The sequence below is a fragment of the Blastococcus sp. SYSU DS0669 genome, assembly GCF_054050895.1.
In genome coordinates, this window is record NZ_JBJHAE010000001.1 from 398,835 (window position 1) to 512,000 (window position 113,166).

Annotated in this window: 108 protein-coding genes, 2 tRNA genes, 1 pseudogene and 1 riboswitch (2 of these 112 running past the window's edge); of the genes and pseudogenes, 40 read left to right on the forward strand and 71 right to left on the reverse strand. The window is 75.0% G+C overall.

The window, feature by feature from the left end:
- Positions 1-526, reverse strand: partial view of a TrmH family RNA methyltransferase gene (locus ACI792_RS01870; RefSeq protein ID WP_456601068.1) — the 5' portion only. It extends 275 nt beyond the left edge of the window; the window shows 526 of its 801 coding nt (coding positions 1-526); its start codon is at positions 524-526; its stop codon lies beyond the left edge, outside the window.
- Between the two features lie 53 nt (positions 527-579).
- Between ACI792_RS01870 and ACI792_RS01875 the strand changes: the two genes are divergently transcribed.
- From ACI792_RS01875 to ACI792_RS01890, 4 genes are all read left to right on the forward strand, one after another.
- On the forward strand, positions 580-1,533 hold the full coding sequence (locus ACI792_RS01875) for an NAD(P)/FAD-dependent oxidoreductase (RefSeq protein WP_456601069.1): 954 nt from the start codon (positions 580-582) through the stop codon (positions 1,531-1,533).
- A 61-nt stretch (positions 1,534-1,594) separates the two neighbouring features.
- Positions 1,595-2,314: an ABC transporter ATP-binding protein gene (locus tag ACI792_RS01880; RefSeq protein WP_456601070.1), complete on the forward strand. Its 720-nt coding sequence runs from the start codon at positions 1,595-1,597 to the stop codon at positions 2,312-2,314.
- Complete coding sequence (locus tag ACI792_RS01885; RefSeq protein ID WP_456601071.1) at positions 2,311-3,081, forward strand: ABC transporter permease; 771 nt, start codon at positions 2,311-2,313, stop codon at positions 3,079-3,081. Before ACI792_RS01880 ends, ACI792_RS01885 begins: the two co-directional genes overlap by 4 nt.
- Entirely contained in the window at positions 2,997-3,698 is a 702-nt protein-coding gene (locus ACI792_RS01890) for a TetR/AcrR family transcriptional regulator (RefSeq protein WP_456601072.1), read from the forward strand. Before ACI792_RS01885 ends, ACI792_RS01890 begins: the two co-directional genes overlap by 85 nt.
- Before the next feature lie 33 nt (positions 3,699-3,731).
- Here the strand turns inward: ACI792_RS01890 and ACI792_RS01895 are convergent, their stop codons facing one another.
- A complete protein-coding gene (locus ACI792_RS01895; protein WP_456601073.1) occupies positions 3,732-4,571 on the reverse strand; it encodes a thioesterase family protein in 840 nt (279 codons plus the stop codon).
- 27 nt (positions 4,572-4,598) lie between these two features.
- Between ACI792_RS01895 and ACI792_RS01900 the strand changes: the two genes are divergently transcribed.
- Positions 4,599-5,567, forward strand: coding sequence for an aldo/keto reductase (locus ACI792_RS01900; RefSeq protein ID WP_456601074.1), 969 nt, complete (start codon positions 4,599-4,601; stop codon positions 5,565-5,567).
- Positions 5,568-5,631: 64 nt separating this feature from the next.
- On the opposite strand, the gene thpR is transcribed toward ACI792_RS01900, so the two are convergent.
- The 5 genes from thpR to ACI792_RS01925 all read right to left on the reverse strand — a co-directional run bounded on the left by thpR (position 5,632) and on the right by ACI792_RS01925 (position 10,107).
- On the reverse strand, positions 5,632-6,204 hold the full coding sequence (thpR, locus tag ACI792_RS01905; protein ID WP_456601170.1) for an RNA 2',3'-cyclic phosphodiesterase: 573 nt from the start codon (positions 6,202-6,204) through the stop codon (positions 5,632-5,634).
- A complete protein-coding gene (locus ACI792_RS01910) occupies positions 6,201-6,584 on the reverse strand; it encodes a hypothetical protein (RefSeq protein WP_456601171.1) in 384 nt (127 codons plus the stop codon). The genes thpR and ACI792_RS01910 overlap by 4 nt, the downstream gene beginning before the upstream one ends.
- 55 nt (positions 6,585-6,639) lie before the next feature.
- Positions 6,640-7,959, reverse strand: a complete 1,320-nt coding sequence (locus ACI792_RS01915; protein ID WP_456579489.1) for an MFS transporter — start codon at positions 7,957-7,959, stop codon at positions 6,640-6,642.
- A gap of 47 nt (positions 7,960-8,006) precedes the next feature.
- Positions 8,007-8,441 carry a MarR family winged helix-turn-helix transcriptional regulator gene (locus ACI792_RS01920; protein ID WP_456579490.1) on the reverse strand — a complete coding sequence of 145 codons (435 nt, stop codon included), beginning with the start codon at positions 8,439-8,441 and terminating at the stop codon, positions 8,007-8,009.
- A 106-nt stretch (positions 8,442-8,547) separates the two neighbouring features.
- Complete coding sequence (locus ACI792_RS01925) at positions 8,548-10,107, reverse strand: NCS2 family permease (protein WP_456601075.1); 1,560 nt, start codon at positions 10,105-10,107, stop codon at positions 8,548-8,550.
- Positions 10,108-10,212: 105 nt separating this feature from the next.
- Here ACI792_RS01925 and ACI792_RS01930 point away from each other — a divergent pair, with 105 nt between their 5' ends.
- Positions 10,213-10,440, forward strand: a complete 228-nt coding sequence (locus ACI792_RS01930) for a DUF2530 domain-containing protein (RefSeq protein WP_456579492.1) — start codon at positions 10,213-10,215, stop codon at positions 10,438-10,440.
- 8 nt (positions 10,441-10,448) lie between these two features.
- On the opposite strand, the gene ACI792_RS01935 is transcribed toward ACI792_RS01930, so the two are convergent.
- Positions 10,449-11,249: a DUF3027 domain-containing protein gene (locus ACI792_RS01935; protein ID WP_456601076.1), complete on the reverse strand. Its 801-nt coding sequence runs from the start codon at positions 11,247-11,249 to the stop codon at positions 10,449-10,451.
- 64 nt (positions 11,250-11,313) lie between these two features.
- On the opposite strand from ACI792_RS01935, the gene ACI792_RS01940 reads away from it, so the two are divergent.
- Entirely contained in the window at positions 11,314-12,804 is a 1,491-nt protein-coding gene (locus ACI792_RS01940; protein WP_456601077.1) for an MFS transporter, read from the forward strand.
- Positions 12,801-13,265 (forward strand): DUF2771 family protein, encoded by a 465-nt coding sequence (locus tag ACI792_RS01945; protein ID WP_456601078.1) that lies wholly within the window; start codon positions 12,801-12,803, stop codon positions 13,263-13,265. Before ACI792_RS01940 ends, ACI792_RS01945 begins: the two co-directional genes overlap by 4 nt.
- A 6-nt stretch (positions 13,266-13,271) precedes the next feature.
- On the opposite strand, the gene ACI792_RS01950 is transcribed toward ACI792_RS01945, so the two are convergent.
- The gene (locus ACI792_RS01950) at positions 13,272-13,664 is read right to left on the reverse strand and encodes a cold-shock protein (RefSeq protein WP_456579496.1); all 393 of its coding nucleotides are present in this window, start codon (positions 13,662-13,664) and stop codon (positions 13,272-13,274) included.
- A 127-nt stretch (positions 13,665-13,791) separates the two neighbouring features.
- Between ACI792_RS01950 and ACI792_RS01955 the strand changes: the two genes are divergently transcribed.
- Together ACI792_RS01955 and ACI792_RS01960 are read left to right on the forward strand one after the other, a co-directional pair.
- Positions 13,792-14,133, forward strand: coding sequence for a YidH family protein (locus tag ACI792_RS01955; RefSeq protein WP_456601079.1), 342 nt, complete (start codon positions 13,792-13,794; stop codon positions 14,131-14,133).
- Entirely contained in the window at positions 14,130-14,450 is a 321-nt protein-coding gene (locus ACI792_RS01960; RefSeq protein WP_456601080.1) for a DUF202 domain-containing protein, read from the forward strand. Before ACI792_RS01955 ends, ACI792_RS01960 begins: the two co-directional genes overlap by 4 nt.
- Here ACI792_RS01960 and ACI792_RS01965 read toward each other — a convergent pair.
- Entirely contained in the window at positions 14,437-15,003 is a 567-nt protein-coding gene (locus ACI792_RS01965) for a nucleotidyltransferase family protein (RefSeq protein ID WP_456601081.1), read from the reverse strand. The genes ACI792_RS01960 and ACI792_RS01965 overlap by 14 nt on opposite strands.
- 76 nt (positions 15,004-15,079) lie before the next feature.
- On the opposite strand from ACI792_RS01965, the gene ACI792_RS01970 reads away from it, so the two are divergent.
- Together ACI792_RS01970 and ACI792_RS01975 are read left to right on the forward strand one after the other, a co-directional pair.
- Positions 15,080-15,847, forward strand: a complete 768-nt coding sequence (locus ACI792_RS01970; protein WP_456601082.1) for an endonuclease/exonuclease/phosphatase family protein — start codon at positions 15,080-15,082, stop codon at positions 15,845-15,847.
- Positions 15,848-15,897: 50 nt separating this feature from the next.
- The gene (locus tag ACI792_RS01975) at positions 15,898-16,212 is read left to right on the forward strand and encodes a hypothetical protein (RefSeq protein ID WP_456601083.1); all 315 of its coding nucleotides are present in this window, start codon (positions 15,898-15,900) and stop codon (positions 16,210-16,212) included.
- On the opposite strand, the gene ACI792_RS01980 is transcribed toward ACI792_RS01975, so the two are convergent.
- The 3 genes from ACI792_RS01980 to ACI792_RS01990 all read right to left on the reverse strand — a co-directional run bounded on the left by ACI792_RS01980 (position 16,209) and on the right by ACI792_RS01990 (position 18,716).
- Positions 16,209-17,864, reverse strand: coding sequence for an AMP-binding protein (locus ACI792_RS01980; RefSeq protein WP_456601084.1), 1,656 nt, complete (start codon positions 17,862-17,864; stop codon positions 16,209-16,211). The genes ACI792_RS01975 and ACI792_RS01980 overlap by 4 nt on opposite strands.
- Positions 17,861-18,088 (reverse strand): hypothetical protein, encoded by a 228-nt coding sequence (locus ACI792_RS01985; protein ID WP_456579503.1) that lies wholly within the window; start codon positions 18,086-18,088, stop codon positions 17,861-17,863. The genes ACI792_RS01980 and ACI792_RS01985 overlap by 4 nt, the downstream gene beginning before the upstream one ends.
- Before the next feature lie 115 nt (positions 18,089-18,203).
- Positions 18,204-18,716 (reverse strand): hypothetical protein, encoded by a 513-nt coding sequence (locus ACI792_RS01990; protein WP_456579504.1) that lies wholly within the window; start codon positions 18,714-18,716, stop codon positions 18,204-18,206.
- Positions 18,717-18,768: 52 nt separating this feature from the next.
- On the opposite strand from ACI792_RS01990, the gene ACI792_RS01995 reads away from it, so the two are divergent.
- Together ACI792_RS01995 and ACI792_RS02000 are read left to right on the forward strand one after the other, a co-directional pair.
- Positions 18,769-21,015, forward strand: a complete 2,247-nt coding sequence (locus tag ACI792_RS01995; protein WP_456601085.1) for a helicase-associated domain-containing protein — start codon at positions 18,769-18,771, stop codon at positions 21,013-21,015.
- A 40-nt stretch (positions 21,016-21,055) separates the two neighbouring features.
- A complete protein-coding gene (locus ACI792_RS02000; RefSeq protein WP_456601086.1) occupies positions 21,056-21,373 on the forward strand; it encodes a DUF1905 domain-containing protein in 318 nt (105 codons plus the stop codon).
- Here the strand turns inward: ACI792_RS02000 and ACI792_RS02005 are convergent.
- Positions 21,339-21,839 (reverse strand): DUF1648 domain-containing protein, encoded by a 501-nt coding sequence (locus ACI792_RS02005; RefSeq protein ID WP_456601087.1) that lies wholly within the window; start codon positions 21,837-21,839, stop codon positions 21,339-21,341. The two genes, ACI792_RS02000 and ACI792_RS02005, sit on opposite strands and share 35 nt — an antisense overlap.
- A 111-nt stretch (positions 21,840-21,950) precedes the next feature.
- Between ACI792_RS02005 and ACI792_RS02010 the strand changes: the two genes are divergently transcribed.
- Positions 21,951-23,636, forward strand: coding sequence for a DNA repair helicase XPB (locus ACI792_RS02010; protein ID WP_456579507.1), 1,686 nt, complete (start codon positions 21,951-21,953; stop codon positions 23,634-23,636).
- 103 nt (positions 23,637-23,739) lie between these two features.
- Here the strand turns inward: ACI792_RS02010 and ACI792_RS02015 are convergent, their stop codons facing one another.
- Positions 23,740-25,893 carry an HNH endonuclease gene (locus tag ACI792_RS02015; protein WP_456601088.1) on the reverse strand — a complete coding sequence of 718 codons (2,154 nt, stop codon included), beginning with the start codon at positions 25,891-25,893 and terminating at the stop codon, positions 23,740-23,742.
- A 39-nt stretch (positions 25,894-25,932) separates the two neighbouring features.
- The gene (locus tag ACI792_RS02020) at positions 25,933-26,469 is read right to left on the reverse strand and encodes an N-acetyltransferase family protein (RefSeq protein WP_456601089.1); all 537 of its coding nucleotides are present in this window, start codon (positions 26,467-26,469) and stop codon (positions 25,933-25,935) included.
- A gap of 238 nt (positions 26,470-26,707) precedes the next feature.
- Here ACI792_RS02020 and ACI792_RS02025 point away from each other — a divergent pair, with 238 nt between their 5' ends.
- A complete protein-coding gene (locus ACI792_RS02025) occupies positions 26,708-28,483 on the forward strand; it encodes a DEAD/DEAH box helicase (RefSeq protein WP_456601090.1) in 1,776 nt (591 codons plus the stop codon).
- 137 nt (positions 28,484-28,620) lie between these two features.
- On the opposite strand, the gene ACI792_RS02030 is transcribed toward ACI792_RS02025, so the two are convergent.
- On the reverse strand, positions 28,621-31,611 hold the full coding sequence (locus ACI792_RS02030) for a helix-turn-helix transcriptional regulator (RefSeq protein WP_456601091.1): 2,991 nt from the start codon (positions 31,609-31,611) through the stop codon (positions 28,621-28,623).
- 62 nt (positions 31,612-31,673) lie between these two features.
- Positions 31,674-31,799: a hypothetical protein gene (locus tag ACI792_RS02035; protein WP_456601092.1), complete on the reverse strand. Its 126-nt coding sequence runs from the start codon at positions 31,797-31,799 to the stop codon at positions 31,674-31,676.
- A 234-nt stretch (positions 31,800-32,033) separates the two neighbouring features.
- On the opposite strand from ACI792_RS02035, the gene ACI792_RS02040 reads away from it, so the two are divergent.
- Complete coding sequence (locus ACI792_RS02040; protein ID WP_456601093.1) at positions 32,034-32,279, forward strand: DUF6458 family protein; 246 nt, start codon at positions 32,034-32,036, stop codon at positions 32,277-32,279.
- Between the two features lie 344 nt (positions 32,280-32,623).
- Here ACI792_RS02040 and ACI792_RS02045 read toward each other — a convergent pair whose 3' ends face one another.
- Complete coding sequence (locus ACI792_RS02045; RefSeq protein WP_456601094.1) at positions 32,624-33,343, reverse strand: LURP-one-related/scramblase family protein; 720 nt, start codon at positions 33,341-33,343, stop codon at positions 32,624-32,626.
- A 50-nt stretch (positions 33,344-33,393) separates the two neighbouring features.
- Here ACI792_RS02045 and ACI792_RS02050 point away from each other — a divergent pair, with 50 nt between their 5' ends.
- A complete protein-coding gene (locus tag ACI792_RS02050; protein WP_456601095.1) occupies positions 33,394-34,659 on the forward strand; it encodes an ArgE/DapE family deacylase in 1,266 nt (421 codons plus the stop codon).
- Complete coding sequence (locus tag ACI792_RS02055) at positions 34,656-35,288, forward strand: HD domain-containing protein (protein WP_456601096.1); 633 nt, start codon at positions 34,656-34,658, stop codon at positions 35,286-35,288. The genes ACI792_RS02050 and ACI792_RS02055 overlap by 4 nt, the downstream gene beginning before the upstream one ends.
- Here ACI792_RS02055 and ACI792_RS02060 read toward each other — a convergent pair.
- Positions 35,254-35,529 (reverse strand): DUF4031 domain-containing protein, encoded by a 276-nt coding sequence (locus tag ACI792_RS02060; RefSeq protein WP_456601097.1) that lies wholly within the window; start codon positions 35,527-35,529, stop codon positions 35,254-35,256. The two genes, ACI792_RS02055 and ACI792_RS02060, sit on opposite strands and share 35 nt — an antisense overlap.
- A gap of 115 nt (positions 35,530-35,644) precedes the next feature.
- Here ACI792_RS02060 and ACI792_RS02065 point away from each other — a divergent pair, with 115 nt between their 5' ends.
- From ACI792_RS02065 to ACI792_RS02075, 3 genes are all read left to right on the forward strand, one after another.
- Complete coding sequence (locus ACI792_RS02065; protein WP_456601098.1) at positions 35,645-36,640, forward strand: Gfo/Idh/MocA family protein; 996 nt, start codon at positions 35,645-35,647, stop codon at positions 36,638-36,640.
- 5 nt (positions 36,641-36,645) lie between these two features.
- Positions 36,646-37,473 carry an SDR family oxidoreductase gene (locus ACI792_RS02070; protein WP_456601099.1) on the forward strand — a complete coding sequence of 276 codons (828 nt, stop codon included), beginning with the start codon at positions 36,646-36,648 and terminating at the stop codon, positions 37,471-37,473.
- 103 nt (positions 37,474-37,576) lie between these two features.
- Positions 37,577-38,206, forward strand: a complete 630-nt coding sequence (locus ACI792_RS02075; RefSeq protein ID WP_456601100.1) for a hypothetical protein — start codon at positions 37,577-37,579, stop codon at positions 38,204-38,206.
- A gap of 7 nt (positions 38,207-38,213) precedes the next feature.
- Here ACI792_RS02075 and ACI792_RS02080 read toward each other — a convergent pair whose 3' ends face one another.
- Positions 38,214-39,011, reverse strand: a complete 798-nt coding sequence (locus tag ACI792_RS02080) for a DUF72 domain-containing protein (RefSeq protein ID WP_456601101.1) — start codon at positions 39,009-39,011, stop codon at positions 38,214-38,216.
- 269 nt (positions 39,012-39,280) lie between these two features.
- Between ACI792_RS02080 and ACI792_RS02085 the strand changes: the two genes are divergently transcribed.
- Positions 39,281-41,344, forward strand: a complete 2,064-nt coding sequence (locus tag ACI792_RS02085) for a fibronectin type III domain-containing protein (RefSeq protein ID WP_456601102.1) — start codon at positions 39,281-39,283, stop codon at positions 41,342-41,344.
- A gap of 358 nt (positions 41,345-41,702) precedes the next feature.
- Positions 41,703-43,709: a fibronectin type III domain-containing protein gene (locus tag ACI792_RS02090; RefSeq protein ID WP_456601103.1), complete on the forward strand. Its 2,007-nt coding sequence runs from the start codon at positions 41,703-41,705 to the stop codon at positions 43,707-43,709.
- 280 nt (positions 43,710-43,989) lie between these two features.
- Here the strand turns inward: ACI792_RS02090 and groL are convergent, their stop codons facing one another.
- From groL to thrC, 3 genes are all read right to left on the reverse strand, one after another.
- Positions 43,990-45,615, reverse strand: coding sequence for a chaperonin GroEL (gene groL / locus ACI792_RS02095; protein WP_456579524.1), 1,626 nt, complete (start codon positions 45,613-45,615; stop codon positions 43,990-43,992).
- A gap of 237 nt (positions 45,616-45,852) precedes the next feature.
- The gene (locus ACI792_RS02100) at positions 45,853-46,053 is read right to left on the reverse strand and encodes a cold-shock protein (protein ID WP_089306482.1); all 201 of its coding nucleotides are present in this window, start codon (positions 46,051-46,053) and stop codon (positions 45,853-45,855) included.
- A 173-nt stretch (positions 46,054-46,226) separates the two neighbouring features.
- Entirely contained in the window at positions 46,227-47,528 is a 1,302-nt protein-coding gene (gene thrC / locus ACI792_RS02105; protein ID WP_456601104.1) for a threonine synthase, read from the reverse strand.
- A gap of 12 nt (positions 47,529-47,540) precedes the next feature.
- Positions 47,541-47,675: riboswitch (SAM riboswitch) on the reverse strand.
- A gap of 58 nt (positions 47,676-47,733) precedes the next feature.
- Here thrC and ACI792_RS02110 point away from each other — a divergent pair.
- Positions 47,734-48,555, forward strand: a complete 822-nt coding sequence (locus tag ACI792_RS02110; protein ID WP_456601105.1) for an HAD family hydrolase — start codon at positions 47,734-47,736, stop codon at positions 48,553-48,555.
- Positions 48,556-48,663: 108 nt separating this feature from the next.
- Here ACI792_RS02110 and ACI792_RS02115 read toward each other — a convergent pair whose 3' ends face one another.
- The 5 genes from ACI792_RS02115 to rarD all read right to left on the reverse strand — a co-directional run bounded on the left by ACI792_RS02115 (position 48,664) and on the right by rarD (position 55,369).
- Positions 48,664-49,530 (reverse strand): ABC transporter permease, encoded by an 867-nt coding sequence (locus tag ACI792_RS02115; RefSeq protein ID WP_456601106.1) that lies wholly within the window; start codon positions 49,528-49,530, stop codon positions 48,664-48,666.
- Positions 49,531-49,616: 86 nt separating this feature from the next.
- Positions 49,617-52,454 carry an alpha/beta fold hydrolase gene (locus tag ACI792_RS02120; RefSeq protein ID WP_456601107.1) on the reverse strand — a complete coding sequence of 946 codons (2,838 nt, stop codon included), beginning with the start codon at positions 52,452-52,454 and terminating at the stop codon, positions 49,617-49,619.
- A 101-nt stretch (positions 52,455-52,555) separates the two neighbouring features.
- Positions 52,556-53,668 (reverse strand): LytR C-terminal domain-containing protein, encoded by a 1,113-nt coding sequence (locus tag ACI792_RS02125; RefSeq protein ID WP_456601108.1) that lies wholly within the window; start codon positions 53,666-53,668, stop codon positions 52,556-52,558.
- 326 nt (positions 53,669-53,994) lie between these two features.
- Positions 53,995-54,333, reverse strand: a complete 339-nt coding sequence (locus ACI792_RS02130; RefSeq protein ID WP_456601109.1) for a DUF3263 domain-containing protein — start codon at positions 54,331-54,333, stop codon at positions 53,995-53,997.
- Between the two features lie 118 nt (positions 54,334-54,451).
- Positions 54,452-55,369, reverse strand: coding sequence for an EamA family transporter RarD (gene rarD / locus ACI792_RS02135; RefSeq protein ID WP_456601110.1), 918 nt, complete (start codon positions 55,367-55,369; stop codon positions 54,452-54,454).
- A 64-nt stretch (positions 55,370-55,433) separates the two neighbouring features.
- Here rarD and ACI792_RS02140 point away from each other — a divergent pair, with 64 nt between their 5' ends.
- Positions 55,434-55,832 (forward strand): DUF5313 family protein, encoded by a 399-nt coding sequence (locus ACI792_RS02140; protein WP_456601111.1) that lies wholly within the window; start codon positions 55,434-55,436, stop codon positions 55,830-55,832.
- Here the strand turns inward: ACI792_RS02140 and ACI792_RS02145 are convergent.
- Positions 55,832-55,904: transfer RNA gene (locus ACI792_RS02145), tRNA-Thr, on the reverse strand. The two genes, ACI792_RS02140 and ACI792_RS02145, sit on opposite strands and share 1 nt — an antisense overlap.
- A gap of 87 nt (positions 55,905-55,991) precedes the next feature.
- Entirely contained in the window at positions 55,992-56,672 is a 681-nt protein-coding gene (locus tag ACI792_RS02150; protein WP_456601112.1) for a hypothetical protein, read from the reverse strand.
- 149 nt (positions 56,673-56,821) lie between these two features.
- Here ACI792_RS02150 and ACI792_RS02155 point away from each other — a divergent pair, with 149 nt between their 5' ends.
- The 3 genes from ACI792_RS02155 to ACI792_RS02165 all read left to right on the forward strand — a co-directional run bounded on the left by ACI792_RS02155 (position 56,822) and on the right by ACI792_RS02165 (position 60,291).
- The gene (locus tag ACI792_RS02155; RefSeq protein WP_456601113.1) at positions 56,822-57,595 is read left to right on the forward strand and encodes an ABC transporter permease; all 774 of its coding nucleotides are present in this window, start codon (positions 56,822-56,824) and stop codon (positions 57,593-57,595) included.
- A gap of 109 nt (positions 57,596-57,704) precedes the next feature.
- Positions 57,705-58,967: a S1C family serine protease gene (locus ACI792_RS02160; protein ID WP_456601114.1), complete on the forward strand. Its 1,263-nt coding sequence runs from the start codon at positions 57,705-57,707 to the stop codon at positions 58,965-58,967.
- Positions 58,968-59,010: 43 nt separating this feature from the next.
- Positions 59,011-60,291: a DUF445 domain-containing protein gene (locus tag ACI792_RS02165; protein WP_456601115.1), complete on the forward strand. Its 1,281-nt coding sequence runs from the start codon at positions 59,011-59,013 to the stop codon at positions 60,289-60,291.
- A 34-nt stretch (positions 60,292-60,325) separates the two neighbouring features.
- Here ACI792_RS02165 and ACI792_RS02170 read toward each other — a convergent pair whose 3' ends face one another.
- From ACI792_RS02170 to ACI792_RS02195, 6 genes are all read right to left on the reverse strand, one after another.
- Positions 60,326-60,754: a CBS domain-containing protein gene (locus ACI792_RS02170; RefSeq protein ID WP_456601116.1), complete on the reverse strand. Its 429-nt coding sequence runs from the start codon at positions 60,752-60,754 to the stop codon at positions 60,326-60,328.
- A gap of 89 nt (positions 60,755-60,843) precedes the next feature.
- A complete protein-coding gene (gene rlmB, locus ACI792_RS02175; RefSeq protein WP_456601117.1) occupies positions 60,844-61,821 on the reverse strand; it encodes a 23S rRNA (guanosine(2251)-2'-O)-methyltransferase RlmB in 978 nt (325 codons plus the stop codon).
- Positions 61,821-63,221, reverse strand: coding sequence for a cysteine--tRNA ligase (gene cysS / locus ACI792_RS02180; RefSeq protein ID WP_456601118.1), 1,401 nt, complete (start codon positions 63,219-63,221; stop codon positions 61,821-61,823). Before cysS ends, rlmB begins: the two co-directional genes overlap by 1 nt.
- A 42-nt stretch (positions 63,222-63,263) precedes the next feature.
- Positions 63,264-63,785 (reverse strand): 2-C-methyl-D-erythritol 2,4-cyclodiphosphate synthase, encoded by a 522-nt coding sequence (gene ispF, locus ACI792_RS02185; RefSeq protein WP_456601119.1) that lies wholly within the window; start codon positions 63,783-63,785, stop codon positions 63,264-63,266.
- Positions 63,782-64,480 carry a 2-C-methyl-D-erythritol 4-phosphate cytidylyltransferase gene (gene ispD, locus ACI792_RS02190; RefSeq protein WP_456601120.1) on the reverse strand — a complete coding sequence of 233 codons (699 nt, stop codon included), beginning with the start codon at positions 64,478-64,480 and terminating at the stop codon, positions 63,782-63,784. The genes ispF and ispD overlap by 4 nt, the downstream gene beginning before the upstream one ends.
- Before the next feature lie 38 nt (positions 64,481-64,518).
- A complete protein-coding gene (locus tag ACI792_RS02195) occupies positions 64,519-65,001 on the reverse strand; it encodes a CarD family transcriptional regulator (protein WP_306001742.1) in 483 nt (160 codons plus the stop codon).
- Between the two features lie 130 nt (positions 65,002-65,131).
- On the opposite strand from ACI792_RS02195, the gene ACI792_RS02200 reads away from it, so the two are divergent.
- The 4 genes from ACI792_RS02200 to disA all read left to right on the forward strand — a co-directional run bounded on the left by ACI792_RS02200 (position 65,132) and on the right by disA (position 69,468).
- Positions 65,132-65,980: a UbiA family prenyltransferase gene (locus ACI792_RS02200; RefSeq protein ID WP_456601121.1), complete on the forward strand. Its 849-nt coding sequence runs from the start codon at positions 65,132-65,134 to the stop codon at positions 65,978-65,980.
- A 137-nt stretch (positions 65,981-66,117) separates the two neighbouring features.
- Positions 66,118-66,801 carry a hypothetical protein gene (locus ACI792_RS02205; RefSeq protein WP_456601122.1) on the forward strand — a complete coding sequence of 228 codons (684 nt, stop codon included), beginning with the start codon at positions 66,118-66,120 and terminating at the stop codon, positions 66,799-66,801.
- Positions 66,802-66,901: 100 nt separating this feature from the next.
- Complete coding sequence (gene radA / locus ACI792_RS02210) at positions 66,902-68,266, forward strand: DNA repair protein RadA (protein WP_456601123.1); 1,365 nt, start codon at positions 66,902-66,904, stop codon at positions 68,264-68,266.
- Between the two features lie 116 nt (positions 68,267-68,382).
- Positions 68,383-69,468 (forward strand): DNA integrity scanning diadenylate cyclase DisA, encoded by a 1,086-nt coding sequence (gene disA / locus ACI792_RS02215; protein WP_456601124.1) that lies wholly within the window; start codon positions 68,383-68,385, stop codon positions 69,466-69,468.
- A 76-nt stretch (positions 69,469-69,544) separates the two neighbouring features.
- Here the strand turns inward: disA and ACI792_RS02220 are convergent, their stop codons facing one another.
- Positions 69,545-70,222 carry a MucR family transcriptional regulator gene (locus ACI792_RS02220; RefSeq protein ID WP_456601125.1) on the reverse strand — a complete coding sequence of 226 codons (678 nt, stop codon included), beginning with the start codon at positions 70,220-70,222 and terminating at the stop codon, positions 69,545-69,547.
- 77 nt (positions 70,223-70,299) lie between these two features.
- Here ACI792_RS02220 and ACI792_RS02225 point away from each other — a divergent pair, with 77 nt between their 5' ends.
- Positions 70,300-71,211, forward strand: coding sequence for an A/G-specific adenine glycosylase (locus tag ACI792_RS02225; protein WP_456601126.1), 912 nt, complete (start codon positions 70,300-70,302; stop codon positions 71,209-71,211).
- Between the two features lie 172 nt (positions 71,212-71,383).
- Here the strand turns inward: ACI792_RS02225 and ACI792_RS02230 are convergent, their stop codons facing one another.
- From ACI792_RS02230 to ACI792_RS02260, 7 genes are all read right to left on the reverse strand, one after another.
- A complete protein-coding gene (locus ACI792_RS02230) occupies positions 71,384-73,921 on the reverse strand; it encodes an ATP-dependent Clp protease ATP-binding subunit (protein WP_456579548.1) in 2,538 nt (845 codons plus the stop codon).
- 448 nt (positions 73,922-74,369) lie between these two features.
- Positions 74,370-74,723 (reverse strand): histone-like nucleoid-structuring protein Lsr2, encoded by a 354-nt coding sequence (locus ACI792_RS02235; protein ID WP_456579549.1) that lies wholly within the window; start codon positions 74,721-74,723, stop codon positions 74,370-74,372.
- A 143-nt stretch (positions 74,724-74,866) separates the two neighbouring features.
- A complete protein-coding gene (gene lysS / locus ACI792_RS02240) occupies positions 74,867-76,387 on the reverse strand; it encodes a lysine--tRNA ligase (RefSeq protein ID WP_456601127.1) in 1,521 nt (506 codons plus the stop codon).
- An 11-nt stretch (positions 76,388-76,398) separates the two neighbouring features.
- The gene (locus ACI792_RS02245; RefSeq protein WP_456579551.1) at positions 76,399-77,205 is read right to left on the reverse strand and encodes a type III pantothenate kinase; all 807 of its coding nucleotides are present in this window, start codon (positions 77,203-77,205) and stop codon (positions 76,399-76,401) included.
- A gap of 118 nt (positions 77,206-77,323) precedes the next feature.
- Positions 77,324-77,758, reverse strand: a complete 435-nt coding sequence (gene panD / locus ACI792_RS02250; protein ID WP_456601128.1) for an aspartate 1-decarboxylase — start codon at positions 77,756-77,758, stop codon at positions 77,324-77,326.
- Positions 77,755-78,609: a pantoate--beta-alanine ligase gene (gene panC / locus ACI792_RS02255; protein WP_456601129.1), complete on the reverse strand. Its 855-nt coding sequence runs from the start codon at positions 78,607-78,609 to the stop codon at positions 77,755-77,757. The genes panD and panC overlap by 4 nt, the downstream gene beginning before the upstream one ends.
- Positions 78,606-79,571 (reverse strand): Rossmann-like and DUF2520 domain-containing protein, encoded by a 966-nt coding sequence (locus ACI792_RS02260; RefSeq protein WP_456601130.1) that lies wholly within the window; start codon positions 79,569-79,571, stop codon positions 78,606-78,608. Before ACI792_RS02260 ends, panC begins: the two co-directional genes overlap by 4 nt.
- A gap of 286 nt (positions 79,572-79,857) precedes the next feature.
- On the opposite strand from ACI792_RS02260, the gene ACI792_RS02265 reads away from it, so the two are divergent.
- Positions 79,858-80,610, forward strand: a complete 753-nt coding sequence (locus ACI792_RS02265; protein WP_456601131.1) for an SDR family oxidoreductase — start codon at positions 79,858-79,860, stop codon at positions 80,608-80,610.
- Positions 80,611-80,613: 3 nt separating this feature from the next.
- Here the strand turns inward: ACI792_RS02265 and ACI792_RS02270 are convergent, their stop codons facing one another.
- Positions 80,614-82,047, reverse strand: coding sequence for a DUF6779 domain-containing protein (locus ACI792_RS02270; protein ID WP_456601132.1), 1,434 nt, complete (start codon positions 82,045-82,047; stop codon positions 80,614-80,616).
- An 84-nt stretch (positions 82,048-82,131) separates the two neighbouring features.
- Between ACI792_RS02270 and ACI792_RS02275 the strand changes: the two genes are divergently transcribed.
- A complete protein-coding gene (locus ACI792_RS02275) occupies positions 82,132-82,737 on the forward strand; it encodes a DUF1684 domain-containing protein (protein WP_456601133.1) in 606 nt (201 codons plus the stop codon).
- A gap of 252 nt (positions 82,738-82,989) precedes the next feature.
- On the opposite strand, the gene ACI792_RS02280 is transcribed toward ACI792_RS02275, so the two are convergent.
- From ACI792_RS02280 to ACI792_RS02290, 3 genes are all read right to left on the reverse strand, one after another.
- Positions 82,990-83,991: a glycine betaine ABC transporter substrate-binding protein gene (locus ACI792_RS02280; RefSeq protein WP_456601134.1), complete on the reverse strand. Its 1,002-nt coding sequence runs from the start codon at positions 83,989-83,991 to the stop codon at positions 82,990-82,992.
- 143 nt (positions 83,992-84,134) lie between these two features.
- On the reverse strand, positions 84,135-84,887 hold the full coding sequence (locus ACI792_RS02285; protein WP_456601135.1) for an ABC transporter permease: 753 nt from the start codon (positions 84,885-84,887) through the stop codon (positions 84,135-84,137).
- The gene (locus ACI792_RS02290; protein WP_456601136.1) at positions 84,866-85,567 is read right to left on the reverse strand and encodes an ABC transporter permease; all 702 of its coding nucleotides are present in this window, start codon (positions 85,565-85,567) and stop codon (positions 84,866-84,868) included. Before ACI792_RS02290 ends, ACI792_RS02285 begins: the two co-directional genes overlap by 22 nt.
- Positions 85,568-85,593: 26 nt before the next feature.
- Here ACI792_RS02290 and ACI792_RS02295 point away from each other — a divergent pair, with 26 nt between their 5' ends.
- Entirely contained in the window at positions 85,594-86,784 is a 1,191-nt protein-coding gene (locus tag ACI792_RS02295; RefSeq protein ID WP_456601137.1) for an ABC transporter ATP-binding protein, read from the forward strand.
- On the opposite strand, the gene ACI792_RS02300 is transcribed toward ACI792_RS02295, so the two are convergent.
- The 12 genes from ACI792_RS02300 to dacB form a co-directional block, all read right to left on the reverse strand.
- The gene (locus tag ACI792_RS02300) at positions 86,781-87,332 is read right to left on the reverse strand and encodes a dihydrofolate reductase family protein (RefSeq protein ID WP_456601138.1); all 552 of its coding nucleotides are present in this window, start codon (positions 87,330-87,332) and stop codon (positions 86,781-86,783) included. The genes ACI792_RS02295 and ACI792_RS02300 overlap by 4 nt on opposite strands.
- Positions 87,326-88,252 (reverse strand): helix-turn-helix domain-containing protein, encoded by a 927-nt coding sequence (locus ACI792_RS02305; protein ID WP_456601139.1) that lies wholly within the window; start codon positions 88,250-88,252, stop codon positions 87,326-87,328. Before ACI792_RS02305 ends, ACI792_RS02300 begins: the two co-directional genes overlap by 7 nt.
- A 91-nt stretch (positions 88,253-88,343) precedes the next feature.
- Positions 88,344-88,859 (reverse strand): DUF3180 domain-containing protein, encoded by a 516-nt coding sequence (locus ACI792_RS02310; protein ID WP_456582716.1) that lies wholly within the window; start codon positions 88,857-88,859, stop codon positions 88,344-88,346.
- 7 nt (positions 88,860-88,866) lie between these two features.
- Complete coding sequence (gene folK / locus ACI792_RS02315) at positions 88,867-89,373, reverse strand: 2-amino-4-hydroxy-6-hydroxymethyldihydropteridine diphosphokinase (protein ID WP_456601140.1); 507 nt, start codon at positions 89,371-89,373, stop codon at positions 88,867-88,869.
- The gene (folB, locus tag ACI792_RS02320; protein ID WP_456601141.1) at positions 89,370-89,738 is read right to left on the reverse strand and encodes a dihydroneopterin aldolase; all 369 of its coding nucleotides are present in this window, start codon (positions 89,736-89,738) and stop codon (positions 89,370-89,372) included. The genes folK and folB overlap by 4 nt, the downstream gene beginning before the upstream one ends.
- The gene (gene folP, locus ACI792_RS02325; protein ID WP_456601142.1) at positions 89,725-90,585 is read right to left on the reverse strand and encodes a dihydropteroate synthase; all 861 of its coding nucleotides are present in this window, start codon (positions 90,583-90,585) and stop codon (positions 89,725-89,727) included. Before folP ends, folB begins: the two co-directional genes overlap by 14 nt.
- A 13-nt stretch (positions 90,586-90,598) precedes the next feature.
- Entirely contained in the window at positions 90,599-91,216 is a 618-nt protein-coding gene (gene folE, locus ACI792_RS02330) for a GTP cyclohydrolase I FolE (RefSeq protein ID WP_456601143.1), read from the reverse strand.
- Complete coding sequence (gene ftsH / locus ACI792_RS02335; protein WP_456601144.1) at positions 91,213-93,183, reverse strand: ATP-dependent zinc metalloprotease FtsH; 1,971 nt, start codon at positions 93,181-93,183, stop codon at positions 91,213-91,215. The genes folE and ftsH overlap by 4 nt, the downstream gene beginning before the upstream one ends.
- Positions 93,184-93,354: 171 nt before the next feature.
- A complete protein-coding gene (gene hpt / locus ACI792_RS02340) occupies positions 93,355-93,942 on the reverse strand; it encodes a hypoxanthine phosphoribosyltransferase (RefSeq protein WP_456601145.1) in 588 nt (195 codons plus the stop codon).
- Positions 93,939-94,967, reverse strand: a complete 1,029-nt coding sequence (gene tilS / locus ACI792_RS02345; protein WP_456601146.1) for a tRNA lysidine(34) synthetase TilS — start codon at positions 94,965-94,967, stop codon at positions 93,939-93,941. The genes hpt and tilS overlap by 4 nt, the downstream gene beginning before the upstream one ends.
- Before the next feature lie 5 nt (positions 94,968-94,972).
- Positions 94,973-96,061: a zinc-dependent metalloprotease gene (locus ACI792_RS02350; RefSeq protein WP_456582708.1), complete on the reverse strand. Its 1,089-nt coding sequence runs from the start codon at positions 96,059-96,061 to the stop codon at positions 94,973-94,975.
- An 86-nt stretch (positions 96,062-96,147) separates the two neighbouring features.
- Entirely contained in the window at positions 96,148-97,572 is a 1,425-nt protein-coding gene (gene dacB, locus ACI792_RS02355; RefSeq protein WP_456601147.1) for a D-alanyl-D-alanine carboxypeptidase/D-alanyl-D-alanine endopeptidase, read from the reverse strand.
- A gap of 55 nt (positions 97,573-97,627) precedes the next feature.
- Here dacB and ACI792_RS02360 point away from each other — a divergent pair, with 55 nt between their 5' ends.
- Positions 97,628-98,122 (forward strand): inorganic diphosphatase, encoded by a 495-nt coding sequence (locus ACI792_RS02360; RefSeq protein ID WP_456582706.1) that lies wholly within the window; start codon positions 97,628-97,630, stop codon positions 98,120-98,122.
- Between the two features lie 193 nt (positions 98,123-98,315).
- Here ACI792_RS02360 and ACI792_RS02365 read toward each other — a convergent pair.
- The 3 genes from ACI792_RS02365 to tmk all read right to left on the reverse strand — a co-directional run bounded on the left by ACI792_RS02365 (position 98,316) and on the right by tmk (position 101,840).
- Positions 98,316-98,388, reverse strand: a tRNA-Thr gene (locus ACI792_RS02365).
- Positions 98,389-98,445: 57 nt separating this feature from the next.
- Complete coding sequence (locus ACI792_RS02370; RefSeq protein WP_456601148.1) at positions 98,446-99,633, reverse strand: DNA polymerase III subunit delta'; 1,188 nt, start codon at positions 99,631-99,633, stop codon at positions 98,446-98,448.
- The gene (gene tmk, locus ACI792_RS02375) at positions 99,630-101,840 is read right to left on the reverse strand and encodes a dTMP kinase (RefSeq protein WP_456601149.1); all 2,211 of its coding nucleotides are present in this window, start codon (positions 101,838-101,840) and stop codon (positions 99,630-99,632) included. The genes ACI792_RS02370 and tmk overlap by 4 nt, the downstream gene beginning before the upstream one ends.
- A 248-nt stretch (positions 101,841-102,088) precedes the next feature.
- On the opposite strand from tmk, the gene ACI792_RS02380 reads away from it, so the two are divergent.
- Positions 102,089-102,901, forward strand: a complete 813-nt coding sequence (locus tag ACI792_RS02380) for a trans-aconitate 2-methyltransferase (RefSeq protein WP_456601150.1) — start codon at positions 102,089-102,091, stop codon at positions 102,899-102,901.
- Between the two features lie 78 nt (positions 102,902-102,979).
- On the opposite strand, the gene ACI792_RS02385 is transcribed toward ACI792_RS02380, so the two are convergent.
- The 3 genes from ACI792_RS02385 to ACI792_RS02395 all read right to left on the reverse strand — a co-directional run bounded on the left by ACI792_RS02385 (position 102,980) and on the right by ACI792_RS02395 (position 109,186).
- On the reverse strand, positions 102,980-103,786 hold the full coding sequence (locus ACI792_RS02385; protein ID WP_456601151.1) for a class I SAM-dependent methyltransferase: 807 nt from the start codon (positions 103,784-103,786) through the stop codon (positions 102,980-102,982).
- The gene (topA, locus tag ACI792_RS02390) at positions 103,786-106,659 is read right to left on the reverse strand and encodes a type I DNA topoisomerase (RefSeq protein ID WP_456601152.1); all 2,874 of its coding nucleotides are present in this window, start codon (positions 106,657-106,659) and stop codon (positions 103,786-103,788) included. The genes ACI792_RS02385 and topA overlap by 1 nt, the downstream gene beginning before the upstream one ends.
- 262 nt (positions 106,660-106,921) lie before the next feature.
- A complete protein-coding gene (locus tag ACI792_RS02395) occupies positions 106,922-109,186 on the reverse strand; it encodes a sodium-translocating pyrophosphatase (RefSeq protein WP_456601153.1) in 2,265 nt (754 codons plus the stop codon).
- 211 nt (positions 109,187-109,397) lie between these two features.
- Here ACI792_RS02395 and ACI792_RS02400 point away from each other — a divergent pair, with 211 nt between their 5' ends.
- Entirely contained in the window at positions 109,398-111,890 is a 2,493-nt protein-coding gene (locus tag ACI792_RS02400) for a DEAD/DEAH box helicase (protein ID WP_456601154.1), read from the forward strand.
- A 39-nt stretch (positions 111,891-111,929) separates the two neighbouring features.
- Here ACI792_RS02400 and ACI792_RS02405 read toward each other — a convergent pair.
- From ACI792_RS02405 to ACI792_RS02420, 4 genes and pseudogenes are all read right to left on the reverse strand, one after another.
- Positions 111,930-112,256 (reverse strand): annotated as a pseudogene (locus tag ACI792_RS02405) (Rv3654c family TadE-like protein); the annotation flags it as partial.
- On the reverse strand, positions 112,253-112,627 hold the full coding sequence (locus ACI792_RS02410) for a TadE family type IV pilus minor pilin (protein ID WP_456601155.1): 375 nt from the start codon (positions 112,625-112,627) through the stop codon (positions 112,253-112,255). The gene ACI792_RS02410 and the pseudogene ACI792_RS02405, both read right to left, overlap by 4 nt.
- A gap of 2 nt (positions 112,628-112,629) precedes the next feature.
- Positions 112,630-112,896, reverse strand: coding sequence for a DUF4244 domain-containing protein (locus tag ACI792_RS02415; RefSeq protein WP_456601156.1), 267 nt, complete (start codon positions 112,894-112,896; stop codon positions 112,630-112,632).
- 112 nt (positions 112,897-113,008) lie between these two features.
- Positions 113,009-113,166, reverse strand: the final stretch of a protein-coding gene (locus ACI792_RS02420; protein ID WP_456601157.1) for a type II secretion system F family protein. It continues 568 nt past the right edge of the window; only the last 158 of its 726 coding nucleotides appear in the window; its start codon lies beyond the right edge, outside the window; its stop codon occupies positions 113,009-113,011.

The following is a 113,166-nucleotide window of genomic DNA, read 5'->3' on the forward strand; positions in this document are numbered from 1 at the left end:
CGAACGGCAGCGACAGCACGTGCCCCATGGACACCCGCACCGACCGCCGGTAGAGCGGGTCGGCGCAGCGCGGGTCCAGCAGCAGGCCGTCGACCCCCAGCGCCACCGCGGATCGGGCGATCGACCCCAGGTTCTCGGCGTCGTTCAGCGCCTCGAGGACGGCCAGCCGGCGCGGCGCCGCCGGATCGGGCCCGGCGAGCAGCCCGTCCAGGTCGGCGGACGGGCGGCGGTCGGCCGAGGCGACGACGCCCCGCGTGAGGCGGAACCCGATCACCTCCGAGAGCACCCACTTGTCGGCCTCGTAGGCCGGCACGTCGTCGGGCAGGTCGAGCGCGCTCACCCGCCCGGGCACCCCGAGCACCGCCCGCACCCGGTAGGGGGAGGCGAGCAGCCGCTGGACCGCGGGGACGCCCTCCACGATCACCGGACCGGTGCCGCGTGGCGTGCCCGCGGGCCGGTCCCCCGCCTTGAGGTCGCGGAAGTCGGCCACCCGCTCGTCGGTCGGGTCGGTGATGGTCTCGGGCACCCGGTGATTCTGCCGGGCGGGCGCCGACGGGTCGCGGCACCCAGGATCGGGACGTGACCCCCGACAACGCTCGCGTGACCGTCATCGGCGCCGGCATCGCCGGCCTCGCCTGCGCCCGCGCCCTCCGGGACGCCGGCCGCGACGTCCAGGTGCTGAACCGGGGGCGGGGCCCGGGCGGCCGGCTGTCCTCGCGCACGGTGCGTGGCCGGGCGGTCGACCTCGGCGCCTCCTACCTCACCGCGAGCGACGGGTCCCCGTTCGCCGCCGTGGTGGCCGACTGGGTGGACCGCGGCCTGGCCCGGCCCTGGACGGACACCTTCGCGGTGCTCGGACCGGAGGGGCTCCGGGAGCGGAAGTCCGGACCGCTGCGGTACGGGACGCCGGCCGGGTCGCGCAGCCTGGCCGTCGACCTCGCCACCGGGCTGTCCGTCCGGTCCGGGACCACCGTCCGGGAGGTGACCGCCGGCCCCGCCGTCGACGGGCGGGCCGTGCCGGCCGCCGTCCTGGCCATGCCCGGGCCCCAGGCCGCCCGGCTGCTCGACCCGGCCGGCCGGGCGGGGCGCCTGGCCACCGCGGAGAGCTGGCAGCCGGCCCTCGCGGTGGTGCTGGGCTGGCGCCGGCGGCGCTGGCCGGCCGATCTGCACGGCGCCTTCGTGCACGACGACCCGGCCGTGGAGTGGATCGCCGACGACGGCGACCGCCGTGGCGACGCCGCCCCGGTGCTGGTCGCGCACACGACGGCCGGCCTGGCCGCCGAGCACCTCGGGGACCCCGCTGCCGCCGTGCCGGCCGTCGTGGCGGCCGTGCGGTCCGCCCTCGGCATCGACGTGGAGCCCGAGTGGACGGAGGTCCACCGCTGGACGTTCGCCCGGCCGGCCGCGCCGCGGGAGGAGCCGTTCGGTCTGGTCGACGGGATCGGGCTCTGCGGGGACGGGTGGCACGCACCGGCGAAGGTCGAGGGCGCCTGGTCCTCGGGCACCGCGCTCGGCCGCGCGCTGGCCCGTTGACGAGGTGAAGGAACTCACCTAGCGTTGAGTTCATCACCCGTTGAGTTCCTGGGAGTGCGTCATGGACGCCATCACCGTCACCGATCTCGTCGTCGACCGCGGGAAGCGCCGGGTGCTGCCCGGGCTGTCCTTCACCGTCCCCGCGGGCCAGGTCACCGGGCTGCTGGGCCCCAGCGGCAGCGGGAAGACCACCCTGATGCGCGCCCTCGTCGGCGTGCAGCGCATCCGCTCGGGCACCGTCACCGTCCTCGGCGAGCCGGCCGGCTCCCCCGGGCTGCGTCCCCGCGTCGGCTACGTCACCCAGTCCCCGAGCGTCTACCCCGACCTCACGGTGCGGGAGAACGCCCGCTACTTCGCCACCCTGCAGGGGCGGCGGGCGGTGGACGCCGACGCCGCGATCGCCGACGTGGGGCTGGCCGACGCCGCCGGCCAGCTGGTCGCCGAACTCTCCGGCGGCCAGAGGGGCCGTGCATCCCTGGCCTGCGCCCTCGTCGGCGAACCCGAGGTCCTGGTGCTGGACGAACCGACCGTCGGCCTCGACCCGGTGCTCCGCGTCGAGCTGTGGGAGAGGTTCCACGCCCTGGCCGCCGCCGGGACGACGCTGGTCGTCTCCAGCCACGTGATGGACGAGGCGGGCCGCTGCGACCGGCTGCTGCTGCTCCGCGACGGCGAGCTGCTCGCCGACTCCACGCCGGCGCAGCTGCGCGCCGACGGCGGCTCCGAGGACCTGGAGGAAGCCTTCCTCGCCGTGGTCCGGGCCCGGACGGGGGTGGCGGCGTGACCACCGCCCTGGCGAACCCCCGCCTGACCACCGCCACCGCGGGCCGGGTCCTGCGCCAGCTGCGGCACGACCACCGCACCATCGCCATGATGCTGGTGCTGCCGAGCGCGCTGCTAGGGCTCCTCCACCTGCTGTGGCAGGACGTGCCCACGCTCCCCGGTCAGCCCGGCACCTTCGACCGCATCGGGCTGACGATGCTCGGGATCTTCCCGTTCGTGGTGATGTTCCTGGTGACCAGCATCGCGATGCTGCGGGAGCGCACCTCCGGCACGCTCGAGCGGCTGCTCACCACCCCGCTGGCCCGGCTGGACCTGCTGCTCGGCTACGGCCTGGCCTTCGGCCTGGCCGCCGCACTGCAGGCGGCCGTCACCGTGACGGTCGCGACGACGCTCTACGACCTCGACGTCTCCGGGTCGATCGGCCTCGTCGTGCTCATCGCCGTGGCCGACGCGGTGCTGGGCGTCGCCCTGGGGTTGCTGGCCAGCGCCTTCGCCCGGAGCGAGTTCCAGGCGGTGCAGTTCATGCCGGTGGTCGTGCTGCCCCAGTTCTTCCTCTGCGGGCTGCTCGTGCCCCGCGAGCAGATGGCCGGGTGGCTGCAGGCGATCAGCGACGTCCTGCCGCTCACCTACGCGGTGGAGGCGCTGCAGGAGGTCGGGCGGTCGCCGTCGGCGACCGGCACGATGTGGGTGGACGTCGGGATCGTCGCCGGCGCCGCCCTGCTCGCCCTCGCCCTGGCGGCGGCGACCCTGCGGAGGAGGACCAGCTGAGCGCAGCAGGACCGGCTCGACGGTCGGGACGGCGCCCCGGGAACCCCGACACCCGGGACGCCGTCCTGGCCGCGGCCCGCGAGGCGTTCGCCGAGCGCGGTTTCGACGGCGCGACCATCCGCGGGATCGCGGGCGCGGCCGGCGTCGACCCGGCTCTGGTGCACCACTACTTCGGCAACAAGGACAAGCTCTTCCTCGCCGCCATCGAGGCGCCCGCCAACCCGGCGGAGCTGCTGCCCGAGGTCCTCGCCGGCGGTCGCGAGAACCTGGGCGAGAACATCGTGCGGCTGCTGCTGCGGGTGTGGGACGGCCCGATGCGACCGGCGGCGCTGGCGCTGGTCCGCTCCGCCGTCGCCAACGAGTGGACGGCGAAGCTGCTGCGCGAGTTCCTCGTCTCGCAGATCCTGCGGCGCGTGGTCGGCACGTTGGGGCTGCCCACCGCCGAGCGGGAGGCGCGCGGCTCGCTGGCCGCCTCCCAGCTCATGGGCCTGGTCATGGCCCGGTACGTGCTGCGGGTGGAGCCGCTGGCCTCCGCCGCGCCGGAGTCGATCGTCGCGGCGGTGGGCCCGACGGTGCAGCGCTACCTCACCGGCGACGTGGCGCTGCCCCACCGCTGATCGTTCCGGGTCGGGTCAGTCACCGCGGGGCACTCAGCGCGGGCGGGGAGCGCGCGCCAGCTGACGGCTCTGCGCGACCAGCCGGCCGGTCGAGTCCCAGATCCGGTACTCCTCGTCGAGCCAGCCCCCGGCGATCTCGGTGGCCCGCGCCTCGGCCAGGCACCACCCGGGGGCGGGCCGCGCGCGCACCAGCACCTGGAGCTGGACGGTCGGCGCCCAGCCCATCAGCCCCATCGACCAGATCGTCGGGGGCAGCACGTCGGCGAAGAGCAGGAGCGCGAACGGGTCGGGATCCCGCCCGTCGGCGAGCCGCAGCCAGGCGCGCATGACCGGCTCCCCCGACGGGGTGCCCCTTACCCAGCCGGCGGTCGCCGGGTCCAGCCGGGTCTCCACCCGGTGCCGCAGCCCCACCGCGGGCACGGGGTGCCCGCCCATGTCGGCGCCCGGTTGCGCGTCCAGGCACTCCTCCACCGGCGGGACGTCGGGCGCCGGCACCGAGCGCAGCGGGGCGTCGTCCCCGAGCGTCGCCGTCGTCACCTGCACGCTGAGCGTGGGCCCCTCGGCACCGCTGAGGACGACGCCGGAGTGCCCGAGAGTGCGCCCGCCCGGGCCGGGCGTGACGGCCAGGGTGGCCGGGCCGGGCGGCGTCGCACGCAGGTAGCTGGCCGACACCGCCACCGGGTGCGGGTGCGGGTGCGGGCTGCCGGCGACGGCCGCCCGCGCGGCGACGGCGAGCAGGTACCCGCCGTTGAGGATGCCGCTGCCGACGTCCCAGCCGGGGTGCAGGTCGGCGGCGAAGCCGCCACCCTCGGCCCGCCGGACGGCGGTGGCGGCGTCGAAGTCGGAGAGAGCCTGGTCATCGTTCTGCGGCACGTCGGACAGCGTGCCAGGGTGGCCGGCGTGGACCACACCCACCTGGGCCGCAGCGGTCTGTCGGTCTCCCGGCTCTGCCTGGGGACGATGAACTTCGGCTGGAAGACCGGGGAGGGCGATTCCCACGCGATCCTCGACCGGGCCCTGGCCGAGGGCGTGAACTTCGTGGACACCGCGAACGTCTACGGCTTCGAGGCCGGCAAGGGCCGCACCGAGGAGGTGCTGGGCAGCTGGTTCGCCCAGGGTGGCGAGCGCCGGGAGCGGACGGTGCTGGCCACCAAGGTCTACGGCGGGATGTCCGACTGGCCCAACGACACCTTCCTCTCCGCCCGCAACGTCGTGCGCTCCTGCGAGGCCTCCCTGCGCCGGATGCGCACCGACTGGATCGACCTCTACCAGTTCCACCACGTCGACCTCGCGACGCCGTGGGAGGAGATCTGGCAGGCCTGCGAGACGCTGGTCGCCCAGGGCAAGGTGCTCTACGTCGGCTCCTCGAACCACGCCGGGTGGCAGCTGGCCGCGGCCAACGAGGCGGCGGCCCGCCGGCACTTCCAGGGGCTGGTGAGCGAGCAGTCGCACTACAACCTCCTCACCCGGCACGTGGAGCTCGAGGTGCTGCCCGCCGCGCAGCACTACGGCGTCGGGGTGATCCCTTGGAGCCCGCTGGCCGGCGGGCTGCTCGCCGGCGTGCTGGAGGAGGCCGGGGGCGGCCGGCGCGGCGAGGAGCGCACGCAGAAGCGGGTGGAGCGGCACCGCCCGGCGCTGGAGGCCTACGAGGCGCTCTGCCGGGAGCTGGGGCACGCGCCCGCCGACGTCGGCGTGGCCTGGCTCCTGCACCAGCCGGCCGTCACCGCGCCGATCGTCGGCCCGCGCACGATGGAGCAGCTCGAGGGCGGGCTGCGGGCGCTGGAGATCCGGCTCGACGACGCCACGCTGACCCGGCTCGACGAGATCTTCCCCGGCTACCGCCCCGCCCCCGTGGAGTACGCCTGGTGAAGGACCCCGTCGCCCCCCACGCCTCGCTCGATCGGCGCGGGGCCCTGCGACGGGGCCGGTTCCATCACGTCACCAGGGGCCAGCAGGCGAGCACCGTGTAGGCGGGGGCCGGGCCGAGGCGGCTCTCCCACAGCCGGATCCGGTCCACCGGCCACTCCGGCCCGCGGTAGCCGGCGAGCCGGTCGGTCAGCGTGGCGTCGGCGGGCCGGCCCGGCCGCCACCGGCCCAGGGTCAGGTGGGGCCGGAAGGGCCGTTCCTCCACCGGGAGCCCCAGGGCACGCGCGACCGCCGCCAGCCGCCCGGCCAGCGCCACCAGCGGGTCGACGTCGCCCTCCAGCCCCGCCCAGGCGACCTGGGGACGGCGCAGCGACCCGAACCGCCCGCCGCCGGCCAGTCGCAGCGTCATCGTCGGGGTCGCGGCCACCGCCGGCGCGGCGGCGGCCACCAGGCGGGGCACGAGCGGGTCGGGCACGGCCCCGAGGAACAGCAGCGTCAGGTGCCAGCGCTCGGGCCTGCCCCAGCGCGGCGCCCCCGGGAGGTCGCGCAGCGGCAGCAGGACGCGCTCGAGGTCGTGGCGCGCGCCCTCGGGCGGGTCGACGGCGAAGAAGAGCCGCCGTCCCGCCCCGGGGCTGCTCAGAGGGGCACCTGCAGGCCCGCGGCGCGCAGTTCGGCGGCGACCCGGAGCCGCTCGACCTCGCGGGCGCGGCCCTCCGGCAGACCCGCGAGCGCCGAGGCCAGGCCCAGCATGCCGGCCGCCTCGGTGAGGACGTCGTCGTACGCGGCCAGCAGCGCGCGGCGGCGCGCCATCGGCATCCCGGCCGGGACGAGCGCCACCTGGCGGCCGAGCCGGCGCACGTCGGCCGCCACGACCTCCAGGGCGCGTCCCGGGGGCGCCGGGTGGCGCGCCGCGTGACGGCGGGCAGACCACGCCTCGATCCGCCGGATGAGCGGTCCCAGGCCGGCGACCAGGCCGGCGAAGGCGGCGAGCAGTGCGACGAGCTGGATCAGCGCGGCCATGGCGTTCCCCTGCGCACGGGCGGGACGGGTGCAGCGAACGGTACGCGCGGAACGCTCAGAGCGACTGCTGACCGGGGGCCTTCTGGCTGAGCTGCTCCTCGACGCTGCGCACCTGCGACGACGGGACCACGGGGCGGATGCGCAGCCGCACCGGCGAGCGCTCCACCGTCAGCCGCAGGGACCCACGGTGGGCCAGCCAGGCCGCGGCGCCGAGACCCGCGACCACGCAGACGCCGCCGCCCAGCACGAGGCCCCACGGGGCGCCCAGGTGCTCGGAGATCCAGCCGACCAGCGGCGCCCCGACGGGGGTGCCGCCCATGAAGCACATGAAGTACAGCGCCATCACCCGGCCGCGCATCTGCGGGTCGACGCCGAGCTGGACGAAGCTGTTGTTGGCCACGCTGAAGACCAGCGCCGCCGCACCGGTGGGCACCAGCATCGCGGCGAAGGCCCAGTAGGTGGGCATCAGCCCGGCGACGACGGTGCAGGCGCCGAAGAGCACCGCCGACGCCACGAGGAAGCGCTGCCGGGGGCGGACGCTGCGCCGGGTGGAGAGCAGGGCGCCGCTCAGCGACCCGACCGCGAAGCAGGTCGAGAGCAGGCCGAAGGCCTCCGCCCCGAGGCCGAAGGTCTCCCGGGCCATCAGCGCGATGGTGACCTGGTAGTTGAAGCCGAAGGTGCCCAGGACGAAGGCCAGCCCCATCGCCAGCAGCAGGTCGGGGTGCGCCCGCGTGTAGGCCAGACCGGCGCGCAGCTGCCCCCGGCCCCGGGCCACCGGCGGGCTGGGCGTCAGCTCGTCGGCGCGCATGCCGGCGATCGCCACGATGGTGAAGGCGAAGCTCGCCGCGTTGAGGAAGAACGCCGGTGCGGTGTTGCCCGACGCCGCGCCGATGAGCAGACCGGCGAGCGCCGGCCCGACCAGGCGGGCGCCGTTGAAGATCGTCGAGTTGAGGCTGACGGCGTTCGTGATCAGCGCGGGGCCGACCATCTCCGGGACGAACGACTGGCGCACCGGCACGTCGACGGCGGCGACCGACCCGAGCAGCCCGGCCAGCACGAAGACGTGCCACAGCGCCACCGCCCCGGTGGCCACCAGGACCCCCAGGACCAGGGCGAGCAGCCCCATGAGGGCCTGGGCCGCGATCAGCAGCCGGCGCTTGGGGTAGCGGTCGGCGAGGACGCCGCCGTAGGCGCTCAGCAGCAGCGAGGGGCCGAACTGCAGGGCGGTGATCAGGCCGAGGGCGACCCCGCTGCCGTCGGTGAGCTGCAGCACCAGCCAGTCCTGCCCGATGCGCTGCATCCAGGTGCCGGTCAGGCTGACGAGGTTGGCCGAGGCGTAGCGGCGGAAGTTCCGCACCCGGAGGGCGCGGAACATGCCGCTCCCCTGCTCGGGCGGCGTCCGCTGGTCAGTGCTCGTGCAGGTCACCCACCGGCGAGCTTGTCCATGATCTCGGCCGCTTCGCGGAGGACCGCCCGCTCCTCGGCGGTCAGCTCCTGCAGCCGGCCGGCCAGCCAGGCCTCGCGCGCCCGCGCCTCCGCCGACAGCAGCTCCTCGGCCGCGTCGGTCAGCCCGATGATCACCTGGCGACCGTCGGTGGGGTGCGGGGTGCGGGTGACCAGCCCGGCGTTCTCCAGCGCGACGACGACGCGGGTCATCGACGGCGGCTGCACCCGCTCGTGGGCGGCGAGCTCCCCCGGGCTCATCGGGCCGTGCCGCTTCAGCGTCGACAGTGCCGCGAGGTGGGTGAGCGTCACCGAGGTGTCCACGCGCTGGTTGCGCAGCCGCCGGGAGAACCGCATGACCGCCAGCCGCAGCTCGTGGGCGAGCGCGGCGGTGTCCAGCGTCGTCCGGCCCACGGTTCGTAGCCTACCTAACGATCTGTCGGTCGACGCGCTCTCCGACGGCCCCCTCGCAGGGGCCGGCCGCGAGCTCGCGAGTGGTGGGGGGCGAGGGGGCCCTCTCTCAGAGGAGCTGCTGCAGCGGCTCGAGCGCGAAGTAGACCAGGAACAGCAGGGCCACCACCCACATGAGCGGGTGGATCTCCCGGCCCCGCCCGACCGCCAGGCGCAGCAGCACGAAGCTGATGACGCCGGCCCCGATGCCGTTGGTGATCGAGTACGTGAACGGCATGAGCGCGATCGTCAGGAACGCCGGGATGACCAGGGACATGTCGTCCCACGTCAGGTTCTTGATCTCGCTGATCATCAGCGCGCCGACGATGACGAGCGCCGGTGCGGCCGCCTCGGAGGGGACCACCGCGACCAGCGGGGTGAAGAAGACCGCGACCAGGAACAGCAGGCCGGTGACGATGCTGGCCAGCCCGGTCCGGGCGCCGTCGGCCACGCCGGCGGTGCTCTCGATGTAGGTGGTGTTGGAGGAGACGCTGCCCGCGCCACCGGCCGCGGCGGCCAGCGAGTCGACGAGCAGGACCGGCTGCGACTTCGGCAGGTTGCGGTTCTCGTCGAGCAGGTCCCCCTCGGCGCCGACGGCGGTCACCGTGCCCACGGTGTCGAAGAAGTCGGCGATCATGATCGCGAAGACGATGAGCAGGGCGGCGACGACGCCGATGCGCTCGAAGCCGCCGAAGAGGGAGAAGTTCCCGAGCAGCGAGAAGTCCGGGCTGCCGACGATGTCGTCGGGGAGCGCCGGCACCTGCAGCGCCCAGCCGCGGGGGTTCTCCCCGTCCTCGCCGAAGCGGGGGCCGACCCCGGCGATCGCCTCCACCACGATGGCGAGCACCGTCGTCGCGACGATGCCGATGAGGAGCGCGCCCCTGACGCGGCGGACCACCAGCAGGCTCATGAGCAGCAGGCCGACGACGAAGACGAGCATCGGCCAGCCGGCGAGCTGGCCACCCACGCCGAAGCTGATCAGCGGGTTGCCCGGCCGGATGATGCCGGCGTCGGCCAGGCCGATGATGGCCAGGAAGAAGCCGATGCCGACGGCGATCGCGACCTTGAGCTGGGCCGGGATGGCCTCGAACACCGCCTTGCGGAAGCCGGTGAGCACCAGCACGGTGATGAGCAGGCCCTCGAGCACGACCAGGCCCATGATCTCCGGCCAGGTGAGCTGCGTGGCCGCGAAGACCGCGACGATCGCGTTGATGCCCAGGCCCGTGGCCAGCGCGAACGGGTAGCGGCCCACGATGCCCATGAGGAGGGTCAGGGCACCGGCGAGCAGCGCGGTGACGGCGGCGATCGAGCCGAACGGCAGCACGGTGCCCGCGACGTCGGCGCCGGGGACGCCGTCCGGCCCGGGGATGCTGGTCAGGATGATCGGGTTGAGCACCACGATGTAGGCCATCGCGAAGAAGGTCGTGATGCCGCCGCGCACCTCGCGGCCGACGGTCGACCGGCGCGCGCTGATCTCGAAGTAGCGGTCCAGCCCGTTCTTCGGGCGCACCCGCGGCCCCTCGCTGCGGCGGGGCGTGGTGGGGGGCGTGCCGGCCGAGACGTCGGCGGGGGTGCTGCCGTCGGCGGCGGCGGCGCTGGCGCCACCGGAGGGACGGGACTTCTGCGGCATGCGGGATCTCCGGGCGGTGCGGGCGGCCATCGAGCGGCGACAGCGTGCCACACGGATGTTTCCGGCACGTGCCACCGTGGCCGGGACGGGATCTAAGGTGCGGTCGTGGCCCGTCCCGGTAAGCAGGCTCCCCCGCCGCTCGAGGTCGACACCGCGCGCGTGGTGATCGCCGGCATCGCGGTCTGGGCGGTGGTCCTGGTCGTCCTGCTGCTGCTGGGCGACCGGGTGGACCGGATGTGGACCTGGACCTGCGTCGCCGCGATCGGGCTGGCGCTGCTGGGCCTGGGCGTCATGAAGCTGCAGGGGCAGCTGGGCCGGCGCGACCGCGACTGAGCCGGGGTTCAGTCGCCCAGGACGTCGTACTCCGAGGTGTCGTAGCGCGCCGAGGTGACCACCTCGGTGTCCTGGACGAGGACGAGCGTCGCCTGGCTGTGCGCGCCGCACCCGTAGTCGGCCGTCACGACCCGCCCGTCCCCGGGGGCGTAGGCGTTGCCGCAGGCGCCCACCATCTGCCGGAGCGACCCGGCCAGCGGGAGGTAGAACCCGCAGGTGGCGCAGGGGCCCGGCGCCTGCCGGGCCATCGGGGACGTCGGCCCGTACTCCCCGGCCGACCAGCGGGCCACGGCCTCGGCCCGGCCCTCCCGCGACATGACCCGCTCCCGGCCAAGGCCGATCTCGCGGGCGACGACGCGGCCCTCGGGGTCGTCGGCGGAGTCGTCGTCGGCGGTGTACGCCGGCACCAGCCGGGTGTCGTCCTCGGTGGCCGGCAGGACGTCGCCGACCGAGAGGTCCCCCGGCCGCAGCCGCTCGTGCCACGGCACCCACGCCGGCGCGAGCAGCGCCTGCTCGCCCGGGAGCAGCACCACCTCGTCGACGGTGACCCGGTCCTCGCCGGGCACCCGGGCGACCGTGACCGCCCAGTGCCAGCCGACGTAGCCGGGCAGCCGGCTGGCGAAGGTGTGGGTGACCACCTCGCCGAGCTCGGCGGGGCCGACGGCCTCCGCCGTCGCCCCCAGGTGCTCGCCGACCAGGTCGGCGGCGCCGGCGGTCTCCACGGCGGCGGCCCGGGCCGGCTCGATCACGGCGGTCAGCGGCTCGGCCGCTGCGGAGGCGGGCCGGACGGGCGCGGAGGAGTCGGACACGCCCCCATTGTGGCGGACGGGCCACCCGGCGTCCGGCACCGCACTCCCGGGTCGGTGCGGCACCATGGGCGGCGTGTCCGCACCCCGCCGCTCCTCCGGTGCCCGCCGGTGGTCGCGGGCGGGCGGGCAGGAGGCGGCGCCGCCCCTGGACACGACCCCGCTGGGCGTGCCCCGGCCGCAGACCCGGCCGGTGCCGCAGCCCGGACCGAAGGTCACCGTCACCCGGGTCGCCGCCGCCCGCAGCCGCGAGCTCACCGTCGCCGCCGCGCGTCGGGTACGCACCGCCAGCCGGGCCGACGGCGCGGGCGAGAGCGGGCTGACCCACCTGCTGTGGGTGAACGCGCTGCACATGGCCGGAGACGCGATGATCGCCGTCTCCCTGGCCGGGACCCTCTTCTTCGCCGCCACCGCCGACGCCCAGCGCGGCAACGTGGCGCTCTACCTGCTGGTGACCATGGCGCCGTTCGCCCTCCTCGCGCCGGTCATCGGCCCGGCCCTGGACCGGCTGCAGCGCGGCCGCCGGTGGGCGCTGGCGGTCTCGCTCGGCGGCCGGGCCGCCCTGGCCCTGGTGATGGCCGGGCACTTCGACGACCTCTGGCTCTACCCGGCGGCGCTCGGGGTGCTGGTGCTCTCCAAGGCGCACAACGTGCTGCGGGCGGCGGTGGTCCCCCGGGTGCTGCCCGGTCCGATGTCGCTGACCTCCGCGAACGCGCGGCTGTCGGTGTTCGGCCTGGTGACCGCCGGCGTCGCCGGGGGGCTCGGCGCCGGGGTGGCCGCGCTGCTCGGCTTCGACTGGGAGCTGTGGGCGACCGCGGCGGTCTTCTTGGCCGGGGCGGTGCTCGCCGTCCGCCTCCCCCGCCACGTCGACGTCCCCACGGGCGAGGAGCCCGCCGACGTCCTCAGCACCACCGAGATCCCGCTGCCCGGCCGCCGCCGGCGGGTCACCCCGCACGTGGTGCTGGCGCTGCGGGCCAACGCGGCGTTGCGCGGCCTGGGCGGGTTCCTCACCATCTTCGCCGCGTTCCTGGTGCAGGCCACCTTCGCCGACGGCTGGTCGGCCACCCTCGCCCTGGGCGCGCTGGCCGCAGCCGCGGGGCTCGGGAGCTTCACGGGGACCGCCGTCGGCTCGCGCATGCACACCGCGGCCCCCGACCGCCTCGTGCTGCACGCCGCCTCGGCCGCCGCGGCGGTGACGGTGCTGGCCGCGGTCTTCTACGGGTTCGGCATGGCGGTGCTGGTCGCCGGCGTCTCCGCCGTGGCGAACGCGCTGGGCAAGGTGTCGCTCGACGCGATCATCCAGCGCGAGGTGCCCGAGAGCCTGCGCGCCTCGGCGTTCGCCCGCTCCGAGACGGTGCTGCAGCTGGCCTGGGTCGTCGGCGGGGCGCTGGGCATCGCGCTCCCGCCCACGGGCTGGCTCGGCTTCACCGTCGCCGCGGCGCTGCTCGTGCTCGCCGTCGGGCTGATCCTGTGGAGCCTCTACCGCAGCCGTCCCCCGGCGACGGCGACGGGGGCCTCCGATGCGCCGACGACGCCGGTGGGACCGTCGTGGTCGTGAGAACCCCCCTCCCCGCGCTGCTGCTCGCCCTCTGCGCGGCCGGCTCGCTGTCGGCCTGCGCCGGCGAGCCCGCCACCCCGCAGGACGTGCGGGTGCAGGCCGGCAGCCAGGACGTCACCGCCGCGCCCACCCAGTACTGCCTCGACGGCGAGGGGCAGCGCTACGGCACGACGCCGCCGGTGGTCGAGGTCTCCCCCGACACCACCATCACCCTGACCGTCCCCGAGGCGATCGCGGAGCGCGGCTGGCAGGTGCAGGTGTTCGACGAGTCGCTGGAGGAGCTGATCGGCGAGGTCGACGTCCCGGCGGGGACGGAGACGTTCGCGGAGATCAGCTCCTCCGACGTCGTCCCGCCGGCCTTCTACCTCGTCGTCGTCGAGGACGCCGGCGGCGACTGCGGGGAGTTCACCGCGGCCTGGCCGGTCGGCTTCCTGCGTGCCGGAGGTGACCTGGCGAGCTGAGGGCGCTCAGCCCTCCAGGTCGCCGGCCACCGCGCGGAGCACGGCGGCGACCTTGCGGGCGTGGCCGCGCTCGGGGTACCGGCCGTGCCGCAGACCCTCGGAGACGTCGTCGAGCAGCTTGATCAGGTCCTCGACGATCGGCACCAGCTCGTCGGGCTTGCGCCGGCTGGCCGCGGCGACGGTGGCGGCCACCGACGGCAGCGGGTCCAGCAGCCGCACCTGCAGCGCCTGGTCCCCCCGGCGACCCGCGACGATGCCGAACTCCACGCGCTGCCCCGGCTTGAGGTCGGTACCGGCGGGGAGGGCGTCCTTGTGCACGAAGACGTCGGGACCGTCCTCGCGGGACAGGAACCCGAAACCCTTCTCCGCGTTGAACCACTTCACTCTGCCGGTGGGCACGGTGGATTCCCTCAGCTCTCGGTCTGGCGCGGTGGGACGACGGCGGCAGGACACCGCTGGCTGACAGGTTAGCCGCCGCTGCGTCGCGCCCACCTGCCGATTCCGAGGGTGTCCCTACGCTGGGCCGGTGCCCGACCACCCCGACTACCGCTTCACCCTCGCCAACGAGCGCACGCTGCTGGCCTGGCTGCGGACCGGGCTGGCCCTGGTCGCCGGCGGGGTGGCCGTCGCCACCTACGCGCCGGACCTCGGGGTGCGCTGGGGCAGCGCCGCGGTCGCGCTCGCGCTGGTCGTCATCGGGCTGGGCATCGCGCTGGCCGGGTACCGCCGCTGGCAGGCGAACGAGGAGGCGATCGCGGCCGGGCGCGCGCTGCCGTCGAGCGTGCTCGTCCCGGCGGCGGTCGCCGCCGTGGCGGCGGTGGTGGTCGTGGTCGGGGTCCTGGTGGGCCTGGAGGTGATGCGCGGGTGAGCGCGCCGGTGGAGACCCAGCCCGAGCGCACGGCGCTGGCCTGGCAGCGCACGGGCCTGGGGCTGCTGGCCGTGGCCGGGCTGGTCGGGCACCGGGCGGTGCACCTGGGCAGGCCGGCGCTGCTGGTCCTCGCGGGGGTCGCCGCGCTGCTCGGGCTGGCGGTGCTGGGCGGGCTCGCGCCGGTCCGCTACCGCCAGGTGCAGCGGCGGGTCGCCGCGGAGGGGGCGGTGGTCGGCCGGTCGGCGGCGCGGGGCGCGACGGCGGCGGTCGTCCTCACCGCCCTCGCCGCCGCCGTCGCGGTCGTCATCCCCGGGTGACGTCCGGCACGACCCCCAGCCGCTCCACCAGGTGCAGGAAGACGACGGCGAAGTCGTTCTCCGCCACCTCGGCGGCCACCCGGGCCCAGTCGACCTGCTCCCGCAGCGCCCGGGCGACCGGCAGGAGCCGGGAGAAGTCGCAGTAGTGCTCGTCCAGCGCCATCAGCTTCGAGACGACGATGTCGGTCGGCAGCATCACCGGCATCTGCACCGAGAGCACCGGCAGCACCTCTGCGCGCTCGACCAGGTCGTTCTCCACCGGCCGACCGCAGGTCCGCCAGATGACGTCGACGAAGACCTCGTCCCGCTCCACCTTGAGCAGCCAGTCCTCCGCCGGGTCGACGACGTCCAGGCCGGCGGCGACCAGCGCCTTCGCCGCCCGCTCGGCCTCACCGGCCGGCACGAGGAAGTCGGCGTCGTGGTCGGGCTCGGGGGCACCGCGCACCCAGGCGGCGTAGCCACCGCAGAGCGCGAACGGCACGTCGCCCTGCTTGAGCGCGACGGCGGTCCGCTTCAGCAGGTCGCGCACCTGGTCGCGGGGAGACGTCTGCACCTGCCGCCTGCTACCCGCATGTCACCGGGGCACACGGCGGGGTTGGACCCGGCGGGCAGCGGGGCACAGGGAGCAGGTGCGCATCGCGAGCTTCAACATCCTGCACGGACGCTCCCTCGACGACGGCCGGGTCGACGTCGACCGGCTGGCCGCCGCGGTGAAGACCCTGGATGCCGACGTGCTCGGCCTGCAGGAGGTCGACCGCGACCAGCCGCGGTCGTTCGGCGCGGACCTCACCGCCGTCGCCGCCGAGGCGATGGGCGCGGTCGACTCGCAGTTCGTCGCGGCCCTCGACGGGACGCCCGGCGGCACCTGGATGGCCGCGACCGGCGAGGAGCAGCCCGGGTCGGCGAGCTACGGCATCTCGCTCCTGTCGCGCTACCCCGTCGTCTCCTGGCGGGTGGTGCGGATGGCCCCGCTGCGGGTCAGCGTGCCGCTGTGGTCCCCGCAGTCCCGGCGTCCCTTCCTGGCCCGCGACGAGCCGCGGGTGGCGGTGGCGGCCGTCCTGGACGGACCGTTCGGCCAGTTCACGGTCTGCAACACCCACCTGTCCTTCATCCCCCGGTGGAACGGCCACCAGCTGCGCACGCTGGTGCGCTCGCTGGAGGGCACCCGCGAGCCGCTGGTGCTCCTGGGCGACCTGAACATGCAGCAGCGCGCCGCCGCCCGGTACAGCGGGCTGACGCCGATCGCGACGGCGGCCACCTTCCCGGCGCCGCGGCCGTCGCGGCAGCTCGACCACGTCCTGGTGCGCGGCGGCCTGCGCGCGAGCGGTCCGGCCGAGGCGGTGCGGCTGCCGCTGTCGGACCACCGGGCGCTCGTGGTGCCGGTCGCGGCCACCTGACCGGGGGGAGGCCGGTCGCGGTGGCACATGGTTCCGTGGATCATGACCGCATGTCCGGAGCCGCCCGCATGCTGTCACTGGTCGCCACGATCGTGCGCGCCGTCTTCTCGGTGATCGCCGCGGTCCTCGTCGTCCACGCCGTGTTCGTCCTGTTCGAGGCCAACCCGGCGAACGTGCTGGTGCAGTTCGCGGCCGGCTGGCGCGACTCCTTCGGCTGGTTCACCCGCGACCTGTTCACGCCGTCGGACCCGGAGGTCGCCGAGGCGGTCAACACCGCGCTGGCGGCGCTGATCTGGGTGATCGCGGGCTCGCTGCTGTCGAAGCTGATCGTCAAGCTGGCCCCCGCGAGCAGTGCCCGCGTCTAGGCGTTCCGCACCGCGGCGGCGGACTCCAGCCCGAGCTCGGAGACCGCGACCTGGCGCATCTCGACCTTGCGCACCTTGCCGGTGACGGTCATCGGGAACTCGTCGACGACCTTCACGTACCGCGGCACCTTGTAGTGGGCCAGCCTGCCGGCGCAGAACTCCCGCAGGGACTCGGCGGTGAGCGGCTCGGCCCCCTCGCGCAGCCGCACCCAGGCCATGAGCTCCTCCCCGTACCGCTCGTCGGGGACGCCGATCACCTGCGCGTCCACGACGTCGGGGTGGGTGTAGAGGAACTCCTCGATCTCCCGCGGGTACACGTTCTCCCCACCGCGGATCACCATGTCCTTGATCCGGCCCACGATGTTCAGGTAGCCGGCCTCGTCCATGACGGCGAGGTCGCCGGTGTGCATCCAGCGGGCGGCGTCGATCGCCTCGGCGGTCTTCTCCGGCTCCTCCCAGTAGCCGAGCATCACCGAGTAGCCGCGGGTGCAGAACTCCCCCGGCGTCCCGCGGGGCACGGTCAGCCCGGTGGTCGGGTCGACGACCTTCACCTCGAGGTGCGGGTGCACGCGGCCGACGGTGGAGGTCCGGCGGTCCAGGTCGTCGTCCGCGCCGGTCTGGGTGGAGACCGGCGAGGTCTCGGTCATGCCGTAGCAGATGGTCACCTCGGTCATCCCCATCTCGGCGACGACCCGCTTCATCACCTCCACCGGGCACGGTGAGCCGGCCATGATGCCGGTGCGCAGGGTGGAGAGGTCGTAGTCGGCGAAGTCGGGCAGACCCAGCTCGGCGATGAACATCGTCGGGACGCCGTAGAGCGAGGTGCAGCGCTCGTCCTGGACGGCGCGCAGCGTCAGCGCCGGGTCGAAGCCGGGCGCGGGGATGACCATGGTGGCGCCGTGGCTGGTGGCCGCCAGGTTGCCCATGCCCATGCCGAAGCAGTGGTAGTAGGGAACCGGGATGCAGATGCGGTCGGCCTCGGTGTAGCCGCAGCCCTCCCCCACGAAGAACCCGTTGTTGAGCAGGTTGTGGTGGGTGAGCGTGGCGCCCTTCGGGAAGCCCGTCGTGCCGGAGGTGTACTGGATGTTGATCGGGTCGTCGGCCGAGAGCTCGAGGGCCCGCTCGGCCAGCCGGCCCCGGTCGCCGGCCCGGCCGGTCGCCATGAGCCGGTCCCACTCCCCGGACCCCAGGAAGACGACCTCGCGCAGCGCCGGGCACTCCCCCCGGACCTCCGCCACCATGGCGCGGTAGTCGCTGGTCTTGAACTCCGGCGCGCTCACCAGCACCGAGATGCCGGCCTGCTTCAGCACGTAGGCCAGCTCGTGGGTCCGGTAGGCCGGGTTGATGTTGACCAGGATCGCGCCGAGCTTCGCCGTCGCGTACTGGACGAAGACCCACTCGGCGCAGTTGGGCGCCCAGATGCCGACCCGGTCGCCCTTGCCGACGCCGAGGGCGTCGAGCCCGAGCGCGCAGGCGTCGACGTCGGCCACCAGCTGCGGGTAGCTCCAGCGGCGACCCGAGGCGCACTCGACGAGCGCCTCGTGGTCACCCACCCGCGCCGCCGTCCGATCCAGGTTCGCCCCGATCGTGTCACCGAGCAGGGGGACCGTGGAGGTCCCGCTGCTGTAGGACGGCAGCGCGGGCGCGCTCACCGCCGCCGGCCCTCTGCGGTCTGGACGCCGGCCCGGTTCGGCTTGTCCGTCGGGTGGGCGTAGCGCAGGCGCTCCGCGGGGATCGGGAACCCGTGGTCCTCGCCGAACGGCGACAGCCCCCCGGCGACCGAGGCGGAGAGCTCGGTGACCGGCGGTCCGCCGCCGTCGGACTCGCCCCAGGTGGGTTCCACCAGGTGCGCGTGCTTCTCGTTGCGCTTGGCCATGACGCCTCCGTGTGCGGTACCGGGTGCACCGCGCGGTGCACTGTTGCCGACATCTTCCCCTGACCGACCTGCCGACCGCGCGCCACCGCCCCCCGTGGCGGCGGTGGTGTCGCGGTCAGCGGCCCCGGGAGACCACCCGGGCCCCCCAGAGGGTGCCCGCTCCCTCGGCGGTGAACACCCACTGACCCGGACCGACCGGCGCGGCGAGCACGCCGGCGCCGTCGAGCTCCTGGACCGCGCGGGTCCGCCAGATGGCGGTGCTGAGCAGGCGCAGGTGGACGGCGTCCTCCCCGCTGTCGGGCTCGAAGGCCAGGACGGCGGGCCCGGCGACGAAGAGCCGCCCGGAGCGCCAGGTGGTGCCGGCCAGCGCCCGCCGCCAGCGGCTGGTGCGCATCAGGGCCCCCACGCCGACGACGACGGCGGCCACCCCGCCGAGCACGAGGGCCATGACCGCGAGCCCGGCGCCGGGCACCCGCCGGCCGTCCTCGCCGGCCAGCGTGACCGTGGCGACGCCCAGGAGGACCCCCAGGACGACGGCGATGGCGCCGCCGCCCAGCCAGCGCAGCGCGCCGACCTGGAGGGCGGCCAGGGAGGTCCGGGTGCCGGGGTCGTCACTCGCCGGGTGCATGCGCCCATGCTGGCAGCAGCGTCCGCGGGGACGGCGACGTAGCGTGGAGCGGATGTCCACGGAAGCCCCCGCGACGCTCGCCGCCTGGTTGCGCACCCGCAGCGACGAGCAGTTGCGCGCGCTGCTGGCGGCCCGGCCCGACGTGGCCCGCCCCGCACCGTCCGACGTCGTCGCGCTGGCCAGCCGGCTCGCCGTCCCGGTGTCGGTGGACCGGGCCCTCGACGAGCTCGACGCCGCCACCCTGCAGGTGCTCGACGTCGTGCTGCTGGCCCCCACCGACGGCCTGGCCCCGGACGCGCTGTCCGGCGAGCTGCCCGAGGTGCCCGAGGACGTCGTCGCCGGCGCGGTCGAGGCGCTCACCGCGCGGGCCCTCCTGTGGGGCGACGACGTCCTGCACGCGCCGGACCCGGTGCGCCGCGCCGTCCGGCACCCCGCCGGGCTGGGCCGCCGGGCGGTGGACCTGCGCCTGCAGCTGCCCGCGGACCTCGCCGCCGCCGTCGGCGAGCTGACCCCTGAGGAGCGGCAGGTGCTCGAGCGGCTGGCGGGCGACCGCCCGGTCGGCCACCTGCCCGACAGCCCCAACGGGAGCGCCTCCCCGGCGCGGCGGCTGCTGCAGCGGGGCCTGCTGGCGCGCATCGACGCGCTGAACGTCGAGCTGCCCCGCGAGCTGGGCCTGCTGCTGCGGGGTGACCGCCCCTACGGACCGCCGCGCCGGCGACCGGAGCCCGCCGTCGTCACCCGCGACCCGCAGGTGGTGGACCGGCAGGCCGCCGGTGCGGCGCTGGAGCAGGTGGGCCGGGTCGGCGAGCTGCTGGCGCTGCTGGAGGACGAGCCGGCCGGGCTGCTGCGCAGCGGCGGGGTGGGGGTCCGCGACCAGAAGCGGCTGGCCCGGACGCTCAAGGCGAGCGAGCCCGACGCCGCCTGGCTGCTGGAGCTGGCCCACGCCGGCGGGCTGCTCGACGTGGGCGGGCCGCACCGCGACGAGTGGCTGCCCACCCGCGCCTACGACGTCTGGCGGGAGCAGGACCTCGCCGACCGCTGGGCGGTGCTGGCGGCCGGGTGGCTGGGCGGCGTCCGGCTGCCCTCGCTCGTGGGCGTGCGGGACCTCGCCGGCAAGGCCGCCAACCCGCTCTCCCCGGACCTGGTGCGGCACACCGCGCCGGCGATCCGCCGGTCGGCGCTGGCCGTGCTCGCCGAGCAGCCCCCGGGGTCCGGGTTGGCGGCGGACGAGTTGACCGGGCTGCTGCGCTGGCGCACCCCGCGGCGGGCCGACCGGCTGGCGCCGGTGCCCGACATGCTGGCCGAGGCCGCGCGGCTCGGTGTCCTCGTGAATGGGGTGCTCTCCACCGGCGGTCGCGGCCTGCTGGCCGGCGGTGAGGACGGCGCGGCCGACGGCATGCGCGGGCTGCTGCCCGAGCCCGTCGACCACGTCCTGGCCCAGCCCGACCTGTCGCTGATCGCGCCGGGTCCGCTGGTCGCGGAGCTCGCCGACACGCTCTCCGTCGTCGCCGACGTCGAGTCCTCCGGCGGGGCGACGGTGTTCCGGGTCTCGGAGTCCTCGGTCCGCCGGGCGCTGGACGCCGGCTGGTCGGCCTCGGATCTGCACGACTTCTTCGCCAAGGCGTCCCGGACCCCCGTGCCGCAGGCGCTGGACTACCTGGTCGACGACGTCGCCCGCCAGCACGGGCGGCTGCGGGTGGGCGCGATCGAGTCCTACGTGCGCTCGGACGACCACGGGCTGCTGTCCCAGGTGCTGAGCGACCGGCGCACCGCCGCCGCCGAGCTGCGCCGGCTGGCGCCCGGGGTGCTGGTGAGCGGGCTCGGCGCCGACGAGGTGCTGACCGTGCTGCGGGAGGCCGGCTACGCCCCGGCCGGTGAGCACCCGGGTGGGGCGGTGCTCACCCGTCCGCCGGCCCGGCCGCGCGCCGCCGGCCGCCGCGGCACCGAGCCGCCGACCGCGCCACGCCCGCTGGGCGCCGCCGACCTGGACACGACGGTGCGGGAGATCCGGGCCGGCGACGCGGCGCTCGCCGCGCGCCGCGGCGAGGCGGTGCGCCAGGTGCCCGGGGTGACGACGGCGTCGACCCTGGAGCTGCTGTCGCGGGCGGTCCGGGACGGGGTGCCGGTGTGGCTGGGCTACGTGGACGCCCAGGGCAGCGGCAGCCAGCGCGTGGTGCAGCCGGTGTCACTGGCCGGGGGCTTCCTGCAGGGGTACGACGAGCGACGCGGGGAGAGCCGCACCTTCGCCGTCCACCGGATCACCTCCGTGGCCCTGGTGGAGGACGACGACGCGGTCTGACCGGCGGCGTTCCGTCGGTGGGGCGGCCTACCGTGCCGCCGTGACCGAGACGTTCACCGCCGTCCTGTGGGTCCACGACGGCCCGGCCGGGTGGCACTTCCTCACCCTGCCGCCGGCGGTCGCCGACGAGGTCCGGGAGCTCGGCGCCGGTGCCCGCGTCGGTTTCGGCTCCGTGCGGGTGGCGGTCACGGTGGGCGGCACCTCGTGGGAGACCTCGGTGTTCCCGGACGCGCGGAGCGGCTCCTACCTGCTGCCCGTGAAGAAGCCGGTGCGGGCCGCCGAGGGGCTGCGCGCCGGCGACCGAGTACGGGTGGCGCTCGACGTCAGCCGGGCTCCGGCACCCGGTAGCGGCGGGTGAGCATCCAGCCGACCCGGCCGAGGACCGCGAGCAGGTAGAGCCCGAGGACGAGGAAGGCCCAGCCGTCGAGCCGGGGATCGGCCGCTTGCGCGGCGCGGACCACCAGCACCTGCACCGCGGCGATCAACAGCAGCGTCCACGCGCCGATCCACCACAGGTCATCGGCCACCAGTGCCCGCAGGCGGGGCAGGTGCTCAGGGCGCTTCCAGTACCCGGGGTGCGGCACGTCGAACAGGTGGGCGGGCGCCCGCTGGACCATCACCACCAGGCCGGCGAACAGCAGCGCCATGCCGAGCCCGAGCAGACCGGCGGTCCACAGCGCCTCCGCGCGACCGGCCCACCGGTCCGGTTCGCCACCGCCGCCGAAGTGCACCGGCACCCGGTCGGGCAGCCGCGCCAGCGACCACGCCCAGGCCGCCGCGCAGGAAGCCGTCGCCGCGAGGAACCACCAGCGCGCCGAACCCACACCGGCAACCTATCGATCCCCCGCGCCGTCCCCGACCCCGGCGAGAGGGAAGGTCGTGTCGCCCCCCGGCGTTACCGTGGGCAACCCCCGCCCCATGGAGAGAGTTGACGCGTGTCTGACGGCCCCCTGATCGTCCAGTCGGACAAGACCTTGCTGCTCGAGGTCGACCACCCGCTGGCCCGTGAGTGCCGCGCGGCCATCGCCCCGTTCGCGGAGCTGGAGCGCTCCCCCGAGCACGTGCACACCTACCGGGTGACCCCGCTCGCGCTGTGGAACGCCCGCGCGGCCGGCCACGACGCCGAGCAGGTCGTCGACGCGCTGGTGCGCTACTCGCGCTACCCCGTGCCGCACGCGCTGCTGGTCGACGTCGCCGACACGATGGACCGCTTCGGCCGGCTGACCCTGGCGCAGAACCCGATCCACGGGCTGGTGCTGACGTCCTCGGACCGCGCGGTGCTCGAGGAGGTCATCCGGTCGAAGAAGGTCGCGCCGATGTTGGGCGCCCGCATCGACGACGACTCGATCGTGGTGCACGCGGCCGAGCGCGGCCGGCTCAAGCAGGCGCTGCTCAAGGTCGGCTGGCCGGCCGAGGACCTCGCCGGTTACGTCGACGGCACGGCGCACCCGATCTTCCTGGAGCAGGACAACTGGCAGCTGCGCGACTACCAGCAGGAGGCCGTGGACGGCTTCTGGGCGGGCGGCTCGGGTGTCGTCGTGCTGCCCTGCGGTGCGGGGAAGACGCTGGTCGGCGCGGCGGCGATGGCCGAGGCCAAGGCGACCACGCTCATCCTGGTCACCAACACCGTCTCCGGGCGGCAGTGGAAGCGCGAGCTGATCGCGCGGACCACGCTGACCGAGGAGGAGATCGGCGAGTACTCCGGCGAGCGCAAGGAGATCCGGCCGGTCACCATCGCGACCTACCAGGTGATCACCACCCGCCGGAAGGGCGAGTACCGGCACCTTGACCTCTTCGACGCGCAGGACTGGGGCCTGATCGTCTACGACGAGGTGCACCTGCTGCCGGCGCCGATCTTCCGGCTGACCGCCGACCTGCAGTCCCGCCGCCGGCTGGGGCTGACCGCGACGCTGGTGCGCGAGGACGGCCGCGAGGACGACGTCTTCTCCCTGATCGGGCCGAAGCGCTACGACGCGCCGTGGAAGGACATCGAGCAGCAGGGCTACATCGCGCCGGCCGAGTGCGTGGAGGTGCGGGTCGCGCTCGACGACGAGGAGCGGATGACCTACGCCGTCGCGGAGCCCGAGGAGCGGTACCGGATCGCGGCGACCGCGCAGTCGAAGTTGCCGGTGATCCGCCGGGTGCTCGACCGTCACCCCGACGAGCAGAAGCTGGTCATCGGCGCCTATCTCGACCAGCTGGAGGCGCTGGGTGAGGCGCTCGACGCCCCGGTGATCCAGGGGTCGACGACGAACAGGGAGCGGGAGCGGCTGTTCGACGCCTTCCGCACCGGCGAGATCAAGACGCTGGTGGTCTCGAAGGTCGCCAACTTCTCCATCGACCTGCCCGAGGCCGCGGTCGCGGTGCAGGTGTCGGGGACGTTCGGGTCACGCCAGGAGGAGGCGCAGCGCCTCGGCCGGGTGCTGCGGCCCAAGGCCGACGGCCGGCAGGCGCACTTCTACACCGTCGTCAGCCGGGACACCCTCGACAGCGAGTACGCCGCCCACCGGCAGCGGTTCCTCGCCGAGCAGGGCTACGCGTACACGATCGTCGACGCCGCCGACCTGGCCGGTCCCGGTGAGGTCAACGGCCCCGACTGGGTGGACGAGCCCGCCGACTGACCTCGCGCGATCTCGATGCCCTCGGCGACCAGGTGCAGCAGCGTCGGTGCGTCGATCACGAACCGCGTCATGCGCCCGCACCGTAGCGGCGCCGCGGGGCGCATCAGTACGGCGGTGGGGACGTCGAGGCGACCAGGCCGCTGGGGGTGGTCACGGTGAGCGTGCCGTCTGCGGCCAGCTCGTGCTGCGAACCCGGGGCCTGGTGCTTGCCGCGGTGGTGCGGGGTGCAGTAGCCGACGAGGTTCTCCGCGCTCGTCTCGCCGTCGGGCCAGCGCCGGTCGTGGTCCAGCTCGCCGCTCCTGGGTACCGGCCGGCGGCAGCCGGGGAACCGGCACCGGCGGTCGCGAGCCCGCAGGAAGCGGTCGAGCCGGGCGCCCGGCCGGTATCCGTCGGTCGGCGGCGGAGCGCTGAGGCCCGGGAACGCGCTCAGGTCGTGGGTGCAGCAGGCCGGGTTCTGCCGGCAGGCGCTGCCCTCGCACCGGGACCGCCGGCGGAGTTCATCGCTGTCGGTGAGCGCCACCAGCGCGCCCGTCAGCTCGTCGACGACCGCGATCCGCGGGCGGTCGACCAGCCCACCGCCACCGGTCCGGTCGAGCAGCTGCGCGAGTGCGGTGCGTTGGGCCTGGGTCGCGGCTCCGAGTGCGGTGAGGGCATCAGAGGCCGAGGAGGTCCGCCCTCCCTCGCTCCTCCGCCAATCGGCTTCGTCCTCCGCGTCAGCCACCCCCGCGGCCGCCACCGCACCTCTCGCCCGACCCACCGCCCGCTCCAGGTCCAGCAGGACCGCCCCCGCCGCCTCGACGGCACGGTCGGCGGCAGCCCAAGGACCGGCCCCAGGCGCAGGGGCGTCGGCGAGGGCGTGACCTGGCCGGGGCACAGGGGCGTCGGCCAGCGCAGAAGTGAGCCGGGGGTCTTGCGGCGGTGCGCCGGCGGGGGCAGGGCCGGAGCGCCGCTCGGGGCCGGGCTCGGACCACGGGCCGTCGTCCACGCTCCAAGCAGAGTCCAGCCACGGGAGGAGGTCCACCGCGGCCGGCATCGCCTTCCAGCGGGCCGCTTCCTCCCAGAACCGGGCCTGCTCCTCGGGTGGCGGGGCCTCCGCGCCGCCCCACTCCTCCAGCACCCGCGCCTCGGTGGCGGCCCACCAGTCGGCCAGGGTCTCCTCCTCCCACGCGTCCGGTGGGCGGGTGCCGGGCGACCACGTCTCGTCCGGCTCCGCGGTCTTTTCCGGCGGCGCAGTCTCCTCCGGCGGCGCGGGCTCGTCCGGCTCCGCGGGTGCGGGTGGCTCCGCGGGTACCGGTGCCGCCGCGTCGACCGGCCGTGCGGCTCCAGCCGATGCCACAGAGTCGGGCAGGAGGCCCAGCGCGCGAGCGAGAGCCCGCACCATCTCGGCCGGTACGACATGGCCGTTGATCTCCCCCGGCTGGTCGCCCCCCAGCATCGTGCGCACCCCGGCCACCAGGGTGAGCTGCGCCTGCACGGGCGCGAGATCTTTCTCCCCCGGCCGCAGCACCAGATCGAGCAGGCAGTCGGCCATCTTCTGCCCGCGGGTGCGCCGGTCGTCGGGCGTGGAATCCAGGGCGTCGGCGTACCGACCCAGCGCGTCGAGGAGGGCTTGCGCCTCCGGCACGGTGAGCAGCGCGCTGAGCACCGCCGTCCCGTCGGTGGCACCGGGCCGGACGGAGACGCCGCGCTCGTGGAGCGCCCGGGTCAGCCGGCCGGCGGTGTCCCGGGCGTCCCGCCGGAGCACCACCCGGCGCGCCTTGTCACCCAGCTGCGCCGGGGTGGTGACCCGGCCGGCGGCCCAGGCGAGCAGCTCCGCCTCCACCTCCGCCCGGATCCCCGCGTCGGCGATCGGTGCGACGGTGCCGAGCATCGGCCACAGATGCCCGTCGTGCAGCGCCCCCGACTCGAGGGCGTCCAGCGTCCCTGGCAAGCGGTGCACGAGGGTGAGGGACCGGGTGAGCAGCGCCTCGGCCGACTGCGAGGTGCGGGACAGGGCGAGGGCGAGCTCCTGCGTCGCCCACTCGCTGACCCCGGACAGCACCTCAGCGCGCGACGCCCGGCGATCGGCACTCATGGTGCCCGTCTCGCCGGGCTGCCGGTCGACCGATGCCGGGCGGGTCGCGGCGAACTCGGCGATCGCCCGGGCCCGCAGCGCGGTCTGCCGGGCGATCTCCCGGTCAGCGGCCTGCACCGCGCCGAGCGGACCGGACGCCCACCCGGCCGGTGGCGCGTCGTCGGCAGCACACCCGTCCGTCATGCATCGAACATAGGTTCGACCTCTGACAGTTCTCGCCGATCAGCCGCCGGCCGGCCGCAGGTCCAGGCCCATCAGCACCTCGTCGCGGCGGTCGCCCGGGGCCACCTGCAGAGCTCCCGGCCAGCAGCCGATGACCACCCAGCCGTACCGCGCGTAGAACGTCTCCAGCCCCATCCCGCCACGCACCTCCAGCCGCAACGAGTCCAGGTCGAGGTCGTCGCGCGCCGCGCGGGCCACCTCGGTCATCAGCGCGCCACCAACGCCGCGACCCCGGGAGGGCAGCGCCGTCTGGACGTGCGTCACGCGCCCCCAGTGCGCCGCGACAGGGTCGGCGTTGCCGGTCAGCGCCAGCCAGCCGGCGACCTCTCCCTCGTGCTCGGCGACGAGGACCCGGCACAGCCGCGGGTCGAGGCCCGCGACCAGCCGGTCGACCACCGGCGCCACGACACCGTCGTCCACCGGTACCTGCCGGGCGAAGCCGACCGCTCCCCCGGCGTTGGCGACGTCCCGCCAGCAGGCGACGAGCTCCGCCCGCAGCCGCGAGGTCACCTGGTCGGGACCGGTCAGCCAGCGCACCGCCGGAGTCTGTCAAGTGACCGCGATGCCGCCGGGGACGCCTGGGATCCCCGGGGCCGACGGGAGTGACGAGCCGGTCCGTCCATGCCATGACGATCGCCACACCGACCGCGCAACGATGGACATAGGGCCAGGTCACAGGCCTGTTGGCACGCGGCCATACGTGCCGCCCGGCGGGGCGCGCGGCAGGAGACCGGTTGGGCGTGTCGTCCGCGCGGCAGCGAAGATGGGTCCCGACATGGCGACTGCAGCAGCAGCGGCGGCCCGGGCCCCGCAGACGACCAGCCGACCGCTCCGGGCATGGCAGCAGGCCGCCCTCGGCCAGTACGAGGAGGCCTCCCCCAAGGACTTCCTGGTCACCGCTACGCCCGGCGCCGGGAAGACGACCTTCGCCCTCACGCTGGCCGCTCGGCTGCTGTCGCGGCGGGAGGTGGCACGCGTGGTCGTCGTCGCCCCCACCGACCACCTGCGGTTGCAGTGGGCCGAAGCGGCCGACGCGATGGGCATCGTCCTCGACCCGAACCTGACCAACGCCGTCGGCCCGGTGCGCGCCGGCACCCAGGGCTACGTCACGACCTACGCGCAGGTCGCCGGCAAACCGATGCTGCACGCCGCCCGCGCCACCGCCGTCAAGTCGCTGGTCATCCTCGACGAGGTGCACCACGCCGGCGACGGGCTCTCCTGGGGCGAGGCGGTCGAGGAGGCCTACGGCATGGCCGCGCGCCGGCTCTGCCTCACCGGGACGCCGTTCCGCACCAAGCCCGACGAGCGCATCCCTTTCGTCCGCTACGAGGAGGACACCTTCGAGGGCGAGGCGGGCGGTCTGGTCAGCCGCGCCGACTACACCTACGGGTACAAGGAGGCGCTCGCCGACAACGTGGTCCGCCCGGTGGTCTTCGCCGCCTACACCGGGACCTCGCGCTGGCGGAACTCCGCCGGCGAGGTCGTCGCCGCGTCACTCAGCGAGGCCGGCACCAAGTCGGTGGAGATGCAGGCATGGCGCACCGCCCTGGACCCGAAGGGCCAGTGGGTGCCGCACGTCATCGCCGCGATGGACGACCGGATCACGCACCTGCGCGAGGAGGGCGGCATGCCCGACGCCGCCGGGCTGATCCTCGCCAGCGACCAGGACGACGCCCGCGACTACGCCAAGATCGTGCGCCGGGTGACGGGCAAGGCGCCGGAGCTGATCCTCTCGGACGACCCGAAGGCGTCGAAGAAGATCGAGCGGTTCGCGACCGGGTCGGCGCGGATCGCCGTCTGCGTCCGGATGATCTCCGAGGGCGTGGACGTGCCGCGCGCCGCCGTCCTCGCGTGGATGACCTCCTACCGGACGCCGCTGTTCTTCGCCCAGGCCGTCGGCCGCGTCGTCCGCTCGCGGGCCGCGCACGAGTCGGCCACGGTGTTCCTCCCCGCCGTCCGCCCGCTGCTGACGCTGGCCGCCTCGATGGAGGAGCAGCGCAACCACGTCATGCCGCCGCCGAAGACGGTGCAGGGCGACGAGCTCGACCTCGAGCCGCTGCCACCCAAGGAGAAGGACCCCGACGGCATGAAGCAGTGGGAGGCCCTGGAGGCCGACGCCCGCTTCGCGCACGTGCTGCACGGGGGGACGGCGCACACCGGTGAGGGCCGCCCGGCGGCGGTCGTGGCCCCGGAGGAGGAGGACTTCCTCGGCATCCCCGGCCTGCTCACCCCCGAGCAGACGGCGTCGCTGCTGGCCAAGCGCGACGAGGAGCTGCGGCTGCGCATCGCCCAGAGCCACCGGGACGACGCCGACGACTTCATGGTCGTCGAGGACCACCCGGACGAGGACGACGCCGGCCGCTCGTGGCGCGATGCCGCGGAGCTGCGGCGGGAGATCAACCGGCTGGTCAACCGGGTGGCGGCGCGCACCTCGCAGCCGCAGGCGGTGGTGCACACGCAGCTGCGCCAGTCGGTGCCCGGCCCGCCGTCGGCGTCGGCGTCGGTCGACGTCCTCCGCGCCCGCCGCGAGCGCCTCCGCACGATGCTCTGACACCGTCGTCCTCCGGACGACACCGCGGTGACACCGTCGTCCTCCGGACGACACCGCGGCCAGGGGGCTCCCCTGGAGAGTGGAGCCGTTGCATCCCACCTGCGCGGAGCCCTCCGGGCCCCACTCGGCGCGATCGATCACGGTGTCGGTAGCAGGCCCCGGCTCGCGGCGATGGCGACGGCCTCGGTGCGGCCGCCCGCGCCGAACTTGGCCAGGATGTTGCTCACGTGGACGCTGGCGGTCTTCTCGCTGATGTAGAGCTCCGCGCCGATCTGCCGGTTCGTGCGCCCGAGGGCCAGCAGCCGCAGCACCTCCGCCTCCCGCGGGGTGAGGACGGCGGAGACGTCGACCGTCCGGACGCCGGCGACGTCGAGCCTGCCGCGGCGTGCCAGCGCCTCGACCGCCTCCCGCAGCGGCCGTGCCCCCAGCCGGACGGCGACCTCGTGCGCGGCCCGCGCCTGCTCCCCCGCTCCGGCCCGGTCGCCGGTCGCCAGGAGCGCCTCGGCGAGCCGCCGGCGGGACCGCGCCTCCTCGTAGACGTGCCCGAACCCGAACGCCTCGACCGCCGCGCGCCACAGCTCGGGTGCGGCGTCCCCGCGCAGCCGGGCCGCCTCGGCCGCCACCCGGGCCTGCCAGGCCCTCGCCTCGACGCCCATCGTGTCGCCCCACCACCGCCGGTAGATCTCGACCGCCGAACCGGCGACGTCGACCAGCTCCCCACCGACCTCGGTCCACCGGGACTCCTCCGACACGTCCCCGGCCCCCCGGGCCGCGGCTGCGGCGTCGGCGACGGCAGCGAGCGCCGTGCCGGCCAGCCGCAGGACGCCCAGGTGGTCGGTCCACGCACGCTGCAGCCGCCCACTAGCGGCCAGGGCGACGTCGACGGCGGTCCGGGCGTCGCCCTGCCACGCCGCCAGATCGATCTCGGAACCGGCCGTGACGAGGTCGAGGAGCACGTGCGCGCCGAGGCGCGGGATGAGCCCGCGGGCCCAGTCGACGCGCTCGCGCGCGGCCGGCTCCCCCCGCCCGACGAGGACGAGGAGCCCGGCGGCGCGCACGTGCGCGGCCATCTCCGGCACCCGGGCCAGCAGGTCGGCCTCCGCCAGGCTCGCGTCCCACTCCCCGGTCATGTAGAGGGCCGTCACCTGCAGGTGCCGGAGCTCGGCCGGGTAGTACGACCACTCGATGCCGAGGTCGCCCGCCCGCCGCGTGCCGCACCGGGTCCACTCCAGCGCCTCGCCGATGCGGCCGGCCTCGAACGACACCGTGGCGAGGTTGAACAGCACCCGCATCTCGACGTCCACGTCTCCGGACCGCCGGGCCCGTGCCAGCGCCTCGTCCAGCCGGGCCCGGACCGCCACGGGGTCGGCTCCGGGCAGCGCGCGCACCTGGGTCACCGCGATGTCGGACCAGGCGCCCTCCAGGCCCAGCACGTCGGCCGCGGCCAGCGCCTCCTCGGCCGCCGCCTCCGCCTCCGCCAGGTCGCCCTTGCTGTAGCTCAACCGTGCGAACGTGGCCGCCGCCCACGTGCGCTCCTCCGACGGCGGCTGCGCGGGCACGAGCGCCATGGCCGCGGCGCTCTCCCGGTGCGCACCGGTGACGTCCTCGACGCGCACCATGGCCTGGGCGAGCGTGTAGTGCACCCGGGCGCGCCTGGCCGGGTCGCCGTCAGGGCCGAGCGCCTCCAGCGCTGAGCGGAGCAGGGCCACGGCGCGGTGGAGCTCCCCCACGGTGCGCGCGGCGGCCGCCGTCTCGGCCAGCAGCGCCGCCTGGTCCCGGCCGGCCCGCTCGCCCGCATCCGGCACGGCCGACCAGAGCGCGAGCGCAGCCTCGAGGTGCTGCAGCTGCTCGGCGGGGGCGCCCACGCGGCACGCGTGCACGGCAGCCTCCAGCGAGGCGGCGAACGCACCGGGGAGGTCGTTGCTCTCCCGGGCGTGGTGGGCCCGCTCCGCGGCGGTGCCGGCGTCGGGGTGCGCGTCCAGGTAGCCGGCGATCGCCGCATGCAGCCGCACCCGTTCGCCCGGGAGGAGGTCCGCCAGCACGGCCTCGCGGAGCAGTGCGTGCCGGAAGCGGTAGCGACCGTCGTCGGAGACGACGAGCAGGTGGTGGTGCACCGCCTCGGCGAACGCCCGCTCCAGCTCGTCCGGCGGCAGCTCACCGATCGCCGCGACCAGCTCGTGGCGCACCCGGCGCCCCGCCACAGCGGCCACCCGCAGCACCTGCTGGACGGCAGGGGAGCGCTGCTCCACCCGGGCCAGCAGGACGTCGGCCAGCGCGAGCGGGAGCCCCTCGCCGTGCAGCCCCGCGGCCAGCAGCTCCTCGGCGTAGAAGGCGTTGCCCTCCGCGCGGGCGACGACGTCGTCGATCGCGTCGTCCGGGAGCCCACCGGTGCGGAGCGCCAGGTCACGCACCAGCTGCCCGAGCGCCTGGTCGGGCAGCGGGGCGAGGTCGAGGCGCTCGACGCCCGGCAGCCGGACGAGCTCGGCCAGCAACGGGCGGAGCGGGTGCCGGCGGTGCAGGTCGTCGGCGCGGTAGGAGGCGACGACGGCGATCGGCTCGTCGGACAGCCGGGCCAGCAGGTAGCGCAGGAGGTCGCGGCTGGACCGGTCGGCCCAGTGCACGTCCTCGAGCAGCACCAGCAGCGGGCCGGCCGCCGCCAGCTCGCACAGAAGGCCCGCCACCGACTCGAACAGCTGCAGGCGGCCGTCCTCGACCGGCTGCGGAGCCGCCCGGTGCGGGAGCGGGCTGCCGAGGTCCTGGCCGTCCGCCGGGGGACGCACCGGCACGACCGCACCGGGGCGGCCTGCGATCAGACCGGCGAGCACCGGGTTCTCGCGGGAGGCCGGCGCCAGGTCCGGGTCGGCCGCCACCGGGCGCAGCAGGTCGACGAAGGGCAGGTAGGGCAGCCCGACGTCGCCGAGGTCGACGCAGTGCCCGGTGAGCACCCGTAGCCCGCGCTCAGCTGCCCGCCGGCTCAGCTCGTCGAGCAGCCGGGTCTTGCCGACGCCGGCGTCGCCGGCGAGCAGGGTGGCGCACGCCCGTCCGGCGACGGCCCGCTCCACCTGCGCGAGCAGGTGGGCGAGCTCCTCTGCCCGGCCCACGAGCGGGGCGTCGTCCCAGCGAGACACGGCAGGGATCGTGGCACGCGGGGGTGACCGATCGGGCCCGGCGCCACCCGGCCGGGGTGTGCTCAGCGCGAACGCCGGGGCCTGCGGAGCCACGGACCGCGCCGGGTCCGCGTGCCGCGACCGAGCTCCTGGAGGACCTCGCGGCGGTAGGCGAGCTCGGCCTCGAGTCCGGGGTTGGGGTACGTCATGGTCGTTCCTCTCATCGGTTCGGACGAGGAGAACGGTCGTGCTGAGGGGGGACCCGCGACATCGGGCGACCACGCCGTCCCCGGTAGCGGTCCCCGCCTAAGGGGGCCTCAGACCCACCCGTCGGGGTGACATCGGGGGCAGGAGCGGTTCACCGCCCGGCGCGCGGGAACCGTCGCCCCCGCGGCGAGCGCCGCAGGCCGGCGCCTCGCCGGCCGCCACCGGAGGAGTTCGTCATGCGACTCGGAACCGCCATCGTGCTGCTCGCGCTCGGCGCGATCCTCACCTTCGCCCTGCGCGTGGACGTCAGCGGCGTCGACCTGCAGGTCGTCGGCTGGATCCTGATGATCGTCGGTGCGCTGGGCATCGTCCTGGAGCTGGCCGTCTGGGGCCCGCGCCAGCGCCGGGTCACCCGCACCGACGCCTACGGCGACCCGGGCGGCGCCCCGGTGCACCGGAGCACCACGGAGGAGTCCTACTGAGCCGACCCGCTCGGCGAAGACGCGAGAGCCCCCGCCCGGAGGGCGGGGGCTCTCGTGCGTCGAGGTCCGGACCGGATGACGGCCGCCTCGCGGCGAAAAGCACAACACGGCTCCAGGCCCCCGACCGAGGTCGGGGCGGTAGTCCGTGAAGGCGTAACCAAATGGCACCCGGGGGCACGATGCACCCGGTCCGGACGGATTCCACCGTACGCGCCGGAAGGACCGGCGTCATGTCGCGGGACGTGGCCGTGGACCGGCTGGTCGGGTCGTTCCGCGTGGGCCCCGGAGGGGTCCGCGCAGGTCGGGACGGCACCTGGCCGCGATGCGACGCGGACCGTCGCAGGTCAGTTGAGGCCGCGTTCGTCCTGCTTGAGCGCGGTGTCCACGGTCAGCGCGGAGGCGATCACCATGCTGGCCAGCGGCTCGGGCAGCCGGTAGTGCACGAGGACGACGTAGCGGTCGGCCGTGGTGAACATCGTCCGTGCCAGGCCCTCCCACTTCTTGGTGATCCGGGCGACCTCGACGCCGGCCGCATCGGTGATCGCGAAGTCCCAGGCCCGCCAGTTCTCCGCCTGGATGGCGCCGACCGGCCGCCCACCGGCGACCAGGTCGAAGCGGATCTTCCCGAAGACGTTCGCCTGCACGATCTCGCCGACCGGGGCGCCGTCGGGCCGCTCCACGACCACCCGCGACCTCACGAACTTCGCCGGCCGGGTGAGCACCAGCACCGGCCCGCGGGCGTCCCGGACCTCGAGCCGGTGGGTGAGGAACTGGTCGAGGTTGGAGACCAGCCGCACCGCCTTCTTGAGCGAGCTCTGCCCCACCTGGACGACGGCGCCGATCTGCTGCCCGCTCCCGTCCAGCACGGCGTACTCGTTGGTGAGCTCGATCAGCTTCGTCCTCTGGTTCACCAGCAGCACCGGCTGGTCGTAGAGCGACGGGCCCGCGGCCGGGGGCGCCGCCTGCCGGGCGTGCTCGGTCCACCCCTGCCCGCCCCACCACCGGGTGCCTCCGCCGCCGGCGGGATCGGGATACCAGCCGGGCGGCGGCGGGGGCTGCGTCACGGCCGTCACGCTAGCGCCGGTCCCCTGCTGCCCCGTGCCAGACTCCGACCGTGGCCGACCTGACCGACGTGGAGGCCCGTGTCCTCTCCGCCGTCGACGAGCGGTGGGCCGTGGACCGGCTGGCCGCGATGATCGCCGTCCCCTCCGTCGGGGGCAGCGCTGCGGAGAGCGAGGTGCAGCACCTGCTCGCCAGGTGGCTGGACGAGCTCGGCTGCGACGTCGACTGCTGGCCCGTCGACCTGGCCGAGGCGGCGGCCGCCGCCGACGCCCCCGGCCAGGAGGTGGTGCGCACCGAGGCGTGGGGCGTCGTCGGCACCGTCGGCGGCGAGGGCACCCCGGCGCTGGTGCTCTCCGGGCACACCGACGTCGTCCCGCCCGGCGACCTCGACCTGTGGTCCGGCGACCCCTTCGTCCCCCGCTTCGCCGATGGCGCGGTGCACGGCCGCGGCGCCTGCGACATGAAGGCCGGCGTCGTCGCCACCCTCGCCGCGGTGCACGCCCTGCGGACGGCGGGGGTCCGCCTGGCCCGCCCGCTCGCCCTGCACGGCGTCGTCGGCGAGGAGGACGGCGGCCTGGGCGCCTGGGCCGCACTGCGGCGCGGCCACACCGGCGAGCTGTGCGTGATCCCCGAGCCCACCGCGCAGGCCGTGGTCACCGCGCATGCCGGCGCGCTCACGTTCCGGCTGGAGATCAGCGGCCACGCCGCGCACGCCGCCATGCGCGACCGCGGGGTGAGCGCCGTCGAGCTGTTCGCGCACGTGCACGCCGCGCTGCTCGCCTTCGAGACCGAGCGGCAACAGGATGCCGACCCCCGCTTCGGCGACGCCCGCTTCCCCTACGGCATCTCCGTCGGGCGGGTGCGGGCCGGCGACTGGGCGAGCTCGGTGCCCGACCGGCTGGTGGCCGAGGGGCGGTACGGGGTGCGCATCGGCGAGCCGGTCGAGGCGGCGCGCGCGGCGCTGGAGACCCGGCTGGCGGAGGTCTCGGCGACGCACCCGTGGCTGGCCGAGCACCCGGTGCGGCTCACCTGGGTCGGCGGGGCGTTCGCCAGCGGGGAGCTGCCGGCCGGGCACCCGCTGCTGCCCGCGGTGCGGGCCGCGGTCGTCGACGCCGGCGGGCCACCACCGGTCGAGCGCGCCCTCCCCGCGGGCACCGACCTGCGCCTCTACGCCGCCGCAGGCATCCCGACGCTGCACTACGGCCCGGGCGACCTGCACCTGGCCCACGGCCCGCAGGAGCAGGTGCCGGTCGCCGAGCTCGTCACCGCCGCCCGCGCCTTCGCGCTGCTCGCGCTGCGCACCTGCGGGGCCCGGTGAGCGGCCCGGTCGGGTTCGAGGCCTGGGCCGCGCTGGCCGGGGACTCCCCCATCTCGCGCACCGAGTGGGCCGCGGTCGTCGCCGCCTGGAGCGAGCCGCACCGCCACTACCACGACCTCGCGCACCTGGCGGCCGTCCTCGGACTCCTGGAGCGGCTCGCCGCCGGCGTCCCCGACCCGGACGCCGTCGCCCTGGCCGCCTGGTACCACGACGTCGTCTACGACCCGCTGCGCCCGGACAACGAGCAGGTCAGCGCCGAGCGCGCACGGGCCGGGCTGCGCGGGCTGGTGCCCGAGGAGCGCGCGGAGGAGGTGGCCCGGCTGGTCCTGCTCACCGCCGGGCACGACCCCGAGCCCGGTGACGCCAACGGGGCCGCGCTCTGCGACGCCGACCTGGCGGTGCTCGCGGCACCTCCGGCCGCCTACGCGGGGTACGCCTCGGCGGTCCGGGCCGAATACGGGCACCTCTCCGACGAGGAGTTCACCGCCGGGCGGATCGCCGTCCTCGAACGGCTGCTGGAGCTGCCCCGCCTCTACCGGCTGCCCGCCGCCGAGGAGTGGGAGCCGGTCGCCCGGGCCAACCTGACCGCCGAGCTCACCCTGCTGCGGGCGCGCGCTTCCGGAGCCTGAGGCCCGCGGCGAGCAGGCGCGCCAGCAGCTCCCGGGAGCCCACCGGCAGGGCCCCCGCGGCGACGGCGATGTCGTAGAGGTCGGCCGGCACGTCGTAGTGGTCGCCCTGGAACGCCCGCCGCGGGATGCCGAGCTCGGCGGCGACGAAGGCGTGCAGCTCCTCGTAGGAGACGTCGCTGACCAGGTGGGACCACATCCGCCCGCGCCAGGGCCACACGGGGCTGTCGATCAGCACGGCCACGGGGAGCAGTGTGCCGGGCCGCGACTAGCGTCTGCCTGGTGAGGCGAGCTTGCGAGCCCACCCAGATGCACAGCAGTGGCGCGAAGCGAGCGACGAGCGCCAGCGAGGAGACCAAGTGAGCGCAGAGATCCGCTGGGGAATCGTCGGGCCGGGCCGCATCGCCGAGAAGGTGGTCGAGGACTTCGCGGTCGTCGACGGCGCCCGCGCCGTGGCCGTCGCCTCCCGGTCCCAGGAGCGCGCCGACGGGTTCGCCGCCCGGCACGGCCTGGAGCGCGCGTACGGCTCCTACGCCGACATCCTCACCGACCCGGACGTCGACGTCGTGTACGTGGCCACCCCCCACCCGCAGCACCACCAGTTCGCGCTGGCCGCGCTGCGCGCCGGCAAGGCGCTGCTCGTGGAGAAGGCGTTCACCGCCACCACTGCCGGCGCCACCGAGGTCGTGGACCTGGCCCGCGGGACCGGCACCTTCGTCATGGAGGCGATGTGGACCCGGTTCCAGCCGGCCGTCGTCGCGCTGAACGAGCTGGTGGCCGACGGCGCCATCGGCGAGGTGCGCTCGGTGCAGGCCGACCTCGGCGTCGCCCGCGAGTACGACCCCGTGGACCGACTGTTCGCGCTCGAGCTCGGCGGCGGCGCCCTGCTCGACCTCGGGGTCTACGTCGTGAACTTCGCCCAGATGCTGCTGGGCACCCCCGACCGCGTCGTCGCCACCGGCTCGCTCTTCCCCTCCGGCGCCGACGCGGAGGCCGCGATCCTGCTCGGCTGGAACGACGGCCGCAACGCCGCGCTCACCACGTCGCTGAAGTACGCCCTGCCGGGCGCCGCCCGCGTGGTCGGGACGACGGGGTGGATCGACGTCGTCCCCCGCTTCCACCACCCGCAGACGATCGTGCTGCACCGCGCCGGGGCCGATCCCGAGGAGATCACCCGCCCGCAGACCGGCGCCGGGTACGCGCACGAGCTGATCGAGGTCACCGAGTGCCTGCGCGCCGGCCGGACGGAGAGCGCCGTGATGCCGCTGGCGGACACGCTCGTGGTGCAGGACGTGCTCGGGCAGGCCGCCGACCAGCTCGGGGTGCGGCACGCGGAAGCGGTCGACGTCCTGTGATCGTCGTGACCGCCGCCGGCGGGGCCACCGGCACGGCCGTCGTCCGGGCGCTCCTCGCCCACGGCGAGCGGGTCCGGGCGGTGGTGCCCTCGCGCAAGCCGCGGCCGCAGCTGGACGGCCTGGGCGCCGAGGTGGTCGTCGGCGACCTCACCGGCGACCCGTCCCCCGCCCTCGCCGGCGCCGACGCCCTCTACCTGATCTGGCCGAACTTCGACCCGGCGGAGGCGACCGGCGCGCCCGCCGTGCTGACCGCGGCCGCGCGTGCGGGGATCCCCCGGCTCGTCTACCACTCGGTGCTCCGCCCCCAGGCCCGCGCCATGCCGCACCACGCGGCCAAGGACCGCGTCGAGGAGTCGCTCGACGGCGCCGTCGCCGGCACGCCCGCGCGGTGGCGGGTGCTGCAGCCCTGCGCCTACGCCGACAACCTCGACGGCGCGCTCACCAGCGCCGTCGCGACCGGCGAGCTGCGCAGCCCGTGGGGCCTGGAGCGGGCGCAGTCGTTCGTCGACCTGCGCGACGTGGCCGACGCGGCCGCCGTGCTGCTCACCGAGGACGGGCTGGACAGCGGCACCTTCGAGGCGGTGGGCCCCGAGGCGCTCGCCGCCCCCGACGTCGCCACGCTGCTCACCGCCCGCTCCGGGCGGCCGGTCACCGCCGTCGACGTCCGCACCGAGGACGACGGGACCTACGCCGGCCGGTGCCGCACCACGATGTTCGACTGGTACCGGGCGCACGGCTTCACCGGCAGCCCGCGCGTGCTGACCGCGCTGCTCGGTCGGCCACCGCGCACGTTCGCCGAGCACCTCGCCGACCGGGTGCCGGCGGGCCGCTGACCGTCCCCCGACCGGGTGGCACGGCTGCAGGGGCCCCGGGCGCGTGCCGATGGGAACAGGAACGGCCGTACCGACGGCCGCCCGCCCGAGGGGATCGACATCCATGGCTCTGCTCGAAGGTCTGGCCGCACTGGCGGCGAAGTTCGCCGGCGCCAGCACGGTCGCCCAGGTGGCGACCGGCGTCGGCATCGCGACCGCCGGGGTCACCGGCGCCGGTGCCGTCGGCGCCCTGCCCACGCCGGTGCAGGACGCCGTCGCCAGCACGGTCGCGACCGTGACGCCGTTCGAGTTCGCCGGCTCGGAGGACGAGGTGACGGCGACCGACGAGGGGACCGACCGCGACGAGGTGGACGCCGAGGAGGAGACCGCCCCCGTGGAGCCTGTCGAGGCGGAGCCCGTCCTCGGGGAGGAGACCGTCGAAGAGCAGCCCACCGAGGGCGACGTCGTCGAGGACGAGAGCGCCGACGAGGAGGCCGGGCTCCGCGGCCTCGACAACGCCATGGCGCACGCCGACGAGCACGCCCGGGAGGCGCTGGCTGCGGCCCAGGCCCGCCAGGCGGCCAACGACGCCGAGAAGGCCGGCCGCGAGGCGGCCCGGGCCGCGGACACGGCCGCCCGCGATGCGGCGAAGGCGGCCCGGGACGCCGCCACCCCGGCCGCGGAGACCGTCGGGAAGAGCACCGGCCAGCCCGCCGGCCAGGGTCGGGGGAACCAGGGCCGCGGCGGGAACTGACCTCCGGTCAGACGGGAGCCTGCTGCTCGGGCTCCCACGCCAGCCCGGTCGCCTGGGCTGCGGTCGGCACCCGGGTGGGTGCCGACCCGGCCCGGCGCACGGCGTCGGCGAAACGCACCGCGTCGATCACCGCGTTGCAGCCCGGGTCGTTGTTGAAGTAGACGAGGACGTCGCTCTCGCCGTACGCCGCGGCCAGCCGGTCGGCCCACAGCTGCAGCGTCTCCCGTCGGTACCCCCAGCCCTCGAACCCGTGGTGCAGCCGCAGGTAACCCCAGTCGGCGGTCCGCCAGAGCGGGGCCACGGGCTGCTCGTCGCGATCGGCCCAGCACAGCGCCGCCCCGTAGCGCTCCAGCAGCGCCCGGACCTCGTCGGTCCACCACGTCTTGTGCCGCGGCTCCACCGCCACGCGGGTGCCGGCCGGGAACTGCGCCAGGCACTCCCGCAGCAGCTCGGGGTCGGCCTTGAGCGTGGGTGGGAGCTGCAGCAGGACCGTGTCAAGCTTGTCCGCGAGCCCCTCGGCGCGGCCCATCAGGCGGGCGACCGGCTCCTCGGGCTCGCGCAGCCGCTTGATGTGGGTGAGGAACCGGCTGGCCTTGACCGCCCACCGGAAGTCCGACGGGGTGCGCGCGCGCCACTTCTCGAACGTCGCCCGCTCCGGCAAGCGGTAGAAGGCGTTGTTGCTCTCGACGGTGGCGAAGTGCTGGACGTAGTGCTCCAGCCACAGCCGCTGCGGCAGCTTCTGCGGGTAGAAGGCCCCGCGCCAGTCGCGGTACTGCCACCCCGACGTCCCGATGATCACCGCCATCCCCGGCCGCTACCCCGTACCGCGGTGGCTGACGCGACGACCGCCCGCGCCCCCCGTATTGGGGGACGGCGGCACCCCTCTGCTCGGCTGCCGGGGTGTCCGGTCACGGACAACCGTGTGGCGTACCAGACCTGGCCCACGACGGGGTGGGCACGGCGGGAACCGCGGAGTTGGACATGACCAGTACAGCAACGACCCCGAGAGGTGGTCGCGGGGGTGCGCACCGCGCCGTGGTCCCCCGTGCCCCACGATCGAGCCGCAAGCGCCTCATGGCCGGAGGGCTCAGCGCGGCCCTGGCCACGAGCGCCATCATCACGTTCGCCGCCGTGGCCGAGGCGGGCACACCCCCGGCCGGCCCCGGCAACATCGAGATCTTCAACAAGCGCAGCATGGTGGCCCTCGAGGGCTACACCGCCCAGGCCGGCCAGGAGGCCACGGTCGAGGTGATCCGCGGGAGCGAGATCGTCGGCATCGGCCGGGGGACGATCGACGACACCGGCTTCTTGGAGTTCAACCACCCCGGCGGGGAGTGCTGGATCGGGGTCACCCCGAACATCAAGCCCGGCGACGAGGTCAAGGTCTCGTTCAGCGGGGCGCTGTTCACGGACTCCGCCGTCACGATGTCGCCCACGGTGACCTCCGTCGTCGGCAGCAACTTCGTCGCGTCCGGCGAGGTGGTCGAGGGCGACCCGGAGACCCGCGTGCGCGGCACCGGGACGGTCACGATCAACGGGACGTACGACCCCGCCGACCCGTGGTTCGACCCGGCTCGGTTCGTCATCGAGACCGTCAACCCGGACAACAAGGACGACAAGACGCCGCCCGGGGAGGACCCGGGGCTGGTGGACGCCCGAGCGATGGGCATCACGCTCGTCCCGGACGCCGAGCACCCCAACGGCGAGCCCGGCCTGTGGGACGCCACTGCCACGATCGACCCGGCGACCGGCACCTGGTCGGGCACCTACACGCTCTACACGGAGGCCGACTACGACCGGACGCTCGCGGGCGACCACGTCGCCGCCTCGTGGATGGCGGAGTCGGGTGAGCTCGCCCTCGGCCTCACCCAGAACGAGTTCGAGGAGATCCCCGGGCCGGGGATGGGCGGCTGCCCGCCGAGCCCCGACGGTCAGGTGCCGACGGCCCCGACCACGGCTCAGCTCTCCTCGGCCACGGGTTCCACCTCGGTGGACGTCACCTGGGAGCCGGCGGCGCAGCCTGCCGACGCTCCTGAGGTCACCGGCTACCGGGTGGCCGCGATCGGCGGTGCGCACCTCGAGCAGGAGGTCGCGGAACGGACCGGCGCGACCGCCGTGTCCCTCGACGGCCTGGAGGCCGGCGCCTCGTACGAGATCATGATCGAGGCGTACAACGGCCGCTGGTCGGCGGCACAGTCGGTGGGCTCGATCGTGGTCGGCTCCGGTGGCGGCACGACCACGCCGACCGACCCGACGACCCCGACGGAGCCGACCACCGCCCCGGCGGCGCCGACCGGGCTCGCAGCCGAAGGCACCGGCCTCGACAGCGTGACCGTCACCTGGGCCGCATCCCCGGCGGAGGACGCGGTGACCAGCTACACCGTCACCGCCACCGCGGCTTCCGGCGAGCCGGTGACCCTGCCGGTGACGGCGCCCGCGACCAGTGCGACGCTCACCGGGTTGGCGTCGGGGACCGTGTACGACATCACCCTCACGGCCACCAACAGCATCGGCACCGGTGCAGCGGCCGGTCCCGTCCAGGCCACCACGCTCAGCACGGCAGCGCCGAGCTCGACCACGGTGAGCCGGGTCATCTCGGGCCACGAGCGGGTGACGATGGAGTGGTTGGCAGCCACCCCGGGGAACTCCGCCAGCCCGGTGACCGGCTACGAGCTCTCGGCCACCCCGGTCGACAGCACCGGAACTGCCACGGGTGAGTCGGTGACGGCCTCGGTCGGCGCCGTCACCACGGGGACCATCTCGGGCCTGACCAACGGGACCACCTACCGGCTCGACGTCGTCGCCGTGGCCGGCGAGTCGAGGGGCCCGGCGGCGACCTTCGCCGACGGCCACCCCGGGACGGTGGTGCCGAACGACGTGCTGACCGTCGGCAGGGCCCAGTTCCGGGACGACCGCAACGAGTACCGGATCACCGGCACGGCTCAGGACACGACCGCCAACACCGTGACCATCCGGCTCAGCACCGGCGAGCTCGTGGCCCAGAACGTCGCGGTCACCGACGACGGGGCGTGGTCGGTCAGCACCCGCAACGGCCCGCAGGCCACGCCGGGGGCGACGCTCACGGTCACCTCGTCGTCCGGGGGGAGCCTGACGGGGGTGCCGATGGAGCGCCGCTGACCACCACGGTCGTGGCGGCGGCAGCGACCGCATCCCGCCGCCACGACCGGACGCCGAGGGCCCGTCACCGTTCCGGTGGCGGGCCCTCGGCACGTCGGCGTCCGCGCTCCTCCGGGTGATCGGCCGGGATGCCTCCTTTTGGGGGGTGCACGGCCCCCCACCCCTCGGCTGCCCCAGGCCCTCCGGCTGAACCACGGTGAGCACGTTCCCTCGACCGAGGCGACCACGGCTCACTGCGGAGACAGCCATGACCAGGACAGGACCGACCACCGGGCGTGGTCGCAGGGGACGGCACGGACCGGTGACCGCCCCCACGACCGGAGCCCTCCATCCCACGACCAGGACCCGCCGCGCCACGATGGCGGGTGGCCTCGCCGTCGTCACGGCCGCGGGCGTCCTCGCGACCCTCTCGGGCGTAGCGAGCGCCGGCACCCCGCCGGCCGGACCGGGCAACATCGAGGTGTTCCCCGACCGCGACATGATCGCCATCGAGGGCTACACGGCCCAGGCCGGCCAGACCGCGAACATCACCGTCCGGCGCGGCGGCCAGGTCGTCGGGACCGCCTCCGGCGAGGTCGACGCCACGGGCTTCCGGGAGTGGAACCACGACTCGGCCAGCTGCTTCACCGACGTCACGCCCGACTTGCAGGCCGGTGACGAGGTGTCGCTGTCGTTCAGCGCATCGCCCCTGGTGGACGGCATGCAGGTCAGCTCGGCACAGATCACCGAGGTGATCGCCAGCGAGCCGGCCGAGGGCAACGTCAACTCCGTCACCTACAACGGCACCTACGGCAGCGACGTCAGCCTCGACCGCTTCGCCGTCGAGGTCGTCAACCCGACCATGCGCGACGAGGGCGCCATCGGCGAGCGGGCCATCGGCTGGAGCCCGAACGAGGTGCCGGACGAGGCGCCCACCGGCTACACGGTCTCGGGTACCGCGGAGAACGGCGTGTTCTCCGTGACCTTCGCCGACATGTCCGCCTCGGACCAGCAGTTGGTGTACGAGGGCCAGGCCGTGGCCCTGAGCTGGATGGCCGACGCCACCACGGTCGAGCAGCAGCTCGGCCTCACGCTGGCCGAGTACGGGCTGGCCAGCGGCGGTGCTCCCGGCTGCCCCGCCGGCCCGGACGGCGCGCGGCCGCCCGTCAGCGAGTACTCGACGGTGTGGAACGCCGACGGGACCTCGGCCACGGTCACCTGGGCATCCGCGACGCCGGTGCTCGGTGGTGACGCGGTCACCGGCTACAGCGTCACCGCCGTCGACCAGACCACCCAGCGGCAGGAGGGCTACCGCGTGGGCGCGAACGCCACCCAGGTCGTCCTGGACGGGCTCACCAGCGGCGCGCTGTACGACATCGAGGTCCGCTCGATGGTCGGCAACGAGATGGGCGCTCCCTTCGCCCTGGCCGGGACGATCGCGCCGCCCAACGAGGACGGCTCGGCGGACACCACGGCGCCCGTGGTGACCACGACCCCCGCGCTGACCGGCACCACGGCCGTCGAGACCGCCTCCCTGACGCTGGCCACCGACGAGGGGACGCTCTACTACACGACCGACGGCAGCCTGGTGACGACGGTGGAGGGCGGCAACGTCCCGTCGGCCACCGCGACGCTGTACACGGCGCCGATCCCCGTCACCACGGCCAACACGACCGTGAACTACGTCGCCATCGACGCGGCCGGCAACGCCACCCACGGCTCGGGTGTGGTGTCTCCGGCGCCCGCCGCCGCGGCGGTCGCGCCGACGGGGCTGGCGATCACCGGCTTCAACGGGTCGGGGGTCAACAACGACGCCGGCCGGGTCCGCCTGGCGTGGAACCCGGTGACCGACGCCACGGAGTACCGGGTCCGCGTGTCACTGCGGACGGACGCGACGGCCACGACTTCGGCCACGGTCGTGCTCCAGCCCGAACGGGACGTGGTCGTCACCGGCACCACGGCCGAGGTGACCGGTCTGCCGAAGTCCGAGCCGGGGACGAGGTGGGTCTTCCGCGTGCAGTCGAAGACCCCGGCCGCGACGACGTACTCGTCGCTGTCCCCGGGCGTCAACGTCGTCCTCCCGGGTGACGACGTCGCCATCGGGCTGGCGCAGTTCCGGACCGGCGACGAGTTCCGGATCGACGGCTCGGGCACCGTGCCCGGGGCGACGATCACGGTGCACCGCACCAACACCGCGGGCACCGGGCCGGCCCTCAACCCGATCGCCGGGTACCCGACCGGTGTCGTCGGTCCGATCGAGGCTCCGGAGGCCTCCGGAGCCTGGGCCATCACCGTCGACCCGGCCCCGGCGACCGCACCCACGGAGATCTGGGTGAAGTCGAGCGAGGGCGGGGTCTCCGGACCCTTCCCGGTCGAGGTGCGCTGACCGCTCCACCAACCGAGGGCCCGTCACCAGCCGGTGGCGGGCCCTCGGCCTGTACGGGCCGGCCGCACACCGGACGCCTGCTTCTCGGATGTCGGGGTCCGGGCGGCGCTCCGGAGCCCCGCTTCGCGGAAGTCGCGCCGCACGCCGGCGGCGACAACCCCGGAGACGCCGACAGGGGCGGCCCCGCCGAAGCGGGACCGCCCCTGCTGGTGAGGCCGTGGAACGGCCTCGTCCAGAGGCTCACCCCGAGCGTGCGAGGGGTGAGGAGGACGAGGTCCTCTTAGAAGTCCATGCCGCCCATGCCATCGCTGTTCGGCATGGCCGGAGCGTTCTTCTCCGGCTTGTCGGCGATGACGGCCTCGGTGGTGAGGAAGAGCGCCGCGATGGAGGCGGCGTTCTGCAGCGCCGAGCGGGTCACCTTGGCGGGGTCGATGATCCCGGCGGCGACCAGGTCCACGTACTCGCCGGTGGCGGCGTTGAGGCCCCAGCCGGTCTCCGAGTTGCGGACCTTCTCCGCGACGACGCCACCCTCGAGGCCGGCGTTGATCGCGATCTGCTTCAGCGGCGCCTCGAGCGCGACGCGCACGATGTTGGCACCGGTCGCCTCGTCACCCTCGAGCTCGAGCTTGTCGAACGCGACGGCCGTGGCCTGCGCGAGGGCGACGCCACCACCGGCGACGATGCCCTCCTCGACGGCCGCCTTGGCGTTGCGCACCGCGTCCTCGATGCGGTGCTTGCGCTCCTTGAGCTCGACCTCGGTCGCGGCACCGGCCTTGATGACGGCGACGCCACCGGCCAGCTTGGCCAGGCGCTCCTGCAGCTTCTCCCGGTCGTAGTCGGAGTCCGACCGCTCGATCTCGCTGCGGATCTGGTTGACCCGGCCGGCGATCTGGTCGGTGTCCCCGGCACCCTCGACGATCGTCGTCTCGTCCTTGGTGACGACGACCTTGCGGGCACGGCCCAGCAGCTCGAGGCCGGCGGTGTCGAGCTTGAGGCCGACCTCCTCGCTGATGACCTGGCCACCGGTGAGGATGGCGATGTCGCCGAGCATGGCCTTGCGGCGGTCGCCGAAGCCCGGCGCCTTGACGGCGACGGACTTGAAGGTGCCACGGATCTTGTTCACGACCAGGGTCGCGAGGGCCTCGCCCTCGACGTCCTCGGAGATGATGGCCAGCGGCTTGCCCGACTGCATGACCTTCTCCAGCAGCGGGAGCAGGTCCTTGACCGAGCTGATCTTCGAGTTGACGACGAGCACGTACGGGTCGTCGAGGACGGCCTCCATGCGCTCGGCGTCGGTGACGAAGTAGGGCGAGATGTAGCCCTTGTCGAAGCGCATGCCCTCGGTGAGCTCGAGCTCGAGCCCGAAGGTGTTGCTCTCCTCGACGGTGATGACACCTTCCTTGCCGACCTTGTCCATCGCCTCGGCGATGAGCTCACCGATGGCGGGGTCGGCAGCGGAGATCGACGCGGTCGCGGCGATCTGCTCCTTGGTCTCGACGTCCTTGGCGGTGGCGAGGAGGTACTCGCTGACCGAGGCGACGGCGGCCTCGATGCCCTTCTTCAGGGCCATCGGGTTGGCGCCGGCGGCGACGTTGCGCAGACCCTCGCGGACGAGCGCCTGGGCCAGCACGGTGGCGGTGGTGGTGCCGTCACCCGCGACGTCGTCGGTCTTCTTGGCGACCTCCTTGACGAGCTCGGCCCCGATCTTCTCCCAGGGGTCCTCGAGCTCGATCTCCTTGGCGATGCTCACACCATCGTTGGTGATGGTGGGCGCGCCCCACTTCTTCTCCAGAACGACGTTCCGGCCACGGGGGCCGAGCGTCACCTTGACGGCGTCGGCGAGGGTGTTCATCCCTCGCTCGAGGCCGCGGCGTGCCTCTTCGTTGAACGCGATCATCTTGGCCATGTGGTGATGTCCTCCGAGCGTGGATCGCTGCACGGCCGGTTGGTGCCCGCGACGGACGACACCAGCGGCGTGGACGCTCCTTCGGTCCACCGACCGGTGCCTCACCGTTCCGACCTGATTGGCACTCAAAGGGTACGAGTGCCAGAACCGAGTCTGGCACTCCACCCCGGCGGGTGCAAGGACGGACGGAGGCCCGGCCCCCTCGAGGGGGACCGGGCCTCCGGTGCCGCGGGTGTCTCAGGCGCTGCGGACGGCGTCGGCCTGCGGGCCCTTCGAGCCCTGGACGACCTCGAACTCGACGCGCTGACCCTCGTCGAGGCTCTTGTACCCGTCCATCTGGATGGCCGAGTAGTGGACGAAGACGTCCTGGCCGCCGTCGACGGCGATGAAGCCGAAGCCCTTCTCGGCGTTGAACCACTTCACGGTGCCCTGTGCCACGTGTGCTCCCACGTTTCGTGCGTGCGGACGGCCCCTCTGGATCGGGGGACCGGGCCTAGCTCTTCCGCCCGCATATCACGAACATGGAACTGGAACCGCGCGAGAAGGTACATCAGCACCCACCGGGTGCACGTGGTTCTCCGCCGCTGTGTTGCCGGATCGGGCGACGCGGATCAGCCGATGAGGCCGGCGGCCCGCACCGACTTCAACGACGGCTCCACCCGGTGGGTGGGGCCGACGACCGGCTCGAGCGGGTCGAGGGTCTTGAGCCCCTCGCCGGTGTTGAGGACGACGGTCTCCTTGGCCGGGTCGAGCTGCCCGCCCTCGACGAGCTTGCGCAGGACCGCGACGGTCACGCCGCCGGCGGTCTCGGCGAAGACGCCGGTGGTGCGGGCGAGGTCTCGGATGCCCTGCACGATCTCGTCGTCACCGACGCGGGCCACCGCACCCCCGGTGCGCCGGATGGCGTCCAGGGCGTAGGGGCCGTCGGCGGGGTTGCCGATGTTCAGCGACTTGGCGATCCCGGTCGGCTTCACCGGCTTGACGACGTCCCACCCGTTGTCGAACGCGGTGGCGATCGGGTCGCACCCGGCCGACTGGGCGCCGAAGATCCTCCACTCGGACGCCTCGACGATGCCGGCCGCGGTCAGCTCGCGGAAGGCCTTGTCGACCTTGGTCAGCAGCGAGCCGGACGCCATGGGGATGACGACCTGGGCGGGGATGCGCCAGCCGAGCTGCTCGGCGATCTCGTAGCCCATCGTCTTGGAGCCCTCGGCGTAGTAGGGCCGGACGTTCTGGTTGACGAACGCGGTGTCCTCGAACTCGTCGGTCTCGCCGAGCTCGCTGGTCAGCCGGTTGACGTCGTCGTAGGAGCCGTCGACGGCGACCAGCGTCTGGCCGTAGACCGCGGACTGGACCACCTTGCCGGGCTCGAGGTCGCTCGGGATGAAGACGAACGACGGCAGGCCGACGCGGGCGGCGTGCGCGGCCACCGAGTTGGCCAGGTTGCCGGTGGAGGCGGCGGCGATCTTGGTGTAGCCCAGCCCCTTGGCGGCGGTCGCGGCCAGGCTGACCACGCGGTCCTTGAAGGAGTGGGTGGGGTTGGCGGAGTCGTCCTTGACCCAGAGGCCGCCGGTGAGCCCGAGCTCGGCGGCGAGCCGGTCGGCGCGGACCAGCGGGGTCATGCCGGGGTCGAGCGTGACCCGGTCGGCCGGGTGCTGGCCCACCGGGAGCAGGGCCACGTACCGCCAGATGTTCTGCGGCCCGGCCTCGATCTGCTCGCGGGTGACGGCCTTCATCAGCTCGGGGTCGTAGTCGACCTCCAGCGGGCCGAAGCACTCGGCGCAGGCGTGCTGGGCGATGAGGCCGAACGTGGCGCCGCAGTTGCGGCAGACGAGCCCGCGGGCCGGACAGGGTGGCACCGGGCCGCCTGCGCTGGAGTCGGCCTGGGCGGAACCGGGAGCGGTGAGGGTCATGCGACGACTACCTCCTCATCTTCCCCGCTGCGGGCCGTCGAGCCGCGCGGGACGGAATTGGCACCTCCCGCCCGTCGCGCGGAGCGCTGCAGGCGGCGGTTGCCGGGGCTTCATCGGGCCGTGTCCCTCTGCCCCTCTGGATGAGTGAACGGCGTGGACTCTACCCAGTGGCGCGCGGCGCCCGACGGCCGGACAGGATGGCCCGGTGAGCGCGCGCGTCGTCTACACCGACCTCGACGGCACGATGGTGGGGCCGCGGGGCTCCTTCTGGCACACGGAGGGGCGGGAGCTGACCGACGGGCCGGCCGGCGCGCTGCTCGACCTGCACCGCGCCGGGGTGGCGTTGGTGCTGGTCAGCGGCCGCACCTACGAGCAGGTGGTGGAGGCCGCGCGCATCTTCGCGGCCGACGGCGCGATCGCCGAACTGGGCGCCACCATCGGCTGGGGCTCGGGCCGGAACACCCACCGGCTCCGCGGCGCGCTGCCCCCGCAGTACGGCGACCGGACGCCGATGGAGGTCATGGCCGAGCTCGGGATCGTCGAGGACCTGTTCGCCGAGCACCCCGGCCGGATCGAGTGGCACGCGCCGTGGCACGCCACCCACGCCGCGGACGCGCTCCTGCGCGGCCGGCTGGACCCCCTCGCCGTCGACGCCTGGCTGGCCGAGCGGGGGGCGGGCTGGCTGACGCTGAAGGACAACGGCTCGATCCAGCGGGCCTCCTGGATGGGGCTGGATGCCGACGCCGGGCCCCCGCGGGTCTACCACCTGATGCCGCGCGGCATCTCCAAGGGCGCGGCGATCGCCTGGGACCTGGAGCGGCGCGGCCTCTCCCCCGCCGACGCCGTGGCCATCGGGGACAGCGTCAGCGACCTGGAGATGGCGCCCGCGGTGGGCCGGTTGTGGATCACCGCGAACGGCGCCGCCGCCGACGGCATGGCCGACGCGCTGGCCGCCGTCCCGAACGCCTCGGTCACCGCTGACGCGATGGGCGAGGGCTGGGCCCAGGCCGTGCGGCAGAGCCTGTGACGCCGCGTCGTGCCGAGTGGGCCCCGGAGGGGTCCGCGCAGGCGCGACGCAGCGGCTCCACGCCGGCCGGGACGGCACCTCGCCGCGGTGTCGCCGGCAGGGCGACAGCTACGACGTGACGTCGCGGCGGGCGAAGTGCCGGAAGCCCAGTGCGGTGAAGACGGCGATGTAGACCAGCGACTGGATGACGCCGCGGAACAGGTCGCCGTCGTCGACCGGCGTCTGCAGCAGGTCGGTCCAGGCGAACTCCTCCGCCGTCGGGAACCAGTCGCGGATCGAGCCCAGCTGCTCGACCTGGTCGAGGATCGCGAAGACGACCATGGTGAACACCGCGCCGCCGACCGCGGCCAGCGGCGCGTCGGTGATGGTGGAGAACCAGAACGCCAGCGCTCCGACGACGAGCAGGTGGACGGCGAGGTAGCCGAGCATCCCGGCCAGCCGGAGCATGCCCTCGCCCTGGTCGATCCCCACGCCGACCGGCGTCCTGATGTCGCCGAAGCCGAAGGCGATGCCCCCGGCGACCACCGCCACCGCCGCGAGCGTGAGCAGCGCGGCGACGGACTGCACCAGCGCGGCCAGCCACTTCTGCCGGAGCAGGCGCATCCGCGGGACCGGGGTGGCCAGCGCGTACCGCAGCGACCCCCACTGCGCCTCCACGGCCACGGTGTCACCGAAGAACAGCGCGTAGACCACGACGAGGAAGAAGCCCGTGGTCGCGAACAGCACGAACAGGGTGAAGTTCAGCCCGCTCGCCGTCGCGACGTCCACCAGGTTGATCCGGGTGTTCTCCGCCGCCTCCTCGCTGGCGCCCAGCTGCAGCGCGGCGATGAGCACCAGGGGCAGCGCGACCATCAGCGCGAAGACGCCGAGGGTGCGCCGCCGCTTGAACTGGCGGCGCAGCTCGACCGACAACCGCAGCGTGCGCTCGGGCCGGTAGCCGGCGACCGCGCCGGTCGGCTGCACGTGCTCTGTCATGGCTGGACTCCGGCCTCGATCCGCTCCCCGGTCGCTGACGCTCCCTGCGAGGCCCCCTCGACCGTCGTCCTCGCGGGCGCCCGTCGTCACGACTCCCCCACCAGCGCCAGGAAGGCGTCCTCGAGCCGGCGTCGCGGCGTGAACTGCTCGACGGCGACCCCCGCGGCCACCAGCGCCTGCAGCACGTCGGCGCGCCGGGCGCCGTCGAGCTCGGCCACGAGGCCCTCGTCGGTGCGCCCGGCGGTCACCCCCGGCAGCGACGAGAGGACGGCGACCGCCCGGTCGGTGTCGGCCTCGTCGGCCAGGCCGACCAGCACCGAGCCGCCGGTACCGACGATCTCCTCCACGGTGCCCTGCGTGATCTTCTGCCCCTTCGCCATCACGACGACGTGGCTGCAGGTCTGCTCGATCTCGCTGAGCAGGTGGCTGGAGACGATCACCGTGCGGCCGGTGGCGGCGTAGGAGCGCAGCACCTCGCGCATGGCGTGGATCTGCGGCGGGTCCAGCCCGTTGGTCGGCTCGTCGAGGACCAGCAGGTCGGGCAGCCCGAGCATCGCCTGGGCGATCGCGACCCGCTGGCGCATGCCCTGGCTGTACCGGCGCACCGGCCGGTCGATGGCGGCGCCCAGCCCCGCGATCTCGATGGCCTCCGCCATGTGCGCGTCCTCGGCCGGACGTCCGGTGGCGGCCCAGTAGAGGGTGAGGTTGTCCCGGCCGGAGAGGTGCGGCTGCAGGCCGGTGCCCTCCACGAACGAACCGAGCCGGGAGAGCACGGGGGCGCCGGGACCGGCGGCGTGCCCGAAGATGCTGATCCGCCCCTCGGTGGGCTTGATGAGGCCCATCAGCATGCGCAACGACGTGGTCTTGCCGGCGCCGTTGGGCCCGAGCAGGCCGAGCACCTGGCCGCGCCGCACCTCGAACGAGAGGTCACGGACGGCGACGAAGCCGTCCTTGTAGGCCTTGGTCACGCCGGTGAACCGCAGCGGGACGTCCTCGCCGTCCGGCTCGACCTGGGAGATCTGCCGGCGCCGGCGGGCGCCCCACCAACGGGCGGCGAGCCAGCCGAGCAGGCCCAGGCCCGCGAGGACGGCGAGCAGCACCCACCAGCGGGAGGTGCCGGTCGTGGCCTCGCTGCGGCCGTCCACCTCGGGAGCGGCCAGCGTCGCCTCGCCCGCGGCGACGCCGTTGGGGGCGACGTCGGATGCGAGCCCGACGGTGTAGACCGCCGCCTCGTCGGGGAGCGCGAACGCCTGGTCGGTGGAGGAGACCAGCACGCGCATGGTGTGGCCGGTCTCGAACCGGTGCACGATGCCCGGGAGCGTGACGCTCACCCGCGTCGGCGCGGTGGGGTCGGTGGAGATCCCGGTGAGCGAGAGGGGGGCCACCAGCCCGCCCGGCAGGGTCGTCCCGCCGTCCGGCCCGACGTCGTAGAGCTTGGCGAACAGGGTGGCGCTGCCGCTGGGCGAGGCGACCGCGAGGTCGACCGTCGAGGCGCCGACGACCTCCACCGGGGCCTCCAGCGGGGCGCTGTCGAAGGCGGCGTACTGGCCGGGGATCTCCGCGGTCGTGCCGCCCAGCGCGGAGGTCAGCGCCCCGAGCCCCGGCACGGTGGTGAGCGCGGCGGGCGTGCCGCCGGCCGGGGTGACGACCGGCTGCACGGGGCCGGAGACGGTCACCGCGCGGCGGGTGGCCGGCTCCGCGCCGTCGAGGCCGGGGTAGGCCGCCGCCGCGACGGTCTGGCCGCCGCCCTGCACCGGGCCGACGGTGGCGCCGAGCCCGGTCGGTGCCGGGTACTGGAAGCCCGTGCCGGGGTCCTCGCCCTCCCCCCGCAGGTGCCAGTCGAACCAGCCGGCGACCTGGTCGCGGAGCTCCTGCGCCTGCCGGTCGGACGAGGAGGCGTCGTGGCCGCCGGCGAACCAGACCACCTTGACCGGCGTCCCGTCCGCGGCGATCCCGCGTGCGTTGGCGTCGGCCTGGCCGACCCCGAAGAGCGAGTCCTGGGTGCCCTGGACGAGCAGCGTCGGCACGTCGATGCGGTCGAGCACCCCGGCCGGGCTGCTGCGGTCGAGGACCGCGGCGACCTCCGGCGTGAGCGTGCCCGTGGCGGCGGCCGTCTGGTAGGCCTCGCAGACCTCGACGCGGAAGCGGCCGCAGGTGAGCAGCAGCTCGGCGGCCGCTGGGTCCTGCGCCGCCTGCGCGAGGAGCTCGTCGGGCAGCCGGGTGGGCAGCGCGGCGCCGCCCGCCCCGCCGCCACCGCCGAGTGCGTCGAGGAGGCCGCCGGAGGACGAACCGATGCCGAAGAACAGCCCGGACCACAGCCGCTTGTAGACCCCCGACCCCTCGGTCTGCGGGACCGCGGCGACCGTGTCGGCCTCCAGCTCGCCGGTCTGCGAGGGGAAGAGCGAGGTGGTCAGCGAGTGCCAGGTGATCTGCGGCGCGATGGCGTCGACCCGCTCGTCGTAGGCGGCGCCGAGCAGGGCCAGCGCGCCGCCGTACGAGCCACCGGCGACGCCCACCCGCGGGTCGCCGTCGGCGTCGAGCTGGACGCCGTCGCGCTCGGCGAGCAGGTCGAGCAGCGTGGAGAGGTCGGCGATCTCGTAGCGGGGGTCGTTGAGCCCGATCCGCCCGGTGCTCTCCCCGAAGCCGCGCGCGGAGTAGGTGAGGACGACGTAGCCGCGCTCGGCGAGGTCGGCGGCGTCGTCGGCCACCGACCGCTTGCTGCCGCCGAAGCCGTGTGCCAGCACCACCGCCGGGGCGGGCTCGTCGGTGTCGGGGAGGTACAGCGTCGTGTCGAGCTCGACGGCGTCCTCGCCGGAGCCCGACGGCACCCGGGCCTCCTCGGTCCGCAGCTCGGCGGCGCCCGCCGGGGGCGCGAGCACGAGCAGACCGGTGGGCAGGGCGAGGGCGAGCAGGGCGGCGGCCACGGCGCCCGCACCGGGGCGCGGGCGGCGACGCACGGGCCCTCGGAGGGGACGCACGCTGCCCCCAACGGCCGAGGGGCGGCGGGTGTTCCGGCCGAGCCGGTTCAGGGCTGCCAGTTGCCGGTGGCCACGATGACCAGCCCGGGCGCCGGGGCGTCGGTCACCTCGAAGAAGCGCGGCGCGGGGCCGGCGAGCTCGGGGAACTGGTCGATCAGCTGCAGCGCCGCCTGGCGCTGCTGCTCGTCGCCCTCGGTGAAGAAGACGGTCGTGGCCGAGACGTCGGTGCCCTCGTAGGCGCCCACCCCCGGCGACTCCCAGCCGCCGGCCGCCACGGCGCCGGAGATCTTCGCGGCCAGGCCGGTGACGTTGGTGGCGTTGAGGACGGTCACGGGGACGCGCACGGGGGTGGTGATCGCCGGCTCCACGACCACGGGCTCCTCCGGCAGCGGCGGCAGGGCCGCGGTGGGGACGGCGACGGTGGGGACGGCGGCCGGAGCCGGGACGGCGGCCGAGGCCTCCTCCTTCTCCGGGGCGGTGACCGTGTAGACGCCGAGGACCGCGCCGGCCACCACGGCCATCGCGACCAGGCCCATGAGCACGCGGCGCGGCTTCCGCTCGGGCTCGTCGTCGAAGATGACCTCGGGGGTGCCGTTGCGCTTCGCCGCCTTGCGGCGGGCGGCGTCGGCGGCCTGCCGCTCGGCGCGGTAGGCGGCGCGCCCGCCCTTGACCGCGGCGCCCGGCGCGATGCCGGCCGCCTCGAGGTCCTGGTCGTCGTAGCCCGGCTCGTCGTGGGCGAGGCCGCCGTCGAGGTCGTCGTCGAGGTCGGCCGGCTCGGCGCGGCGGGCACCGGCGCCCCGCTCCGGGATCGCCGTGGTGGCCGGCGCCTGCAGCACCTCGGGCGCGACCCGGGAACGGCCCGTCTCGTCGGTGCGCGAGGGCTTGGTCCAGTCGCCGTAGGAGGACGCCGGCGCACCCGAGGGGGTGGTCTGCCGCGGCACGCGTGGGACGAGCGGCGCCGGGGTGCTGCGTCCCACGCCGCGGGCGGGGCCGGTGGAGGCAAGGGGCTCGTCGTCCACGAGCACCCCCGCGCGGGCCGGGAGGATGGGCTTCGCCGCCAGCGGGACTGCCTGGACAGGCGCCTCGGCGACCGGCCGCGCGAGGGCGTCGGCGGGGCGCGACGGGGCGGGGACCTCGGCGGCGAGAGCCGGTGAGGGCACCGCGCGGAACGGTGCGGCGCTCGTCTGCGGCGCGATGACGGGAGCGGGGGCAGGGACGGCGGCCGCGCGCGGGCCGACCGGCACGGGTGGCAGGGGCAGCCGGGAGCGGGAGACCTGGCCGGGGCCGTCGACGGGCGCATCCACCGGGACGTCGCGCCGGAGAGCGGCGCGGTCGCGCCCGGGCGCGGTGGGGTGGTCGCTCAGGCCGGCGCCCGGGAAGGAGCCGTCCGGGGCGTCGGTCCTGCGCCGCCCAGCGGGCGCAGACGCGTTCCCCTGAACCAGTCCGTCACTGCCTGACGCGGCGTGCCTGCCCACGGTGACCGAATCTAATCCATGTCATTCCCCTTGCCCAGGACCCGCACGGCACGGGTCCGCTGACGCGCCGTCCGCAACCGGCGCAGCCGGCGGACCACCAGCGGGTCGGCCGCGAGCGCCTCGGGACGGTCGACCAGGGCGTTGAGGGCCTGGTAGTACCGGGTGGGTGTCGTGCCGAACAGGTCGCGGATCGCCGTCTCCTTGGCGCCCGCGCGCCGCCACCACTGGCGCTCGAAACCGAGCATGTCATGCTCGCGCCGTGAGAGGCCTGCGGCTCCGGCCTGCACGGACCCCTCCCCTGACCCGTCGACCCGGGGCGGGGAGACCACGGGGGCTGGGTCGCTGTTCATGGTCGGACCATCTCCTGAGCTGCTCCGCCGACCGGGTGCTCCCGGCGGCTCGGGCACGACGGTAGCGCCGCCCACCGACGATTCCGGCGACCGCGCCGTAGCGACTCCGGCGGTCGGTTCAGGGGGTCGCGACCACCGCGTCACGGGCCGCCCTGCGGGCCCCGGCCCGGGCGCGTCGGAGCGTGTCGGCGGTGAAGACGGCCAGCGCCACCCAGACGATCACGAAACCGGCCAGCCGGGCCGGCGGCATGGGCTCGTCGTAGACGAAGACGCCGATCGCCAGCTGCATCAGCGGCGTCAGGTACTGCAGCAGGCCCACGGTCGACAGGGGGATCCGCCGGGCGGCCGCGGCGAACAGCAGCAGCGGCACCGCCGTCGCCACCCCGGCGCTGGCCAGCAGCAGGGCGTGCCCGGCACCCGCGTTCGCGAACGTGCCCGAGCCCCCGCCGTGGAGGACGGCGAGGACGACGCCGGCCGGGACGGCGACCAGCGCCGTCTCCAGGAACAGGCCCGGCGCCGCCTCGACCCGGACGAGCTTCTTCATCAGGCCGTACAGGCCGAACGAGAGCGCCAGGCCGAGGGCGATCCACGGCGGGCGCCCGTAGTCGACGGTGAGCACCGCGACGGCGACCGCGGCGATGCCGACGGCGACCCACTGCAGGGGGCGCAGCCGCTCGGTGAACACCACCACGCCCAGGACCACGCTGACCAGCGGGTTGATGAAGTAGCCGAGCGAGGTCTCCACGACCTGCCCGGAGTTGACCCCGTAGACGTAGATCAGCCAGTTCGTGGCGATCAGCACCGCGGCACCGGCGAGGACGAGCACCGTGCGGGGGCTGGTGACCGCGGCCCGCACGTGGCCCCAGCGGCGGACGACGGTGAGCAGCAGCCCGACGAACAGCAGCGACCAGAGCACCCGGTGGGCGACGATCTCCAGGCCGCCGGCGGGCTCGAGCAGCGGGAAGTAGAGCGGGAAGACGCCCCAGAGCGCGTAGGCGCCCAGCCCGGAGACCACCCCCAGGCGACGCTCGTCCACGGCGGCACCGTACGCCCGGGCCGGAGACCGGCCGCAGGCGACCGGATCGGCCTACCGTCAGGGTGTGAGCACTCGGCGCCCGGGCCCCCTGCAGTGGGTCTGGTACGCGTACGGCGGGGGGTTGCCCCGCGAGCTGGCGCCGTGGGTGCTGGCCGACACCACGCGCCGCACCTGGGTCTGGCGCCACCTGGCCCGGGCGGTCGTGCAGCTGCTGCCACTCGTCGTCGCGTGCCTGCTCCTCGTCCCCGTCCCGCTGGCCTACCGCGTCTCCGCCGCCGCCGGCGGCCTGCTGCTCGGCCTGCTCTTCTCGCTGGCCTACATGGTCGAGACGATCGAGCACCGCGTGGCCAAGGCCGGTTACCCGCCGGGGACGGCGGCGCAGCTGCGGGCCGAGCGCGCCGAGCGGGCGCGGGTGGAGCGGCTCTCCCCCTACCGGCGCGACGGCGCGGGGAGCTTCGACTGAGCCGACGAGGGGACTCGAACCCCTAACCGCCCGATTACAAGTCGGGTGCGCTACCAGTTGCGCCACGCCGGCGAGACGCGGGGACAGGTCCCGGGCCCGAGTCTAGGGACAACGCCGGGACGGATCCCGCGTCGTCCTACCCGACTCGGACGGACGCGGTCAGGCAGCCTCGGTCTCCGCGCTGGGGTCCGCCCGCGGCGGGGTGCCGCGCACGAAGCCCGTGGGGTCGACGCTGCCCAGGGGCTCGGCCGCGAGCCAGCGGGCGAACCCGGCCGGGTCGCGGCGCTCCAGCTCGTCGAGCACCTGCTCCCGGCGGGCCACCAGCCGCTGTCGCGCCGCCGGGGCCAGCGGCCGCTTCAGCTCCGCGCCGGTGCGCCGCCACTCCTCCCCCAGCGCCGCCGTCGACGCGCCCGCCACCACGGCCGCGGGCTGCCAGCCGCCCGCGACCGGGCCCGGCGACGGCGCCGGGCGGGCCGCGGCCTCGCGGCGGTCGCGCGCCCAGCGGAGGGCGGCCCAGCCGGCGGCTCCCACGCCGACCAGCAGCAGCGCCAGCGCCCCACCGGCGAGGACCGCCGTCCCGCTGACCACCAGCAGCACCGCGATGGTGACGGCCGCCGCCTGCGCGGCCGCCTCCAGCACCGACCGGTGCGCGGGCCCGGGCGCCTCGCGCGCCACCCCGGCGGCGACGCACCCCGCGAGGGCGCCGGACACGCAGACGGCGACCAGCCCGGGCCCCCGGAGCGCGATGCCGCCCACGACCGCCACGACGGCGGCGCAGGCCAGACCCAGGCCGATCAGGAACCGGAAGAGAGGACCACGGACGGGCACGGAGAGCTCCACGAGGCCGACGGGACGGGCGAGGCGGGCCGCGGGCGGGGACCCCGGCTCAGGAACCGCCACTACCCGCCTGCTGCCGCCGCTGCACACGGTGTCTCGGAACTGTCACCCACCGCCCCGGGGCGCGGAGGCGACCGGGCAGGATCGGCGCCGTGGGGTCCTCGGTGGTCGACGTCGACCTCCGTCTCGGGATCGTCCTCGTCACGCTGACCGCGCTGGCCGCCGCGAGCGGGCGGCTGTCGGGCCTGGGTGAGGGCCGGTCCGTGCTCGTGGCGGCGGTCCGCGCCACCGTGCAGCTGGCCGTCGTCTCCGCCGTCCTGCTGGTCGTCGTCGGCTCGCTGTGGCTCTCCACCGCCTTCGTCCTGCTCATGGTGTCGGTGGCGACCGCCACCGCGGCCGGGCGGGCCACCGGCCGTCCGCTGCGCTCGCCGGGCGCCGTCCCCCGCCTGGCCGCAGTCGCCGTCCCCGTGGTCGGGGGCGCCGCCCCCGTGGTCGCCCTCGTGCTCGCCAGCGGCACGGTGCCGCTGCGCGGGGAGGCGCTGATCCCCATCGCCGGCATCCTCATCGGTGGTGCCATGACGGCCACCTCGCTCGCGGGCCGGCGCCTGCGCGAGGAGCTCGGGCAGCGGCGCGGCGAGGTGGAGGCGGCGCTCGCCATCGGCCTGCTCCCCCGGGACGCGGTGCTGCTCGTCGGCCGCCCGGTGGCCGGCACCGCGCTGGTCCCCCCGCTGGACCAGACCCGCACCGTCGGGCTGGTCACCCTGCCCGGCGCCTTCGTCGGCGTGCTGCTCGGCGGCGGCAGCCCGCTGGAGGCCGGCGCGGCGCAGCTGCTGGTGCTCGTCGGCCTGCTCGCCACCGAGGTGCTGGCGGTCTGGGCCGTCACGGAGCTGGTCGCCCGGGGGCGGCTGCTGAAGGTCCCCCGCTGATCGCGGCGCCCAGGAAGCTCACAGGCACCCTCCAGCGTTGAGCCAGAGGCGGAGCCGACAGTGGGTTGCGACGCAGCGGCCGCACGGCTGCGAGGAGAGGAACGAACACGTGAGCGAGCACCAGCACCAGTACCCCGGCGCCGGCCAGCAGTACGGCTGGCAGCCCCCGCTGCCGACGCCGCACCAGGCGACGACGCCCCAGCCGGTGACGGTCCCCGGCTACCCCGGGTACGGCGGGCTGCCCGCGCCGACGGTCGAGCAGCCCCCCTCCCGGCGCGCGAGCCGGCTGCGCATCGGCCTGGTCGGTCTCGTCGCGGGCGCGCTCATCGGCGGTGGCGCCGGTGCGGGCGTGGTGACCCTGCTCGACGAGCCGGCCGGTGGCAGCGGCACGCCCGCCTCCGCCCAGAGCGTCACCATCGAGAACCCGGAGCGGGCGACCACCGCCACGGCCGCCGCGGCCAAGGCGGCGCCTAGCGTCGTCACCGTCTACGTGAGCAGCGGGTCCGGCGCGGGCAGCGGCTCGGGCGTCGTCCTGACCTCCGACGGCTACGTCCTCACCAACAACCACGTCGTCGCCGAGGGCGCGGGGGGCAGCGGCGCGGTCCAGGTGCGCACCGCCGACGGCACCCTCTACGACGCCGCGGTCGTGGGCACCGATCCCGAGTCCGACCTGGCCGTGCTGCGCCTGGACGGCGCGGAGGACCTGGTCGCGGCCACGTTCGCCGACTCGGACGAGGTGCAGATCGGCGACGTCGCCGTCGCCATCGGCGCCCCGCTGGGCCTGTCGAACACCGTCACGGACGGCATCATCAGCGCGACCGGCCGCGCGGTGGCCACCGGCTCCACCGAGGGCGACGCCACGGTCCTGGACGCGATCCAGACCGACGCGGCGATCAACCCGGGCAACTCCGGTGGCGCGCTCGTCGACGGCGCCGGCGAGGTGATCGGCATCAACACCGCGATCGCCACCGTCGCGTCGGGCGTACCTGGCGGGCAGGCGCAGAGCGGCAACATCGGTGTCGGCTTCGCCATCCCGGGCAACACTGCCCAGCGGATCGCGCAGGAGATCATCCAGACCGGCAGCGCCACCCGCGCGTTCCTGGGGGTGACCGCGACGGTCGCCGCCGACGACCAGAACCGCGAGGTCGGCACCGGCGCCGAGGTCGTCACCGTGGAGCCCGGCAGCGCCGCCGAGGAGGCCGGGCTGCGCACCGGCGACGTCGTCACCGCCGTCGGCCAGCGGCCGGTGACCACCTCCACGGAGCTGACCGCCGCGATCCGCAGCAAGGCCCCCGGCGAGACCGTGGAGCTCACGGTCCGCCGCGGCTCGGCCGACGTCACCGTCGAGGTCACCCTGGGCGAGACGAGCTGACACCCCCGGCGGCCGCCCGCCCCGGCTCCCTAGGCTGGGCCGGGTGGCCGCTCCCCCGCTGACCGCCCCCCTGGCCGGGACGCTCGACGACCCGGCCCGGGCCCGCGACCTGGCCCGCATGAAGCGGCTGGCGACCGGGCTGTTCCTGCTCGCCGCCGCGGTCTTCCTGGTCTGCGTGCTGGTGGGCGAGGAGACCGGCGCATGGGTCGGCTACGTGCGCGCGACGGCGGAGGCCTCGATGGTCGGCGCGCTCGCGGACTGGTTCGCCGTCACCGCGCTCTTCCGGCACCCCCTGCGGCTGCCGATCCCGCACACCGCGATCATCCCGCGTAAGAAGGACCAGATCGGTGAGAGCCTGGGCGCCTTCGTGCAGGAGAATTTCCTGACCCGCGCCGTCGTCGCGGAGAAGCTCGCCACCATCGACGTCCCCGGCCGGCTGGGCACGTTCCTCGCCGCCCCCGGCCGCGCCGAGCGCCTGGGTGGCGACGCCGCCACCGCGCTCACCGGCCTCACCCACCTGCTCAAGGACGACGACGTGCAGCCCGCCGTCGCCGCGCTGGTGGACCGCAAGCTGCACGAGACCCCGGCGGCCCCCGCGCTGGCCCGCGTGCTCGAGCTCGTGGTGGACGGCGACCGGCACCAGGAGGTGCTGTCGGCGGCGCTGCGGCTCACCGCCCGCTTCCTCGACGAGAACCGGCTGGTGTTCCGGGCGCAGCTGGGCGACGCCTCCCCCGCCTGGGTGCCGGACTGGGTGGACGACCGCGTGTTCGACCGCGCCTTCGCCGGCGTGCACCAGTTCCTCGCCGAGGTGGCCGCCGATCAGCGGCACGAGCTGCGCCGGGCCTACGACGCGCGGTTGCGCCTGTACGTGCACGCGCTGCGCACCGACCCCGCCGCCGCCGAGCGCGTGGAGGAGTTCAAGCACGAGGTGCTGGCCCACCCCGCGGTGCGCGACTGGTCCGGTTCCCTCTGGACGACGGCGAAGGACGCGGTGCTGACCGCCGCGGCCGACCCGACCTCGCCGCTGCGCGCCCGCGTGACGGCGCTGATCCTCGACGGCGCGCGGCTGCTGCGGACCGACCCGACCGTGCGCGAGCTCGTGCAGCGGCACAGCGGCCAGGTGGCGGGCTACCTCGCCGAGCGCTTCTCCGGCGACCTCGCCGACCTGGTCAGCACCACCGTCGCCCGCTGGGACACCGACGAGACCAGCCGGCGGATCGAGCTGCAGGTGGGCCGGGACCTGCAGTGGATCCGGGTGAACGGCACCGTCGTCGGTGGCCTGGCCGGCCTGGTGATCTACACGGTGGCGCAGCTGCTCGGCTGACCCGCGCGGAGGCCCCCCGTCCGGCGCTCCGTCCTCACCGCTGGATGTAGTCCACCAGCTGCTGGCGCTCCGCCTCCAGCTCGTCCAGCCGCGCCTTGACGACGTCCCCGATCGAGACGATCCCGACCAGCGCCCCGTCGGCGACGACGGGGACGTGCCGGACCCGGTGCTCGGTCATCGTCCGCGCGAGACCGTCCACGGTGGCGTCGGGCGAGCAGACGTGCACCTGGGTCGTCATCACGCTCTCCACGGCCTGCGCCAGGAGCTCGCTGCCCCGGTCGTGGAGCCCCCGCGCGACGTCCCGCTCGGAGATGATGCCGTCGATCCGGCGACCGTCGGAGGAGACGACGAGCGCACCGATCCCCAGCTCCGCCAGCAACGCGAGGGCGGACCGGATGCTCGCGGAACCGTCGATGGTGGCGACCTCGGAGCCCTTGCGCCGGAGCAGTTGGCTGATGCGCACGCTGTCCTCCTCGGGCCGGTGCCCGGGAGTGTGCTCCTGCCTCCTCGCGGGTGCAACGGTGTCGGGACCGCCCGGCGCGAGCCGGGGAGCTACCTGGCCGCGCCCGAGCTGCGGACCATGGCGGCCTGGTACAGCGCGATGCCGGCCGCGACGCTGACGTTGAGCGACTCGGTGTCGCGCGAGATCGGGATGCGGACGACGACGTCGCACTTCTCCCGCACCAGCCGGGAGAGACCGGTGCCCTCCGCGCCCACGACCAGGGCGACCGGGTCGGCGAAGCCGTCGTACTGGTGCAGGTCGACGTCGCCGTCACCGGCCAGCCCGACGGTCTGCAGCCCGGCGTCCTGGTAGGCGGCGAGCGCCCGCGGCAGGTTGACCGCGCGGGCGACGCGCAGCCGGGCCGCCGCGCCGGCGCTCGTGCGCCAGGCCGAGGCCGTCATCCCGACCGCGCGGCGCTGCGGCACGACGACGCCGTGGGCGTCGAACGCGGCCGCGGACCGGACGACGGCGCCGAGGTTGCGCGGGTCGGTGACGCCGTCCATCGCCACGACGAGCGGCGCGCGGCCGGAGTCGCGGGCGAGATCGAGCAGGTCGTCGGGGTGCGCGTAGTCGTACGGCGGCACCTGCAGGCCGATGCCCTGGTGCAGGGCGCCCTGCGACATGCGGTCGAACTCGGCCCTGCCCACCTCGAGGAGCGGCAGCCCGCGGTCGGCCGCGAGCGCGAGCGCCTCGGTGATCCGTTCGTCGGTCCCGCCGCGCGTGGTGTCCCCGGTGACCACGTACAGCGCCGTCGCCGGGATCTGCGCGCGGAGCGCCTCGACGACGGGGTTCCGCCCGAGCAGCAGCTCCGGGGTCTCCTCGGCGCGCTGGCGGGCGCGGGCGCGGTCGGCGCGCTGCCGCGCCTCGGCCTGGGCACGCCGCTGGGCAGGGTGCCCGGTGCGCATCTCGGCGGGTGGGGTGGCGCCGCGGCCGGCGAGCGACCGACGGTTCTTGCCGCCCGTCCCCGCGGTCGCCGTCTTCTTGCCCGCACCGGTCGTGCGGCCGCGGCGCTGGCTGTTGCCGGCCATCAGTGGGTCAGCTCCCATCGGGGTCCCTGCGGGGTGTCCTCGACCTGCACGCCGAGGGCGGCGAGCTGGTCGCGGATCGCGTCCGCGGCGGTGAAGTCCTTGCGAGCGCGGGCAGCCTGCCGCTGCTCCAGCGCCAGTGCCACGAGGCCGTCGGTGGCCTGCGCCAGCCGGTCGTCGGAGCCGCCGGCCCACTGCGGGTCCAGCGGGTCCAGCCCGAGCACCCCCAGCATGGCGCGCACCGAGCCCAGCGTGCCGGCGACCGCCTGCTCGTTCCCGGCAGCCAGGGCGGTGTTCCCCTCGCGCACCATGTCGTGGATCGCGGCGACCGCCGCCGGGGTGCCGAGGTCGTCGTCGAGCGCGTTGCCGAAGTCGGCGCAGAGCACCGGCGCCCCGGCGTCCGCGCCGACCCGCTCCGCCGCCCGCTTCACGAAGGACTCGATCCGGCGGTAGGCCTGCCCGGCCTCCTCCAGCGCGGCGTCGGTGAACTCGATCATCGAGCGGTAGTGCGGCGCGACCAGGTAGTAGCGCAGCTCGACCGGCCGCACCCGGCGGACGACCTCGTCGACCAGCGCCGTGTTGCCCAGCGACTTGCTCATCTTCTCGCCGCCGAGGGTGACCCAGCCGTTGTGCAGCCAGTACTGCGCGAAGCCGTCGCCGGCGGCCCGGGACTGCGCCTGCTCGTTCTCGTGGTGCGGGAAGCGCAGGTCCAGGCCGCCGCCGTGGATGTCGAACTCGGCGCCGAGGTACTTCCCGGCCATCGCCGAGCACTCCAGGTGCCAGCCCGGCCGGCCGCGCCCCCACGGGGTCGGCCACGAGGCCGTCGCCGGCTCCGCGGGCTTGGCGGCCTTCCACAGCGCGAAGTCGCGGGGGTCGCGCTTGCGCTCGTCGCTGTCGGTGTCGGCGGCGGGCTCGAGCGCGTCGAGCCGCTGGCCGGTGAGCGCCCCGTACCCCGGGAAGGAGCGGACGTCGAAGTAGACGTCGCCGTCGACGGCGTAGGCGTGCCCGCGCTCGATCAGCCGCTGCATGAGCTCGACCATCTCGGGGACGTGCCCGGTGGCGCGCGGCTCGTAGGTGGGCGGGAGGACACCGAGGACGTCGTAGGCGCGGGTGCTGGCCCGCTCGTTGTCGAACGCCCACGCCCACCAGGGGACGCCGTGCTCGTCGGCCTTGGCGAGGATCTTGTCGTCGATGTCGGTGACGTTGCGGACGTAGGTCACCTCGAGGCCCCGCGCGACCAGCCAGCGCCGGAGGACGTCGAAGGAGACCGCCGCCCGGACGTGCCCGACGTGCGGCGGGCCCTGCACGGTGAGACCGCAGACGTAGACCGACGCGTGACCGGCACGCAGGGGCGTGAAGTCGCGGACCGCGCGGGCGGCCGTGTCGTACAGGCGGAGGCTCACCGCGCGAAGTTTACGTAGCGCGGCGTGGACACCGACGGGAGTCTACGGACTGTCCGCGGGCCCCTCCGCCTGCGGCGAGGCCGCCTCCTCCGTGCGGATCACCAGCGCGGTCGCGACCGCGGCCCGGCCCTCTCCCCGGCCGGTCAGCCCGAGACCGTCGGTGGTGGTGGCCGCCACGCTCACCGGGGCGCCGAGCGCGGCCGAGAGCGCAGCCTCGGCCTCCGCCCGGCGGGGACCCAGCTTCGGGGTGTTCGCGACGAGTTGCACCGATGCGTTGCCGATCTCCCAGCCGAGGCCGGTGACCACCTCGCGCACGTACTCGAGGACGGCGATGCCCGCGGCCCCGGCCCAGCGCGGGTCGTCGGTGCCCAGCAGGCCCCCGATGTCACCGAGCCCGGCGGCGGACAGCACGGCGTCGGTCAGCGCGTGGGCGACCACGTCGCCGTCCGAGTGCCCGGCGCAGCCGTAGGTGCCGGGCCAGTCCAGGCCGGCCAGCCGGCACGGCCGGCCCGCGACGATCGGGTGGACGTCGGTGCCGATGCCGACGCGTGGCAGCAGGGTCACGGGCGCACCCCGCTCGCGGTCGGGCCCGCGCTCAGCTCGGCGAGCGCGAGGTCGTGCGGGACGGTGATCTTCGCGGCGCGCTCGTCGCCGGGGACGGTGTGCACCGGCACGCCCGCGGCCCGGACGACGGCGGCGTCGTCGGTGAGCTCGGCCGCGTCGTCGAGGGCGGCGTAGGCGGCGACCAGGGTGACGCGGTCGAACCCCTGCGGCGTCTGCACCCGGCGCAGCGGGGCGCGGGGCACCGCCTGGGCGACCACGCCGTCGTCGTCCACCAGGACGGTGGTGTCGACGACGGGCAGCACGGGGACGACGGCGAGCGCACCCCCGGCGAGGGCGTCGAGCACCCGGGCGACGGCGTCCGGCGGGGTGAGCGGCCGGGCGGCGTCGTGCACGAGGACGACGTCGGCGCCCGCCCCCGCGGCGGCGAGCCCGGCGCGGACCGACGCCGTGCGGGTGGCTCCCCCGTCGACGAGCCGGACCGCCGGGGGCAGCGCGGCGGCGAAGGCGGCGCGCTCGGCGGGCGGCACGGTGACGACGACCTCGTCCACACCCCCGGCGAGCAGCCCGTCGACCGCCCAGGCGACCAGGGGCCGCCCGGCCAGCGGCACCAGCGCCTTCGGCAGCGCCTGCCCGTCCCGTTCGGCGCCCAGACGCGAACCGCTCCCGGCCGCTGCGACGATGGCGACAGCGTGCACGGGAGCGGTTCGGTGGGATCTGCGGAAGCGCGGAGCGCTCAGCTGGCGAGGACCTCGTCGAGCAGGATCTCGGCCTTGTCCTCGTTGGTGCCCTCGGCGAGCGCGAGCTCGCTGACCAGGATCTGACGAGCCTTGGAGAGCATCCGCTTCTCGCCGGCCGAGAGGCCACGGTCCTTGTCTCGGCGCCACAGGTCGCGGACGACCTCGGCCACCTTGTTGACGTCGCCGGAGGCCAGCTTCTCGAGGTTGGCCTTGTAGCGGCGCGACCAGTTCGTCGGCTCCTCGGTGTGCGGGGCGCGCAGCACCTCGAACACCCGGTTGAGCCCCTCCTGACCGACGACGTCGCGGACGCCGACGATCTCTGCGTTGTCGGCCGGCACACGCACGGTGAGGTCGCCCTGGGCGACCTTCAGCACGAGGTAGGCCTTCTCTTCACCCTTGATCGTGCGCTTCTCGATCGCCTCGATGAGCGCGGCACCGTGGTGCGGGTAGACGACGGTCTCGCCGACAGTGAAGCCCATGTGGATGTGACCCCTTTCGCTCCCCCAAGGTTAGCACGGCAGACTGACCAGCGGATCGGCGCCGGGCAGTAAATCTGCAGGTCAGCGGCCTGGGCAAGTCCGTCGGAGGGGTTGACACAGCGTGATTGATGTGCCTGCGGGAGCCGCTCCCCACGGCGGGACGGTCCGCGCGCTGGTCCGCGCCACGCACCCCGGGCCGGCCCTCGCGGTCACCACCGTGGCCACCCTGCTCGCCCTCGCGGCGAACGTCCCCCCGGCGCGGACGGCGCTGCTCTGCGCGGCCGTCCTCGCAGGTCAGGCGTCCATCGGCTGGAGCAACGACTGGCTCGACGCCGACCGCGACCGCGCCGTCGCGCGGGCCGACAAGCCCGTCGTCCAGGGCGCCGTCGACCCCGCCCTGCTGCGTCGCGCCGCCCTCGCGGCCGCCGCAGTCGCGGTCGTGCTCTCGCTGCTGCTGGGCCTCGTCCCCGGCGCGCTGCTGCTGCTGCTCGTCGCGAGCGGGTGGGCCTACAACGCCGGGCTCAAGCGCACGATCTGGTCGGGTGCCGGCTACGTCGTCGGCTTCGGCGCGCTGCCGGCCGGGGTGGTCGCCGCCGCCCCGGGCACCCCCGTGGCCCCCTGGTGGCTCGTGGTGGCCGGCGCGGCGCTCGGGGGCGCCGCCCACCTGGCGAACGTCGCACCCGACCTCGAGGACGACCTGGCCACCGGGGTCCGCGGGCTCCCGCACCGGCTGGGGGCGCGGGTCTCCGCGGTCACCGGCGCGCTCCTGCTGGCCGGGGCGTCGCTGGTGCTGGTGCTGGGCCCGCCGGGCCCACCCGGGGCGAGCGGGTGGGCGGCGCTCGCCCTGGCCGCTCCCGCGACGGCCGTGGCCGCTCTCGCGGGCACGGCGCGCTTCCGCCGGCTGGCCTTCCCCGCGGTGATGCTGCTGACGGTGCTGGACGTCGCCCTGCTGGTCGGCAGCGGGTCGGCGCTCACCTGAGGCACCCCTCGGTGGGCGCCGGTCCGCGCCGCTGCCCGCTCCCTGCGGGCGGGCCGGGAAGGCGACCGATACGCTCGGGAGGTCTCCCTGCCGCCGATCCCCGGTGGCCGGCACGGTCCTGCTGGAGGTCGACAGCCGTGAACCGCGCTCTGCGCGCCGCCACGATGGGCGTTCTGCTCGTCTCCCCCTTCGCCCTCTCGGCCTGCAGCGCCGGCCAGGTCACGCAGACCGCCGAGCAGCAGCGCGACAAGGTCGGCGCCATGGCCGCGGTGGGTGACATCGCGCTGCGCCAGATCGCCGTCGTCGCCCCCGAGGACGGCGAGTACCCGGCCGGCGAGGACGCCCCGCTGCGGCTCGCCGTCGTCAACACCGGCACCGAGAGCGACACGCTGACCGGCGTCTCCGGCGAGGGGTTCGGCGACGTCGAGATCACCGCCCCCGAGGGCTCCGCGTCGCCGAGCGCACAGCCGCCCGGCACCGGCGGCGGCACCTCGGGCGGCACGAGCGCCCCCGCCGGCGAGGGCGAGCTGGAGATCCCGGCCGGCGCCACCGTCTTCTTCGGCGAGGACACCGACGCCGCCATCACGCTCACCGACCTCGACGAGCCGCTCACGACCGGCCGGATCCTCGAGCTGACCTTCAGCTTCGAGAACGCCGGCGACGTGACCACGATGGTCCCGGTCGCCGCCCTCGAGGAGGTCCGCGAGCGCGGTGAGTCGTTCGACTTCCACCACGAGGAGGAGGGCGAGACCGGCGGCGGTGTCGACGAGGGCAACCGCGAGCAGACCGAGGTCGCCGGCGGGGGGAACCCCGAGAACTGACCTCCACCCCCTGCTCCACCCGCGACGGCGGCTCCTCCCGGGGAGCCGCCGTCGCGCGTTCTGCGGGGAACTGTCGGTGGCCGCGGCTAGCGTGCCCGCCGTGCCACCTGCCGGAGTGAAGTCCCGCCCTGCCCACCGCTGCACCGAGTGCGGCTACGCATCGGCCAAGTGGGTCGGGCGCTGCCCCGAGTGCCAGGCGTGGGGCACCCTCCAGGAGCTCGGTGCCCCGACCACCGGGCTCCGGGCCGTCGCGGCCGGCCAGGTGAGCGCTCCGGCGCGGCCGATCGCCCAGGTCGAGCTGGCCGGCGCCCGCGCCGTGCCGACCGGCATCGACGAGTTCGACCGCGTCCTGGGCGGCGGCCTGGTGCCGGGCGCGGTGCTCCTCGTGGCCGGCGAGCCCGGGGTCGGCAAGTCCACGCTGCTGCTCGAGGTGGCCCACCGGGTAGCGGCCACGGGCGGCACGACGCTCGTGGTCTCCGGGGAGGAGTCGGCCGGGCAGGTCCGGCTCCGCGCGGAGCGGATCGGCGCCCTGCACGACCGGCTCTACCTCGCCGCCGAGACCGAGCTCTCCGCCGTGCTGGCCCACGTCGAGGCGGTCAACCCCTCGCTGCTGGTCCTCGACAGCGTCCAGACCGTCCGCTCCCCCGCCGTCGAGGGCACCGACGGCGGTGCCACGCAGGTGCGCGCGGTCGCCTCGGCCCTGACCGGGGTCGCGAAGAGCCGCGGCATGACCACGATCCTCGTCGGCCACGTGACCAAGGACGGCGCCATCGCCGGCCCGCGGACGCTGGAGCACCTGGTCGACGTGGTCGTCTCCTTCGACGGCGAGCGCCACTCGACCCTGCGCATGGTCCGGGCGACCAAGAACCGGTTCGGCCCGGCCGACGAGATCGGGTGCTTCGAGATCGGCGACAGCGGGGTCGTGGGCGTGCCCGACCCGTCGGCCCTGTTCGTGTCGCGCCGCGCCGACCCGGTCCCCGGCAGCTGCGTCACCGTCACCCTGGAGGGCAGCCGGCCGCTGCTGGCCGAGGTGCAGGCCCTGGTGGCGAGCACGAGCGGGGGTGGCTCCCCCCGCCGGGCGGTCAGCGGGCTGGACTCCCAGCGGGTGGCCATGGTGAACGCGGTGGTCGAGCGTCGCGGGCGGGTGAAGCTCGCCGACGCCGACGTGTTCGCGGCGTCCGTCGGCGGGGTGCGGATCGCCGAGCCGGCGGCCGACCTGGCGCTGGCCCTGGCGATCGCCTCGGCCGCCAAGGACACCCCCCTGCCGGCGGGGCTGATCGCGCTCGGGGAGGTCGGCCTCTCCGGCGAGATCCGCCGCGTGGGGGGCACCGGTCGCCGGCTGGCCGAGGCCGCCCGCCAGGGCTACCGCGTGGCCCTGGTGCCCCCGGACGCCGGCGCCGCCCCGGCGGGCATGCGCCTGATCGAGGTCCCCGACCTGGGTGCGGCCTTCCACCGCATGTTCTGAGCCCGTAGGGTCTCGTATGAGGTGCCGGTCGACGCCGGCGCACCCCCGAGCGTGCTCGGCCCCCGGCGCGGGCACGTAGACTCGGTTTCCGTACCACTCGACCGTCAGGAGCGCTCGTGCCCGCCGCCGTGGACCCCGAGGTCGCCCTGCGCGAACTCCTCGGTCGCATCGCCCCCGGCACGGCGCTCCGCGACGGCCTCGAGCGCATCCTCGCCGGCCGCACCGGCGCCCTGATCGTGCTCGGCTACGACCGGGTGGTCGAGTCCATCTGCACCGGCGGCTTCGCCCTCGACGTCGCGCTCTCGGCCACCCGGCTGCGCGAGCTGGCGAAGATGGACGGGGCGGTGATCGTCTCCTACGACGGCAGCCGCATCGTCCGGGCGGGCGTGCACCTCATGCCCGACCCGACGGTCCCGACCGAGGAGTCCGGCACCCGCCACCGCACCGCGGAGCGGGTCGCCGTGCAGACCGGCTTCCCGGTGATCTCGGTGAGCCAGTCGATGCACATCATCAGCGTGTACGTCGCGGGCCGGCGGTACACCCTCGAGCACCCGACGACGATCCTCGCCCGCGCCAACCAGGCCCTCGCGGCCCTGGAGCGCTACAAGCTCCGCCTGGACGAGGTGGCGAGCACCCTCTCCGCGCTGGAGATCGAGGACCTCGTGACCGTGCGCGACGCGATGAGCGTCAGCCAGCGGCTGGAGATGGTGCGCCGGATCGCCGACGAGATCGAGGGCTTCGTCGTCGAGCTCGGCACCGACGGGCGGCTGCTGGCCCTGCAGCTGGACGAGATGCTCGCCGGCGTCGAGGAGGACCGCGGGCTGCTCGTCCGCGACTACCTGCCCGCGGCCGGCCGCCGTGCCCGGACGATCGACCAGGTGCTCACCGACCTGCGGGCGCTGACCGCCACCGAGCTGCTCGACCTCTCCGCCGTCGCCCGGTGCTACGGATTGCCCACGTCACCGGACGCCCTGGACTCGCCGGTGAGCCCACGGGGCTACCGCCTGCTCGCCCGGGTCCCCCGGCTGCCCGCCGGCATCATCGACCGCCTCGTCGAGCACTTCGGCGGGCTGCAGAAGCTGCTGGCCGCGACGATCGAGGACCTGCTCGCCGTGGAGGGCGTCGGCGAGGCCCGGGCGCGCGGCATCCGCGAGGGGCTGTCCCGGCTCGCCGAGACCTCCATCCTGGACCGCTACAGCTGACAGCCGGAGCAGGAGCATCCCGACCCCTGCTCGGGCTGCACCAGGTACGCGCTCGGCGGAGCCGAGGCCTGCCTGCTCACGCCGAAGGCGTGAGGGTGAGCGGGGCGTCGCCGGACACCTTCGTGTCCAGGCGGCCGCGGACCACGTAGCTCCCCGGCGAGGGCGTGACCCGGGGCGCCGCGCAGGCCGGGTCGCTGGTGAGCCCGCCCCACTGCACGGGGAGCACGACCGGCTCCCCCGGCGCCAGCGTGCGCTGGTCGCTGCTGCTCTCGGGGAAGCAGTCGTTGCTCCCCCAGATCCGCGCGCCGGTGGCATCCACCATCACGAACTCCTGCAGCTGCTTGTCCAGCGGCCGCACGCACGGGACCGACGAGGAGTTCACCACGACCAGTTCGAACGTGGGCTTGTCGCCCACGGCCACCGTGCCCGGGGTGCGCACCTCCAGGCCCAGCATCTCGTCGGTGCACGGCCCGCCCGGGGTCGGCCCCGCCGGGACCGGGGGCTGGGTCGGCGGCGCCGTGGTGCCCGGCGTCCGGACCTCCGCTACCGAGGGCACGACGCGCTCCAGCGCGGGCGGCTCCGTCGGCGCGACCCCCGCCGCCGGCACGGCGGCCGATCCGCTGCCGCCACCGTCCGGCACGAGAGCCAGCACGACCCAGGCGACACCGCCGAGCAGGGCCAGCAGGACCACCAGCACGGCCAGCCGACGCCGCCAGTAGACGGCTGCAGGCAGCGGGCCGACCGGGTGCAACACGCGCAGAACGCTAGTGCGCCCGGTCGCGACTGTTCCGCTCGGCACGCCGCGCCGGCCGCACGGCAGACTGGGTGCCCGTGACCAGGCTGCCCTCCTCCACCGCCGCGCCCGTCGGCGAGCTGATCGTCGACTGGTACGCCACCGCCGCCCGCGACCTGCCGTGGCGGACGCCGGAGGTCGACCCGTGGGCGGTGCTGGTCAGCGAGGTGATGCTCCAGCAGACCCCCGTGGCCCGCGTGGAGCCTGTCTGGCGGGCCTGGGTGGCCCGGTGGCCCACCCCGGCGGACCTGGCCGCCCAGCCGCCCGCCGAGGTCATCCGGGCGTGGGGGAAGCTCGGCTACCCGCGGCGCGCGCTGCGGCTGCGGGAGGCCGCCATCGCGATCAGCGAGCGGCACGGGGGCGTCGTCCCCTCCGACGTCGCCGCACTGGAGGCGTTGCCGGGGGTGGGCACCTACACCGCCCGCGCGGTCGCCTGTTTCGGGTACGGCCGGCGCCAGCCCGTCGTCGACACCAACGTCCGCCGCGTGGTGGCGCGGCTGGTGCACGGTCGGGCCGAGGCGGGCAACGCGCGGTCCGCCGACCTCACCGACGTCGCCGCGCTCGCACCGGAGGACGACGAGAGGGCGGTGCGCTTCTCGGTCGCGGTGATGGAGCTCGGCGCGCTGGTGTGCGTCGCCGGCACCCCGCGCTGCGGCGCCTGCCCGGTCCGCGACCGGTGCGCCTGGCGGTCGGCCGGCGCCCCGCCGCACGACGGGCCGCCCCGGCGGGTGCAGAAGTTCGCCGGCACCGACCGCCAGGTGCGCGGACGGCTGCTCGACGTCCTCCGGGCGGCGCACGAGCCCGTGGACGCGGCGGCGCTCGAGCCCGCGTGGGACGACGCCGTCCAGCGGTCCCGCTGCCTGGACTCGCTGCTCACCGACGGCCTGGTCGAGCAGACCGCCGACGGCCTCTTCACCCTCCCCGGGGGCGGCGCCGATCAGGTGACCTGATCATCGAGCGTCCTCCATCACGGTGTGCGGTGAGGGAGGACGCTCCACGATCAGGGTCCCTGATCGTGGCCGGGGCGGGACCGGGGTGAGGGGACGCGGGGCGGAGGGGCCGGTGAACGCCGGAGGGGCCGCCTCCCTCGCGGGAAGCGACCCCTCCGGTCGTGCTGATCGATCAGTCGGCCTGGGCCGCCGGACCGTCCTCGTCACCCTCGGCGCCCGAGAGGGCCACCGGCGGGGTGTCGGGCAGGTCGACCGGCTTGGGCTCGCCGCGGAAGGTGAACTTCTGCGCGGGGCCCTCGGCGTCGTCGACGTCCACCACGATGATCTGCCCGCTGGACAGCTCGCCGTAGAGGATCTTCTCCGACAGCGCGTCCTCGATCTCGCGCTGGATGGTGCGGCGCAGCGGCCGCGCACCCAGCACGGGGTCGAAGCCCCGGGTCGCCAGCAGCTTCTTCGCCGCGGGCGTGATCTCCAGCGCCATGTCCTTGTTGGCCAGCTGACCCTCCACCCGGCTGACCATCAGGTCGACGATCTGGATGATCTCCTTCTCGGTCAGCTGGTGGAACACGACGATGTCGTCGATGCGGTTGAGGAACTCCGGCCGGAAGTGCTGCTTCAGCTCCTCGTTGACCTTCAGCTTCATCCGGTCGTAGTTCGACTGGTCGTCGTTACCGGCCTGGAAACCGAGGCCCACGGCCTTGGAGATGTCCCGCGTACCGAGGTTCGTGGTGAGGATCAGGATCGTGTTCTTGAAGTCCACGATCCGACCCTGACCGTCGGTGAGACGGCCGTCCTCGAGAACCTGCAGCAGCGTGTTGAACACGTCCGCGTGCGCCTTCTCGATCTCGTCGAAGAGGACCACCGAGAACGGCTTGCGCCGGACCTTCTCGGTGAGCTGACCGCCCTCGTCGTAACCGACGTAACCGGGAGGCGCCCCGACCAGACGGGACACGGTGAAGCGGTCGTGGAACTCGCCCATGTCGATCTGGATGAGCGCGTCGTCCTCACCGAACAGGAACTGCGCCAGCGCCTTCGCCAGCTCCGTCTTACCGACACCCGAGGGGCCGGCGAAGATGAAGGAACCACCGGGACGGCGCGGGTCCTTGAGGCCCGCCCGCGTACGCCGGATGGCCTGGCTGACGCTCTTGATGGCCTCTTCCTGGCCGATGATCCGCTTGTGGAGCTCGTCCTCCATGCGGAGCAGACGCGTGGTCTCCTCCTCGGTGAGCTTGAAGACGGGGATGCCGGTCCAGTTGGCCAGCACCTCGGCGATCTGCTCGTCGTCGACCTCGGCGACGACGTCCATGTCGCCGGCCTTCCACTGCTTCTCGCGCTCGGCCTTCTCGCCCAGCAGCTGCTTCTCGGTGTCGCGCAGCGACGCGGCCTTCTCGAAGTCCTGCGCGTCGATCGCCGACTCCTTCTCGCGGCGGACGGCCGCGATCTTGTCGTCGAACTCGCGCAGGTCCGGCGGTGCGGTCATCCGCTTGATCCGCATCCGGGCGCCGGCCTCGTCGATCAGGTCGATCGCCTTGTCCGGCAGGAAGCGGTCGGAGATGTACCGGTCGGCCAGCGTCGCCGCGGCCACCAGGGCGCCGTCGGTGATGCTGATCCGGTGGTGCGCCTCGTAGCGGTCACGCAGGCCCTTGAGGATCTCGATCGTGTGGGCCAGCGTCGGCTCGCCCACCTGGATCGGCTGGAAGCGGCGCTCGAGGGCGGCGTCCTTCTCCAGGTGCTTGCGGTACTCGTCCAGCGTGGTGGCGCCGATGGTCTGCAGCTCACCGCGGGCCAGCATGGGCTTGAGGATGCTGGCGGCGTCGATCGCGCCCTCGGCGGCACCCGCACCGACGAGCGTGTGGATCTCGTCGATGAACAGGATGATGTCGCCGCGGGTGCGGATCTCCTTGAGGACCTTCTTGAGGCGCTCCTCGAAGTCACCGCGGTAGCGGGAACCGGCGACGAGCGCGCCGAGGTCCAGCGTGTAGAGCTGCTTGTCCTTCAGCGTCTCGGGCACCTCGCCCTTGACGATGGCCTGTGCGAGGCCCTCGACGACGGCGGTCTTGCCGACGCCGGGCTCGCCGATGAGGACCGGGTTGTTCTTGGTGCGCCGCGAGAGCACCTGCATGACCCGCTCGATCTCCTTGGCCCGCCCGATGACCGGGTCGAGCTTGGAGTCGCGCGCGGCCTGGGTCAGGTTGCGGCCGAACTGGTCGAGGACCAGCGAGGTCGACGGCGTGCCCTCGGCGGGGCCACCGGCCGCGGCCGGCTCCTTGCCCTGGTACCCGGACAGCAGCTGGATGACCTGCTGGCGGACGCGGTTCAGGTCGGCGCCGAGCTTCACGAGCACCTGGGCGGCGACGCCCTCGCCCTCGCGGATCAGGCCGAGCAGGATGTGCTCGGTGCCGATGTAGTTGTGGCCGAGCTGCAGCGCCTCGCGCAGCGACAGCTCCAGGACCTTCTTCGCCCGCGGGGTGAAGGGGATGTGGCCGGACGGCGCCTGCTGGCCCTGCCCGATGATCTCCTCGACCTGCTGGCGGACACCCTCGAGCGAGATGCCGAGGGACTCCAGGGCCTTGGCAGCGACGCCCTCACCCTCGTGGATCAAGCCCAGGAGGATGTGCTCGGTGCCGATGTAGTTGTGGTTGAGCATCCGGGCCTCTTCCTGGGCCAGGACGACGACACGGCGGGCTCGGTCGGTGAACCGTTCGAACATCTGCTGCTTCTCCTCTGACCGGCTGGTCCGGCGCTGCCCTCCCCGTGTGGGAAGGAGCACCCGACGTCCGTCGGCGCGCGGGGGCACCGGTCTTTCCACTGTAGTCGCGGACCACGCCGTCCCGTCGTCGTCCGACGGGTCCGGTGGGTGGCTGCCCGTTCCAACCACGGCCCCCGGAGCGCTGTTCCACCCCCGTTACGCCGTGAGCGGACGGCGGCGCGCCGCCCCTGGACGCCGGGCACCCCGCCCCCTGTCGGGCCTACCGGCCGCCACCGCGGCCCTGGACGCCACCGGCCCGGCTCCCCTGAGGGGAGCCGGGCCGGTCGTGCCGTGCTGGAACGGGCCCCCTCGCAGGGACCGGGCGCGAGCCTGCGAGCGCCGGGGGCGAGCAGAAGGACCTCGTCCCTCTCAGCCCTCGCCAGCTCGGGCCGAGCCTCCGGACGAGGCCTTAGTGGGCGGCTTCGTAGGCCTCGACGACGCTGGCCGGGATGCGGCCGCGGTCGCTGACCGCGTGACCGTTCTTGCGGGCCCAGTCGCGGATGGCGCCGGCCTGCTCGCGGTCCATGCGGCCACCGCCACCGGTGGCGCGGGTGCGGCCGCCACCGGAGGAGGAACGGGTTCCGCGACCGACCTTGCGCGCCGCCGAGATGTAGCGGGCGAAAGCGTCGCGCATCTCCTGGGCGTTCTTCTCCGCCAGGTCGATCTCGTAGGACGTGCCGTCCAGAGCGAAGCTGACGGTCTCGTCGGCCGGGAGATTCTCGTCGAGGTCGTCGCTCAGGATGACCTGGACCTTGCGCGCCATTCGTTCCTCGCTTTTCGCAACGGCCCGGAGGCCGGATGGAAATTGCACCCGGCGGGTGCGAGGGCTATTACAGCACGGAGCGGCGGCAATAGGAAATGGCAACCCGATTACTCCTCGAGAGGAGTAATCGGGATACGAACGGATCAGGAACTGAGCGGGCGGACCAATGGGAACAGGATCGTCTCCCGGATGCCGAGACCCGTGAGGGTCATCATCAAGCGGTCCATCCCCATTCCGACCCCGCCGGTGGGCGGCATGCCGTATTCGAGCGCCTCGAGGAAGTCCTCGTCGAGCACCATCGCCTCGGGGTCACCGGCCGCGGCCAGCAGCGCCTGCTGGGTGAAGCGCTCCCGCTGGACGACGGGGTCGACGAGCTCGGAGTAGCCGGTGCCGCGCTCGATGCCGCCGATGTAGAGGTCCCACTTCTCGGCGACCCCCGGATCCGTGCGGTGCGCCCGGGTGAGCGGCGAGGTGTCCACCGGGTAGTCGATGACGAACGTGGGGTCCTGCAGCGAGGGCTGCACCAGCGCCTCGAAGATCTCCTCGACCACCTTGCCGTGGATCCAGGCCGGGTCGATGCCCACCTCGTGCCGCTCGGCCAGCGCGCGCAGCTGCTCGATCGGGGTCTCCGGGGAGACCGGCTCCCCCACCGCCTCGCTCACGAGGTCGAACAGGCGCACCTGACGCCATTCCCCGGACAGGTCGAGCTCGGTGCCGTCGTGGTGGCGGGCGACGTGGTCGCCGAAGAGCGCTTCGCAGCTCTCCTGCACCAGCTCCCGGGTGATGACGGCGATGTCCTGGTAGTCGAGGTAGGCCGCGTAGAACTCCAGCATCGCGAACTCCGGGGAGTGCGAGCTGTCGGCGCCCTCGTTGCGGAAGTTGCGGTTGATCTCGAAGACCCGGTCCAGCCCGCCGACGATGCACCGCTTGAGGAACAGCTCGGGTGCGATGCGCAGGTAGAGGTCGAGGTCGAAGGCGTTCATGTGGGTGCGGAACGGCCGGGCCGCGGCACCCCCGTGCACGGTCTGCAGCATCGGGGTCTCGACCTCGATGAACTCCCGCCGGGCCAGCCCCGCGCGCAGCGTGGACATGACGGTGGCCCGCTGCCGGACGGTGCGTCGGGCCTCGTCGCGCACGATCAGGTCGACGTAGCGGCGGCGGACCCGCAGCTCCTCGCTCATCGGCTTGTGCGCCACGGGGAGCGGGCGCAGGGACTTGGCGGTCAGCTGCCAGGAGTCGGCGAAGACGGAGAGCTCCCCGCGGCGCGACGTGCCGACCTCGCCCTCGACGAAGACGTGGTCGCCCAGGTCGACGTCGGACTTCCAGGCGGCCAGCGCCTCCTCGCCCACGCGATCGCGGGAGAGCATCACCTGCAGCTCGGCATCGCCCTCGCGCAGCGTGGCGAAGCAGAGCTTGCCGGTGTTGCGGTAGAAGATCACGCGGCCGGTGACGCCGACCCGCTCGCCGGTCATCGTGTCCGGCTCCATGTCCGGGTGGCCGGCGCGGACCGCGGCGAGCGTGGTGGTGCGGGGCACGCGCACCGGGTAGGGGTCGACCCCCGAGTCGCGGAGCCGGTCGAGCTTGGCCCGGCGCACCCGCATCTGCTCCGGCAGCTCCTCGCCGCCGTCGTCGCCGCCCGTCCCGTTCGGTCCCACGTCCGTCACGGGGGCTCAGCCTACGGTGCGGCCGGCCGCCGCTCGGCGGCCTGCTGCCGCTGGAAGGCCAGCCGCAGGCCGTGCACGGTCAGGTCGGGCTCGCGCTCCCCGATCGTGCGGCAGCTGTCGACCAGCAGCGGCGCCAGCCCCCCGGTGGCGACGACGACCGGCGCGGTGCCGAACTGCGCGACGAGCTCCGCGGAGATCCGGCCCACCAGCCCGTCGACGAGGCCGGCGAACCCGAGCACCAGCCCGGACTGGAGGGCGGCGACGGTGTTCTTCCCGATGGCGTGCGGCGGGCAGCTGAGCTCGACCGACCGCAGCTGGGCCGCCCGGCTGGCCAGCGCGTCCCGGCTGACCTCCACCCCGGGCGCGAGCGCGCCGCCGAGGAACTGACCCTCCGGGCCGACGGCGTCGACGTTGGTGGAGGTCCCGAAGTCGACGACGACCACGGGGCGACGGCCGCCGTCCGGGGCGCGGCCGAACAGCTCCGCGGCCGCCAGGGCGGTGACCACGCGGTCCGCGCCGACCTCCCGGGGGTTGTCCACGTGCAGCGGGACGCCGGTGCGCACGCCGGGCCCGATGAGCACCACCGGCACCTCGAGGGAGTCCAGCAGCTGGCGCAGCGCCGGCAGCTGCGCGGGCACCGTGGAGCAGGCGGCGACGCCGGTCACCTCGGTGTCGCGCAGCAGGCCGCGCCACAGCATGCGCAGCTCGTCGGCGGTGGCGCGGGGCGCGGTCGTCACGCGCCAGGAACCGACCCGCCGGTCGCCGTCGAAGGTGGCGAGGACCGTCTGGCTGTTGCCGACGTCGACGGTCAGCAGCACCGCGTCACCGGATCGGCAGAAGGACCCCGTCGCCCCCCGCCGCTCGGACGCTCGCGGCGGGCCCCTGTGACGAGGCCGCCCGGCTCGCAGGCTCGCGGGGGAACCCGGGGCGGGGCCATCACTCGGCGCCGTCGGGCGCGGCCGCGAACGGGCTCCTCCGGTGGTCGGTGGCCCCGGGCACGGGGGCTGACGGGTCCCCGCCGAGCTCGACGACGCGGTTGGCGCCGTCGACGTGCACGACCGTCGGGATGCAGCTCTTGGCCTCGGTCTCGTCCATCAGCCCGTAGCTGATGAGGATCACCATGTCGCCGGGGTGCACGAGGTGGGCGGCGGCGCCGTTGATGCCGATGACGCCGCTGCCCCGCTCGCCGGGGATGACGTAGGTCTCCAGGCGGGCGCCGTTGGTGATGTCGACGATCGCGACCTGCTCACCGGGGAGCAGGTCGGCGGCGTCGAGGAGGTCCTCGTCGACGGTCACCGAGCCCACGTAGTGCAGGTCGGCCTGGGTGACCGTGGCGCGGTGGATCTTGGACTTGAGCATCGTGCGCATCATCGGGGGCCTCCCAGTCGGACTGCCGTGTTGTCGAGGAGTCGGGTGCTGCCGGCGCGGGCCGCGACCAGCAACCGGGCGGGGCCGGTGTCCGGCGCCGGTCCCAGGTCGGTATCGGTCAGCTCCAGGTAGTCCTGGACCAGGTCGGGCTCCTCGGCCAGGACGGCGCGGGCGGCGGCGAGAACGGCCTCGGCCCCGTGCGGGCCCGCGTCGGCCCCGGCACGCAGTGCCCGGTGCAACGTCCCGGCCCGGGACCGCTGTACCGGCGAGAGGTAGCGGTTGCGGCTGGAGAGCGCCAGGCCGTCGTCCTCCCGGACGGTCGGGACGCCGACCACCTCGACGCCCAGCGCCAACTCCCGGGCCATGGCCCGGATGAGCGTCAACTGCTGGTAGTCCTTCTCGCCGAAGAGCGCCAGGTCGGGCCGCACCAGCCCGAAGAGCTTGGCGACGACGGTGAGCACGCCGGCGAAGTGGCCCGGCCGCACGGCGCCCTCGAGCACCGACCCCAGGGGGCCCGGGTCCACGGTCACCCCGGCCGCACCCGGCGGGTAGACCTCCTCGACCGGCGGGTGGAGGACGACGTCGGCGCCCTCCTCCGCCAGCGCGGCGAGGTCGGCGTCCCAGGTGCGCGGGTAGCGGTCGAAGTCCTCGCCGGGCCCGAACTGCGTCGGGTTCACGAACACCGAGACGACGACGCTGCCGGCCCGCTCCCGGGCCGCGCGGACCAGGGTCCGGTGCCCCTCGTGCAGCGCTCCCATGGTCGGCACGAGGGCGACCGGACCGGGCAGGGCGGCGACCAGCCGGCGCAGCTCGGCGGCGGACTCGGCGACGACGGGGCGGGTACCGACGCTCACCGGGACCCCGCGACGTCGTCGTGCCGCGCGGCGCCGAGCACGTCGAGCACCGGCGCGGCGTCGTGGGCGCGCAGCCGGCCGGCGGCGACGGCCCGCTCGGCGGTCCGCTGCGCCATGGCGACGTAGGCCGCGACCGCGCCGGGGGCCCGCTCGCCGAGGGTCTGCAGGTGGCGGGCGACGGTGCCGGCGTCGCCGCGGCTGACCGGGCCGGTGAGCCCGCGGTCACCCCGGCGCAGGCCGTTGTCCAGCGCGGCGGTGAGCAGCGGGCCGAGCACGCGCCCCGGCTCGGCCACCCCGGCGGTGCGCAGCAGCTCGGCGGCCTCGGCGACGAGGGTGACCAGGTGGTTGGCCCCGGTGACCAGTGCCGCGTGGTAGAGCGGGCGGTCGGCCTCGGCGACGAAGAACGGCTCGCCGCCCATCTCCAGCACCAGGGTCTCGGCGACCGGGCGGTGCTCGGGACGACTCGTCACGCCGAAGGGCGCGCCGTCGAGCCGGTCGGCGTCCTCGGGGGCGCCGGTGAAGGTCATGGCGGGGTGCAGGGCGAGCGCGAGCACCCCGGCCTGCTCGGCGGGGGCGAGCACGGCGAGCCCGTGGGCCCCGGAGGTGTGCAGCAGGAGCTGGCCGGCGCGCCAGGCGCCGGTCTCGGCGAGCCCCGACACGAGCCCGGCGAGGGTGTCGTCGGGGACGGCGAGGACCACGAGGTCGGCGGCGTCGACCACCGCGTCGGCCGGCAGCAGGGGGACGCCGGGCAGCAGCCGGGCGGCCCGCTCGGCGGAGGCGGCGGAGAGGCCCGAGGCGGCGACGACGTCGTGGCCGGCCGCGGCGAGGGCGGCACCCAGGACGGCACCGACGCGACCGGCGCCGATGACACCCACGCGGAGGCGGGCGGGCGCGTCGGACGGGCGGGCGTGCGTGCGGGCCGGGCCCAGCAGCGCGCGGACGGTCCTGCGGGCAGCAGGCATCGGTGCACCTCTCGTTCCAGTCCCTCGCGGGTACCGGACGTCGGGAGCGATCCGGTGGGGATCGCGGTGGTCGAGCGGGTGGTGCGGGTCGGAGCTCCGGCCGGCGTCCGCTGCAACCGTTCCGTGTCACGCGGGCGACCTGCCGATGGCGAGTGTGTGACGCCCGCGCGGCCCTCGCAACGCCTGGTCGCTGTGTGCTGGCTCACGTCCGGGCGGCGCACCCGGCGGCGAGCCGGCGAGGGCGCCGCCCTACCGTGACGGCCGGCACATCGGCGAGGGAGGCAGCGTGCACACGTTCGAGGGAAAGACCGCACTGGTGACCGGCGGCAGCCGCGGCATCGGCCTGGGCATCGCCCGGAGCCTGGTCGAGCGCGGCGCCCGGGTGGTGCTCACCGCCCGGAAGCCCGATGCGCTGGCCGAGGCGGTGGAGGCGCTGGGCGGGCCGGAGGTCGCGGTGTCGGTGGCCGGCAACGCCGGCGACCCGGAGCACCGCGCGACCGCGGTGCGCACGGCGGTCGAGACGTTCGGCAGCCTCGACGTGCTGGTGGGCAACGTCGGCATCAACCCCGCCTACGGGCCGCTCATGGACCTCGACCTCGACGCGTGCCGCAAGATCCTCGACACCAACGTCGTGGCCTCCCTCGGCCTCGTGCAGGAGGCCTGGCGGGCCTGGATGGCCGAGCACGGCGGCTCGGTGCTCTTCGTGGCCTCGGTGGCGGGGCTGCGCTCGTCGCAGGAGATCGGCGCCTACGGGGTGAGCAAGGCCGCGCTCATCAACCTGACGACGCAGCTGGCGGTGGAGCTGGCGCCCAAGGTGCGGGTGAACGCCGTCGCCCCCGCCGTGGTGAAGACCCGCTTCGCCGGCGCCCTCTTCGAGGGCCGGGAGGCCGAGGCCGCCGCCGTCTACCCGATGGCGCGCCTGGGCACGCCCGAGGACATCGGCGAGGCCGCCGCCTACCTGCTGGGCGACGGCGCGGGGTGGGTCACCGGCCAGACGCTGGTGCTCGACGGGGGCGGGCTGTCGCGCGGTCCCCGCTAGGGGTCAGCGGCCGAGGACCCGGGCCAGGACGTCGTCGCTGTCGCCGTCCTCCCGGTACCGCCGCCGACGGCGGCCGCCCGCGGTGGGGCTGACGCCGTTCTCGGCGAGGATCTGCTCGATGCGGATCGGGGCGTCCGGGCGGTCCTGCTCCGGCGGGGCCGCCCAGGTCGGCGGCACCGCGGGCTGCGCGGTGGTGGGGGGGAACTCGGCGGGCGGCTTCTCCCCGTCGTCGGTGCGCCGGCGGCGCGGGGCGTCCTCGCTGCGAGGCGGCGCCGGCGGGTCGAGGAGCGACCGCGCGGCCAGCCACTCCACGGGGGACGGCGGCGGGGTGGCCGGTGGGGCCGGGGGCAGCGTGGACGAGGGCGTCACCACCGGCGAGTGGACGGTGACCGGCGGGGCCGGGCGCTCGCCGACGGCAGGCGCCCCGGACCCGAGGGAAGGGTCGCCGTGGTGGGCCGCGGCGCGCTCGTGCCGGCCGAACCCCGAGGGCGCCGGCGCCGGCGCGGGGGCGACCGGGCGGGCCGGCACGGGAGGCGCGGGCGGGCGCAGCGGCGGCGGGGGCGGCGCGGCCGCGCGGACCGGCGGCGGGACGGGTCCGACGGTCGGAGCCGGCGGGACGGGCGGGGCAGTCGGAGCCGGCGGCGGGACGGCCGACCAGGTGCTGGTGCGCACCTGCTCGAACTGCTGGGTGGGGCGCGGCTCGTCCAGCCGGATCGCCGGCCAGCCGCCGGTGAGCTCGCGCGGCGGGGCGTCGTCGCTCCAGGTCGCGGCCTCCAGCGTGCGCGCCGACCCGTCGAGCCGGCTGGCCTGGGTTCGCATCACGATCCGCTCGACGAGCATCTCGCTGGACAGCTGCTCGGCGAGCTCGGCCCGGAGCCGCCCCATGTCCTCGCGGAGCGCGCCCAGCTGCCCGAGCTCGGTTCGCAGGCCGGCGAGCGCGGCGACGTCGTCGCGGAGGGCGGCCACGCGGGCGACCTCGTCGCGGAGCTCGCCGAGCGCGGCGATCTCCCCGCGCATGCCGGCCACCCGGGCGACCTCGTCGCGGAGACCGGTCAGCGAGGAGATCTCCCCGCGCAGCGCGTCGAGCTCGTCGCGCATCGACTCCTCGGCCTCGCGGCGGAGCTCGTTCTCCAGCTCCAGCTCGTGCTCGCGGCGGGCGGCGACCTCGCGCTCCAGCTCCGTCTCGTAGGCGCGGCGCAGGTCGGCCTCGCGTGCGGCGGCCCGCACCCGGTCGGTGTCGCGCCGTCCGGCGGCGAAGGTGGCCAGCACGAAGGCCCAGGCCACGGCCACGACGGCGACCCGAAGCAGTTGGGCGTTGTCGGTGAGGAAGACCGCGAGCGTGGCGCCGACGGCGAGCACGAAACCGCCGGTCTGGAGCAGCGTGCGGGAGCCGGCGAGGGCGGGGCCGCGGGCGGCGTCGTCCTCGCGGCGGGGCATGGCACACAGCGTAGCGACGAGTGGCGCTCACGGGGAGGAAGCGACCCCGTGCCCACAGTGGTCCCAGGTGCCACAGTTCTCCGGGTGACCCTCTCGCTGCTCGACTGGCGCCGCCGCGTGGCCGCGCTGCACGCCGCCGTCCGGGACACCGCCGACCCCGAGCAGGGCTGGTGGCGGTGGCGGGAGGGCCGGGACGAGCTCTTCGCCGACCACCCCCAGTCCCCGCTGGACGCCTCCGGGCGAGCCGCCTTCCGCGGCCTGCCGGTGGCGCCCTACCGGCCGGAGCTCCGATTCACGCCGGTGCTCCAACCGGCGGCGCCGCTGCGGCTGGAGGTCCCCACGGCCGCAGACGGCGTCGTCCCGCTGGACCGGATCGGGGCGGTGGACCTGCCCGGGGTCGGCCGGCTCGACGTCTGGTGGGTGGCGCTCTACGGCGGCGGGGTCTTCCTGCCGCTGCGCGACGGCAGCGCGGGCGGCACCACCTACGGCGGCGGGCGCTACCTGCTCGACACGGTGAAGGGCGCCGACCTGGGGGGCGACGGCGAGCGGCTGGTGGTGGACCTCAACTTCGCCTACCACCCGTCCTGCGCCTACGACCCGCGCTGGTCGTGCCCGCTGGCCCCCGAGGGGAACCGGGTCCCCACGACCGTGGCCGCCGGGGAGCAACTGCCCCCCGGCGGCTGGTACTGAGCTGCTGGAACGGCCCCCGTGCAGGGTCCCGCCGCGAGCCCGTGACGTGCTGGAACGGCCCCCGTGCAGGGGTCCCGCCGCGAGCCCGTGACGTGCTGGAACGGCCCCCGTGCAGGGGTCCCGCCGCGAGCCCGTGACGTGCTGGAACGGCCCCCCTGCAGGGTCCCGCCGCGAGCCCGTGACGTGCTGGAACGGCCCCCGTGCAGGAGTCCCGCCGCGAGCGTGCGAGCGGTGGGGGGCACGGGGGTCCTTCTACTGCTGGGCCAGCGCGCCGTCGGAGCTGAAGACCAGGCCGATGGAGACCTCACCCTGCTGGATCGCGGCCTTGGTCAGCGGCCCGCCGGTGTCCAGCTCGCGGAAGCTGTCGAACTCCAGGCCGTAGGTCTCCTCCAGCCCGGGCTGGCAGAACGGGCGGGTCGGGCACTCGGTCGGCCCACCCAGGACCAGCGAGCCGTCGTCGCAGGCCTCGGCAAGCTCCGAGAGGGTGGTGACCCCCAGCTCGTCGGCGAACGCCTGGGTGACCGCGAACGCGTTCTGGTCCGCGGCCTCCGACGGCTCGCCGAACACGAGGCCGGCCTCGGTCGCGAGCGGCTCCAGGGCGGCGACGGTCGCCTCGACGTCGCCGCTGGCCACCTGCGTGGCGTCGTCGCCCTCGAGGAACTCGGTGACGGTGGCCAGGTACTCGGGGAAGACCTGGATCTCGCCGTTGCGCAGCGCCTGGAGGTACAGCTCCCGGTTGCCGGCCTCCCGGACGGAGGCGTCGAACCCGGCTGCGGTGAGGACGTCGGCGTAGATCGTGGCGAGCACGGTCGACTCGGTGAAGTTGCCGGCCCCGACGACGATCGGGCCGCTGCCCTGCTCCAGGGCGCCGGTGTCGACGTTCTCCTCGACCCAGGCGGCGGCGACGTCGTCCGCGCTCTGCCGCTGCACGTCGACGGCGGCGTTCATCTCGATGAGCTCGTCGGTGGTGAGCTCGGCGGAGACCGCGTTCAGCGCCGGCAGCAGCGCCGGGTTCGCCTCGGCCGCCGCGGCGTTGACCGCCGGGATGATGTTGTCGGCGTTCTGCAGGGCCTGGTCGTCCTCGAGGACGACGAGCTGGTCGCCGGCGATCGGGGCGCAGGCGTCGCCGGAGGCGGCCCCGGTCGCGCCGGCGTCACCCCCGCCGCCGGTGCCGGAGGAGCCCGACTCCCCGCAGGCCGCGGTGAGCGCGACCGCGAGGGCGAGCGGGCCGATGATCCTGGTGCGTGCGCGCATGGTTGGACGCCCCGCCTTCTGTGTCCCGTGCCGGACCGGCACGCGTGTCTGGCGGGAGGATTCCCGCGGAGCCCATCGAACCGTCCCGTTGTGCACGACGCAATCGGGTTGCCGCCGCCGGGGCGTTCGTTACCGACGCGTGATCAGGACGGGACGCCGACCCCGGTGAGCTCCGGTTCGCCGCGCACGGTCCGCTGCCGACCGGGGACGGTCAGCCACCGCCGCGGACCGGGCCGCACCGCCCAGGTGAACGCCACGAGCACCACTTCGGTGAGCAGCGCCAGCGCCGCGATGAGGATCGCGCCGGCGATGATCAGCCCGTAGTCCTGCTGGCCGAAGCCGAGGTTCACCACCCGGCCCAGGCCACCCCCGCCGACGAGGGCGGCGAGCCCGGCGGTCGCCACCACCTGCACGGCGGCGGTGCGGACGCCGGTCATCACCAGCGGCAGCGCCAGCGGCAGGTCGACCCGGCGCAGCACCTGGCCGCGGGTCATGCCCATGGCGCGGGCCGCCTCGCGCACGTCGCCGTCCACCCCCCGGAAGCCCACGTAGGTGTTGGTGAGGATCGGCGGGAAGGCGAAGACCGCGAGGGCGATGGTGGTGGCCCGGTTGCCGAAGCCGATCGGGCTGACCGCGAAGAGGGTGAGCAGCGCGAGCGTCGGCACGGCCCGGCTCACGTTCGAGAGGACGACGACCGCGCCCCCGCCGCGCCCGCTGGTGCCCAGGGCGATGCCCAGCGGGAGCGCGAGGAGCAGCGCGGCGAGGACGGCGATCGCGGAGACCGCCAGGTGCTCGACCAGGAGGTCCAGCAACCCGCCGGGGCGGGTCCAGTTGAACGGGTCGTTGAGGTACACGACCGCGTCGCCGAAGCCGGTCACGACCGCGCCCTCGCCCACGGGCTGAGCAGCCGTTCGGCGCCGGCGAGCAGGAGGTCGGCGAGGAGCGCCAGCAGCACGCAGCCGACCGCGCCGGTGACGATCTCGGCCCGGTAGAAGTTCGCGTTGAACCCGCCGAAGATCAGCTGCCCGAGCCCGCCGTGCCCGACCAGCACGCCCACCGTGGTGAGCGCGACCGTGGAGACGGTGGCGATCCGCAGGCCGGCCATGAACGCCGGCAGCGCCAGCGGCAGGTCGATCTGCCAGAACAGCCGGAACCGGCCGTAGCCCATCCCCTGCGCGGCCTCGCGCACGTCACCGGGCACGCCCTGGAGGCCGGTGAGGAAGTTGCGCACCAGGATCACCAGCGAGTACACGACCAGCCCGACCAGCACCGTCGTCGCCGTCAGCCCGGTGAACGGGAAGATCAGGGCGAACATCGCCAGCGACGGGATCGTGTAGACGATCGAGGAGAACCCCAGCACCGGGCCGGCCAGCCACCGGACGCGGCGGGCGACCAGCGCCAGCGGCAGTGCGAGCAGGGCCCCGATGACGACGGCGGCGACGGTCAGCCGCACGTGCTCGCCCAGGTACCGCAGAATGGTGTCCCAGTTCTCGACGACATAGGTTGCGTCGAACCAGGGATTCGGCGCCGCGTCCACGGCCAGGACCGCGGACGTCCCCGATTCCGCGCTCAGCACCGGGCGCACCCCAGGAGGACCACGCCGTGGACGCTACTGCGCACACTCCCCCGTCCGCGAGCGCGTCCGGCGAGGCGGTGGAGATCCGGCTGGAGGGCGTCAGCAAGGTGTTCGACGACGGCACCGTGGGGGTGGCCGAGCTCGACCTCACCTTCGCCGCGGGCGAGCTGACGGTGCTCGTCGGCCCCTCCGGCTGCGGCAAGACCACGACGATGAAGATGATCAACCGGATCATCGAGCCCACGTCCGGCCGCATCGTCATCGGCGACGAGGACGTCACCCGAGCCGACCCCGTGGAGCTGCGCCGGCGCATCGGCTACGTGATCCAGAGCGTGGGGCTCTTCCCCCACCAGACGATCCGCGCGAACGTCGGCACCGTGCCCCGCCTGCTGGGCTGGGGCCGGGAGGAGACGCGGGCGCGGGTCGACGAGCTCCTGACCACGGTCGGCCTGGACCCGGCCGTGCACGGCGACCGCTACCCGGGCCAGCTCTCCGGCGGGCAGCGCCAGCGGGCGGGGGTGGCCCGCGCGCTGGCGGCCGACCCGCCGGTGCTGCTCATGGACGAGCCGTTCTCCGCCGTCGACCCGGTCGTGCGCGAGCGGCTGCAGGCGGAGTTCCTGCGGCTGCAGGCCACGGTGCGCAAGACGATCGTGTTCGTCACCCACGACATCGAGGAGGCCGTGCGCATCGGCGACCGGATCGCCGTCATGAGCCAGGGCGGCCGGGTCGAGCAGTTCGCCTCCCCCGCGGAACTGCTGGGCAGGCCGGTCAACGACTTCGTGGCCGACTTCGTCGGCGCCGACCGGGGCCTCAAGCGGCTGGCCGTCACGGGGATCGACGCCGAGGACCTGGAGCACCCGCCGGTGCTGCACGCCGACGACGGCCTGGCCGACGCGCGGTCGGCGCTGCAGCGCTCCGGTGCGCGCTGGGCCGTGGTGCTCGACGACGCCGACCGCCTGCACGGCTGGCTCTCGCCGGACCGGACGGCGGGCTCGGGGACGGTGGGCTCCGCGGCCCGCCGCATGGAGGCCTGGGTGCCCCGTGAGGCGTCGCTGAAGACGGCGTTCGCCACGATGCTGCAGCACGAGGCGGGCTGGGTGGCCGTGCTCGACGGCGACCAGTTCCTCGGCGTCCTCACTCCCGAGTCGCTGCACTCGGCCCTGCGCCGATCGGTCGAGGGGCGGGTGCCCGAGACCGCCGGCGCCAGCTCGGCCTAGCCGGCCCGGTCCTCCAGGAGCGGCCCGGTCACCCGGTAGCGGGCGCTGACGAACGCTCCGTTGGCGGCGGCCTCGACCAGCTCCAGGTCCAGCCGCCGCGGGAGCAGCGGCCGCCCCGCGCCGAGCGTCACCGGCGCGATGGAGACGACGACCTCGTCGAGCAGCCCGGCCTCGGCGAACTGGCCGGCCAGGTCACCGCCGCCGACGAGCCAGAGGTCCTTCGCCCCCGCCGCCGCGGTCATCGCCTCGTGCACCGCGCGGACGTCGCCCGAGGCGAACCGGACGTCGCCTTCCGCGGCGGGGAGCTCCCGGCTGGTCATCACCCACGTCGGCAGCGTGAAGGGCCACCCGTTGCCGGCGGCGGCCTCGTGGTCGAGGACCCACTGGTAGGTCGTGCGTCCCATGACGAGGGCACCGACGCCGGCCATGAACTCGTCGAACCCGAAGCCCGGGACGTCGCCCTGCTTCTGGCGGAAGAGCCACTCCAGGGAGTCGTCGGGGTCGGCGATGAAGCCGTCGAGGGTGGTGGCGGTGTGGTAGGTCAGCACGGGGTTCCTCCGGGGATCTCGCCGCGTCGCGCGCGGAGCCATTCGATGGGGTCGCCGTCGTCGACGGGGTGGCCCGCCCCCCGCAGCAGGTGCCGGACCAGCTGGCGGCGGGAGGCCGAGTAGGTGAGCACGTGGGCGACGACGCTGCTCAGGACGAAGCTCTCGGGCGGCTCGCAGAGCGCGTCGACCAGCCGGTCGTCCCAGCCGCCGCGCCGGTCGATGTCGCGCACCGTGGCCAGCCAGCGCGGGGCCACCGCGTCGTGCCGGTCCAGCAGTGCGGCGGGGTCCGGGTCCGCGGCCCGCGAGGGCAGGTCGCGACCCTCGATCGAGGCCAGCCAGATCTCCAGGGTGTGCACCTGGTGGTCGAGGAGGACCTGCACCGACTCCTCCGGGCCGTCCCACGGCAGGAGGACGAGCCCGGGCAGCCGCGGGGCGCGGAACTCCTCGTCGGAGAGGCCCTTCGCGACCTCGATGAGGTACCGGGTGTCGTCGAGGCCGTGCGCCACCAACTGCTCGGTGAGCGGGTTCATGGCGTGCTCCGTGCTCTGCACCCACAGGGAGGTGGGCGGGTGGAAGTGGATGCCGTTGGGCGCCGGCAGCCAGTGGCCGGAGCCGGCGTCCACCGCGCTCGGCGGCCGACCGTAGGCACGGGCGAAGGCCCGGCTGAACCCCTCCACCGACTCGTACCCGGCCGCCCACGCGGCGTCGGTGACGCTGCTGCCCTGCTGCAGCTGCCAGGCCGCGCGCTCCAGCATCACCCGCCGCCGCATCGCCACGGGCGCCTCGCCGGCGTCCCGGGAGAGGGTGCGGGTGAGGTGGAAGGGCGAGGCGTAGGCGTCGCCGGCCATCTCGGCGAGGGTGTGGTTCTCCTCGTCCAGCACCGCGTCGAGGAGCTCTCGGAGCCGGTCCCGTCCCGTCATGCGTACAGGGTGCTGCGCCGGGCGCCCCCGGTGCTTGACCGTTCTTGCGCGGATCCGGGCCAGGTGTACCGGGCCACGACGTTGGTGACAGCTAGGCGCTGACCCCGGGGGCCGGCTCGTCGTCGGTCGAGCCGGGCGGCACCCGGCAGGCGGACTCGAGCCACAGCGCCGCGGCGACCAGCGCGAGGGAGGCCAGCAGGCCCAGCAGCGCGGTGACCGTGTCGTTCCCTGCCGCCTGCAGCCGGCCCACGGCGGGGCCGGTGTAGGCGAGGACGCCCAGCCAGACCCCGGTGACGACGGCGCCCACGTAGGCGCTGGCCTGGGCCAGCACCGCGAGCCGCGCGACCAGCATCGGCTCGACCGGGCGGACGCCCGCGGCGTCGCGCCCGGTGGGGCCCCGCCCGGCCCGCGCCTCGCGCAGCGCCCGAAGCCGGGTCGTCAGCACCCGCGCCCCCAGGGCCTCGCCGAGGGCCAGGACCGCCAGCGGTGCGGGCAGCCACCAGCGCAGCGGCGGCAGCTCGCCGTACCAGGCGCGCACCAGCAGCCACGCGGCCACGGTGAGCCCGAGGGCGAGGACGACGAGGTCGCGACGGCGGACGGGGGTCACAGGGCGCCTAGCGGAGGTGGTCCCAGCGCACGACCGCCGCCACGTCGGCGGGGTCGAGCGCGGCCACCAGGTCGGCGACCCGGCCGCGGCCGGGGAGCTGGGCGGTCGGGTCGAGGGTCGCCCACGGCACCAGCACGAACGCGCGCTCGTGCGCCCGCGGGTGAGGCAGGGTCAGCGCGGGGTCGTCGGAGAGCACGGGCGCGCCGTCGTCGCCGGTCACGGTGACCACGTCGACGTCGAGGGTGCGGGCACCCCACCGCACCTCGCGGGTCCGGCCGGCCGCCTCCTCGAGCTCCCGGGCCCGCGCGAGCCAGCCCCGGGCGTCCCGATCGCCGCGGACGACGGCGACGGCGTTCAGGTAGGGCGGCTGCTCGACCGGGCCCCACGGCGGGGTCTCGTACAGCGTGGAGCGGGCGACGAGCACGCCGTCGTCCTTCAGCGCGGTGATCGCGGCGCGGAGCGCACCGGCGCGATCGCCGAGGTTGGCGCCCAGGGAGAGGACGGCCCGGCTCATGCGCGCTCGCGCCGGATGGTCACCGTCACGTCGTCGAACGGCACCCCGAGCTCGGCCTCCGGCTTGTGCACCGTGATCTCGACGGCGTCGACGAGCTCGTCGGCGAGGCAGACGTCGGCCAGCCGCTGGGCGAGCGTCTCGAGCAGGTGCACCGGCTCGCCGGTGACCACGCGGTGCAGCCGCTGGGCGATGTCGGCGTAGTTCACCGTGCGCGCCAGGTCGTCGTCGGCCGCGGCCGCGGAGGTGTCGAGCTCCAGGACGGCGTCGACGCGGAACACCTGCCCCCGCTCGCGCTCGAAGGCGTAGACGCCGTGGTGGGCGTGGGCGCGGACGCCGCGGACGGCGATGCGGTCAGGGGTGGCCACGGCCGGCTCCTCTCGCCGCGCGGACCGCGGCCACGGTTCGGACGGCGTCCACCGAGGCGCCGGCGTCGTGGACGCGCACGCCCCACGCACCGGCCTCCGCGGCGAGCACCGTGGTCGCCAGGGTCGCGGCGTCGCGCTCCTCGGCGGGACGGGGCCGGCCGTCGGACGCGGCGAGCAGCCGACCCAGGAATGTCTTCCGGGAGGCGCCGACGAGCACGGGCAGCCCCACGGCGACGAGCCGGTCGAGCCCGGCCAGCAGGGCCCAGTTGTGCTCGGCGCGCTTGGCGAAGCCCAGGCCCGGGTCGATCACCAGCTGGTCAGGTCGCACGCCTGCGGCGACGACGTCCTCCACCCGGGCGGTGAGCTCCGCGCAGACCTCGGTGACGACGTCGCCGTACTGCGCGGCCGCGTACATCTCCCGGCTGTGACCCCGCCAGTGCATGAGCACCCACGGCACCCCGGCGTCGGCGACCAGGTCGGCCATGTTCTTGTCGGCCAGCCCGCCGCTGACGTCGTTGACCAGCACCGCCCCGGCGGCCAGCGCGGCCTCGGCCACCTCGGCGCGGGTGGTGTCGACGCTGGTGCGCACGCCCTCGGCGGAGAGCTCGCGGATCACCGGGAGCACGCGGCGGCACTCCTCGTCGGCGTCCACCCGGTCGGCGCCCGGGCGGGTGGACTCACCGCCGACGTCGACGTAGTCCGCGCCCGCGGCGTGCATCGCCAGACCGTGCGCGATGGCGGTGTCCGGGTCGGCGAAACAGCCGCCGTCGGAGAAGGAGTCCGGCGTGACGTTCAGGACGCCCATCACCAGGCAGCGGCCCGGTCGCGGCAGCGCGGCGTCGGTCATCGACGGGCCCCGCTCACCGGCCGAGGACGAGGCCCATCGCCTCGCTGCGGGTCGCCGCGTTGTCGCGGAAGATGCCGCGGACCGCGGAGGTGACCGTCGAGGAGCCCGGCTTGCGGATGCCGCGCATGGCCATGCACAGGTGCTCGGCCTGGACGACGACCAGCACGCCGCGTGGCTTGAGCACGTCGTCGAGGGCGTCGGCGATCTGGCGGGTCATCCGCTCCTGCACCTGGGGGCGGCGGGCGTAGACCTCGACCAGCCGGGCGAGCTTGGAGAGCCCGGTGACACGGCCGTCCTCGCCGGGGATGTAGGCGACGTGCGCCATCCCGTGGAAGGGCACGAGGTGGTGCTCGCAGGTCGAGTACATCGGGATGTCCTTGACCAGCACGAGCTCGTCGTGGTCTTCCTCGAACGTCGTCGCGAGGATGTCGTACGGGTCCTGCCAGAGCCCGGCGAAGGTCTCCGCGTAGGCCCGCGCGACCCGCGCGGGGGTCTCCTGCAACCCCGGCCGGTCGGGGTCCTCGCCCACCGCGATGAGCAGCTCGCGGACCGCCGCGGCCGCCCGCTCCTGGTCGACCCCGGGAGCCGGTGCCAGCAGCAGGTCCTCGGGTTCGGCCGGGATCTCGCTCACCTCTGGACCGGGGCCCCGACGTCGCCGACCGGAGTCGTGTCGTGCCCCGACCCGTTCTGCCCGGCCCGCTCCGCCGGCGTGAGCACCGGCGGCTGGTTGGACGGAGTTCGCTTGCCGAAGCCGTTGTAGGGGGCGAGCGCCGGCCGCTTGGCGACCGGCGCGCAGATGCGCGCCATGTCGTCCTTGGACAGCGTCTCCTTCTCCATCAGCTCCAGCACCAGCTGGTCGAGGACGTGCCGGTACTCGACCAGGATCTCCCACGCCTCGTCGTGCGCGGCCTCGATGAGCGCGCGGATCTCCGCGTCGATGTCGGCGGCGACGGCTTCGGAGTAGTCGGGGCGGGAACCCATGTCCCGGCCGAGGAACGGCTCGGAGTCGCTGCTGCCGTACTTCACCGCACCCAGCTTGGCGCTCATGCCGTACTGGGTGACCATCGCGCGGGCCATGGAGGTGGCCTTCTCGATGTCGTTGCCGGCACCGGTGGTCGGCTCGTGGAAGACGAGCTCCTCGGCCGCCCGCCCGCCGAGGGCGTAGGCGAGGGTGTCGATCATCTCCGACCGGGTCTGGGTGTACTTGTCCTCGGTCGGCAGCACGAGGGTGTGCCCCAGCGAGCGCCCGCGCGGAAGGATCGTCACCTTGTGCACCGGGTCCAGGTTGGGCAGCGCGTGCGCCACCAGGGCGTGCCCGCCCTCGTGGTAGGCGGTGACCTTCTTCTCCTTCTCGCTCATCGCCCGCGTCTTGCGCTCGGGGCCGGCGATGACGCGGTCGATCGCCTCCTCGAGGGTGGCGTCGGTGATGAGCGAGCCGTTGTTGCGGGCGGTGAGCAGCGCGCCCTCGTTGAGCACGTTGGCGAGGTCGGCGCCGGTGAAGCCCGGCGTGCGGCGCGCCACGGTCTCGAGGTCGACGTCAGGCGCGAGCGGCTTGCCCTTGGCGTGCACCTCGAGGATCCGCTTGCGGCCCTCCAGGTCGGGGCGGTCGACGGCGATCTGCCGGTCGAAGCGGCCCGGGCGCAGGAGCGCGGGGTCCAGGACGTCGGGCCGGTTGGTGGCGGCGATCAGGATGACCCCGCCCTTGACGTCGAAGCCGTCCATCTCGACGAGCATCTGGTTCAGCGTCTGCTCGCGCTCGTCGTGGCCGCCGCCCATGCCGGCGCCGCGCTGACGACCGACGGCGTCGATCTCGTCGATGAAGATGATCGCCGGGGAGTTCTCCTTGGCCTGGTTGAACAGGTCGCGGACCCGGCTGGCGCCGACGCCGACGAACATCTCGACGAAGTCCGACCCGGAGATGGAGAAGAACGGCACGCCGGCCTCGCCGGCGACGGCGCGGGCCAGCAGGGTCTTGCCGGTGCCGGGCGGGCCGAACAGCAGCACACCCTTGGGGATCTTCGCGCCGACGGCCTGGAACTTGACCGGGTTGGCGAGGAAGTCCTTGATCTCGTGCAGCTCCTCGATCGCCTCGTCCGCGCCGGCGACGTCGGAGAACGTCGTCTTCGGCATGTCCTTGGTGATCTGCTTGGCCTTGGACTTGCCGAAGGCCATGACGCCGCGGCCGCCGCCCTGCATCGAGTTGAACAGCCAGAAGAGCAGCAGGAGCAGGATCAGGAAGGGCAGGAAGCTGACCAGCAGGCTCACCAGGAGGCTGTCCTGGGTGACGTTGGTGTCGAACTCCTCGGCCTCCTGGGCGCGCAGGAGGTCGACGATGTCGCCCTCGACCGCCACCGGGTAGGACGTCGTCACCTCGGTGCTGCCCTCGACCTCGTCGGCGAGGTCCAGGTCGAGGGTCTGCTCCTTGGTGTTGAGCGTGGCCGACTCGACGTTGCCGGTCTCGATCTGCTCGAGGGCCGTCGAGGTGGTGATCTCCTGCCTGCTGCCCTCGCCGCTGAACAGCGACGAGACGGTCAGGGCCAGCAGGATGACCAGGACGACCCAGAACCACACCGAGCGGAAGATCTTCTTACGTTCCATACACCGATGCCGGGCGCCCGTGGGCGCCCGTCGACCCTCCTGATCGTCCCGGGGACGCCGCCAAACGGCCCGGGCAGGGACCCCGGCGCTCGGGCAGCGTCGTCGGGATCGACGGTACACCGGTGGACCTGGGGATCTCCTGCGTGCGAGCTGGGAGCTCCGGCGCTTCCCTCAGGAGGAGTAGACCTCCGGCTTGAGCGTGGCGATGTAGGGCAGGTCGCGGTACCGCTCGGCGTAGTCCAGGCCGTACCCGACGACGAACTCGTTGGCGATGTCGAAGCCGATGTACTTGACCGGGACGTCGACCTTGACCGCGTCGGGCTTGCGCAGCAGGGCGCAGACCTCGAGCGACGCCGGCGCCCGGCCGCCGAGGTTCTTCAGCAGCCAGGACAGCGTCAGCCCGGAGTCGATGATGTCCTCGAGCACCAGGACGTGCCTGCCGGTGATGTCGCGGTCGAGGTCCTTGAGGATGCGCACGACGCCGGAGGAGCTGGTGGAGGACCCGTACGAGGAGACCGCCATGAACTCCATCTGGGTGGGCAGCTGCAGCGCGCGGGCGAAGTCGCTCATGAACAGCACCGCGCCCTTGAGCACACCGACGAGCAGGACCTCCCGGCCGGCGTAGTCAGCGGCGACCGCGGCGGCGAGCTCGGCGATCTTGCCGCGGATCTCGTCCTCGCTGAGCAGGACGTGGTCGATGTCCGGGCCGTAGCCGTGGTCGGGACCGAGTGCGCCGGGGATGCTGGCAGGCTCCGTCACGGAGTGTGCTCCTCGTGGGGTGCGGGTCCGGAAGTGCTCCGCCGGTGCTCCGGCGGCAGCAGCACCAGAGTGCCAGACGCCCGGACGACGCCCGCGCCGCCGGGTAGGTCGACCACCCCCTGCCCCCGCCAGCGGGTGACCAGGCTCTCGACCGCGCTCAGGTGGACCGCCTGCAGGTCGGGGACGCCGGCGCCGCGCAGCCAGCCGCGCAGCACCCGCCGGCGGAGCGCGGCCGGCAGCGACCCGAGCGGCCGGGCGGGCAGCCCGCCGTCCCCGGCTTCCGCGGCCAGTCGCGCCAGCTCGGCGGCCGCCAGGTCGTCGAGGGCGTCGAGGTCCTCCCGCAGCAGCCGGGCGGTGCGGGCCAGCGCCGGGGCGACGCCGCCCCCGAGGACCTCCTCCAGCAGCGGCAGGGCCTCGGTGCGCAGCCGCACCCGGGTGTAGGCGGGGTCGGCGTTCCACGGGTCGTCCCACACGGGCAGGCCCTGGTCGGCGCAGGCCTGGCGGGTGGTGGCCCGGCGCACGCCGAGGAGCGGGCGCCACCAGCCGACGCCGTCGGCGGTGCGCTCGGGCACCATGCCGGCCACCGAGCGGGGGCCCGAGCCACGGCCCAGGCCGAGGAGGACGGTCTCGGCCTGGTCGTCGAGGGTGTGGCCGAGCGCGACGCGGGCGCCGTGCTCCCGCGCCGCGGCGCCCAGCGCGGTGTAGCGGGCGGCGCGGGCGGCGGCCTCCGGGCCACCGCCGGCGCCCACCCGGGCGGCGAGCACGAGGACCGGGTCGAGCCCGAGCCCGCGCAGCACCGCGGCGGTGCCCTCCGCGCGCGCGGCCGAGCCCGGCTGCAGGCCGTGGTCGACGGTGACCCCGCCGACCCGCGCGCCGGCGTGGCGTGCCTCGAAGGCGAGGGCGGCGGCCAGGGCCACCGAGTCCGCTCCCCCGCTGCAGGCGGCGAGCACCGGCCGGTCGTCGGCGTGCAGCCCCTCGCGGACCGCGCGCCGCAGCTCCGCGACCGCGCGGGGTGGCCCGCTCACCGCTCTCAGGCGGGCAGCGCCGGGCGCCCGAGCACGCGCTCGACCCACAGGTGGGGCGCGGTGAGCTCCTCGATCAGCGGCAGGTTCGCCGGGCCCTCCCAGACGCGGTTGAAGCCCTCCATGCCGGCGAGCTCCACCACGCCGCCGACGAAGTGCCGGCCGTCGGCGTACTGCTTCATCTTCTGCTCCAGGCCCAGCAGCCGGCGCAGCACGCGGTCGAGCGGGCCCCGGCCCTTGCGCCGCTGGGCGAACCGCTTGCGCAGCGTGCGCACCGACGGGACGACCTCGGGCCCGACGCCGTCCATCACGTACTCGGCGTGCCCCTCGACCAGGCTCATCACCGCGGTCACCCGGTCCAGGACCGCCCGCTGCGCCGGGTCGCGCACCAGCGCCATCAACCCCTCGGGGGCGCCGTCCCCGCTGCCGCCGCGCACGGCGTCGCCGAGGCTGCGCAGCAGGTCCTGCAGGCGCTCGCGCAGCACGTCGGGGGCCAGGTCGGTGGCGGCGACGAACTCCTCGATCTGCCCCTCGAGGTAGCCGGTGAGCCAGGGGACGCCGGTGAACTGCAGCTGGTGGGTGACCTCGTGCAGGCAGACCCACAGCCGGAAGTCCGACGGGTCGACGCCCAGCTTCCGCTCGGTCGCCACGATGTTCGGCGCCACCAGCAGCAGCCGGCCACCGGTGCCGAAGACCTCGTACTGGCCCAGCACGCGCGAGGAGAGGAAGCCCAGCAGCGCGCCGGCCTGGACCCCGGTGGCGCGCGAGCCGATCGCGGTGGCGAGGGGGCCGGGGCGGTTGCCCGTGCGCTCGGCGAGCTTGTCGACCAGCGGGTCGAGCAGGGCGGCCATGCCGCGGGCGTTGGCGTCCGACCAGCCCGGGCGGTCCACGACGGCGACCTCGGGGACCGGGCCCCCGGGCACCGGCCGCAGCCCGGTCAGGGCCTCGACGTGCGCGACGGCGGTGGCGGCGGCGCGGTGCAGTTCCGCGACGACCGCGGCGGCCTCCTCCCGCGTGGTGCTCGGACCGCTGCTGACCAGCCGGCGGGCCGTGCGTCCGGCGAGGTCCCAGTCGACCATCGAGGAGGCGCTGCTCATTGGCTCACCCTACGCGCGGCCGCCAATCCTCCGGCCTGGTCCAGACGCTCACCGCGAGCCTGCGAGCGGTGAGGAGGATGGGTCCTTCAACAGCCGCAGGCGGCGAGGGTCGCGGCGAAGTCGTCGAGCGCCGCCTCCGCGGCCACCTCGCTGCCGGTCGCCTCGTCGGCCACCACGGCGAAGGCCAGCAGCCGGCCGTCCGCGGTCACCACGGTGCCGGCCAGGGCGTTGACGCCCAGAAGGGTGCCGGTCTTCGCGCGCACCGTGCCGGGCGCGGTCGCCGGGTCGTCGTCGCCGCGGTCGGCGAGCGTGCCGTCGTAGCCGGCGACCGGCAGACCGGTCAGCAGGCCCGCGGCGTCGCCGAGGCTGCCGTCGGCGGCGCCGGCGACCAGGGCGGTGAGCAGCTCGGCGGTGACGACGTCCTCGCGGGACAGGCCGCTGCCGTCGGCCAGGGTGACCCCGGTGACGTCGAGCCCGGCCTCGTCCAGCGCCGCGAGGACGGCCTGCGCGGCTCCCTCGAAGGTGGCCGGCTCCCCGCGGGACAGCGCCACGTGCCGGGCCAGCGCCTCGGCGAGCACGTTGTCGGACAGGGACAGCGCCTGCTCGACCAGGCGGGCGACCGGCGCGGACTCCACGGTGCCGAGGGTGCGCGCGCCGGCGGGGGCCTGGCCGAGGACCACGGCGGCGCCGGGGGCGCCGAGGGCGTCGGCGAGGGCGACGCCCGCGTCCAGCCCGGGCTGCCCGCTGCGCGCGGTCGCCCCCGGGCTCACCCGGGCGCCGTCGACGGCGGTCGCGGTGATCGGCGCGGCGTAGCTGGAGGGCGCGTCACCGGGCCCCCAGCCGCTGGCGGTCAGCGGGCCGCTGAACAGCGAGCTGTCGACCACCACGCGGGAGACGGCGGTGCCCGCGGGGAGCGCGGCGACCACCTGGGTGGCGAGGTCGGCCATCGTCGGGGCGCCGGGGTAGGTCAGCGACGGTTCGGTGCGCGACAGCGTCGGGTCGCCGCCGCCGACGAGCACCACCTCGCCGGGAACGGAGCCGGCGACCACGCGGGTCTCGAACGTCTCGGCCGGGTCGAGAGTGGTGAGCGCGGCGGTGGCGGTGAGCAGTTTCGCGGTGGAGGCGGGCGTCAGCGGTGCCCCGGCGTCCCGGTCGTAGAGGACCGCACCGGTGGCGACGTCGACCACCTGGGCCGTCGTCCCCGGACCCAGCGGGGGTCCGGTGACCAGCGGGGTGAGCGCGGCCTCCAGGACGGCGGGGTCGGGCACGGGGGCGTCCGAGGACAGCCCGGCCAGCACCGGATCGGCCGCACCGAGGTCGGGCAGCACGGCGTCGGGGACGGCCACGGCGTCACCCCCGGCACCGGCGTCGGGACCCAGGACGACGCCCAGACCGACGCCACCGCCGGCGAGCAGCAGCACGAGCGCGACGATGCCGATCGTGACGCGCCGCCGGAAGCGGCCGTAGTTGGCCGTGACGATCGTCGAGCCGCTCGACGAGATGGTGCCCACCCCCTACAGGGGGGCTCCGCCGACCGGACCAGCCCCCGTGGGCCACACTACGTTCGTGCAGTTCGACGTGACGGTAGAAATCCCGAAGGGCCAGCGGAACAAGTACGAGCTGGACCATGAGACCGGACGCATCCGCTTGGACCGGATGCTGTTCACCTCCACCCGCTACCCGGCGGACTACGGCTACATCGAGAACACCCTGGGGCAGGACGGCGACCCGCTGGATGCCCTGGTGATCCTCGAGGAGCCGACGTTCCCCGGGTGCCTGGTCACGTGCCGGGCCATCGGCATGTTCCGCATGACCGACGAGGCGGGAGGGGACGACAAGGTCCTCTGCGTGCCGGCGACGGATCCGCGGGTGGCGCACCTCAAGGAGATCGAGGACGTGTCGGAGTTCGACCGCCTCGAGATCCAGCACTTCTTCGAGACCTACAAGGACCTCGAGCCGGGCAAGTCGGTCGAGGGTGCCGAGTGGGTCGGCCGCGAGGCCGCGGAGGCCGAGATCCTGGCTTCGATCGAGCGCGCCAAGAACAGCTCGGCGCACCACTGAGGAAGGACCCTCCTGCCCCCACCGCTCGCGGCGGGACCCTGCAGGAGGGCCGTCTTCTCGCGCCGGACGCACCGACGGCGGCACACCCCTGAGGGGCGTGCCGCCGTCAGCCGACCCCGCGACCGGGTGGGGCCGTGTGTGCGCTCCGAACGAGAACGGGCCCGTCCGGGTGGACGGGCCCGTGCTGCGTGCGAGCCGCCTGTCGGAATCGAACCGACGACCTTCTCATTACGAGTGAGATGCTCTACCGACTGAGCTAAGGCGGCGAACTGCCCGCACAGCCTACGACACCGCTCCCGCCCCTCCGCGCAGGGGCCGGGGTGTCAGGAGGGCAGGCGCAGCGCGACGGTGAGCGCCTCCACGGCCACCTGGGGCTTCACGTTCTGCTCCAGCGCTTCACGGCAGGCCAGGATCGCGTCTATGCGGCGCAGCGCTCCCTCGGCGCCGATCCGGCGCGCCAGCTCCTCGGCGTCGGCGCGGCGGTCCGGGTGGTTGAGCGGCAGCTGCTCCGCAGGTGCGGAGTCGAGGACCAGCGCGTCCCGGTAGAGCCCCGCCAGGTCCACCAGGGCCCGGTCGAGCGAATCCCGCCCGATCCGGGTGGCCCGGGACTTCTGCCGGCGCTCGAGCTCCTTGAGCTGGCCGGCACCGCCCCGGCTGGCCGCGACGACGCCCGGCCCCCGCGCACCCATGCCCAGGCTCGTCTTCAGCGCCTCCGTCTCGGCGCCGTCGAGCGCCCCGGTAGCGGCCTCGGTCTCCTCCTTGGCCGAACCGACGAGGTCGTCGGCGGCGTCGAGGCAGGCGGCGAGCGAGACCAGCCGGAGCGGGACGTCCAGCACGGCCTTGCGCGTCATCCGCGCCTCCTCGTCGCGGGCCAGCCGCCGGGCCCGGCCGACGTGCCCGCCCGAGGCGGCCGCCGACCAGGCGGCGAGCGCCGCGTCGACGCCGTCGCGCCGGACCAGCACCTCGGCGATCGCGTCCACCGTCGGGGTGCGCAGCGCGACCACCCGGCAGCGGGACCGGATCGTGACCGGCACGTCGTCCGGGTGCAGGCTCGGCGCGCAGAGCATCACCACCGTCCGCGGCGGCGGCTCCTCGATCATCTTGAGCACGGCGTTCGCGGCCGCCTCGCTCATCCGGTCGGCGTCCTCGACGATGATCATCTGCCAGCGCCCCTGGGACGGCGCCCGCCCCGCCACCCGCACCAACTCGCGCGCCTCGAGCACACCGATGGAGAGCCCGTCGGGCACGATGACGTGCACGTCGGCGTGCGTGCCGGTGAGCACCGTGCGGCAGGCGTGGCAGGTGCCGTCGCCGCCCGCGGGGCACTGCAGCGCCGCGGCGAAGGCCCGGGCAGCCACCGAACGGCCCGAACCGGGCGGGCCCGTGAACAGCCAGGCGTGCGTCATCGCGGTCGGGTCGGCGATCGCCGCCCTCAGCTCCGCCACCACCGCCGGCTGCCCGATCACCTGCGTCCAGACGCCCTCGTCGGGCGCCACCACCGGGGCCGTCACGGGTGCAGCTGCGGCGTGGCGCCGGTCTGGGCGTGCGGGTGGCGGGACGCGGGCTCGACCCGGTCGTCCCGGAGCTCCGGCTCGGCCTGCGGGCTCGCGGCCGGCGCGGCGGGGGTCTGCAGGGGCAGGCCGGAGAGCAGCTCGGCCACCCGCACCCGGATGGCCGCCGCGAGCTCGTCCGGCGATCGCCGCGCGTCGAGCACCAGGTATCGGTCGGGATCGGCCTCGGCGAGCTCCTGGAAGGTCCGCCGCACGCGCTGGTGGAACTCCAGCGACTCCGACTCCAGCCGGTCGGCGGCGGCCCGGCCGCGGGCGCGGGCCAGCCCCACCTCCGGCGGGAGGTCCAGCAGGATGGTCAGGTCGGGGCGCAGCCCCTGCGCGGCCCAGCGGGAGAGCATGCGGACGTCGTCGAGCGGGATGGTGCGCCCGGCCCCCTGGTAGGCCAGCGAGCTGTCGATGAAGCGGTCGGTGATGACGACCTCGCCGGCGTCGAGCGCGGGCCGCAGCACCTCGTGCACGTGCTGCGCGCGGTCGGCGGCGTAGAGGAGCGCCTCCGTCCGCGGCGCGATGCCCACCTGGGCCCGGTCGAGCACGATGGAGCGGATGCCCGCGCCTGGTGGGGTCGCGCCGGGCTCGAAGGAGGCCCGGGCCGTCAGCCCCTCGTCGCTGAGCCACTCCTGCAGCCGGCGCACCTGGGTGGACTTGCCGGCGCCCTCCCCGCCCTCGAAGGCGATGAGCACCCCGCCTCCGGCCAGCCGTCGCCGGGCCGTGGTGTCGCGGCGCAGCGCGGTGACGACGTCGGCGAGGAGCGGCACCGGACGGCCGTCGTCCATCTGCCGGTAGGCCGCCAACCCGACGCCCACGGCGAGCAGCCCGGCCGCGAACAGCATGATCCGCTCGCCGGAGAGCGGCAGCGCGAAGGCGCCGAGGTCCAGTTCCTGCCGCCCGATCAGGCCCACCCCGATCGGCACCAGGGCGAGGGAGACGATCAGCGACGCCCGCACGAGGGACTGCACGATGGCGAACGTGCGGCCCCGGATCTCGTCCTCCACCTCGGTGCCGATCAGGGTGATGCCGGCCAGGAAGGCCATGCCGGCGAAGAAGCCCATGAGGACCACGAGCAGCAGCGAGATCCACAGCGCGAAGGACCAGGACAGCAGCAGCACCACGATGCCGGCGCCGACGATCGCCACCCCGAAGATCCGCTCCCGGGCCAGGTCCCGGGCGACGCTCGGGCCGATCCCGATACCGAGCCCCAGGCCGATGAAGACCGCCCCGAACAGCAGCCCGTAGGCCGCCTCCCCGCCGCCGAGCACCTCGACGTAGGCCTGGCCGGTGGCGATGATCGCGCCCGCCGCCACGAACGCCCCGGTGATGCCCACGACGAGGCCCCGGACGAGCCGGGTGTGGCCGGCGAAGGAGAAGCCCTTCACCAGCGAGCCCAGGAAGCTCTCCTGCTGGCCGACGACCTCACCCGCGGCGCGGCGGCCGCTGATGGACGGCAGGTTCCAGATGACCACGGCGGCGACCAGGAACGTGAGGGCGTTCAGGTAGAGGGCGAGGTCCACCTCGTTCACCCCGGGCAGCAGGGTGCTGACCTGGCCGCCCACGCTGGTGAGCACCGCGAAGACGATGGCCGCGATCACCGGCGTCAACCCGTAGGTGGTGACCAGCGAGAGCTGGTTGGCCGCCTCCAGCTGGTCCTTGCGGAGCATGTTCGGGACGGCGGCGTCCTTGGCCGGGATCCAGAACAGGCTGAAGGCCTCGATGACGAACTGGGCGATGAACAGCCAGATCAGGTTGTCGACGATCGGGATCGAGGCGAACAGCCCGAAGCGGAAGATGTCGGTGACCACCATCGTCTTGCGCCGGTCGAACCGGTCGGCGAAGGCACCGGCGACCGGGCCGAGCACGATGGCCGGGAGCAGCCGGAACAGCAGGACGCCGGCCAGCGCGAAGTTCTGCGCGGCGTAGTCGTCGAAGGTCAGCGTCGCCGTCACGGTGATGGCGAGCAGGCCCAGCCAGTCGCCGAAGCTCGACAGCAGCGTCGACAGCCAGAGCTTGCGGAAGTCGCGCACCCGCAGCACCGCGCGGATCTTGGCCGCGGTGCCCACCGCGCCGGAGCCGTCCGCGCCCGAGGCGGACGCACCCGACGGTCCGCCGTCCTCGGCGACCTCGGTGAGCGGCGGCCCCGCCGACGGCGGCACCGGCGTGCCGGCGGGCGGCAGACCGTCGCCCGGGGCAGCACCGGCAGCCCCGTCGGACGGGGGTACCGGGGGCGTCGGCTCGACCGGAATCGCGGGCTCCCAAGGTCGGAGGGCACCGGGACGGAGCGGGCCCCAGCGGGGCAACGGTACCGGTCGGCCGTGACGATTCCGGCTCCTTCCTGCCCGGTCGGGTCGAACTGATCCGCACGGTCCCACCGACGTCCACGCCGCGGACTAGGGTGCGGCCGGTGACGGGGACAGCGGGCTCGGCGGGCGGCGCGGCCGGTGCATGGCGGCCCGACGCCTACCTGCGCTTCGCCGGCGAGCGGGCGCGGCCCTTCGTCGACCTCCTCGCGCGGGTGGGCGCCGAGGCCCCGCGGAGCGTCGTCGACCTGGGCTGCGGCGAGGGCTCGCTGACCGCCTCGCTGGCCCGGCGCTGGCCCGGGGCCGGCATCACCGGTGTCGACTCCTCCCCCGAGATGCTCGCCGCCGCCGAGGCCGCCACCGGGCACGGCGTGCAGTTCCGCCTCGGCGACGTGCGCGACTGGGCGCCCTCCGGCCCGGTGGACGTGGTCGTCAGCAACGCCGTCCTGCACTGGGTGCCCGGGCACCCGGAGCTGATGGCGCGCTGGGCCGCGGCCCTCCCCGCGGGCGGCTGGCTGGCCGTGCAGGTGCCGGGCAACTTCCGTGCCCCCACCCACGCGCTGCTCGCCGACCTGTGCCGGAGCCCGGAGTGGGCCGACCGCACCGCCGACGTCGCGCCGCGGGCCGACACCGTCCTCGAGCCCGCCGGGTACGCCGAGGTGCTCACTGCCGCCGGCCTCCTGCCCGACGTCTGGGAGACCACGTACCTGCACGTGCTGACCGGGTCCGACGCGGTGCTGACCTGGGTGCGCTCGACGGTGCTGCGCCCGGTGCTCGCCCGGCTGGACGACGCCGCCGCGACCGCGTTCACCGACGCCTACGCCGCCGCCCTGCGGCAGGCCTACCCGCAGCGCCCCGACGGCACCACGCTGCTGCCCTTCCGGCGGGTCTTCGCCGTCGGCACCCGCCCGTCCTGATGCCGTAGAGGTCGCGGCGCGGGTGCTCGGGTCCGGCGCCCGGACCTGGGCACCGGCGCAGATCGACGAGCAGCGACCTCAGCGCGGGGTGAGCCGGTAGGCGTGGGTCCGGTAGGGGAGCTCGAGCTCGGTGCGGCCACGCGTGTCCGGGTGCCCGGCCAGCAGCGCCCGGACGGCGGAGAGGAACTCCTCGCGCCGGGCGTCGTCCATGACAGCCACGTAGCTGCGGGTGGCGATGCCGCCGACGACGTCCTCGGGGGTCACGCGCTGCACGACCGCCGACTCCACGACCTGTACGTCGGCCCCGAGCTCCGCGGCGAAGCGGTCGACGACGCGCCGGTCGGCCTCGTGCCCGCGGGCTTCGTCGGAGACGACCTCACCGAGCGCGGCGACCCAGGGCACGCGCTCGTCGCGGGTGTTCCAGACCAGCCCGAGCACTCCGCGGGGGCGCAGCACCCGGCGCAGCTCGCGGGCGGCCGGGCCCGGGTCGAACCAGTGCGCGGCCTGACCCGCCACCACCGCGTCGACCGAGGCGTCCTGCACGGGGATCGCCTCGGCGGTGCCCACCGCGGAGGCGATCCCCGGCCGGCGGCTGCGCAGCTCGGCCAGCATCTCCGGAGAAGGGTCCACCGCCCGGGCGCGGTGCCCGAGGCCGAGCACCACCTCGGTGAGCAGGCCCGTGCCCGCGCCGAGGTCCAGCACCTCCAGCGGCCGCCGGCCGACCAGGAACGCCACGGCGTCGGCCGGGTAGGTCGGCCGCAGCGCGGCATAGCTCCCCGCGACTGCCCCGAAGGAGCGCGCCCGGGCCTGCAGCGCGACGTCCTCCGGCCCCGTCCGGAGCCTCGCCCCGAGCTCGCGCGGGGGGAGGGGGACGGGGTCCTCCATCAGCCGGCCGAGACGGGGTCCGCGGCCTGCTTCGCCGTCTTCTTGGGGGTCGCCTTCTTCGCGGTGGTCTTCTTGGCCGCCGTCTTCTTGGCCGTTGTCTTCTTGGCCGTGGTCTTCTTGGCGGCCTTCTTCTTGGTCGCCGGCCCGCGGGCGCGGCGGTCGGCCAGCAGCTCCGCGGCCCGCTCGATGGTGATCGACTCGACGTCGTCGTCCTTGCGCAGGCTGGCGTTGGTCTCGCCGTCGGTCACGTAGGGGCCGAACCGGCCCTCGCGGACGGTGACCTGGCCCTGCGTGACCGGGTCGGGCCCGAGCTCCTTGAGCGGGGGCTTGGCGGCCGCCCGGCCACGCTGCTTGGGCTGCGCGAAGATCGCCAGCGCCTCCTCCAGCGTGGTGGTGAAGAGCTTCTCCTCACCGTCCAGCGAGCGGGAGTCGGTGCCCTTCTTGAGGTATGGCCCGTAGCGGCCGTTCAGCGCCTGGATCTCCTCGCCGTCGGGCGCGGTGCCCACGGTGCGCGGCAGGGTGAGCAGCTTCAGCGCGTCCTCGATCGTCACCGTCTCCGGGGACATCGACGAGAACAGGCTCGCCGTGCGCGGCGACTCCTTGCTGCCCTCGGGGACGACGGTGGTGACGTAGGGGCCGTAGCGGCCGGCCTTCACCACCACCGGGTGGCCCGACTCCGGGTCGGTGCCCAGCTCCCGGTCGCTCGACGGCGCGGCCAGCAGTTCGCGGACCTTCTCGGTGGTCAGCTCGTCGGGCGCGAGGTCCTCGGGGATGCTGACCCGCGCGCCCTCCTCGCCGTCGACCTGCAGGTACGGGCCGTAGCGGCCGACGCGGACGACGACCGGCCGGCCGGCCTCGTCGGTGGCGCGCAGCGGGATGGAGTTGATGCCGCGGGCATCGATCTCCTCGAGCCGCTGGCCGATGACGTGCTTGAGGCCACCGGACTGCGCGATCGCGCCGGCGTGCCGGCCCTCACCGCCGAAGTAGAACTCGGTCAGCCAGGTGACCCGCTGGAGGGTGCCGCCGGCGATCTCGTCGAGCTCCTCCTCCAGCGACGCGGTGAAGTCGTAGTCGACGAGCTGGGCGAAGTACTGCTCCAGCAGGTTCACCACGGCGAAGGCGACGAACGACGGGACGAGGGCGTTGCCCTTCTTCCAGACGTACCCGCGGTCCTGGATCGTCTGCATGATCGACGCGAAGGTCGAGGGCCGGCCGATGCCCAGCTCCTCCAGCCGGGCGACCAGGCTGGGCTCGGTGTAGCGGGACGGCGGCTGCGTGGTGTGCCCCTTGGCGTCCAGCGACCGGGTGGCCAGCTGCTGGCCGCGCTCCAGGCGGGGCAGCCGGCTCTCGGCGTCGTCGCTGCCGTGGTCCTCGTCGCCGTCCTTGGCCGCGCCCTCGTCGCGGGACTCGACGTAGGCCCGGAGGAAGCCGGGGAAGGTGATCGTGCGGCCGCTGGCGGTGAACTCGACCGCCTCGTCCGTGGTGCTGCGGCCGGCCAGCCGGACGCTGACGGTCTGCCCGACCGCGTCGGCCATCTGGGAGGCGACGGTGCGCTGCCAGATCAGCTCGTAGAGCCGGAACTCGTCCCGCGCCAGACCGGCGGCGAGCTGGCCGGGGGTCCGGAAGCTGTCGCCGGCGGGGCGGATGGCCTCGTGCGCCTCCTGGGCGCCCTTGGACTTCTTCGCGTAGCGCCGTGCCTCGGCCGGGACGTAGGCGTCGCCGTACAGCTCGCGGGCCTGGGTGCGGGCCGCGTTGATCGCCTCGTTCGACAGGTTCGTCGAGTCGGTCCGCATGTAGGTGATGTGGCCGTTCTCGTACAGCCGCTGCGCGACCCGCATGACCTGCGCCGAGGACCAGCCCAGCTTGCGGCCGGCCTCCATCTGCAGCGTCGAGGTGGTGAACGGCGCGTAGGGGCGACGGCGGTAGGGCTTCTCGTCGACCCGGCTGACGCTGACCTGGCGCCCCTCGAGCCGCGCGGCCAGACCTCGGGCACCGGCCTCGTCGAGGTGGACGACGTCGCCGGTGACCCGCCCGGTGGCGGCGTCGAAGTCCTTGCCGGTGGCGACCCGGCTGTCGTCGACGCTGACCAGCTTCGCGCGGACGGTGGTGGGCTCGCCGGCGTCGGCGCCGGTGCGCTGGCCGGCGACGGCGAAGGTGCCTTCCAGCGACCAGTAGTCCGCCGAGGTGAACGCCATCCGCTCCCGCTCGCGCTCGACGACGATGCGGGTGGCCACGGACTGGACGCGTCCGGCCGACAGCTTGGGCAGCACCTTCTTCCAGAGGACCGGGCTGACCTCGTAGCCGTAGAGCCGGTCGAGGATGCGGCGGGTCTCCTGGGCGTCGACCAGGTGCGTGTCCAGGTCGCGCGGGTTGGCCACGGCGCGGGCGATCGCCTCGGGGGTGATCTCGTGGAAGACCATCCGGCGCACCGGGACGCGCGGCTTGAGGGTGTCGATCAGGTGCCAGGCGATGGCCTCGCCCTCGCGGTCCTCATCCGTGGCCAGGTAGATCTCGCTGGCGTTCTTGACCAGCTGCTTGAGCCGGGTCACCTGCTGCTTGCGGTCGGGGCTGACCACGTAGAGCGGCTCGAAGGAGTTGTCCACGTCGACGCCGAGCCGGGCCCAGGCCGCGCCCTTGTGCTCGGCCGGCACGTCGGCGGCGTTGCGCGGGAGGTCGCGGATGTGGCCGACGCTGGCCTCGACGACGTAGCCGCTGCCCAGGTAGCCGGCGATCTTGTTGGCCTTGGTCGGCGACTCGACGATGACCAGCGGCCGGCCGCCGGGCGCGGCCGAGCCCCGGCGGGTGGGCGCCTTGGCGGCGTCGTCCGTCGTGGGCTCGTTCTCGGTGCCGGGCTGCGTGGTCTTCGTGGGCACGGGACTCCTGTCGGTGGTGCTGGGGTGGTGCGGATGCGGCGCGCTGGTCCGGGCCGGGCGACCCGGTACGCCGGCCCCGGGGGGTCCGGGACCGGGCGGGCGCCACCGCGGACGCCCCTCGGCGGGCCACGGTAGGCCACGCCGGCGCCGGTGCGCCGGGCGCGACCTGTCCGTGGGCGTGCCGCCACCCCGACCAACGTGGATGGTGCGGCGGTGTTCCCGCAGGTGGAAGACGGCGTACCGCCAAGGGGTCAGGCGCCGCTCACGGAGCGCTGGTGGTGAGCTCGGAGCCGGTCGGGCTCGCCGCTGCCCCACCGACGACGATCGAGCGGCGCTTGGAGACGACGACCGCGGCCACGACCACCGCCACGGCGCCGAGCGCGATCGCGACCCGCACCGGGGTGTTGGCGTCCTCGCCCACCGACAGGGCGACCACCGCGGGCGCGATGAGCAGCGCCACCAGGTTCATCACCTTGATCAGCGGGTTGATCGCGGGGCCGGCGGTGTCCTTGAACGGGTCGCCGACGGTGTCGCCGATGACGGTGGCGGCGTGGGCCTCGCTGCCCTTCCCGCCGTAGCTGCCGTCCTCCACCATCTTCTTGGCGTTGTCCCAGGCGCCGCCGGAGTTGGAGAGGAACACCGCCATGAGGGTGCCGGCCGCGATCGCGCCGACGAGGTAGGCGGCCAGCGGCCCGATCCCCAGGCCGAAGCCCACGGCCACCGGGGCGAGCACGGCCAGCAGCCCCGGGGTGGCCAGCTCGCGCAGCGAGTCCTTCGTGCAGATGTCGACCACGGCGCCGTAGTCGGGGCGCTCGGTGAAGGTCATGATCCCGGGGTGGGTGCGGAACTGCTCGCGCACCTCGAACACCACCCGCCCGGCCGCCCGGGACACCGCGCTGATGGCCAGCCCGGAGAAGAAGAACACCACCGCGGCGCCCAGCACCGCGCCGACGACGTTGTTCGGGTTCACCAGGCTGAAGGCGTCGCCGAGCGTGGCGCCGGCCTCGTCGAGGGCGACGGCGACCTGGGCGTTGTAGGACCCGAAGAGCGCCGTGGCCGCGAGGACGGCGGTGGCGATCGCGATCCCCTTGGTGATCGCCTTGGTGGTGTTCCCGATGGCGTCGAGGTCGGTGAGGACGCGTGCGCCCTCCTCGTCGATGTCGCCGGACATCTCGGCGATGCCCTGCGCGTTGTCGCTCACCGGGCCGAAGGTGTCCATCGAGACGATGACGCCGGCCGTGGTGAGCAGCCCGCAGCCGGCGAGCGCGACGGCGTAGAGCGCCGCCCCTCCCCCGATCAGGAAGGCGCCGTAGACCGCGCCGCCGATGAGCAGGGCCGCGTACACCGCCGACTCCAGCCCGAGCGAGATGCCGGACAGGACCACGGTGGCCGGCCCGGTCAGCGAGCTGCGGCCGACGTCCTGGACGGGCTTGCGGCTGGTCTCGGTGAAGTAGCCCGTGAGCTGCTGGATGGCCGCGGCCAGGACGACGCCGACGAGCACGGCGACGAAGCCGAGCACCTGCGGGCTGACCGGCAGGTCGGCGCCTCCACCGGTGCCGGGGAGCAGGGTGAAGGAGGCGACGGCGACCAGCAGCAGCGACACCGCTGCGGAGACGAAGAAGCCGCGGTTGATGGGGGCCAGGCCGTTGCGGTCGTTCTTGCCCGGGTTGGTGGCCAGGACGCCCACGACCGAGGCGATGACACCGATGGCGGCGACGACCAGCGGGAAGACCATGCCGATCGATCCGAAGAAGACCTGGCCCAGGATCAGCGCGGCGACGAGCGTGACGGCGTAGGACTCGAAGAGGTCGGCGGCCATCCCGGCGCAGTCGCCGACGTTGTCCCCCACGTTGTCGGCGATGGTCGCGGCGTTGCGCGGATCGTCCTCCGGGATGCCGGCCTCCACCTTGCCGACCAGGTCGGCGCCGACGTCGGCCGCCTTGGTGAAGATGCCACCGCCGACCCGCATGAACATCGCGAGCAGCGCACCGCCGAAGCCGAAGCCCTCCAGGACCACCGGCGCGGTGTCGTCGAAGAGCAGCAGCACCAGGGCCGCACCGAAGAGGCCCAGCCCGATGGTGATCATCCCGCACACACCGCCGGTGCGGTACGCGATGCGGAAGGCCGGGCGGTAGCCGCCACCCTGTGCCGCCGCGGCCATCCGCACGTTGCCGCGGGTGGCCAGGGTCATCCCGATGAAGCCCACCAGCGCCGAGAACAGCGCGCCGACGAGGAAGAACACCGCCCGGCCCAGCCGCGTGCCCAGTCCGCCCTCGGCCACCGGGAGGACAAGCAGCACCGCGAAGACGATGACGGCGAAGACCGCGAGGGTGCGGAACTGCCGGCGCAGGTACGCCGCCGCTCCCTCCTGCACCGCCCGCGCGATCTCCCGCATCTTCTCCGTGCCCTGGTCGGCGGCGAGGACCGCGCGGACCAGGTAGGCGGCGAAGACCAGGGCGGCCAGGGAGATGACGAGGACGACGGCGACGAGCGCGGTCTCCCCGCCGGACAGCGAACCCTCGGGCATGGATCCTCCAGGCATCGGCGCCCCGACCGGGAGGCACCGTGCTCCCGGTCGGGGCGCAGGTCGGCGTGCGACGCCCCGACGGGACCGCCGGAGCACGAACGCGGCGAAGTGTAAGGCAGATCACACTTTCCGCGACCCCCTTCTCGTCCCGCCCGGTCCGCGGGCCCCCGGGGACGACGGCAGGTTGCACGCGGGTGTGACAGTGGGAGGCGTGACCACGCTCCACCCGGTCCGGTCGGCTCCCCCTCCCGGCACGGACGACCGGTCCGGGGGCGGCTGGGGGCCGGGCGGCCCGGTACCCAACGGCGGGGAGCTGCTGGCGGCCCTGCTGGCCGGGACGGCGGAGGACGAGCAGCCGGTCACCCACGTCCACCACCTGCCGGTGCGCGAGAGCCGCACCGCCGGCTGGCCGGAGTGGGTGGAGCCGGGTCTGCGCGACCGGCTCGTCGCCCGCGGCGTGCAGGCCCCCTGGCAGCACCAGGTCGCGGCCGCGCAGGCCGCCCGCGACGGCCGGCACGTCGTCGTCGCGACCGGGACCGCGTCGGGGAAGTCGCTGGCCTACCAGCTGCCGGCCCTGACCAGGCTGGCCGAGGACCCGCGCGCCTGCGTGCTCTACCTGGCGCCCACCAAGGCCCTCGCCAGGGACCAGCTCGCCTCGGTGGCGGCGCTCGCCGACCCGTCGGTGCGGCCGGCCGCCTACGACGGCGACACCCCGGCGGAGGAGCGGGACTGGGTCCGACGGCACTCGCGCTGGATCGTCACCAACCCCGACATGCTGCACCGCGGGATCCTGCCGGCCCACCAGCGCTGGTCGAGCACGCTGCGGCGGGTCGCCTACGTGGTCATCGACGAGTGCCACGCCTACCGCGGCGTCTTCGGCTCGCACGTCGGCCACGTGCTGCGCAGGCTGCGGCGGATCTGCCGGCGCTACGGCGCCGAGCCCGTGTTCGTGCTCGCGTCGGCCACCGTCGCCGACCCGGCCGCCGCGGCCACCCGGCTGGTCGGCGAGGAGGTCCTCGCCGTCACCGACGACGGCTCCCCGCGCCCGGGCGCCACCTTCGCGCTGTGGGAGCCGCCGCTGACCGAGCGGACGGGCGAGCACGGGGCGCCGCTGCGCCGCTCGGCCGCCGCCGACGCCGCCGGGCTGCTCGCCGACCTGGTCGAGCGCGGCGCGCGCACGCTGGCGTTCGTCCGCTCCCGCCGCAGCGCCGAGTCGGTGGCCGAGCAGGCCCGCCGGCTGCTGCACGACCGCGGCCGCGCGGACCTGGTGGGCCGGGTCGACTCCTACCGCGGCGGCTACCTGCCCGAGGAGCGCCGGGAGCTGGAGCGGGCGCTCTCGGCCGGGACCCTGCTGGGCGTGGCGACCACCAACGCCCTCGAGCTCGGCATCGACATCGCCGGGCTGGACGCCGTGGTGCTCGCCGGCTACCCCGGCACGCTGGCCTCGCTGTGGCAGCAGGCGGGCCGCGCCGGGCGGGCGCAGCGCGAGTCGCTGGTGGTCTTCGTCGCCCGCGACGACCCGCTGGACCACTACCTGGCCCACCACCCGCGGGCGGTGTTCGGCCGGCCCGTCGAGGCCACCGTCACCGACCCGGCCAACCCCTACGTGCTCGGCCCGCAGCTGTGCTGCGCCGCGGCCGAGCTCCCCCTGGTGCCCGCGGACCTCGCCGACTTCGGCGGTCCGGTGGCCGAGGCGCAACTGGAGGAGCTCGTGGCCGCCGGCCAGCTGCGCCGGCGCCCGGCCGGCTGGTACTGGGCCGGGCGCGGCCGCCCCGACGTCGACATCCGCGGCAGCGGCGACGAGCCGGTGGCGATCATCGAGGCGGGCACCGGGCGGCTGCTGGGCACCGTGGACGGCGGAGCCGCGCACTCGACGGTGCACGAGGGCGCGCTCTACGTGCACCGCGGCGACACCTTCGTCGTCGACGAGTTCGACGTGGCCGACGCCTGCGCGGTCGTGCACCCCGAGAGCCCCGACTGGACCACCGTCGCGCGCGACGTGACCGACCTGTCCATCGTCTCGGTCGAGCAGACCCGGCGGCTGGGCACGGTGACGGCGCACACCGGCGTCGTGGACGTGACCAACCAGGTGGTGGCCTACCAGCGGCGCCGGCTGGGCAGCGGGGAGGTGCTGGCGGAGTTCCCGCTGGACCTGCCGCCGCGCCAGCTGCGCACCAAGGCGGTGTGGCTGACCCTCGAGCACCGCGCCGTGGAGCGGGCCGAGGTCGACGACGCGGCCCTGCCCGGCTCGCTGCACGCCGCCGAGCACGCGGCGATCGGCATCCTCCCGCTGCTGGCGACGTGCGACCGGTGGGACCTCGGCGGGCTGTCGACGGCGGTCCACCCCGACACCGGCACCGCGGCGGTGTTCGTCTACGACGGGCACCCCGGCGGCGCGGGCTTCAGCGAGCGCGGGTACGCGGCGCTGCGCCGGTGGTTGCAGGCCACGCGGGCGACCGTCGCCAGCTGCGAGTGCGAGGCCGGCTGCCCCTCGTGCGTGCAGTCGCCCAAGTGCGGCAACGGCAACGACCCCCTCGACAAGGCCGGCGCGGTCCGGGTGCTCGACGTCGTGCTCGACGAGCTGGCCGCCGCGGACGAGCGGGGGGCGGACGACCCCGACCACGACGAGGACGACGCCGGGCCGGCCGCCGCCGCGCCGGCCGTCGGCGTTCCCGGACCGGCCGAGGAGGACCTCGTCTTCTGATCCGGCGTCTTCTGACCCGGCGGCGACCGGGCCCGCGCGTGCCCGGCCGACGGCGTCGTGCACGCCGAGCCGGCCCAGCCGGAGGGCGACGCCGACCTCGACCGCCACGACCGATCCCGGCTCGACGCGGCAGGTGATCAGCACGGCGCCGTTGGCTCGGGCGACCTCGGTGGCCACGGTGCACGGGGACGGGTCCCCGAGCACCGCCTGCCCGGCCGCGGCCAGCGCGGCGAGGTCGGCCGCCGTCGCCGCCCGGTGGCGGGCCACCGTGGCCAGGCCGACCAGCACCGCCCCGGTGGTGACCGCGACCAGGACGGCGGAGAGCACGAGCACCCACGCGCTGGCCGATCCCCGTTCCCCGCTCATCCGGGGGACCCCGCGGCCGGCTCCAGCCGCGCCACGGCCTCCGCCGTGACGGTGACCCGCCAGGGCAGCGGCCCCAGCGGCCGGACCTCCGCCGCCACCGTGACCCGGAGCTCGTCGCCACCGGCGGCGATCGCGGTGCGGGCGCCGGGCGGCGCGGCCCGGCCCGCCCACTCGGCGACGACCGCGGCGTCCTCCCCCCGCGCCGCCGCCCGGGCCCCCTCCCGGGCCGCGTCCACGCACCGCAGCTGGGCGCCGACCACGGTGACCGCGGCGACGGCGCCGGCGAGCACCAGCAGCAGGACCGGCAGCACGACCGCGGTCTCGGCCGTGACCATCCCGGTCTCCGCCCGCCGGGCCGCTGGGTGGTCCACGCTCAGGAGAGCGTGGCCAGCGCGGCGTCGACCAGCTCGGTGAGGCCGGTGACGACGCTGTCGCCGGAGACGACCCGGTAGAGGACCGCGGCGAACGCGCACGCGGCCACGGTGCCGACGGCGTACTCGGCGGTGCTCATCCCGGCCTCCGCCCGGCTCCGCAGGCGGGCCAGACGGCCGGGCCGCTGCCCGGGCTCGGGGACGGCGACGGCCTCGGGGGCGGGGTCGGGGCCGGGAAGGGGCTGGTCGGCGGGCTGGTCGACGGTCATGGCGGTCCTCTCGGTCGGGCCCCGGCGGGGCGGTGCCCGAAGCCTCCGTCCAGGGCGGGACGGGTCCCAGGTCCGCGGGCGATCTGTGGACGGCGCCGGTGGGTGTGGACGATCAGCCGAAGACGTCGCCGGCGATGCCGAGGACCAGCGGGACCACGCCCAGGCAGACGAAGGCGGGGAGGAAGCAGAGCCCGAGCGGGGCGAGCACCCACACCCCGGCCCGCTGCACGGCCGCCTGCGCCTCCGTGCGCGCCGCGGACCGGGTCTCCT

What these genes read in the sequence shown, in the direction of transcription:
- ACI792_RS01940 (WP_456601077.1), top strand. Translation starts at nt 11,314, where the DNA reads ATGGGCGGCGTGTCCGCACCCCGCCGCTCCTCCGGTGCCCGCCGGTGG.
- ACI792_RS02280 (WP_456601134.1), bottom strand. Translation starts at nt 83,991, where the DNA reads ATGCGCGCACGCACCAGGATCATCGGCCCGCTCGCCCTCGCGGTCGCG.
- ACI792_RS01975 (WP_456601083.1), top strand. Translation starts at nt 15,898, where the DNA reads ATGTCCGGAGCCGCCCGCATGCTGTCACTGGTCGCCACGATCGTGCGC.
- ACI792_RS02080 (WP_456601101.1), bottom strand. Translation starts at nt 39,011, where the DNA reads ATGGCGGTGATCATCGGGACGTCGGGGTGGCAGTACCGCGACTGGCGC.
- ACI792_RS02090 (WP_456601103.1), top strand. Translation starts at nt 41,703, where the DNA reads ATGGCGGGTGGCCTCGCCGTCGTCACGGCCGCGGGCGTCCTCGCGACC.
- ACI792_RS01910 (WP_456601171.1), bottom strand. Translation starts at nt 6,584, where the DNA reads ATGGCCGCGCTGATCCAGCTCGTCGCACTGCTCGCCGCCTTCGCCGGC.
- folK (WP_456601140.1), bottom strand. Translation starts at nt 89,373, where the DNA reads ATGAGCCGGGCCGTCCTCTCCCTGGGCGCCAACCTCGGCGATCGCGCC.
- ACI792_RS01995 (WP_456601085.1), top strand. Translation starts at nt 18,769, where the DNA reads ATGTCCACGGAAGCCCCCGCGACGCTCGCCGCCTGGTTGCGCACCCGC.
- ACI792_RS02230 (WP_456579548.1), bottom strand. Translation starts at nt 73,921, where the DNA reads ATGTTCGAACGGTTCACCGACCGAGCCCGCCGTGTCGTCGTCCTGGCC.
- ACI792_RS02015 (WP_456601088.1), bottom strand. Translation starts at nt 25,893, where the DNA reads ATGACGGACGGGTGTGCTGCCGACGACGCGCCACCGGCCGGGTGGGCG.
- ACI792_RS02350 (WP_456582708.1), bottom strand. Translation starts at nt 96,061, where the DNA reads ATGAGCAGCGCCTCCTCGATGGTCGACTGGGACCTCGCCGGACGCACG.
- ACI792_RS02395 (WP_456601153.1), bottom strand. Translation starts at nt 109,186, where the DNA reads ATGCCCGAGGGTTCGCTGTCCGGCGGGGAGACCGCGCTCGTCGCCGTC.
- ACI792_RS02085 (WP_456601102.1), top strand. Translation starts at nt 39,281, where the DNA reads ATGGCCGGAGGGCTCAGCGCGGCCCTGGCCACGAGCGCCATCATCACG.
- ACI792_RS02415 (WP_456601156.1), bottom strand. Translation starts at nt 112,896, where the DNA reads ATGACCGTCGACCAGCCCGCCGACCAGCCCCTTCCCGGCCCCGACCCC.
- ftsH (WP_456601144.1), bottom strand. Translation starts at nt 93,183, where the DNA reads ATGGAACGTAAGAAGATCTTCCGCTCGGTGTGGTTCTGGGTCGTCCTG.
- ACI792_RS02040 (WP_456601093.1), top strand. Translation starts at nt 32,034, where the DNA reads ATGCGACTCGGAACCGCCATCGTGCTGCTCGCGCTCGGCGCGATCCTC.
- folP (WP_456601142.1), bottom strand. Translation starts at nt 90,585, where the DNA reads ATGACCGACGCCGCGCTGCCGCGACCGGGCCGCTGCCTGGTGATGGGC.
- ACI792_RS02195 (WP_306001742.1), bottom strand. Translation starts at nt 65,001, where the DNA reads ATGGGCTTCACTGTCGGCGAGACCGTCGTCTACCCGCACCACGGTGCC.
- ACI792_RS01915 (WP_456579489.1), bottom strand. Translation starts at nt 7,959, where the DNA reads ATGTTCCGCGCCCTCCGGGTGCGGAACTTCCGCCGCTACGCCTCGGCC.
- ACI792_RS02025 (WP_456601090.1), top strand. Translation starts at nt 26,708, where the DNA reads ATGGCGACTGCAGCAGCAGCGGCGGCCCGGGCCCCGCAGACGACCAGC.
- panD (WP_456601128.1), bottom strand. Translation starts at nt 77,758, where the DNA reads ATGATGCGCACGATGCTCAAGTCCAAGATCCACCGCGCCACGGTCACC.
- ACI792_RS01985 (WP_456579503.1), bottom strand. Translation starts at nt 18,088, where the DNA reads ATGGCCAAGCGCAACGAGAAGCACGCGCACCTGGTGGAACCCACCTGG.
- ACI792_RS02075 (WP_456601100.1), top strand. Translation starts at nt 37,577, where the DNA reads ATGGCTCTGCTCGAAGGTCTGGCCGCACTGGCGGCGAAGTTCGCCGGC.
- thrC (WP_456601104.1), bottom strand. Translation starts at nt 47,528, where the DNA reads ATGACCCTCACCGCTCCCGGTTCCGCCCAGGCCGACTCCAGCGCAGGC.
- ACI792_RS02035 (WP_456601092.1), bottom strand. Translation starts at nt 31,799, where the DNA reads ATGACGTACCCCAACCCCGGACTCGAGGCCGAGCTCGCCTACCGCCGC.
- rlmB (WP_456601117.1), bottom strand. Translation starts at nt 61,821, where the DNA reads ATGGCCGGCAACAGCCAGCGCCGCGGCCGCACGACCGGTGCGGGCAAG.
- ACI792_RS02235 (WP_456579549.1), bottom strand. Translation starts at nt 74,723, where the DNA reads ATGGCGCGCAAGGTCCAGGTCATCCTGAGCGACGACCTCGACGAGAAT.
- ACI792_RS01925 (WP_456601075.1), bottom strand. Translation starts at nt 10,107, where the DNA reads ATGCCGCAGAAGTCCCGTCCCTCCGGTGGCGCCAGCGCCGCCGCCGCC.
- ACI792_RS02385 (WP_456601151.1), bottom strand. Translation starts at nt 103,786, where the DNA reads ATGGAGGACCCCGTCCCCCTCCCCCCGCGCGAGCTCGGGGCGAGGCTC.
- ACI792_RS02130 (WP_456601109.1), bottom strand. Translation starts at nt 54,333, where the DNA reads ATGAACAGCGACCCAGCCCCCGTGGTCTCCCCGCCCCGGGTCGACGGG.
- ACI792_RS01880 (WP_456601070.1), top strand. Translation starts at nt 1,595, where the DNA reads ATGGACGCCATCACCGTCACCGATCTCGTCGTCGACCGCGGGAAGCGC.
- groL (WP_456579524.1), bottom strand. Translation starts at nt 45,615, where the DNA reads ATGGCCAAGATGATCGCGTTCAACGAAGAGGCACGCCGCGGCCTCGAG.
- ACI792_RS02305 (WP_456601139.1), bottom strand. Translation starts at nt 88,252, where the DNA reads ATGACGGGACGGGACCGGCTCCGAGAGCTCCTCGACGCGGTGCTGGAC.
- ACI792_RS02260 (WP_456601130.1), bottom strand. Translation starts at nt 79,571, where the DNA reads ATGCCTGCTGCCCGCAGGACCGTCCGCGCGCTGCTGGGCCCGGCCCGC.
- ACI792_RS02115 (WP_456601106.1), bottom strand. Translation starts at nt 49,530, where the DNA reads ATGACAGAGCACGTGCAGCCGACCGGCGCGGTCGCCGGCTACCGGCCC.
- ACI792_RS01990 (WP_456579504.1), bottom strand. Translation starts at nt 18,716, where the DNA reads ATGCACCCGGCGAGTGACGACCCCGGCACCCGGACCTCCCTGGCCGCC.
- ACI792_RS02270 (WP_456601132.1), bottom strand. Translation starts at nt 82,047, where the DNA reads ATGCCCCGCCGCGAGGACGACGCCGCCCGCGGCCCCGCCCTCGCCGGC.